Genomic DNA, 93,218 nt, shown 5'->3' with positions numbered 1-93,218 from the left:
GTCCTACAAAGACACAAGATCTTTCTGCTGCCAGATGACGGATCACATCACTCTGTACTTTGAACAAAGCATCATTGCTCAAGCAGTTGTTACATGGCATAGCTCCCTCACTGATAAAAGGGAAACGCATACCGAACAGTCCGCCAATAATACCCTGCGAGGCTTTTTCATCAGCCTTTTCAAAAAACTCCTTACACAATCCACTTTCCTCCGAAGCCAGATTAATCAGTTCCTTGTCGTAGAAGTTGATTCCCAAACGGGCTGCCAACTTCTCTCCTATTTCTTTTCCGCCGCTACCTAACTGACGGCCGATATTGATAACATAATTACCGCTCATAGTACATTTTGTTTTATGGTTCTGTAGCAAACATACGACTTTTTTCTAAAAATCACATCATCAAACGAAAGTTATATTTGAAAGTGACTATGAAATATCCTTTTATTTCCTGGTTACGGAACTCATAAAAACCATCAGAAGAAGTCGTACGGCCGAAACTTTTCCTCTTTCCGAGAATATCCGCCCAATAAGCAGACAGTTCCGCTTCTTTCTTTTTCAAGAACCGCCAGCTGGCACTTGCATTCCACAACATCTGGTCATCTTCGCCTTTACGGATATTCGTACCATTACGGAAAGAATAAGCCCCGTCAGTCCGTAATTGCAAGCCAAAAGGAAGATCAACGTACCCCTCAAGACGAAAACTATAATTACGCGTATAGGTATCGTTATCATTGATAGAATTAAGCGAATACTGATAATTCCAGGAAGTAGAGAAATCAATACCTCCCCAGGTGGGCTGATAAGATACATTCGCGTCACACCCCAATCCGGTATCACGTGTCGTACTTTTCTTCGGTTCGAGGCTCTTGTCTTCATTAATCATACTGACACGATTGCTATGATTACCGTTCATATCCAACCGCAAGGAAAAATGTCCCAGGCGCTTCCACCAGTTGGCACTTCCATATACATTCCAGTTTCCGCTAATATTAATAGGAGATGTCTCACGTCCGCCGGTTTTTGCATCATATAGCACTACCTGCGTCACACTGTTCTGTTCCATCTGCCCGCCGATATTCGCAGATATACCTTTTTTTGAATGTTGAAAGCTCACACGGACACTATGAGAAAACATCTGTTTCAAATCCGGATTTCCCCGGGTGATATACAACGGATTACTGTTATCCGTCAGCGGCATTAAATCTGATAAGGAGGGTTGCCGGGTTCTACCGCTATAATTGAAAGTGATCCGGGCCTCTTTCTTTTTCCAATTCACCCATATCATAGGCTGAAAGTCGATAGTATGCATGGTAGTGTCCGCATAGAGCTTTCCCATTTTCCGTTCAATGGCACGTTTTTGCGGAGTCATCCCTAATGAGGCATTAAACATCCAGGTATCATCAGAGTAATTAAGCCCCACATCCAGATTATGGCCATTCGTACGACTATGACTCCGATTACTCAAACTATCCACATACCCTGCTTCATAGTCGGGAGGTAGTTCACCAAAGACTTCCGACTTCGTCAGAGAAGATAATTCATACGTATCACGATTATCACGCTCATAGTTAGTATCCCAGTTATATGCTACCCGGAAATGCATCTTCTTACCAATAGGCTGGGCAAAGGTAATCCCGACTCTCCATGAATTATTTTTTTGAGGCGACTTCAAATACTGGTTACGAAAAAGCACCGAATCATTTCCCAATTTATCTTCAAGACGGAAATAAGTAGTTTTAGAAAGCGAAAAACTTTCATTATCTCCCCACGAATCCGAGTTCAGGATATTCAATGCCAGCGTTGTACCTTTTTCATTCAGACGTCTCATAATACTCATCATCCAGCTATAACGGTTCGACTGATTCTCCGAACGCGACCGGTTCTCACTACGATTCACTTTTATATCCCGGGGAATAGATTCAAAGTCATCAAACAAGCTCTCATGACTTATGCCGGGAGGAGCATCAAAAGATGCATTCTGGCTACTGTTTTCATTCCTATTAGGAGAGATTCCTAAATTACCGGTAAAATGTATACGTGTACGTTTATCTACTTCCCAGCTTCCCATGAAGTTAGAACTAATCGACCGCCCCTTAGAGTTACTTTCGTTAGTAGACGCAGAGTATTGATTACCTGCCGGCAAATACTGTTCCTGATAAATGGAAGAAAGATTTCCGTTCCGGTTCAAATTATAGTTCACACTTCCGGTCAGGGAGAATTTCTTACCGAATTTATGAGTCATATTCATTCCTACCGAATTGTTGATATTATCCTTGTACGTACTATTCTGGTATCTGTTGGTAGACTGTGCGATAAAAGAAAGATTATCTCCGTCTTTACTAAAATAATTCACTTGCCCCTCGAAATCCTTCTTCTGGTTATTCCCGTATCCTACCGTTGCATTTGTCAGCCAGGTTTTATTCAATTCATCCTTAGTCTGCAAGTCGAGTACATATTTCTTTTCTCCTGAACTAATTCCGGTGAACTCCTCTTCTTTCGATTTCTTATCATATACTTTCAACTTACTAATCAGGTCTGCCGGAAGATTTTCGAGTGCCGTCTTTTTATCTCCGGAGAAAAAAGCTTCGCCATTTACATTGATTTCACTGATGGGCTGTCCGTTGTATGTCAACGAATTATCTTTCTTATTATATACCAATCCGGGAACACGCTTCACTAAATCTTCCAGATAAGCTCCTTCACGAGTTTTAAAAGCGGCAGCGTTGATAACCGTAGTATCTCCCTCCATCACTACTTCCTGCAATTTTCCCGTTATCGTCACTTCACTAATCTGAATATCATCATCTTTCAATACCACTGTACCGATATTCACCGATACAGAGTCTTCCAGTGCCCGGTATACAGATTGCATTCCCATAAAAGAGACCTTCAACAGGTATTTCTTTTTCTTCTGCGGTTGATAATTAAGAATGAAACGCCCATTCTTATCACTTGTTATTCCCTTGATAAAGGCAGAATCGCTTTTCGCCAAAATAACAATGCTGGCAGATGGTAATACCCGCTTCTCATTACTGCCGGCTTCCACTGTCTGCACTCTTCCTCGCACAGTTCTCACTTGTTGAGCATACAGAGCAGTATGTCCCCAAAGTAGCAGCAAAAGCAATCCCACTAACTTACAAGCGTTCATATCTAATAGTAGTTAAGTCTGATATTTATGTTGATCTAATACAAATCGGGACAAAGTTAATAACTTTTACGTAAAACGGTTAATCCCAGAGTTATTTTTTATACCTTTGTCCATCCATTATTCAATCAGCAACTTAATGAAAAGGATTATACTAATCACAGGAGGACAACGATCCGGTAAAAGTTCGTTTGCGGAAAAAAGCGCATGAACTTACTACGTCACCGGTTTACTTGGCCACTGCCAAGATATGGGACGAAGAATTCAGAAAAAGGGTGGAACGCCATCAAAAGAACCGCGGTCCTGAATGGACAAATATAGAAGAAGAAAAAGAATTGAGCCGTCACAATGTAGCGGGCAGAGTCGTAGTGATAGATTGTGTAACTCTTTGGTGCACTAACTTCTTTATGGAGTTTGATTCTAACGTTGCCTCCTCATTGGAAGCCGTCAAAAAAGAATTCGACAAATTTACCCAGCAGGATGCCACTTTCATATTTGTAACTAATGAGATTGGCTGGGGGGGAGTTTCCGAGAACAAACTGCAACGTAAATTCACAGACTTGCAAGGTTGGACCAATCAATACATCACATCGCATGCCGACGATGTATATCTCATGGCAAGTGGTATTCCCGTAAAAATAAAATAAACATGAAAACGTTTCATATTCAAAAGCCGGATGAAGCTATTAAAGAAGCTCTGATCGACAAAATCAATAATCTGACCAAGCCTAAAGGATCGCTTGGAAGACTGGAAGAAATTGCTTTGCAAATCGGACTGATCCAACAATCCCTTTCTCCACGATTAACTCATCCTCAAAATATAATCTTTGCCGCAGATCATGGCATCGTAGAAGAAAAAGTCAGCCCATCTCCTAAAGAAGTAACCTGGCAACAAATCAGCAACTTTCTTCATGGGGGAGCAGGGATCAATTTCCTGTGCCGACAGCACGGTTTCACTCTTAAAATTGTAGACGCAGGAGTCGATTATGATTTACCTTATGAAAAAGGTATCATTAACATGAAAGTCGGAAGAGGAACACGCAATTTCCTTCATAAAGCAGCCATGACACCTGAAGAGATGGAACTTTGCCTGGAGCATGGTGCCCAATGTGTGGACACTTCTCACCAGGAAGGCTGCAATATCATTAGCTTCGGTGAAATGGGAATCGGAAATACTTCGTCCTCTTCTCTATGGATGACTTGCTTCACCGGAATCCCATTAGATCAATGTGTAGGTGCAGGAAGCGGACTCAATCACCAGGGAATAAACCACAAATACGAAGTTCTGAAAAGATCTCTCGAACAATATCCGGGAGAGCATTCCGCAGAAGAAATCCTCTGCCGTTTCGGAGGTTACGAAATGGTAATGGCCGTAGGAGCAATGCTCAAAGCTGCAGAACTGGGAATGGTTATTTTAATTGATGGATTTATAATGACCAATTGTATTCTTGCCGCTTCACGCCTTTATCCGGAAGTGATGAGCTACGCCATATTCGGTCATCAGGGAGACGAGAGCGGACATAAGCTATTATTGGATTATCTCGGAGCACGTCCCCTACTCAATCTCGGATTAAGACTTGGAGAAGGAAGCGGTTCCGTTTGTGCCTATCCCATTGTGGATTCCGCTGTGAAAATGCTGAATGAAATGGATTCATTTGCTCATGCTTCCATCACTAAATATTTCTAAAATGAACCAGATACTTGCCGCCCTCATATTCTTTACACGATTGCCTTTCTGGAAAATAAAAGAAGTTCCGCAGGAGTGTTTCAAACACGTTGTCAATTATTGGAGTTTCAGTGGCTGGCTGACCGGGGGAATGATGGCATTGATTTTCTGGGGAGCCAGTACTATTCTACCTCACGGAGTAGCCGTAATCCTGGCACTGACTTCACGTTTACTTATCACAGGAGCATTGCATGAGGATGGATTGGCCGATTTCTTCGATGGATTCGGAGGTGGAACGAACAGGGAAAGCACGTTACGCATCATGAAAGATTCCCATATCGGAAGCTATGGAGTTTTGGGATTAATCATCTATTATTTATTTGCTTACAATCTACTGGTCGCACTTCCCTTAGCAGTTACTCCTTTCTTATTACTAAGCGGAGATACCTGGAGTAAATTCATTTCTTCCAATATCATCAATTACCTGCCCTATGCACGTAAAGAAGAAGATAGCAAATCCGGAACAGTATATACAAGAATGAATTTTGGGGAGATCGTAATGTCTGCGATGGGTGGAATACTGCCTCTCCTATTACTTCCTCCAAGCTACTGGCCCGTATGTATATTTCCCATTCTGGTATTCTTCTTTATCTGCCGGATGATGAAACGACGTCTGAACGGATATACCGGAGATTGTTGCGGTGCATTATTTCTCCTAAGCGAAATGAGTTTCTGGCTGGGAGCAGTGATGTCTATCTATATAAAATAAGTAAACCTATGAATATTTATCTAATCAGACATACCTCTGTCGACGTTCCTAAAGGTCTTTGTTACGGTCAGTCAGACGTTCCTTTACGTCCTACATTTGAGGCAGAAGCAGCTGTAACCAAAGCTAAAATCGAATCCATTCACTTTGATATGGCTTACACCAGTCCTCTATCCAGATGCACCCGTCTGGCACAGTATTGCGGATTCGGAGATGCCATCCGTGACCCAAGAATACTGGAACTTAACTTCGGAGATTGGGAAATGCAGTATTTTCATAAAATCAAAGACCCGAATCTCCAATGCTGGTACGACGACTACTTGAATGTAAAAGCAACCAATGGAGAATCGTTTGCCGATCAATATAAACGGGTAGCCGCGTTTTTAGACGAAGTCAGACAAAAGGAGGGTGAAAATACAGTAGTATTCGCTCATGGCGGCGTATTGATTTGCGCACAGATTTATGCAAAGTTGATTCACCCGGAAGAAGCATTTCAGGCAGTACCTGCCTACGGAGGAGTTTTTCTATATCAAGAGTGCCCGTAAACAAACAGGTGTAGATATCTCTAATAAGTTTGCGATGTCTTTACCCTCACACCCTGTTTAATAATTACTTACTGGAGAATTTTCGGTTGACGGCAGTTCCACTTTATTTCATTACTTGGGACAAAGTGTTTCGCACCGAGAAACGAAATGTTTCAAGTAATGAAACGAAGTGTTTCACACCGAGAAACAAAATGTTTCGCTACTTGAAACTAAGTGTTTACCTATATGAACAAGCCATTATCTGCATAGATTCTGCAAATAACTACATACTTTCGATGGATTTACTATATCCTTATAAACTTCAGGTTTAACCTATCAACCAAATCAAGACGAGACAGGGTGAGAGTGCGAGGATAAAAAGCATCTCCAAATTTTTTCTGAATCTTTAAGGTGCAGAAATTCTCTGAAGTAATCAGCAGACCGATAAACTTAATCCATTCTGCCTGCCTAAGGGGAGGATACATAAATAGGAATGATTTCGGAGAAAATGCAATAAAAAAAGAAAGAATATCTCCAAAGATACTTATCTTTGCCCCGCAATGTCAATCTTCGGACACCGAAAATTATTTATTCATTTAAAAGATACACGAATAAAGATGAAATCTCCTATTTCAATCCTCACATGGCTATGTCTTCTTTTCCTGGCTAGTTGTATATCCAACAAGAAGACTTCTCTCGAGGCTTTCAAACAGGATGTCTATACACCTGAATATGCTACCGGATTCAAGATTCTGGGTGCGGACAATGCCGCCAGCACACTTATTCAGGTATCCAATCCATGGCAGGGAGCCAAGGACGTAAAAATGTCTTATTTCATTTCACGCAACGGTGAACAAGCACCTGCCGGATTCAACGGGCCTACCATCCCTGCCGGAGCGAAACGTATCGTATGTATGGCTTCTTCCTACATCGCCATGTTCGACGCTCTAGGTCAAGTGGACAAAATTGTCGGAGTATCGGGCATCGACTATGTATCCAATCCATATATTCTTGCACACAAAGATTCTATCAAGGACATGGGTCCCGAAATGAATTATGAATTATTATTGGGACTGAAACCGGATGTTGTCCTGTTATACGGTATCGGAGATGCGCAAACTGCCGTAACAGACAAACTGAAAGAACTGTATATACCTTATATGTATGTAGGAGAATATTTGGAGGAATCACCGCTTGGTAAAGCCGAATGGCTGGTAGCTCTTGCCGAATTAACAGACAGCAGGGAAAAAGGCATCGAAATATTCCGTGAAATCCCTAAACGTTATCAAGTTTTGAAAGCGCTCACCGAATCGGTAGAGCAACGTCCTACCGTTATGCTCAATACCCCGTGGAACGACAGTTGGGTGATGCCTTCCACACAAAGTTATATGGCACAATTGGTAACTGATGCAGGTGCGGATTACATCTACAAAGAAAACACTTCTAACAGTTCCACTCCCATCGGACTGGAAACAGCTTACAAACTGATACAAAAGGCCGACTACTGGATTAATGTAGGCATGGCTTCTACGTTGGATGAATTAAAGACGGTCAATCCTAAATTTGTAGACGCCAAAGCTGTACGCGAAAAAACTGTTTACAACAACAATTTACGAACAACACCGACAGGAGGTAATGACTACTGGGAATCTGCAGTGGTACGTCCCGACGTCGTATTGCGTGATCTGATTCATATCTTTCACCCCGAACTCGTATCCGATTCACTTTACTATTACAGACACCTGGAATGAAACAGCCTGATAAACGTACTCCCTTTTTATTCATTACACTGGGTATAGTTACCATACTGTTATTACTGATAGACATGGCAACGGGAGATACATATATTCCTATCACCAAGGTATGGGCTGTACTCACCGGAGGCGAATGTGACGAAATGACACGGAATATTCTCCTTTCTATCCGTTTCATACGGGTAGTGGTAGCGGCTTTGATAGGAATAGCACTCTCCGTTAGCGGTTTACAGATGCAAACAGTATTCCAGAATCCGTTGGCAGATCCTTACCTGCTGGGAGTAAGTTCCGGTGCAGGACTGGGCGTAGCTCTGTTCATACTAGGTGCTCCATTACTTGGATGGGCGGAGTTTCCAATTCTTCAGTCGCTGGGTATCGTAGGTTCGGGCTGGATAGGAACTGCCATAATCTTATTGGGAGTAGCCATTATCAGCCGGAAAGTAAAAAACATTCTCGGTGTATTGATTATGGGAGTTATGATAGGCTACGTAGCAGGTGCTATCATTCAGATACTCCAATACCTAAGTTCTGCCGAACAACTGAAAATGTTCACACTCTGGTCAATGGGATCTCTTAGCCACATCACAGTCACCCAACTGGGAATTATGATACCAATGTTATGTATCGGTTTACTAATTTCCGTAGCCTGTATCAAATCGCTGAACCTGTTACTGCTCGGTGAAAATTATGCACGAACGATGGGAATGAACATTAAACGTTCACGCATGTTCATCTTCGTTTCTACCGCACTGCTGACAGGAACGGTCACCGCTTTCTGTGGTCCGGTAGGATTTATCGGCCTGGCAGTACCGCATGTCACACGACTGCTATTCAACAATGCCGACCACCGGATACTGGTCCCCGGCACCATGCTGACAGGGCTTATCAGCATGCTTCTCTGCGACATCATCGCCAAGAAGTTCCTACTTCCGGTTAACTGCATCACCGCCTTACTAGGTGTTCCGGTTATTTTATGGGTAATTGCTAAAAACTTGCGTAGATTCAAATGATAGAACTTAAAGAACTGACATTAGGATATGGACAGCGCACGCTGTTGGAAACGGTAAATGCCCGAATCACAGGCGGACAACTCGTTGCCCTGTTAGGACGTAACGGAACGGGAAAGAGCACCCTGCTCCGTGCTATGATGGGGCTGGAAAAGCCTCAATCAGGAGAGATTACTCTGCAAGGAAAAAACATAGCATCATTGAAACCGGAAAAATTAGCCCGGAATATAAGCTTTGTCACCACCGATAAAGTACGTATCGCTAATCTCCGCTGTAAAGATGTAGTAGCCTTAGGGCGTGCTCCCTATACCAACTGGATCGGCCAACTGCAACCGGAAGACCAAAAGCGGGTGGATGACGCTATGCAGCTAGTCGGTATGTCCGGTTATGCAGAAAAGACAATGGATAAAATGTCCGATGGCGAATGTCAGCGAATCATGATTGCCCGTGCTCTTGCACAGGATACTCCCGTCATCCTGCTTGATGAACCGACCGCCTTCCTGGACTTACCTAACCGCTACGAGCTCTGTTTGCTTTTAAAGAAACTGGCACAGGAAGAAAAAAAATGTGTCTTATTCTCCACTCATGACCTCGACATCGCCTTATCGCTTTGCGACTCCATCATGCTCATAGATAATCCGCAGATGTACACGCTGCCTACTCCGGAAATGGTGGCCAGCGGACATATAGAAAGACTTTTCCGAAATGAATCCGTCACGTTTGATGTGCAGGAGATGAGAGTACGCATCAAATAAACAAACAGATATCCGACAAGAATCAGACTGTGTATAAAATAAATAGGTAGCATTCATTTGGGTTCTATATAAATTCGCTATCTTTGCCCCTGAATTGGTTTCAGATAGCCATATCAACTATCTGAATTAAAAGGGAATCGGGTGTAAATCCCGGACAGTCCCGCTGCTGTGAAACTCTATTCAACTTCTTGATATTTACTTTTACCACTGACCGGGTATAGATAGTCAAGGTCGGGAAGGAATCAGGAAGGGAGTCAGTCAGAAGACCTGCCATTCATACCTTTATAGCTGTTTTTACTCGTGGGATAGGAAAATGGCAAACTGTAAAAAATAATCGAGTAGTCATGACATCGGAAATGATTGAAGGAGGATAAATTCTCTCTAGCTAAAATATCAAAAGGACGGCATTAGACCGTCATGCTCAATGTGTGCGTATCCCCGCAGAAGTGATTTCTCCGGGGTTACTTTTAGCTAAACTAAATATCATCATATAATAATCACAATGGAAGTTCTAAGAAATTTATTTGAAGGTTACCCCAATCTTTGGGGCGGCGGAGTGGCACACTCCGTACTGATTCTGTCACTAACCATAGCGTTTGGAATCATCCTTGCAAAAATCAAAGTGCGGGGAGTATCTCTAGGAGTTACCTGGATACTCTTTGTCGGAATCGTATTCGGTCATTTCAACATGAATCTGGACGAACACCTGCTCCACTTTCTAAAAGAATTCGGATTGATTCTGTTTGTTTACTCAATTGGTTTGCAGGTAGGACCCGGCTTTTTTTCAGCATTCAAAAAGGGGGGCTTTACCCTGAATATGCTAGCTATGCTCGTAGTAGTATTAGGAGTAACCATTACTATTATCCTGCACTTCACCACCGGAACTCCGATTACCACAATGGTAGGTATTTTGTCCGGAGCCGTCACCAATACTCCGGGGCTGGGAGCCGCACAACAGGCCAACAGTGATTTGAATGGCATAGATGCTCCCGAAATTGCTTTAGGATATGCTGTCAGCTATCCGCTGGGTGTAGTAGGTATCATCCTTTCCCTGCTTGCTTTGAAATATCTCCTTCGCATCAATACTGCTCAAGAAGAAAAAGAAGCAGAAGTCGGTCTGGGACATCTCCAGGAACTTACCGTACGCCCTATCTCCATTGAAGTGAGAAACGAATCGGTAGATGGCATCAGGATTAAAGAACTCCGCCCGTTACTGAACCGTAAGTTTGTCATTTCCCGCATCAAACACCGCGAGGGTGGAGAAACCGAATTGGTCAATTCCGAAACAATTCTACATGTAGGGGATATCATATTAGTGATCTCTACCCCGATTGACGTGGAAGCAATTACTGTATTCTTCGGAAAGGAAATCAAAATGGAATGGGAACAACTGAACAAAGAGCTCATTTCACGCCGTATCCTGATTACTAAACCGGAATTGAACGGGAAAACGCTTTCACAACTCAAAATCAGAAATAACTTCGGAGCAAACATCACCCGCGTCAATCGTTCGGGAGTAGACTTGGTAGCCTCTCCACAATTACAGTTACAAATGGGAGACCGTGTCACCATTGTAGGTTCCGAACTGGCTGTTGCCCATGCAGAGAAAGTACTTGGCAACTCCATGAAACGCTTAAATCATCCGAACCTGATTCCTATCTTTATAGGTATCGCTTTAGGATGTATTCTGGGAAGTCTTCCTTTCGCATTTCCCGGAATTCCGCAACCTGTGAAACTAGGATTGGCAGGCGGTCCGCTCATCGTTTCTATCCTGATTAGCCGTTTCGGTCCGAAATACAAGCTGATTACTTATACCACCATGAGTGCCAACCTGATGCTTCGTGAAATCGGTATTTCCATCTTCCTCGCTTGCGTAGGTTTAGGAGCAGGCGAAGGCTTTGTAGACACAGTCATTCATGGCGGAGGATATATATGGGTAGGCTACGGAGTAATCATAACCATCCTGCCACTTCTGATTACGGGATTGATAGGACGGTATTATTGCAAGCTGAATTATTTCACGCTTATCGGAGTTCTGGCTGGTTCTACCACCAATCCGCCGGCATTGGCTTACTCCAATGACCTGACCTCCTGTGATGCGCCTGCCGTCGGCTACGCTACGGTGTATCCGCTCACCATGTTTCTGCGAGTATTGACGGCACAAATATTGATTCTGTCGTTGGGATAACATATTAATATATCCTTTTTCCATCCAATTGATTATTAACAAATGGGGAAAACAGAATCAGATGCCGGAATATTTGTTATTGGTCAGTGGGATATTTTTTTAGAATAAAACAAACTAATTAATAAAAACTTTCTAACTTTGTGCCATTAAGGTTTCCTTAAACAACTTTTGCGTTGTTAAGGAATGAAAAGGGAATGCCGTGTAAACCGGCAACAGAACCTGCTGCTGTAAATCTCCGCTCCTTGTAATCAGAGAGCAAAATTGCAACACGAAAGTCACTGGATAGTTTATCTGGGAAGGCGTTGCAAAATGGGATGAGTCAGAAGACCTGCCTTGATGCTCTGATTTACACCTGCGGGATTTCGGGTAGTAGTCAAATAGAAAATAAGCAATTATCTTTTATTTGGTATAATAGCTATATGTCCGTTTGTGTAGATTGAATTCAGATCTGAACAAACGGATTTTTTATACCTATAAAATAAAAGACATGCTTTCTATTCAAGTCCATTCATACAATAAGCATTGTATCCATTTACGGTGGATATTATGTTTGATTCTATCTCTATTTACCACAGTACCAGCCATTTCCCAGTCCAGGGTTCGGCATCAGACTTCTCTGTCTGATACACTTCTCAAACTCAAAGAAGTTACTATCTACAGCAACCGGATGCAAAAAAAGATGTCTCCTGTACAGATTCTGTCCGGCAAAGAACTTGAGAAGCTAAATGTTTACTCCGTCGCCGATGCTTTACGCTACTTTTCCGGAGTACAGATAAAAGATTACGGAGGTATTGGAGGACTAAAAACCGTCAATATACGAAGTATGGGCAGTCATCATGTCGGAGTATTCTACGATGGTATTGAATTAGGAAATGCGCAAAATGGAGTCGTCGATCTAGGCCGTTTTTCATTAGATAATATGGAAGTCATTTCACTATATAATGGTCAAAAAAGTGCCATCTTCCAACCTGCCAAAGATTATAGTTCCGCAAGTGCCATATATATGCAGACACGAAAACCCCTATTCAAAGGGGAAAAGAAAAACAACCTGAACATCGGGGTGAAAGGCGGTTCATTCTCTACCATCAATCCGTCACTACTTTGGGAACATCGTTTCAACGAACGAATAAGCAGTTCCATCAGTACGGAGTATATGTATACATCAGGACGATATAAATTCACATACGCCAAGAAAGATGGTTACGACACAACAGCTGTTCGTCAAAATGGAGACGTAAGAATGTTACGTTTGGAGAATGCATTCTTCGGAAAAATCCCCAAAGGAGAATGGAAAGCCAAAGCATACCTATACAATTCAGAACGAGGATACCCCGGAGCTGCGGTAAGAGAAGAGCCGGGTAAGTTTCGCCATCAGGACCGGCAGTGGGATACCAATCTGTTTGTGCAAGGCTCTTTTCAAAACTATTTTAAGCCTTGGTACAGTCTGCTAGCCAACGGAAAATATGCTTATGACTATCTCCACTATTTATCCGATCCCAGACTGGATGTCACCACCATGTACGTAGACAATTACTACCGACAGCAAGAAATCTATGCTTCGGCCGCCCATTTATTCACCATCTATCCCTGGTGGAGTATGTCATTATCCAACGATTTCCAATGGAATACATTACGGGCCGATCTCATAGATTTTGTCTATCCAACCCGTAATACAATCCTGACTTCTGCTGCCACGTCCTTTGACTTCAACCGCCTCATGTTGCAGGCGAGCCTGTTATATACTCATGTCGACGACAATACACGTACCAAAGGAGCCAATGCAGGCACCAAAAACAAATACACTCCGTCTGTCATAGCCACCTGGCAACCATTGACCAAGCTCCCTCTGAATGTACGAGCCTTTTATAAGAAAGTCTTTCGCATGCCAACTCTCAATGATTTGTATTATACTTTTATAGGCAATAAGGACTTAAAACCAGAATATACCACCCAATACGATGTGGGTATCACTTTCTCTCACACCTGGAATAACCATTGGCTGAAAAGCCTGGACTTACAAATAGATGGTTACTATAGTGAAGTAGATGATAAAATCATTGCCATGCCTACCTCCAACCAGTTCCGTTGGACTATGATTAATCTCGGACATGTGGAAATTCGGGGATTAGACGCAGCCATACGAGGAGAATGGGGCTTCGGAAAGGTGGAACTTAGCACTCTCTTCAATTACACCTATCAAAAGGCACAGGATTTTACCGATCCTACCAGTGAATGGTATGGAGGCCAGATTCCTTATATACCTTGGCATGGAGGTTCCATCATCCTCAATGGAAGTTACCAAACATGGTCCTGTAACTATAGTTTCATTTATACAGGTGAACGTTATGAAGCAGTCGCCAATATCCCGGAGAACTACGCACAGCCCTGGTATACCCACGATTTTTCCCTATCCAAAACTTTTCAATGGGGGAAAACGGGAATACGTGTAACGGCAGAAATTAATAATATCTTCAATCAGCAATATGAAGTAGTGCAATGCTATCCTATGCCCGGTACAAGTTTTAAAATCAAATTAAACGTCATGTTATGAGAATATCTGTTCTATCCATCATTATCTGTTTTGTTCTTCTATCGACTTCTTGTCGCGAAGATGAACGCATTATTCCGTCAACTCCCAACCAAGTTACTCCCGGAGTAAACGGTACCTCTGTCAAAGGTTTCTTTCTACTCAATGAAGGAAATATGGGAAGCAACAAGGCTACCCTTGATTACTTTGATTACGAAACCGGTATCTATCATAAGAATATCTATGCGGAACGGAACCCGGGAGTCGTACAAGAATTGGGGGATGTGGGAAATGATATCCAAATCTATGGAAATAAGTTATATGCCATCATCAACTGTTCTCATTTCGTAGAAGTGATGAATGTAGAAACAGCAAAACACATCACGCAAATTTCCATACCTAATTGCCGTTATATCGTCTTTAAAGATAAATATGCATACGTCAGTTCGTATGCAGGCCCTGTCAAAATAGATCCCAACGCCAGACTGGGGTATGTAGCACGTGTTGACACTACCACACTGACTGTCAAGGATACCTGTGTGGTCGGCTACCAGCCGGAAGAAATGGTGATTGTGGGCAACAAACTCTATGTAGCCAACTCCGGCGGGTATCGCGTACCTAATTATGACCGCACGGTATCCGTCATCGACTTGAACACATTCAAAGTTATCAAAACCATTGATGTGGGAATCAATTTGCATAGAATGGAATTAGACCAATACGGAAATATTTATGTCTCATCCCGGGGAGATTATTATGACACTTACTCCGAAACATTTGTAATAGATTCCAATACCGATAAAGTAGTCGATGAATTACCGCTTCTTCCCAATACAGAAATGGCTATTTGCAGAGATTCACTGTATGTATACAGTACAGAATGGAGTTATTACACCAACAGTTGGACAGTCTCTTACGCCATCTATAATACAAAAACAAAGAAAACTGATACCCGCAATTTTATTACAGATGGTACGGAAAAATCTATCAAGATACCTTATGGAATAGCAATCAATCCGGAAACAGGTGAATTCTTCGTCACCGATGCCAAAGACTATGTGACTCCCGGCACATTATACTGTTTCTCCCGGGATGGAAAAAAGAAATGGTCAGTCATCACGGGGGACATTCCGGCACATATTGCCTTTACAGATAAGAAACTAAAAGAGATTCAATAATTCACAATTCTATTAATAATTAAAAACAAAAGCAATGAAGAAAATTCTATTTTTACTGCTCACTGTCGTTACAGTATGCAGTTGCTACAATGACGATGATCTCTGGGATAAAGTCAATGATCTCGACGGACGAATAGAAACACTAGAAACAACAGTCAAGAAAATGAACTCTGAAATTACAACTTTACAGAGTTTGGTAGACGCATTAAATCAAGGGAAAGTAATCACCAACACGGAACAGACATCTGATGGCTACACATTAACCTTCAGTGATGGAAGCACCGTATCTATCAAAAATGGAAAGAATGGTACAGATGCTCCTGTGATTGGAGTGAAAGCTGACGAAGACGGAATATATTACTGGACCATTACTACCAACGGTACTACAGAATGGCTGCCGGATGCAACTAACAAGTTAAAAGTGACAGGTACAACTCCAGTTATGGGAGTTGATAGTGACGGATACTGGACCGTTGATACAGGCGAAGGAGCCAAACGTATTAACGGAACAGACGGAAAACCTGTGAAAGCGGAAGGACAAGACGGAGACTCTTTCTTCAAATCTGTTACAGTTAATGACAATCATGTACTAGTTACTCTTGCAGATGGAACGTCGTTCACATTGCCCAAAGGGGAAACATATACATTTGACATTGCCAATAGGGATTATACCTTGTTCTCGTCTAATGAAACAAGGACGTATCTTCTTACAACTGCCAATATAGACGACGCAACATTAATTGCTATTCCGCAAGGATGGACAGCGGTTCTTAATGATAAAGACTTAAGAATCACAGCTCCGGCAGTTTCAGGTGATGATGTCAAAGATGGTGAACTTAAAATACTTGTCACTCCGTCCAAAGCTTTCGGTAAAGTAATAAAAATGCAATTAAGAGCAGTGCGTGAAGCACACTTCTTGACATTCGAGGATGTTGATTATAAAGGTGATGCTAACATGGTAGGAGAAAGAAACTGGTCATCATTAATTGACAGCCAACAATATGGTGGCCCACTACTTTATCCTAAGAATAACCAACTCTATAACTGGAGTGATGCAAACAACACTTTTCTTGCTTCCGAACTTCCTAACGGATGGGGTGATTACCAATACTGGGGTGGCGGACACGCAATTTCCAATTATCTGGATATGGATCTTACTCATGGAGACTTCCAGCACCAACTAGCCGTTTATTATCAGGATGCAAAAACTGGTTTTGGAGGACATAATGGTTCCAAAAACTTCTGCGTACATTACGGCTATGCAGACAATTCCGGATATGCCAACGGTCCATTACCCTATATTTACTTTGGAGACGGAGTTGCTCGTGTAGTTGACCACATGTATGTGACTATGACGACCTACCTAGCCAACTGTGTGGCCAACGGTAACGGTTTGACCGCACCCGCAGGCAAAGATGATTGGGTGAAACTGGTTGCTATCGGTTATGATGAAGATGGAAAAGAAGTAGCTACACGTCCGGAATTTTATTTGGTTGGAGCCGAGGGTAATATACTTGAATGGACAAAATGGGATTTATCCGCATTAGGCAAAGTGGTCAAAATAGACTTTAATGTCACTGGAAGTAATGATAACGGATATGGTTTCAGCCAACCTGCCTATTTTGCTTATGATGATGTAGCAGTGAGATTCTAATGAAACATATTATACTTTTTTTATTTGTTCTGTTAGCATTAATATCATGCGTGAAAGAAGAGGAGGACTCTCCTCTTCTTTCCGCTCCTGTCATTACCTTGAAAGAAGAATCCTCCATCTATAAAACAAAAATTGGTCGGGAGATAACCATCGCTCCCATTTATGAAAATACCGATTCGGAAACGACCTTTAACTGGACAATAGATGGAAAGAGTATCTGTACCACTTCCACCCTGACATTTTCAGCCGATGAAGCAGGCAGGTATTTCATTCTGATTTCTGCCACCAATGCCGGAGGGACAACAGAAAAGGAGATACGTATCGATGTCTTTCAACTTGATGTACCTACTATCTCTATTGCGGATGCCGACAAAGGTTTCAAAGTGCTTCAAGGCTCTGAACTAACCATTACACCTATAGTAGATTCTTTTCTGGAAACCAGTTACTCCTGGCAAATAAACGGTGAAGATATTTCGAACGAATTAACCTGTACTCTCCCCACAATCGAGCTTGGCGAATATCAAGTTCGTTTTGCTACTCACAATGAAGATGGCGATGACGAAGTAACTTTCAAAGTAGAAGTTTGTTCACCGGATCAAGTAGATTTCAACTGGACATTCCTGCAAACGGAATATAACATGTCAGCCGGCAGAACTATCCGTATCAAACCGGTTGACGTGAATAATGCACTGGATGCAGTCTATACATGGACCGTGGACAATGAACAAGTGCAATCCGGAGAAAATGATACTTATCTGTTTACATCCGAGCAGCAGGGAGAACACACGGTAAAGGTCGAAATGAAGAACTCATATATACTCGCTACGCAAACATTAAAAGTCAATGTTTGCCCTCCCGCAGGAACATACCAGCGGAAGATTAGCGCCACAAGTTCTGCGTCAATGAACAAAGTATATGAATATTTACCGGCTCCCGGTCAATTCATCAATGAGAATCATAACACAATAACTATGGCAGAAGCCTGCACCTATGCAGAAGAACGAATCAATCAGACGGCTTATGTTTCCCTAGGCGGATTCGGTGGATACATCATCGTTGGATTCGATCATAGTATCGTGAATGATGGAGATTACAACATTGCTATTACAGGAAACGCTTTTGATGGTTCGTCAGAACCGGGAATTGTATGGGTAATGCAGGACGAAAATGGTGATGGGTTACCTAATGACACCTGGTATGAATTGCGCGGATCCGAATATGGGAAAGCCGAAACCTGGCAGGACTATGCCGTCACCTATCATAAACCAACTGGTATTCAGCTTCCCACCCCATGGACAGACAATCATGGTCAAAGTGGGTCTATTGATTATCTGGGTGCTTTTCACCGGCAAGATTATTATTATCCCGCCTGGGTAAAGGAAAAACAATATACTTTGCGAGGTACTCGCCTGAAAGAGCGTAATTACGATCAATCCGGTAATGGTACTTATTGGGTAAATGATAGTTATGAATGGGGATATGCTGATAATTTCAGCGCCATTGATCGTCTGACAGATGATGACAACTATAATGCCGGACCGTCTGACAATCATTTCAAGATATCCCATGCTGTAACTTTCGACGGTAAGGATGCAAACCTGAAGTACGTTGATTTTATCAAAGTACAAGTGGGTGTTAATAGTAAAAGCGGTTGGTTGGGTGAAATATCCACTGAAGTTTTTGGAATAAAGGATTTCAACATGCTCAAATAATTGATAGAATATACATAAGAGATTCTTTTCCCTATTAAATATAGAGATAAAAATTACCAAATGGTAATTTTTATCTCCTCCCATAACCCTACCTTTGTCGCCATTTTCAACGACAAAGGTAGAAAGTTATGAAAGATAGTATTGATTTCGGCAGTATGAACATCTCCACGTTGTTCCGTAAGTTACTAATTCCTACGGTACTTGGGATGGTATTCTCGGCTCTGTTCGTTATTACGGACGGGATATTTGTAGGAAAAGGAATTGGCAGTGACGCGCTGGCGGCAGTAAATATCACTGCACCGCTTTTTATGATCGCAGCGGGTATCGGACTGATGTTCGGAGTGGGAGCTTCGGTGGTGGCTTCCATTCATTTATCTCAGGGAAAACGCAAAGTAGCAAGTATTAATATCACTCAGGCAATTGCTTTTTCCGCATTGCTCATACTTATCCTGTCTGCTCTGTGCCTTTATTTTATAGAGCCATTAGCCAGATTATTAGGTAGTTCGGACCGATTGTTGCCGTTAGCTGTAGAATATATGGCATGGTACATTCCTTTTCTCGTATTCTACGAAGTCTTAAATATAGGTATGTTCTGCATCCGTCTGGACGGTTCACCCACCTATACCATGATGTGTAATGCGGTTGCAGCCATACTCAATATCATACTGGATTATATATTCATCTTCGAACTTGGTTGGGGAATAATGGGAGCAGCTTTTGCCACCAGTCTGGGAACTGTCGTGGGAGGGTTGATGACACTGATTTACTTACTCCGTTTCTCTCGTACCCTCCATCTATGCCGGATAAAGTTAAGTATCAAAAGTCTGTTACTGACTCTTCGCAACATCGGTTATATGATTAAACTGGGAAGTTCTGCTTTTATCAGTGAAGCCTCCATTGCCTGTATGATGTTTCTGGGGAACTACGTTTTCATCCGCCATCTCGGTGAAGACGGAGTGGCAGCATTCAGTATTGCCTGTTACTTCTTCCCTATCATCTTCATGGTCTATAATACCATTGCACAATCCGCACAGCCGATTATCAGCTATAACTTCGGAGCCGGACAACCCGAGCGTGTACGAAAGACACTGCATCTCGCCATTCGGACCGCTTTAATCTGCGGTATCAGCTTTTTCATTCTTACCGTACTATGCTGCCAAGACATCGTTTCGTTATTCATTGACCGCAGCTACGCTGCATTTGATATAGCAGTAAACGGGCTTCCTTATTTCGGAGTAGGATTCATTTTCTTTGCCGTCAACATGATTGGCATTGGTTATTATCAGAGTGTCGAAAGAGGTCAGCGAGCAACAATTATCACTCTTCTCCGGGGAGTCGTATTTATGTTGATGGGATTCTTTGCGCTCCCTCCGGTATTGGGTATACCGGGTATCTGGCTAGCCGTACCATTGGCAGAGTTATTAACCACTTTCTATATTTTCGGAATTTATTTGAAAGATCGTTTCATTGTCTGCCGACGATAAGTATCTTTGCAATATGAGAACATTCATTGAAAAACTTTGCGATAGATACAAGGTATCTGAAACCGATGTACAGTCTCTACTGAACTATATGGAAGAGGTACATTTCAAAAAAAGAGATTTAATAGTACGCGAAGGGACAAAGAACTGTAATCTTTATTTTATCAAGACAGGAATATGGCGAGCCTATTATCATAAAGACGGAGTGGATACTACCATCTGGTTTGCTTCAGACGGAGAAGCTGCTTTCTCCGTCTGGGGCTATGTAGATAATGCCTACTCATTAATAAATATTGAGGTCATGTGTGACAGTGTGGCCTATTGTATTTCCCGAACAGCTCTGAATCAGCTATTCGCCTCATCCATCGGACTCGCTAATTTGGGGCTCCGCCTCATGGATCATCAGTTTCTTCAACAGGAGAACTGGCTTATCAGCTCGGGAAGCCCACGGGCTAAAGAACGCTATCTCAACCTTATCAAAGAGACTCCGGAATTATTGCAATATGTACCTTTAAAACATATTGCGTCTTACTTGTGGATAACTCCGCAGTCGCTAAGTAGGATTCGGGCGAAGATAGCATCTTCTCCGCAATAATACTAGGCTTTCGCGGTCTTCACCCCAAAAGCACAATAAGTCAAATAACACACACAAGCTAAAGTGACAAAAACGCCTCCGATAACACCTACTGTTCCAATCGCAAACCCAATAACTGGAGTAACTACTCCGCCACCGGCAACAGCAGTAATCATCAACCCTGAAATTTGGTTTGCTTTTTCCGGTCTTGCCTGCAAAGCCATCGAATAAATGATAGAAAATACGGATGACGCAAAGAAACCGACAGCACCGATACAAATCAGATTTACCATATCGTTTTTCACAAAGGCCAGAATAAGCAAAGAGAAAATACAGGCAACAATATTCACACGGAAATATTTTATTTCAGCGATACGGGCCAACAAGAAAGCACCCAATAAAGCACCTACCGTACGACTTAAAAAATAAACTTGTGGAGCAAACTTCACTTGTTCTGTCGTCCAGTCAAAACGTTCTGCCATCAGCTTAGAACTGATAAAGTTGGTGGCAACATCTACCCCCACAATAAAGAAGATACCCAAAAACAACAACAGAATCGTTTTATCCTTCAATAAAGAAAAAGTATCACTGATAGAAAGTTGCTGGGTTGCAGCACTGGAATCTTCTCGCTTAACAGGGGTAGCCATCAACCAAACAGCGGATAATAATGTGATAAAACCTAATATCGGGAAGCAATAATACCATTTGTCGTCTCCAAAGTGAGCTACAGCCAACAATACAATCTCCGGTCCAACGAGAGAAGATACAGCTTTGATTACCTGCCCTGCCGTCAAGCTACTAGTCAATAAACGTTGGCTAGTTACCACATTACTTAACAACGGATTCAGTGAAACTTGCAGAATAGCGTTACCAATTCCCAAGAGAGCATAAGCTATCATACAAGTCGCGCTATTATAAACGATCAATGGTAATAACATACCCACTACCGTTATTCCCATACTAAGAAGAACTGTATTTTTACGTCCCCATTTGTTCATCTGATTTCCAATAGGAATACCTAAAAACAGGAACCAGATAAATACTAATGAAGGAACAAATCCCGTCATCACAGGAGACCAGTTGAAAGTACGTTGAACATAATCGGACGAAATGCCGACTATATCACAGAAGCCCATTACAAAGAACCCGAAGAGAACGGGAAGGGCGGCATAAATAGAGTTTTGTGTTTTCATGTTTAACTCACTATATTATAAAATGTAGAATCCCCGGTGCCATTGTCAAGCGACATCGGCACCGAGGTAAATAAGCTGTTTATTCAGAACAATGAGGCGGATTTTCCACTCCCCATTTTTCATTCGGTTGATTACCCATTGTGAGTTTCAATGTTCCACCTTTATAGAGTTCATCCCGGTACATCCAACATTGTTCCAGCGGTTTACCGTTCAACGTAGCAGATTGTACATAATAGGCATCCGGTGTATTACCAGTCGTTTCAATCACAAACGTTTTTCCCGTCGCATTCATCGGACTAAGTTTGATTTCAATCTTATCAAACAACGGACTGCCAATCTGGAAAGTCGGTCGTTCACAAGAACCGCCCTGTACATCGAACAATCCCATTGCCGCCATCACATACCAGGCTCCCAACTGTCCCTGATCTTCATCCTGACCGTAGCCATAACCATGCTCTCCGTTTGTTCCGTAAAACTCATCACAAATCAAGCGCGTCCATTTCTGTGTCAGGTAAGGTTTACCGGAGAAATTGAACAACCAAGGAATATGAAGACTTGGCTGATTACCATGATTGTAAGGACTCTCCACACCTGCAAAAGCATAAGTTATCTTACCGCCACCAAAAATAGATTTACGCGCTTCGGTAAATATAGAATCCAACCGATTATTAACCTCCTCTTTACCCACTTTTTCAATCAAACGATATGGATGTTGAGGAACAAAAAATGTATATTGTACAGCATTTCCTTCCTGAAATCCTCTCCATGACTCCAGCGGATTAAAGTTATCAATAAACTCACCGTTAGGAACTCTGGGACGAACCAGTTTCAATGAATCATCAAATAGTTTTTCCCATCCTCTTGATAATTCCATCAAACGGTTGTAATCATCCGTATGCCCCAATGCTTTTGCCCACTGCGCCACAGCATAAGCACTAAAGCAATATTCCAATGTATGAGAAACAGAAAAGGTAGAGCCATCCGGATGTGTGCCATAATGAACACTGTTCTCATAAGGTACATATCCTCTTTCTACAAACTGCTTCACATCCATCTTACCTGCCCCCTCAATGCGGCCTTCCCAGCCTAATTCATTCTTTAAAGCTGCCTGATAAGCCGTTTCAACATCAAAATCACGAATACCACTATTGTATGCACCTGCCAGGGTAATACTCACCATATTTGTCCCTACGCCCGAAACATATCTACTGGCAGCAATACCATCACCTAACCAGCCAGCATCTTTGTATACCAGCAACTGACTGTTAACTAATCCATTGTAGTATTCCGGATAAGCTAGTGCCCAAAGAGAAGTCAAGTTCCAGTAAGCCCCCCAAACTGCATCCGTATTATAATGATTATATATCGGCTTACCTTCTTTTCCCAAAGGTATCTGCCCTACTGTTCCATCATTTTTGGGATAAGCTCCATTAACATCGCTAGCAAGTCCTCTGCCCAACAAAGCGTGATACAATCCTGTATAAAATTTGATTTTGCTTTCATCCGTACCTCCTGAAACCAGAATACGTCCCAAGGATTCATTCCATTTATCCGTAGTTGACTGTAAAGCTTCATTAAAAATCAAGTCTTTCGCTTCCGTTTCCAGATTCAGTTTAGCATTTTCAATGGAAGTATATGACAAACCGATCTTTACATTTACTACATCATCTTTTTTCGTTTTATAATTCAGGCACATAATAGCTCCTGCACCTTTGATTTCATTTCCCGCTTTCAGAGTACTATCTTGATAAAAAACCTCTACCGATTCAGGAATACGATCTAGTTTTGCATAAAAATACATAGCTACTGATGAACCCGCTTGATATTTCTTCACATATTCCGGTTCCGTAATCACGTAACCTTCAATAGTATTTCCATCTATCTGTTTGATATATGCATCACGCACAGCTCCACTTTCTCCCTGACGATTTCCAATATTCAAAAGAATATGAGCAGCTTCCGTCTCCGGGAAAGTATATCGCTGGAATCCGACACGAGCAGTGGCAGTAAGTTCTGCCTTTACCTGGTAATCCTTTAATAATACAGAGTAATATCCCGGACGCGCCGTTTCATCTTTCTTATCAAAGCGGGAACGGAAACCTTTATCGGGGTCTTCCAGTTTTCCGGGATTTGTTTTTACTTCTCCCGTTACAGGCATCAGTGAAATTCCTCCTATCTGAAACTCATGTAAGCAAGGAAAGCCATCAATCGAAGTATGATTATCTTCATAACCAATAGCTTCCCATCCTTGATTATTACCGTAAGTTCCATTGGTAGAAGCTCCCAGTTTAGCCATTCCAAAAGGCTCCGCAGCCGGAGTATAGAAAAACCAACGACTATGTACAGTTCCAATATTAGGATTCACATACTCTACCAGATTGGGACGATCAGGTGTTTTGCACCCTACAACACCTGCCAGAATCAACAGGCTACCTATCCATTTTAATTTCATCATTTATTTATTTTTCTGTTTGTAACTTCTCCTTTAATCATCGCCACACGTGCATAATACTCCGGCACACACGAAGCATCCAATAACCATTTCGGCTTACGTTTTTCATCAGTCCGCCCTGTCCAGTCATGATACATCAGTCCCGCCTGGTCACGTGCATGTTCCCAAGCATAATCCAGTCCTTTTATCATCGTATCCACATACTTTGAATCCCCCGTAACATTGTACAGATCGTGATAACCTCTAAACAAAACCAGATTAAACCAAGGCAAATCTGCAATATAAGGAATACCGTCTTCCGTATACTTAAAAAACACTTTGTAGCTTCCTTCTGCCAAAAATTTAGCATTATCCAGATATGCCTGCTCACCCGTATAATTATATAAAGCTACAGCTGCTTGTAACAAAGTACCCGTATTATAAGTATACAAATCCGGGCATACTGCTGAAGTAGTTGTTAGCCATGAATTCCAAACGACTCCTCTTTCCGGATCTTTCAGATATTTATCAATCCAATGATAGAACTTCTTTCCCACCTCCAGATAATACTCATCTTTAGTTGCTTCATAAAGTTTTAAAGCCAACACCATCGCTTTTCCGTTAGAACAAGCAGGTTTCTGATCTTTCACTCCTTCCAGCCAGGAAACAGCTCCTTCAAAGTTCTCATCCCAGCCACTTAAAATAAAGGTCAATACCTGTTTCGCTTTCTCCAGATAATGAGGATTTTTAGTTACCAGATAAGAATCAATATAATCAATACCCACCAAACCATTGTCATCATAATAGCGGTCTACCTTTCCAAACTGAACAGGGTAAGCCTGATAACCAAAAGGAACACGCGTTGTATCATAGTAACGTTCCATCGCCATCACCATCGAATCGACATAAACCGTATATTTCTCCGGTTCGATGGCAGCCATCAACACTGCCGAAGAAAAGACACCACTCATAGGCCACAGATAAGAAACTTCCTGCGCTTGCCGGGTGGAATCATTAAAATAAGTCAGATCAGGACGATGACTGCTTGGGTAATATTCAGAGAAGAGGCCGTATTTGGGAACCCGGTAGAGTTCCCAAACACGCTGAAACATTTCTTCTGCCTTATCTTTATTCGGAGTCGTTTTTGATTCTCCGGCACAAGAAAGAAGCACGAATACCGTCGATACAAATAAAACTATATTTCTAATTTTACTATTCATATCCTATTCCTCTGTCACTGTTTCTCCTTTGTACAAAGCAATCATTCCCAAAGATTCGAGCGCAGCATCCTGCATCAACAACTGTTCAGCACGTTTTGGAGTTGCTCCTGTCCAGTCTTCATAGAACAGTCCGTTTGATAAACGGGCATTTTCGTATGCATAATCCAGAAAGTTGATGAATGTTTTGATATAATTGCCTGCATTTTTATAGTAAGGCTCAATATCAATAAATGCACGGATCAGTTTTGTTGTGAACCAAGGATCATGATCGGGATAAGCCAACGCCAACCCATTAAGCGGACGTACAAAATAATTATACGCACCTTCGGAAGAAGCAATGGCACTGTCCAGATAAGTCTGTTCACCCGTTATTTTGTATAAACGGACCCCGTTAGAAATCATCACACCTGTATTGTAAGTCCATTTTGTTTTATTAATGGATCCGTCTGCTTGTTTATCATTCCAGTAACATCCATCTTCCGGATCACGCAAGTTAGTCAACGTCCAAGCATATAAACGTTTTGCCAGAGCCAGAACATCCGCTTTTTCCTCTTGAGGACATACAGAATGATATTCAAGCAAGAATAGCGTTGCATATCCATTAGCACATGTCGGTTTATTCGAATCACCAACTCCCTGCTGTCCTTTCTGGTCCTCATTCCACCAAAGACCTCCTCCAAACGTATCATCTTCACCAGCTTGCAGGAACTCAACGATTCTTTTAGCTTTCGTCACATAATCTTGATTATTTAGCAAATTAAAGGCCTCTACCAGTTCAATCCCCACAATAGAATTATCATCATAAAAACGTGTTCCACTACCGGTAGTACCATTGGTTTGAGAGCCATAACCACCCACAGTTCCATTAGGAGTACGATAATAAACTTCAAACCGGTCTACCATATCCGCATAATTCACATCATAACCTAAAGCATGCAAAGCTGCTGCTCCGGAAACCAGTCCGTCATACGGCCACAAGAAAGAAGCGGAATTATCCCCATCTTTCTTAGGATAATTTTCATTATACAGTCCTTCTGTTGCCCCACTATTGATCCGGTAGCACTGATTAATCAAGTCAAACTGCTCTTTGGCACGTTTATGATAAACGACCTCCTCTCCGGGTTCTGACGGAGCAATCGGTGTAGGCGGGATATATTTCTCTACGTCATCTCCGGCACAGGAGAATAATAGTGCCGGAAGAATAGCTAAAATAGTCTTTATCTTTTTCATAACTTAGTTTTATTAATTAATCGGAGTCACATTAGTAAATGTATGTATCATCAATCCATCCGAATTCGTATCGATAGTGATAGTTGCATGCGTATAATCCAGACTACCTTTCATTTTCCAAAGATGATCCCACTGACTCCATTGGAATTCATACAAAGCATAGAAAGAAGCAGGTTCTCCACCTACCGGACGTTCGGCACTCACGCCATCACCTCTACCCCAACACATATCACCACCATTTACTTTTGCTAAAAAGTAGTAACGTTCTTCTATCCAACTTAACCAATCAGGAGCACCGGTTTCCGGTTTGGACGGATCAAGGAATCGGATATCACCCTCTCCCACAAATTTACCATCACCCGCATACTCTAATACAGCTATATCTCCAAATGTTGCTCCCCAAATACAACGAACAGAAGAACCGATTTTTTCCGTGGTCATTGCCATTGTATTAAAGTTCACTGTCAGACGGGTTACTTCTTCGGAAGCAGTTACAGCCGTTTCGCCCTCCCCTTCTCTTAACTTCGAGCTATCATCAATATAATAGCTGAATGTTTCACCTGTAGTAGCAGACTTAAATGATATATTTCCTGCTGATAACTTCGTATAAATCTGGAAAACGCCCTCTTCTACACAACGGAACGGAATTCCACCCTGTCCACTGTTCTCCGTAGCCGAACCATATAAATACAATTCAGCCGGAATATTATCAATTCCCTCTCCACGAGTTACTGTGATGGTAGCCACCTTGTCGGTTCTCTTCACCACTCCACCTTTCGAAGCGTTTACTGTCCATTTTATATCTCCGGTTTCCAAAGGATAAATGCCTGCATTTCTAGCAATCGTATTAATAGCCGCATGAGTGATTGACAAACTGGTTGCAGCTCCCAAATCGCTTTTCACCGTAGCCAGCGGCTTTGAAAAATCACCGTCTGCCTTATCAAACAGCACCTCGTACAATACAATTCCGCCATCTGCCGCACCACCTCCTGACCACGACAACACAACAGGCGTTGGAGATGACACATTCAACTGGATAGAAGCAGGGGAACTTAATTCCGTGGGGACTGCAAAATCCGTGTTCAATTCATAATCTTCCTGACATGATACCATTGCCAGAAGTGCTGAACATATCCATAATATCTTTTTCATAATTATTCCTTTTTGAGTCGTTTAACCAATTACCAATTCGGATTCTGCTCCAAATTACCATTCAAGTCACGTTCAGCCTGTGGTATAGGCCACAAATAATGTCTATTTGCATTAAAGGTTCTGTTTTCAACCCGAACGTATCCATCATCCGTACCTACCACATCATTTGTCTTTAGTCCGTGACACCATCCATTCAATACATTGTCCGCAATTCTCCAACGGATAATATCTTTATGACGATGTCCTTCCAATGCCAGTTCCGACCGACGTTCGTTCCGCACAATCTCAATCAGTTTATCTTTAGAAGCTCCTTCCGGGAATTCCAGTGCTGAAGCAAGTGTAAATCCTGCCCTATTACGAATGGGTTTAATAGTTGCATCCCAAGCCGTCTTATCCAGTTCCCCCAACTCTGCCAATGCCTCTGCATTCATCAGTAAAATATCCACGTAACGAATCAAAATCGGATTCAAGCCAGAATAAAGAGTAGCACGATACGTATTATCCCAATATTTCTTAATATAATAACCGGTAGCCGAACAGTCTGAACCTACCCCATAACCATCTTTGCCTTCACCTTTCTCACAGTTGATAACAACTTCTGTTCCGTCGGCCAACGTATATGAGTTTCCAGTGTACATCACCGTTGCCTTCAAACGTGGGTCACGATTAGCATACGGATGACTTTCATCAAACGATGTTCCTGTTTCCTTAATTGTTTTTCCATCCAGCATAATATAACTGTCTACCAACTCCTGCAAAGGAGAAAGCTGGGAATATCCACCCAAAGTGGGCGGCAGGAAAACATACATCATCTGATGTTCACGACTAGTCGGACGATACTGTGCATCCAAAATTACTTCAGAGTTGTATTCATTAGCGATCTCAAACAATCCTGCATAACTTCCAAAGAGTTTAAAGCCTCCCTCTGTCATAATGGTAGAAGTAATATTTTTCACTTGCGTCCAATTACCTTCAAACAAATAGATTTTAGCTTTAATCGCCATTGCCGCCCAACGGGTAATCCGACCTTTATTATCCGCATCATAAGAAGTCGGCAAATAGTTACCGTTAATCACTTCATCCAAATCAGCCAGTATATTTACTATTACAGTGGCTTTGGCTGTACGTGCAATAGACATACTTTCTTTGATAGAAAGCACTTTTGTAGTATAAGGTATATCGCCGAATTTCGTATACAACTCATAATAACTATAAGCACGAAGTACTTTTGCCTCACCAATATAACGTTTCTTCAATTCCGGGTCCAAATCAGGAACCCTGTCTATATTTTCCAGCAACTGGTTACACATACGAATACCCGTATAGCGCCCGTCCCAAACCTGTTTCACGTAAGAGTCGGCTGTAGAATATGAACCATTACCAATATTTTGTGTAAAATCATTAGGTTGCTTGGTATAAGCATTATCCGTCATTGCTTCACAATAAAGCTGTTCGTCCATATTTCCCAAATAGGTATAGCAAGTATTCAACGCCTTGACAGCTGCTTCAGGATCCTCTTCCCAATAAGTCAAGTCCGTTTCTCTGTCATACGGTGCCGTATCCAAGTCAACACAAGAGGCACCGCCCACTACCAAGACAGCAGATAAAATCAAATTCTTTATAGTTGTTTTCATCACGGTACAGTTTAAAATTTAACATTAAGTCCAAATGAATATACTCTTGCCACAGGATAAGAACGACCACTACCGTCTCCGGTATATTCCGGGTCCCATCCGCCTTTCATCTTCGTGAAAGTCAACGGATTCTGCACACTGGCAAAGATTCTTAAATTCTTGACATAGAGTTTTTTCATCCATTGTTGCGGGAAAGTATATCCGATCTGCGCATTTTTCAAACGCAAGTATTTAGCATCCTGGATCCAGAAATCTGATTTCGCTGCATTATTAGCAGATTCCGCACCCATTGTCAGACGAGGATAAGTAGCATCCGGATTATTCGGAGTCCAGCGATCTTGATGGAAATCCATTACAGGACCTTCATTGTTATTATGGAAAGCCTCTACAGATTCACCACGCATCCACTTGTTACGTTTTCCTACTCCTTGCCACATCATCGAGAAATCAAAACCTTTATATTCCAAACCATAGGTGAAGCCGAAAGTATATCTTGGGAAGTCATTACCAACAATAAAACGGTCATCGTCCGGTTTAATCACACCATCGCCGTTCTTATCCAAATAACGAATATCTCCCGGTTTCGGTGTAATACCTTCCAAGTGCGGTCCTTTCTGACATTCTTCCTCATTCTGGAAAAATCCATCCGAACGATATGCATAGTAAGAGTACAACGGATAACCTTCCTTGATAATTGTCTGTACATCCGAGCCACCGATAATTTCCGTACCGCGTGTATCTATTACTTCATTAAAGCTATCTGAAATATTTCCGGCGAAGTTATGCACTACCGGACCGGTCTTCAAACGATAACTTACTGATAATTCCCATCCTCTCGTCTCTACCTTACCAGCGTTCTGAATCGGGGCACCATTACCAAACAATCCGGGAACCGGTAAATTTACCAAAATATCTTTTGTACGATTATTGAAACAATCAAAAGTAATATTCAAATCATTATTCAACAATCCCAATTCGAAGCCGATATTAGCCATACGGGTAGTTTCCCATTTGAGATCAGGATTTGTAGAAGCAAATGTAGCCGTCTGCGCCAATTTATCTCCGAAGCTGATGCCGTTAGTCACAGACACCGTCTGCATGTATTGATAGGCACCAATGCGGTTATTACCAACCAATCCCCAGGAACCTCTGATTTTTAGAGAAGGAACATACGGTTTCAGTACAGACCAGAATTTTTCTTCCGAGATACGCCATCCTGCCGAGAAAGACGGGAAGACTCCCGAACGGTTTCCTTTCGCAAAATAAGAAGAATAGTCATTACGGATATTAAATTCCAGCAGATATTTCTCATCATAATTATAAGTGGCTCTTGCAAAACCGGAATAGATAGCCCAGTCACTTGCCGAACCACCATTGCTAACTTTATCCCCACTCAAATCACCTACAAAAATATCATATTTAGAATCCTCCGTCAAACGACTAGTAGAGAACTGCTTTTCAGAGAAACCCTCATAAGCATATCCTAATAATCCACCGATAGAGTGTTTCCCTATTTTCGTATTATAAGTCACCATAAGATTGGTAGTGATATTCTTAGAACGATAGAATTGCTCGGTCAACTTATTTTCACTATCTCCCGTACCTTCGAAGGCCTTCCGGTTCTCATGCAAATTATTATTCCAAACACGTCCACCGGCACTTCCGATCAGTTTCAGTCCTTTATATACTTCCCATTCGGCTTGTATGGTTCCCAATAATTCATCATTCACATTCTGGCGATAACCGCCTTCTTCCAAACGCTGCAAACCGTTTGAGTTACTTCCGGCAGGATAATTATAACTGCCATCCTCATTCTTGATCGGATAAATCGGTGGCATGCGGTTTGCCTGCTCGATAATCCATTCCGTCCAGTAAGCATGTTCTTTAATATCATTACGGGCAAATTGAGAAGTCAAATTCAATGTAAAGTTATTCGTCACCTTATGGCTTACATTCAGACGTGCATTGTAGCGTTTATAACCATAATCAGGTCCCTTGAACATACTGTTCTGATCCATATAACCCAAAGAAGCCATGTAAGACAACTGGTCGTTACCTCCTGTCATCGAAACATTGTGTGAACTTTGAGGAGAATTACGGTGATACAGTTCTTTCACCCAATTTACATTCGGACCGCCATTTCTAAATTGCGCAATCTGCTCGGGAGTGAATTTTGCAGCTCTTCCCGAATTGACAGCAGCTTCATTATACAGTTCAGCGTATACCCACGAGTCTGCTATCTTAGGCAATGAAGTAGGTTGCTGAACACCATACATAAAATCATAAGAGATTTCCACCTTACCGGCTTTTCCTTTCTTGGTAGTAACAAGTACCACACCATTGGAAGCACGTGAACCATAAATAGCAGTAGAAGAAGCATCTTTCAAAATAGAAATCTGCTCAATATCAGCCGGATTCAAATTGCCCAGCGATCCTTCAATTCCGTCAATAATCACCAACGGATCATTGTTGTTCATCGTATTCAATCCACGGATATTAATAGAAGGTACACTACCCGGAGTAGAACTTCCCTGCTGAATAACCAAACCGGGAGTCGTTCCCTGCATCGCTTCCAATACATTGGAAATCGGCTTTCCTTCCAATTCATCCGTAGAAACAGAAGACACAGCTCCTGTCAGGTTGACTTTCTTCTGCACGCCGTAGCCTACCACTACCACATCTTTCAAAGTAACCACATCCGACTTCAACACCACATTGATAAACTGGCGGCCGTTCACCGGAACTTCCTGTGTTTCATATCCAATTGAGGAAACTACCAATACCGCTTTTGAAGCAACATTCAGTGAAAAATTTCCATCCATATCCGTAGCCGTACCCGTAGATACACCTTTCACCAGCACGGTAGCCCCAATCACGGGTTCCCCGTCTGCCATTACCTTACCTTTCACTGCGATTGTATTAGATTGCGCATACAGTTTGGAACCAACAGCCACATTCATACAAACAATCAACATAACAGCCAATAATTGCCAACTCGAAAATGCCGTTCTGAAAAGCCGGCGGGCAAATTGCGCGTTCAATAGATTAGATTGTTTCATAACATTTTATATTTGAATTAATAGAAGAGTTATCATATATTATAAGATATTAAGTTGGGACAAAGCAAAGGAATAAGCCCCTAAAGCAACGGCTCTGCTTGCTCCTAATGTAGAAACAGCAATGCCTATTTTCTTGTGACAGGCATAATGCACCTCTCTCTCCGAAAATGGTATTTTCACCATCTTGTCTTTTTCCTCCAGAAATTTATCAAATGCCTCTTTTTCGGACAGATTGAACACCTCCATCTGCAAACAAGGGAAAGAAGCTCCTGCAAACGTGCCAATCTGCCGATTCATCTCATTCATAATTCCCGGAAGTATGTATTTAGCCGCTCCTGCCACTCCTCCGCCAATCACTACCAAGCCATCAACAATATTCAATGCACGGATGATAGCATCACCGGCCATCTCTCCCAGTTCGTTAAAACTCCGGACAGCAGCCTGCTGATCTCCCTCTGCAGTCCCTTCGGCAATATCATATATATCTTTGGGAGTTAAAGAAGAAGCATCCTTTCCGGTCAATTCCTGATATACTCGCCTGACAGCCCTGATACTGACACTTTCTTCCGCGATCATTTCGGGATATTTCTTATTCCGCATAATCCAGACGTCGCCGCCGCAACCGTTGTCTCCGGTCAGTAACCGGCTGTCAATCACCACTCCGGCACCAAACCCTGTACCCAGCGTAATTCCGAGCAGGTTCTTATATACCTTACTGCTGCCTGCTTCTTTCAGGCGTTTATTCACTTCGGGCAAAGTGCCTGCCAAAGCTTCGCCATAAGCAAACAAATTACCGTCATTATTAATAAAAACCGGAATACCAAACTGTTCCCTCAAATAAGGTCCAAGTGCCACTCCTCCCCTGAAGGCCGGGAAGTTAGGCAAGTCACCAATAATTCCATGCTCATAGTCAGCAGGCCCGGGGAAAGCAAAACTGATAGCTACCGGAAGTTTCGGCAATCGTTTCTCAACTTCCAGGAAACCTTCTACAAGAACAGACAAGCAACGCTCCAAGTCGTCGGACGCTGCCGGAAGGCAAATAGGTTCCACTATTTCGCGACAGCCTTGTATGGCTGAAAACACGAAATTAGTGCCTCCCGCATCGAGCGTCATTACGATTCGTTCATCATGTTCATACATAGTTCTCAAGATATTAGATGATTTATTTCATTATTAAAAGCGTACGTAAGCTTTGATCGTTACACATTCTTTTCCTGCAGATTTACCATACGGGGCAATGGTATATTCTTTCACCCTGGCAGGAATGATAAATGTTTCGGCATAATGCACCACGAAAGGTTCAAAAGCATGAGTAGGACTCTCAACTACGGCCTCTTCTCCCTCCAACAGATTCAGTACATTTACACTATCGTTTGTGTAATGCAACACCGGTGATGAGAAACGGTGGCGACGAGTTTCGATAAATTCGTTCGGATGCAGTCCGGTACGTTCTTCTACCCAACCTTCTCCGGAAGCGACTTCCGTAAACTGATTACGAAGGTGTTCATTTACATATTCTGTATCGCGATTCCAGTTGATTACGCATTTACCACGTTCCACATTGATCGGACGCGGTTTTCCATCCAGTCCCAAGCGTTGCCAGTCCCATAGTTTGAAAGTAAAGAGGTTCGGAGTCGAGCTGATTTCAAGCACCATACTGTTGGCACCGGAACAATGAACGGTTCCTCCCGGGATCAGAAAGTGGTCGTGTTTCTTCGTCGGAATCTTATTTACGTATTTTTCTGCGTCAAACACCAGTTCACCTTTTTGTGCTTTACGCAAATCGCCGATCATCGCTTCTTTGTCCACTCCTGTCTTCACTCCCAGATAAACGACGGCATCTTCTTCCGCGTCTACCATGTAGTAACTTTCATCCTGCGTGTAGTACATACCGAAGCTGTCACGGATAAATTGAGTAGTAGGATGCACCTGCAAACTCAAATTACCTCCGCCCATCGTATCCAAAAAGTCGAAACGAATAGGGAAGTCTTTTCCAAAGCGTGCCTCCACCGGTTCACCAAGCAACTCTTTACTTTTCAGTAAAACCAAATCAACCGAAGGCAGCTCAAAGCGTACTCCGTTCACTTCAAAATAAAGGCTGTTCTCTTCAGGTACACAGTCAAAGCACCAGCCGAAATTTTCACGTTCACGATCCAGGTCGCAAACCTCTTTCATCCATTGACCACCCCAGGGAGCCGGATCGAAGAAAGGAACTACCCGGAACGGTGTGTTCACCGTTGCCTCTACCCCTTTAAAGAAAGTATCCTTATCAATCATCTTCGGTGTCCCGGCCACATGGGTGTCAATCCAGAATTCTACCCTATCAAACAATCTTTCCTTATACCTATCACATACTCTCCAATCGTTGAAATACCCTCTCTTGTATTGCAAAGAAACAGCATCGTTCCGATTGTCTATACCTAAAGCTTTTACCTCATGCCGGCGGAAACGTTGTTGGATTTCCCAACGTGCCATATCCGCATAAACCACCATTGCGTCCTGTGGAGCAACAGCAGCAGCACCCGTACCTATGATTACAATGGTTTCTTTTGCTTCACTGATTTGCTTCCGTGCAGCAGCCACCTTATCCGCATCCAAATAATCTTCCAGCTTCAAATTGGTGACATAGCCGAATAATACATCTTCAGTCATGAAGCGTTCTGTCAACGCTTGAATTTCTTTTTCCGGTTTCATCAAATCACGTACATTCATCACTCTTCCGGAGAATTCTTTTGAAAAAGCATCCAGCACTTCTTCTTCATATACTCCTGTATATAAATCCACAGCCAGCACTTTTCTTGCATCCATTTTCTCTTTTAACATAGAAATGATAGAATCCCACCCCTGAACAAGCATCCCCGTCAGCTTCGTAGAAGGAAATTTATCATAATTAGCTTTTCTCATGTTTATAGCGTTTTTAAATTTTATATGTTCATACATACTTTCAATTGTGCAAATATATAGATTTTATTTTTATTCCAAACAAAACTTGGATTATTTTTTGATAAATCTTATATTTGCTGAAAATAAACCAATCAGGATAGATATGAAATTAGATCATAATAGTGATAAACCGCTTCATATTCAGGCAGAAGAGATACTAAGAAGACTCATAGAATCTGAAGAGTACAAAAACGGGAAGCTATTTCCCAACGAGGTAGAATTGTCTGAACAATTACATATTTCAAGGAACACATTGAGACAAGCTATCAACAAACTCGTGTTTGAGGGGCTTTTGGTGCGAAAGAAAGGTTACGGAACGAAGGTAGTAAAGAAAGGTATCGTAGGCGGAGTAAAGAACTGGCTTAGTTTCTCACAGGAGATGAAGATGTTAGGTATCGAGATTCGCAATTTCGAGCTGCATATCAGTTTAAAGCGTCCAACCGAAGAAATCGGCACATTCTTTGATTTAGGTTCCAATCCCGACACTCGCTGTGTAGTGATGGAGCGTGTCAGAGGAAAAAAAGAATATCCGTTTGTTTACTTCATCTCTTATTTCAACCCCAATATTCCACTAACCGGAGAGGAAGATTATACACGCCCATTATACGAAATGCTGGAAACCCAATATAATATAGTGGTAAAGACCAGCAAGGAGGAGATTTCAGCCAGACTTGCAGGGGAATTTATTGCAGAGAAACTGGAGATAAAATCCAATGACCCTATATTAATAAGGAGAAGATTTGTTTATGATGTGAACGGAGTACCTATTGAATACAACGTCGGATATTATCGGGCAGACAGCTTTACTTATACAATAGAGGCAGAGAGATAGACCGTATGTTCATACATATATAATATAAGGAGGCTATTTTAGAAGTTGAAATCTCTATCTTTCCTTTAAAATAACCTCTTTATATCATCTCTCTTTCCATAATCATGTCCTACCCGTCATTTATTATCGAACTACCATTAGAGCATCCGGCAAGAATCCGATCCAGACTTTCATCCACAACACCTATCATCTGAAGTTTGGATAATAAATGATAGTAGGAAGTTTTTCCTACTCCTTCTATTCTCAACAGACTTTTCCAACCTCTTCCCGATACTATATCCAACAAATCTTTCACCGTTCGAACATCTTGATTATACAAGATATTAGCCAACCGGGTATCAGCTACTTTACGAACAGGCAATTGAAGTATCCACTCCTCCTGCCCAACATTTATATTCTTATTATTGTCTACCAAGGATAAAAAACGAGCATCGATAGCACGCTTTCGATAAGTAGCCAATATATCTTTTTTCAGTTTCAACCCTTTAAGTATAGAGTTATACATTTGCAATGTCTTCCCATAGGTAATTCGATGCCGATCAGCCACTTTCGCTACTGATTCTCCTGTAGAAATTGAATAGAAGATATCGCGGGTAACAGGGTGAAGAATCAATGCTGACAGTTCACGAATGATTATTTCATATAGCGGTTTACAAGTCGTCTGTGTTCTCAATACATATAGTAGATCATCGTATTTGGAAATGATAAAGTCCCGTTCCAGTTTCTTTTCTTCTACGATTTTAGAAAGGTAACCTGCTTCTAAACCAAGTCTTTTGTGAGCTTCCAGATAAGCATCCAAACTCTCATCATCCAAAAACAACTGATCGTTGATTCGGGAACTCGTAATGTATCCAAGATTTGCCCAATTTCTAAGAATCGTCTCCTGGATGCCGTGTCTTTCAGACATCTGTTTTGTTGTGAGCCAATTTGACATAAAAAAACGGAACTAGATTAATAATATTAACTAGTCCCGTACCTTTTATTATAAAAGAGTACGGAGCTGTCACATCCCGCTAGTAGGAGGTAGTAACGGCTACCCAATGCATACGGGCAGACAGCCCGTACCCTATGAGAAGTCATAGAAGTACAGGCGTCTTCCCAGCATGCATTAAAAAATCCGTTACAATTTCCTACTAGCCGAGGAAACGCACAATCGCACACCACAAAGGCGTGCTACGTTCCAATGACAAAGGTACAAATACTTTTCGGAAAATAACAAGAGAGAGGCATAAATGTTTAGAATGATGATTGTATAATTAAAGCGTATGTATATAAATAGACAGGCTTCAATTAGTTATCTTATTCAAATAAGAAACCACTCTACAATTAAAGCACCTCTCTCTTACATAAACTACCTACTTTTGTAGCAAATAACAATTCGTTCCACCTAGGTAGAACTAAACAAATACCATGGTCGAACCAAACGATAACCAAGGTAGAACTAAAGAATAACCTTGGTAGAACGAATTAATAGTAGTAATTAATCCATTAATAATAGAATATGAGTGCTTTATATGACTTATTTGAAAATCCACCGTCACCTGACGGAGAGAAACAACCGCTACATGCCCGTATTGTCTCCAAAGGAACCGTAGATAAAGAAGAGTTTCTGGATCGTGTCCACAAATTCACCGGTATCAGCAGAAGTTTATTGGCAGGAGCCATGGAAGCCTTTGCCAATGAAGCACGGGATTTACTAGCCGACGGCTGGAATGTAGAAATGGGAAACTTCGGATTCTTCTCTACATCGTTGCAATGTCCGCCGGTTAAAGATAAAAAAGAAATTCGGGCAGCGTCTGTCCAAATGAAAAATATTAATTTCCGCGCAAGTCGTCCATTCAAGAAAGAAGTAGGCAACAAAATGAGGCTGCAACGAGGAGAATCTATCACACGCCCTAAGAAAAATAGTATCTCCCGTGAGACGTGTCGCGAGCGCCTCAACACATATTTGGAAAATCACCTATTCATCAGCCGGACAGATTATAGCCATCTGACAGGACGAAATAAAAAAGTAGCTATTGAAGAATTAAATTCCTTTATCACTGACGGAATAATACGGAAAGAAGGGGTTGGAAAGTTGACTGTATATATAAAGGTATAAACTCTTGGAACACAGAATTAAGAGCCACAACAAGATTATTGCTGTTGTAACTCAAGTATGATTTCATCAGTGATGTAGGCATCACTCAACGTTATAAGCGGATATTGTTTATTAAGAAGCAATGCATATACCTTACTATTATAGAACAAGTGCAATGCTTTTTCGGGAGAAATATTCAAACGCTCCGCTAATTGCATCACCACACGAGTGTATTTATTCCATACTAATACATCTATCATAAACGCAGTTTATTTTATTGTTACATATTCTTTGAAAGAGAGACACTCGTCAATGAGACGTTGATTGAGAATCCTTTACCAAAGTCGAGGTTTTCGCGTCCGACACCGACCAAAGGATACTCTACGGCCTGCGTACTACCATGATAGACCTTCATACAGATTCTCCTTTTTCTTTATAATGGGCTTCCCAGTTTTCAAGAGCTTCTACCAACGTATCGGCTATGTACTCACGACTCTGGGTGTGAAGCATGTCATATCCACTTATCAGGTATTGACGGATAAGATTCAGTTTTTCCAAACGGTTATAGAGAGTAGGAGCCGGAATACCCAACTTCTGGGCGGCACTCTCAATGGCAAAAATCACAAACTCCATGACTTTGCCATCAACAACGGGGGCTGATTGGCTTGAATGTAGCATACTATACCTCTATTATCTTAGTGTAATATGTACAAATATAGTGTTTATTCTTGCAACGTTCATCGTTTTTCGGCATATTTTTGATTATCAAGAACATTTGAGTATCGTGAAACTGATTGAAATATTCCCTATTTGGAAATGGCTATTAAAGCAGAATATATAAGGATCTATAAATCAGAATCATACAAACAAAATAAATAAAAGTGAATCAAAGTACGTACATCTAGGACCGTTAAAGCACCTCCCCGGAAAGTGCCCATAGTATCTTTGCATCGTGATCACAAAGAGAATTGATAAATAAAGTAACTAATTTAAAAAACAAAAAATTATGGCACTTAGATACGTCATTAAAAAAAGAACATTCGGCTTTGATAAAACTAAAGCTGAAAAGTATGTAGCACAAAATGTAATCACCAATACGGTGGATTTCAGAGATTTGTGCGAGGAAATCACCAAAGTAGGAATGGTCCCCAGTGGAGCGGTAAAATTTGTACTTGATGCTTTGATCGATACATTAAATCTCAACCTTAGAAAAGGCATCTCTGTTCAATTAGGAGATTTCGGATGCTTCCGTCCTGGTATGAATTGCGAAAGTCAGGATACTGAAAAAGAGGTAGATAGCGATACGATACGCAGAGTGAAAATCATTTTCACTCCGGGCTACAAATTCAAAGAGATGCTAAGTAAAGTCAGTGTTCAAAAAGCGGTGGCTTCCGATGATGGTTCCATCAGCCCGGAGCAACCGGATCCCAACCCGAATCCAAACCCGGATGACGGCAAAGGAGAAGCACCGGACCCGGCAGCATAAGACTAATCATCAGCCTTTAAAAGCAGGAAAACAGTACCCGCCTACGGGCGGATACTGTTTCCCAAAGTATTCCTGTAAAAGACTTGACAACGCCTTTTTTATTTTGTATCTTTACAACATCTTAAAACATTAAAATATCAACATGAAAGAATTGCCATCAGAAGAGGAAGAAATTCCGTTTCGCATTAAAACTTATAAGAAAAAGGAATTGGCTTGTATGTACAATCCGAACATTACACCCCGTTGCGCCATACGCATATTCACCAAATGGATTAAAATAAATAAAGAACTGCTCCGGTTATTGACTGCCACAGGTTATCATCCGCGTACACGAACGTTTACTCCCCGGCAGGTACAAATCATCACCAGTATTCTGGACATTCCATAAGGATGTCCAGAATACTGGTTTTATCATTGCAGTTGTCCTGCCGCTTTTAAATAAGCCACATAATTCACATACAATTGAAAATGAGCCTCCACTTTCGTCTGATAAGCCTGTTGCCAGAGCACTTGCGCTTCCAGATAATCCGAAAGAGTTTCCAGGCCCACTTCATATTGCTTACCACTGACTTTCATATTCTCCTCTGCCTGTTCCAGCGAACGTTCGGAAAGCTCCGTTTCCAACCGGGCCTCATCCAGATTATTGGCAGCTTGCATCAACTCCAGCAACATTTTTTCATTGACATTTTCCTGTTCAAGACGAGCTTGTTCCAACTTCACTTTGGCAGACTTTACTTTATTGGTACGTTCGCCAAAATGAAACAGAGGGACAGAGACATTCAGGAATACGGAAAAAGCACCCTTTTTCATCAAAGTTTCATCATTGACTTCCAATCCGTGAAGATAATCATAACTACCTCTGACGCCGATACGCGGTAACAGTTCACTACGATTCAGCTTTACCTCCTGCTCGGCAATGGCTATTTGTTTGTTCAAGATTCCATATTCGGGACGGGCAGTTATGTCAGAGACCTGCACTTTCCACTCCTGCTCCACTTCCGGAAAATCATCGGATATATCAATCTGTGCTGTCAAAGGGCGGCCGATGTAATGACAAAGATTCATACTTGCAAGACGGAGGGCGTTATCAGCCTTTCGCAAAGAAAGTTCACTCTCGTTGAGCTTCACTTGCACTTTCAGTACATCATTTTGCGGTTTCATGCCATGTCGATGAGCACTCTTTACATTTTTGGAAAGTTCCGTCAGTAAGGCGTGATATTTTTCCGCTACTTTTTTCATCTCCTTGGCTTTCACTAACTGCACGTATGCTTTATCTGTATTCAGAATAACTTCCGAAGTAGTTAAAGCTTCGTTCAAATGTGCCATTTCCTTTCCCAATAGTGACATTTTATAGGCGGCACGGATTTTTCCTCCCATATAAAGAGGCTGTTCCACCTGTACACCGCCCGAGTAAACAGTTCCGACCTTATAGTCCAGATTCAGTCCGGGAAAATAAGCGAAACCGCTCGATACCAGTTCTCCGGTAGCAGGATTGGGCAGGAAAACCGGAAGGTTTCCTCCCGGAACTCCGAGACTTCCATCCGCTGTGCTATAAATACCCGTTCCGTTGGCTGTAAAATTAGGGAAGAAATTGGCTTTATAACTAAGAGACATCAATCGGGCTGCTTCCGTCTGCTTATTAGCGGCAGCCATATCCTTATTATATTTCAGTGCCATTTCACGGCATTGCGCCAGACTTAGTTTTTCTTGCGCGGCAAGAGAAACCGACAGGCCGAACAATACACCCGCTACACTAATGGCTACAAGAATTTCTTTTTTCATTTGTCTGTCTTTTTTATATGAAAGAATAATGCATACAAAATCGGGATAAAAAGCAACGTTATCAACGTGCCGAACAGCAACCCACCCATGATAGAAGCCGCCAACGAACCAAACATGGCATCCGGCAACAATGGAATCATTCCCAAAATCGTAGTCAGCGAAGCCATCATCACGGGACGGAGACGACTTTGCGAACTGTCTATCAATGCCGTCACAGGTTCTACTCCCTGATTAATTTGCAAAGTGATCTCATCCATCAAGACAATACCGTTCTTAATAATCATACCGATCAACCCCAATGTACCGACGATAGCCACAAAGTTGAATGTCTTCCCGGTAAGCAGCATTACGGCAACCACACCTACAAATACCAACGGAATAGTACAGAAGATGATAATCGGTTTCCGGTAATCTTTGAACAGCATAATCAGAATAGAAATCATCAGAATGATAGCAAACGGAAAGTTCTTGAACAGATATTGCATAGACTTTGTACTGGCGTTCCTCTCACCTTGCCATTGAAGCCGATATCCGTCAGGCAGCGGAATCTGTTCAATCTGCGTGGCAATGGATTGCCGCGCCTTCTCCGTTTCTACCCCCGGAACAGGGGAACATTGCACCCGTTGGCTACGCTGCCCGTTATAACGGGGAACCACCGGATCTTCCCACTTCACATCGATCCGCTTACTAATTTGTTTCAACGGAGTTGTTCCCATCAACGTTTCCACCAGTTCTTCTTTCGATAGTGTTCCTGTCTTCAGCTTCATCATCATTTCCTGTGTCAGCAAACCGTTCAGAGAAGGAAGAGACGAGAATATCTGCGTATTGTCCAGGTTTTCAATCGGATTTCCGTGTTCGTCCAGGCAACGCAAGTAGATATTATCTTTGTGAATACCTTCGTAGAAAGACCCGATAGGGATGCCGCTGGTAGCGGTCAGTAGAGATAGGCTTACATCATTACGGCTCAATCCGATAGCACGTGCCGCAGGCTGGTCATATTCAATAGTCAGTACCGGAATTTGCGGTTCCCAGTCTGTGGTAATCAGGTAAACATCCGGGCAATTCTCCATAATCTTGCGGGCACTGTCTGCCAACTGATGCAAAACAGCAGGATCAGGACCGGTAAATTGCGCTTCAATAGGATATTTTTTGAACATCAGATTGTAGCGGTTCATCTTTACGTAAGCATCCGGATAATGTTGTGAAAGATATTGTTGAATTTCCGCCATGTTATCCACCAAATCGTCCGGAGAGGTGAAGTCGATAATCAGTTCACCGTAAGATAAGGAAGGATTGGCTACGTTACGCACCAAGTTATAACGAGCAGGTGTACCACCGATAGAAGTAGTGACGTGTGTAACTTCCGGACGCTTTTTCAGGTAAACTTCGATTTCTTCCAAGTCACGTGCTACACGAGTGGAGTTAGTCCCTTCCGGCAATTTATATTCCATGTAAAGCTGATCGTAGACCATATCCGGGAAAAAGCCCTGCTTCATAAACCGATAACTGAAAGCCGAAAGCAATACCAAAGCAATCATTGTAAACACAAAACTCCAACGATGTGCCAGACTGAATTTCAATAATGAACGGAGCACAGCATAAATCTTTCCTTCATACACACGTTTTCCGGCAGCAGTAGTTGCCGCAGAGATTTCCGGATGCAAAATCCGGTCAGCCATCAACGGGACGTGCACCAAAGCCAGCACCCAACTAAGCAATAAGGAAACAGCGAGTACGATAAACAAATCGCGCGTATAAACGCCTGCCGTATCAGGAGACATAAAGATAGGAAGAAAAGCGATGATGGCAATCAGAGTAGCTCCCAGCAAAGGCATCGCTGTCTGCCGTCCGATGGCAGTCATTGCCTCCATCCGACTCTTTCCGGCTTTCAAATCTACCAAAATACCGTCGATGATAACAATCGCATTATCCACCAGCATCCCCATCGCAAGCACGAACGAAGCCAATGAAACACGCTGCATCGTACCGTTCATAAAATAAAGGAACAGAAAGGAACCGAATACCGTCACTACCAAACTGATACCGATAATCACCCCGCTCTTAAATCCCATAGCAATCATCAGAATAACAACTACGATAATCACAGATTCTATCAGATTAAGAATGAACGTCCCCAACGAACTGCCTACACGTTCCGGCTGATAGAAAACTTTATGGCACTCTACCCCCGCTGGAAGGCGTTCGACTTTCAGTTGCTCCAATTTCTTTTCCACTTGATGCCCCACTTTGATAATGTCGGCATCCGAAGAAGCGGCCACCATTATTCCTATCGCACGCTGACGGTCATAAAACAATTCGTTGCGGGTAGGATCTTCATAATCTTTCTCAATACGGGCTATATCACTCAACCGCAACTGATCGGCATCATGTCCCTGAATCAGCATACGACCGATATCCTCCACCGTCTTAAACTTGTCACTGACTGTCACCCGGATACGATTATCGCCATTATCATAGTAACCAGTATAAGTCGTTTGGTTCTGTCCGTTCAATGTGGCTAGCACTTCGGCGGGTTTCACACCCAAGTTAGCCATCCGGTCTTGCAAAAGAGAGATATTAATACATTCGGGACGTTTACCGTATAAGTCGACGCGTTCCACCCCATCCAGTTCGCTGACTTCACGTTTCACCAGTTCTGAATAATCAGACAGTTCCCTATCGGAAAGTCCGTCACCCGTCAAAGCGAAAAACATTCCGTAAACATTTCCAAAATCATCTTTTACAATAGAAGGACTGGCACCTTCGGGAAGTTCTGCCTGTGCGTTCGCCACTTTACGACGCAACAGATCCCAGCATTGTTCTACGTCCGTCTCTTTGACAGTCGTTTTCAGTTCTACCTGAATCAGGGAGAGATCGTTGTAGGAATAACTTTCCACATTATCTATATTCCCCATGGAGCGAATATTCTTCTCCAGTACATCCGTCACCTCTAATTCTACCTGATGCGCAGACGCACCGGGATAGGTGGTGACTACCATGGCAAGCTTTACCGTTATTTCTGGGTCTTCCAGTTTACTCATTTCATAACTGGAATAAGCTCCTCCTACAATCAGTACGGCAATCAGGAAGTAGATTAACTTCTTGTTCTCAAATGCCCATTTACTAATATCAATCATAGCAGTCCTCCCACATTGGTTTCAGCAGCCGGAAGAAGCGGTTCCACCTGTTCTCCCTCTTTTACATGATGCACCCCCGAAGCGACAACCAAGTCACCGGGATTCACTTCTCCTGAAGTAATCAGACATCTGCCGTCACTAAGCAGACGGGTGACGGTCACATCACAACGGCGAATAGCGTGACTGGAAGCATCATAAAGAAAGATACTCGTACGCCCGTTCTCACGAAGAATCGCTCCACCGGGAACCGACAGGTTACGCACATCTCCTTCACTACATTCGATAGTTACCATTGTATTCATGCCGGGCGATGGAACTACCTGTTTATCTTCTTTTTTCAGTTGAAGCCGCATGGTGTACAACTGATTGGCATTTGCCTTAGGGGTGACACTAATCAGTTCCAAAGCATATCTTTGATGAGGATAAATATCGAATGTACAATAGTAGCGGGTAAACTGCTGTCGACGAATATATTCCACTGCCGGAAGATTAATCTCCACCTCCGGGCTTCCCTCACTGATGATGGAAACGACGGGCATACCGGCAGCTACCGTCTCATGGGAATCAAAAAGACGTTTCTGCACATATCCGCTAAAAGGAGCATACAAACGGGTGTATGCCAACTGGTCTTTAGCATGGTTATATTTGGCGGTAATCTGTCTCAATCCGTACACGGCCTTATCGTTAGCATCCGGTGTTGTCACATTTTCCTTATAAAGTGCCATCACCCGTTCCGCCTCCGCTTTCACACTTTGATATTCTGCTTCTGTCGCATCCAGCTGAATCTGATAGTCTGTCGGATCTAATTCTGCCAGTAATTGCCCTTTACGCACATAGGCACCGTCATTTACATGCATATACTGAATAGTACCACTCACCCGGAAAGACAGACTTATGTCCTGTGCCGCTTTCACCCGTCCCGGAAACTGCAAAGCTATTTGTCTGTCGGCAGAAAGTACGGTATCAATCTTCACTGCCGGCTTACTGTCTGTGTTTTGTACACGTTGCCCACACGAAGTCAACAGAACTGCTAAAAATCCTGTTAATAAGAAGTCTAATCGTCTCATATTTTCACTTATTAGTTAGTTGCCACAAAAGTATCCCAAGCAAACATGAGGAGAAAGGTTGATTTAGACGAAACATTGTTCTATTTGTACGTTACCTAAGATAAAAAGCCGAAATAGTTTGCTATTTGTATTTATTTGTTTATTACTTTGTAAAGAAATTCATTTCAACGAAAAGGAATATGGAACCACTGATGCCATTCAAGTATGTTATAATATCTCCGGAAGATACTTCCATGAAAGAAGGATGCATTATTTCCGAATTCAACCAATGCGGACTTTTCCTCTGCCAGAAAGGACAGGCGGAAATCCTGTTGGGAGGTAGACCATATCAGATTAACAAAAGGAATCTTTTCATATATACAGCAGCCAACCTTCTACAGATACGCCAAAGAAGCGCAGACTTGGAAGGAATCATGATAGAGGTCGACCTGGATTATGTCATACCAATAGTAAACAAAGTAGCTAACTCGGAAAATTTGCTTTATTTGCGGGAAAATCCCTGCCTGTCGCTCTCTGAAGAGCAATATACATTTGTAGAGAACTTGCTCAAATCTGTAGAAAAACGAATTAACAGGGAGAATATCTGTAACAGTTCCCGTCAGAAACAACATTTAATTTCTGAATTAATCAAATCCTGGGGACAGGTGATATGCTATGAGTTATTAAACATTTATTTCAGTAACGAACCCCAAACACCACTGCCACAGGATAAAAAGGATAAGATCTTCCAAAATTTCATGATTACCCTTTATCGATATTATCGTCAGGAACGTGATGTTACTTTTTATGCAGACAAGCAATGCTTGTCCGCCCGATATTTTTCTTCTGTCATCAAGGAGAAATCAGGGAGCAGTGCTTTGCAGTGGATTATACAGAATGTCATTACAGAAGCTAAATATCTGCTCGATAATACCGATTTAAGTATTAAGGAAATAGCAACCAAACTCAACTTCCCCACACAATCATTCTTCGGGAAATATTTCAAGCAGTATGTCGGTATATCTCCTAAAGAATATCGGAACAAACTTATCAAACAGTAACTTTCTTAAACTGCCGGAACTGCCACCACAACATTCCTCCGGATATAAGACTAGCCGCCAAATCTGCCACAGGCATACTGGCCCAAACGCCCATTTGTCCATAATAGTGAGGTAGAATCAATAAACAGGGAACGAGAAATAACATCTGCCGCGTCAGCGACAAGAAAATGGCTTTACTTGCCATTCCAATACTCTGGAAGAAGTTGGAAGCTACCATCTGAAACCCAACAATCGGGTAGAAAAATACCACAATACGAAAACCTTTAGAAGCAATGCTGATTAACTCTTCGTCCGAAGTAAAGATGGAAGATACGATTTCCGGAATAAACATACCGATCAGAAAACCAATCGTTGTCACTACAGTTGCACAACAAATGGTTACTTTCAGTACTTCCGTCACACGAGGATAGAGCTTCGCACCAAAATTATATCCCGCAATGGGCTGCATCCCTTGGTTTAGTCCCAATACAATCATAATAAAGACAAAAACAATACGATTAACAATACCGAATGCACCGATCGCCAAATCACCTCCATGCTCTTTTAATCCCTGATTAATCAGAATCACAATAAAGCAAGACGCCATATTCATCAAGAAGGGAGACATACCAATAGCCAATGAATCCAGCACGATTTTCCGTTTCAAACGGAAAATACCCTTTTTCAACCGTATCAGTTCATCTTTGCGACAGAACAAATGAAGCTGCCAGACCAATGCGATCAACTGTGCACAAACCGTAGCCGTAGCCGCCCCACGGATTCCCCAGTCGAATACAAAAATAAACAATGGAGCAAGCAATACATTGATTATCACTGTCGTTATTGTTGCCATCATCGCTTTCTGCGGATGGCCCGAAGCACGGAGCACTGCATTCAAACCCAGATATAAATGGGTAACCACATTTCCGAGCAAGATAACCTGCATAAATTCACGGGCATATTTCACCGTTTCATCGCTTCCCCCGAAAAAGTAAAGTATCGGATCGAGAAAAGGAAGAACGATTACCGTAAAAGAGATACCTATAATAAGGTTTAATACAAACACATTTCCCAAAACCCGCTGTGCGGTATCATAATCTTTCTGTCCCAGCTTCACCGAAATCAATGTAGCCGCACCGACACCGACCAACGAGCCGAAAGCCGCGGCAAGATTCATTAGCGGGAAAGTTAATGCCAACCCGGAAATAGCCATCGCACCTACCCCGTGACCGATAAAAATACTATCTACCATATTGTAAAGAGAAGACGCCGTCATGGCGATAATTGCCGGAATGGCATACTGCATTAAAAGCTTCCCAATCTTTTCCGTACCCAACGCAGTGGGTGTCTTTTGTCCTGTCATACCTATTAGTTTGAGGCGGCAAAGATACAAAAAAGAGGTGGATTACAGGATATATGAGAAAAGTTTCGTATTTTTGCCTCCAAAATTGAGTTAATACGTAACGAAATGAATATATTAGAACTAAGTGAACAGGAAATCATTCGACGCAACAGCCTGAATGAGCTTCGTGCGATGGGTATTGATCCATACCCTGCAGCAGAGTATGTAACCAATGCTTTCTCTACAGATATTAAAGCTGAATTTAAAGATGACGAGGAGCCACGCCAAGTTTCCGTAGCCGGCCGTATCATGAGCCGCCGCGTGATGGGTAAAGCATCTTTCGTTGAATTGCAAGACTCTAAAGGTCGCATCCAGGTGTACATCACCCGCGATGATATCTGCCCGGGAGAAGATAAGGAACTGTACAACTCTGTTTTCAAACGCCTGCTCGACTTAGGTGACTTTATCGGTATCGAAGGTTTCGTGTTCCGTACACAAATGGGTGAAATCAGTATCCATGCTAAGAAACTGACTGTACTTGCAAAGTCTATCAAACCGTTGCCTATCGTTAAATACAAAGACGGGGTAGCTTACGATTCTTTTGAAGATCCCGAACTCCGTTATCGCCAACGCTATGTAGACCTGGTAGTGAACGACGGTATCAAAGAAACATTCCTGAAACGTGCCACTGTTGTGAAAACATTGCGCAATGCTTTGGACGAAGCCGGTTACACGGAAGTGGAAACTCCCATCCTGCAATCTATTGCCGGTGGAGCAAGCGCACGACCGTTCATCACTCACCATAACTCACTGGACATGGATCTTTACCTGCGTATCGCAACAGAACTTTATCTGAAGCGACTGATCGTAGGTGGTTTTGAAGGTGTATATGAAATAGGTAAGAACTTCCGTAACGAGGGTATGGACAAAACCCATAACCCGGAGTTCACTTGTATGGAACTCTACGTACAATATAAGGATTACAACTGGATGATGAATTTCACCGAAAAGTTGTTGGAACGTATTTGTATCGCAGTAAACGGTAGCACAGAAACAGTGGTTGACGGAAAAACCATCAACTTCAAAGCTCCTTACCGCCGTCTGCCTATCCTGGACGCTATCAAAGAAAAGACAGGATATGACCTGAACGGCAAGAGCGAAGAGGAAATCCGCCAAGTCTGCAAAGAACTGAAGATGGAAGAAATCGACGAGACGATGGGTAAAGGCAAGCTGATTGATGAAATCTTCGGAGAATTCTGCGAAGGTACATATATCCAGCCGACTTTCATCACCGATTATCCGGTTGAAATGTCTCCGCTGACCAAGATGCACCGCTCTAAACCGGGACTGACCGAACGTTTCGAACTGATGGTGAACGGTAAAGAGCTGGCTAATGCCTACTCGGAATTGAACGACCCACTGGATCAGGAAGAACGTTTCAAAGAGCAGATGCGTTTGGCCGACAAGGGAGACGACGAAGCGATGATTATCGATCAGGACTTCCTGCGCGCTTTACAATACGGTATGCCTCCTACATCGGGTATCGGTATCGGTATCGACCGTCTGGTGATGTTAATGACCGGACAGACTACCATTCAGGAAGTATTGTTCTTCCCGCAAATGCGCCCGGAAAAAGTAGTGAAAAAAGACGCTGCTGCCAAATACATGGAATTGGGAATTGCAGAAGACTGGGTTCCGGTGATTCAAAAAGCCGGTTACAACACAGTTGCCGACATGAAAGATGTCAATCCGCAGAAGCTGCACCAGGACATCTGCGGCATTAACAAGAAATATAAATTAGAACTGACCAATCCGTCGGTAAACGACGTAACTGAGTGGATACAGAAAATTTAATAAGTTCTTCATCCAAATCCATACAAATGAAATTACCCGGCAAGATAGCGATAATGGGCGGAGGAAGTTGGGCTACAGCCATCGCAAAGATGTGTCTGGCCCAAGAGGACTCTATCAATTGGTACATGCGGCGAGACGACCGCATTGCCGATTTTAAACGATTAGGGCACAATCCGGCTTATCTGACAGGAGTGAAATTTGATACGAGACGCATCACTTTCAGTTCCAACATCAACGATGTTGTGAAAGAATCGGATACACTGATCTTCGTCACTCCCTCTCCTTATCTGAAGGCGCATCTGAAAAAGTTGAAAACCAAGATAAAAGATAAGTTTATCATCACCGCTATCAAAGGAATCGTACCCGATGACAACGTTATTGTATCGGAATACTTCACAAAAGAATATGGTGTGCCACCAGAAAACATAGCAGTCCTTGCAGGTCCCTGCCACGCAGAAGAAGTGGCTTTGGAACGCCTCTCCTACCTGACTATCGCCTGCCCTGATAAAGACAAGGCACGTATCTTCGCACGCCGTCTGGGAAGCAGCTTCATCAAAACATCTGTCAGTGATGACGTGGCGGGTATCGAATACAGTTCGGTACTCAAAAACGTGTATGCCATTGCTGCCGGTATCTGTAGCGGACTGAAATATGGCGATAACTTCCAGGCTGTATTGATCTCTAACGCCATTCAGGAGATGAATCGTTTCCTGAACACGGTGCATCCGTTGAACAGAAACGTAGATGAATCTGTTTATCTGGGGGATTTATTGGTGACCGGCTACTCCAACTTTAGTCGTAACCGGACTTTCGGAACGATGATAGGTAAAGGGTATTCCGTGAAAAGTGCGCAAATTGAAATGGAAATGATTGCAGAGGGTTACTATGGTACGAAATGTATCAAAGAAATCAATAAGCATCATCATGTCAATATGCCGATACTGGACGCTGTGTACAACATCCTGTACGAACGTATCTCACCAATGATCGAGATTAAATTGCTGACTGACTCTTTTAGATAATCTTTAAACAAGAACGATATGATTAGTTTAAACATTGAAAAGACATTTGGATTTATCTCCAAAGAAAAGGTTTTTGCTTACGAAGCTGAAGTAAAAGCCGCACAGGAAATGCTTGAAAAAGGTACAGGCAAAGGTAATGACTTTCTAGGATGGTTGCATTTGCCTTCTTCTATCACTAAAGAACACTTGGCCGACCTGAACGCTACAGCAAAAGTGTTAAGAGATAACTGTGAAGTAGTAATTGTTGCCGGTATCGGTGGCAGCTATCTGGGTGCCCGTGCCGTAATCGAAGCTTTGTCTAACAGCTTCACTTGGTTGCAGGAAAAGAAAACGGCTCCTGTCATGATCTATGCAGGACACAATATCAGCGAAGATTATCTGTACGAACTGACTGAATATCTGAAAGATAAGAAATTCGGTGTCATCAATATTTCTAAATCAGGAACTACTACCGAAACTGCTCTTGCTTTCCGTTTGCTGAAAAAGCAATGTGAAGATCAGCGCGGTAAAGAAACTGCAAAGAAAGTAATCGTTGCTGTGACGGACGCTAAAAAAGGTGCTGCCCGTGTTACAGCTGACAAAGAAGGATATAAAACATTTATCATCCCTGACAACGTAGGCGGACGTTTCTCTGTACTGACTCCGGTTGGTTTGCTGCCTATCGCAGTAGCCGGATTTGATATCGACAAACTGGTTGCCGGTGCTGCCGATATGGAAAAAGTATGCGGATCGGACGTTGCATTTGCTGAAAACCCGGCTGCTATTTATGCTGCTACCCGCAATGAGTTGTACAGAAATGGCAAGAAGATCGAAATCCTCGTTAACTTCTGCCCGAAACTGCACTATGTAAGCGAATGGTGGAAACAGCTTTACGGAGAATCGGAAGGAAAAGACAATAAGGGTATCTTCCCTGCATCGGTAGATTTCTCTACAGACCTTCATTCTATGGGTCAATGGATTCAGGAAGGCGAACGTTCTATCTTCGAAACTGTGATTTCAGTAGAGAAAGTTAACCACAAACTGGAAGTTCCTTCTGACGAAGCAAATCTGGACGGCTTGAACTTCTTAGCCGGCAAGCGTGTGGACGAAGTGAACAAGATGGCCGAACTGGGAACGCAGCTGGCTCACGTAGACGGTGGCGTACCTAATATGCGCATCGTACTTCCGGAATTGAGCGAATACAACATTGGTGGTCTGCTCTATTTCTTCGAAAAGGCTTGTGGTATCAGCGGTTATTTGCTGGGCGTGAACCCATTCAACCAACCGGGTGTGGAAGCATACAAAAAGAATATGTTTGCCTTGCTGGACAAACCGGGTTATGAAGAGGAATCCAAAGCAATCCGTGCAAAACTATAAATCAAGAACGTTTTATAAACGGTAAACTATAAACAATGAACGGTGAACAACTATGCTATATACATGGATTTGTTCACCGTTCATTATTATATTCAATTGATTGCAGTTTCCGATTGTACCGCTTATTACCCGTTGTACCGTTTACTGCTCACCACTTCTACTTCTCATCTTCCACTTTCGTCTTCAAACCGATTTCTTCCTGTGCTCCTTCACATTCGGCTTTGGAAGAAAGATAGAACTCTAATTTCACATCACCGTTCTTATCTACCTGTTTAATGGTCGCAATCACCATAATTTTGGCTTTTGACACCCCATCCTTAAAACGAAGCTGTCCTTTTTCCACATCTGTCAGATTTCCCTCTGTAGATACTTCTGTTTTCTCATAAAAGAGTTTAGTATCCACTTCATCGTCATTCTGAAGTTTAAAGGTTTTCAGCTCTGCTCCATTTCCATCCAAAAGCAGAAACGCTTTCACTTCGTCTCCCACCTTCAAGGCCGGCAGTTCATCCCTCTGATTCGCATAGTCTTTTTCATCGGAACTGGTATTTTCACCGTCCGATTCGATCTTCGCATAAAGCTTTTCTATCTTGATAACAGGACTTTCCCCACTATCAGAGCAGGCGCCTAAAAACAATGGTAGCAACAATAATACTCTCTTTTTCATGCTATCGTCGAGTTTATAACGTTACAAAAATACACATATTCTTCTAAACAGCAAATAATTATGTAGTTAATCGCTTGGGAGCATCATTTGCAACTATCTTCCCTTTCTAACTTATCTCTCATTTTTTATCGTTATCTTTGCCTCGTATACAGTTGTAGATGAAGCGAATCAAACTTAAAAAACAAATAGAATGGCAGGAAATTTATTAAAGAAGTCCAGTGGACTCATGCTACTATGTAGCGTATCATTGCTAATGATAGTCATGACCGGCTGTCAGGAAGCCAAACTCAAAACTGTAATCGGGATAGCCAACAAACAGTGTCCGCTGGACATGGGAGAAGTCGGCAATATTACCAGTATCATCTACGACGGGGATAACGTAGTGTACACTCTCAACATGAACGAGGAAATTACCAATATTAAGATTTTGAAAGATAATCCGGAAAGCATGAAATCATCTATCAAAATGATGTTTCAGAATCCGGCTGCTGATGTAAAGGAAATGCTGAAGTTGATGGCTAAGTGTAATTCCGGATTACACATGATATTTGTAGGGAATAAGTCGGGCGAACAAGCGGTTTGCGAACTTACTGCCGAAGAATTGAAAGAGGTTATCAATACAAATGCCGACCCGGCACAAAGCGGACAGACAAAGCTTGAAGCGCAACTGAAAATGGCGAATCTGCAATTTCCAATGCAGGCCAGTGAAGAAGTCGTTGTCGAAAAAATCGAAATCATAGGTGAATCGGTTGTTTATATATGCAGTGTGGACGAAGAGTTGTGTCCTATCAGCCAGATTGAAGAAAACGCAGCTGAAGTGAAAGAGGGTATTGTGTCAACGCTGGCAAGTCAGACCGATCCTGCCACCCAGATATTCATAAAAACCTGCGTGGAGAACAATAAAAATATTACCTACAGATATATCGGCAAGGATTCCGGGAAACAATACGATGTAGTTATTCCCGTGTCTGATCTGAAGAAAATGCTCATAAAAAATAAAATATCATCTTAAAAAGATTCCGCAACGTACAAAGTATGAAAAAGAAACTGAAAGCCGTCCTGTTTGACATGGACGGCGTACTCTTTGACTCTATGCCTTATCATTCGGAAGCCTGGCATAAAGTAATGAAATCTCATGGGCTCACTCTTAGTCGCGAAGAAGCATATATGCATGAAGGACGGACAGGAGCCTCTACAATCAATATTGTTTTTCAACGTGAATTGGGTAGAGAAGCCACACAGGAGGAGATAGAAAGTATCTATCAGGAGAAAAGTGTTTTGTTCAATTCATATCCCGAAGCAAAGCCTATGCCCGGTGCATGGGAGTTACTGCAAAAAGTGAAGAAGGACGGGCTGATTCCGATGGTGGTCACCGGCTCCGGTCAGTTATCTCTGCTCGAACGGCTGGAACACAACTATCCGGGAATGTTTCACAAAGAACTGATGGTTACAGCGTTCGATGTGAAATATGGCAAACCCAATCCCGAGCCATATTTGATGGCTTTGAAAAAAGGAGGGATCAAAGCGGATGAAGCGGTTGTAGTAGAAAACGCTCCGTTAGGAGTGGAAGCCGGACACAACGCGGGTATTTTCACCATAGCAGTCAATACGGGTCCTTTGAACGGGCAAGTGTTGCTGGATGCCGGGGCTGATTTATTATTTCCATCCATGCAGGCACTTAATGACACCTGGGACATGATGACTGAAAATGACATCTAAAAGCTGAAAAGAAAATTTATTCTTCAAAACAGAAGAAAAATATTGAAAAGCAGGAATATAAATAGTATTTTTACGGGAGTTTAATTCGCTTAGATTCTATCTAAGCCAACGCAGATTCTACTATGCAAAAGTTATTATCTTTACCACCCAATTTGATCCATTGCTTCCACGAACTGGAAGAAGTTAACCATACCGATTGGTTTTGTACATCAGACCCCATAGGGAGCAAACTAGGCTCCGGCGGCGGAACCACATGGTTATTGCAAGCTTGCCATCAGGCATTCGCTCCACAAGAGTCTTTCAGCAACTGGATAGGACATGAAAAAAGAATATTGCTCCATGCAGGCGGACAAAGCCGTCGGCTACCCAGTTACGGCCCTTCCGGCAAAATATTAACTCCTATCCCGATCTTCAGTTGGGAAAGAGGACAAAAGCTGGGACAGAATCTGTTATCATTGCAGCTCCCGCTCTATGAAAGGATTATGAATCAGGCTCCGGCCGGTCTGAATACGCTGATTGCTAGCGGAGACGTATATATCCGTTCGGAAAAACCGCTTCAGGATATTCCGAACGCAGATGTAGTATGCTACGGGCTGTGGGTGAATCCTTCATTGGCAACTCATCATGGCGTGTTTGTTTCCGACCGGAAAAAACCGGAGGTGCTCGATTTCATGTTGCAGAAACCTTCTTTGGAAGAGTTGGAAGGATTGTCGAAAACTCATCTTTTCCTGATGGATATCGGCATCTGGATTTTGAGTGACCGCGCCATAGAAGTATTGATGAAACGGTCATTGAAAGAAGGTACGAAGGATATTACTTATTATGACTTATACTCGGACTATGGTTTGGCTTTGGGAGAGCATCCTAAAACGAAAGATGAAGAAATCAATCAGTTATCCGTAGCTATATTGCCGTTGCCGGGTGGAGAATTCTACCATTACGGCACAAGTCACGAACTGATTTCTTCTACTTTAGCCATACAGGACAAGGTACGGGACCAAAGAAGAATCATGCACCGGAAAGTAAAGCCAAATCCGGCTATCTTTATACAGAATTCCATCACACAAGTTTCTCTTTCTGCCGACAACGCCAATTTATGGATTGAGAATAGCCAGGTGGGAAAAGAATGGAAATTAGGTTCCCGCCAGATTATTACAGGAGTTCCTGAAAACCAGTGGAGCATAAATTTGCCGGATGGGGTTTGCATCGACATTATTCCTATCGGTGAGAATGAGTTTGTTGCGCGTCCGTATGGATTGGATGATGTATTCAAAGGAGCGTTGGACAAAATAACGACTACTTACCTTAATGTTCCTTTTACCCGTTGGATGGAAGATAGAGGAATTACCTGGGAGGATATAAAAGGGCGTACAGATGATTTACAATCGGCATCCATCTTCCCCAAAGTGGCTTCTGTTGAAGATTTAGGCATATTAGTACGCTGGATGACCTCGGAGCCACAACTGGAAGAAGGGAAAAAACTTTGGTTGAAAGCAGAAAAAGTTTCTGCAGACGAAATATCCGCAAGCGCCAACCTCAAGCGTCTTTACGAACAGCGCAATGCTTTCCGCAAGGAGAACTGGAAAGGATTGGCGGCCAATTATGAGAAGAGCGTATTCTATCAACTCGATTTGCTGGATGCCGCAAATGAATTTGTACGTTTCAATCTGGACATGCCTGACGTCTTGAAAGAAGATGCTGCCCCCATGTTACGGATACACAACCGGATGCTTCGTGCACGTATCATGAAACTACGTGAAGACAAGGATTGTGCCAAAGAGGAACAGGCAGCCTTTCAACTGCTTCGCGACGGTTTATTGGGGGTAATGAGCGAACGAAAGAGCCATCCCATACTCAACGTTTATTCCGATCAAATCGTATGGGGACGCAGTCCTGTGCGTATCGATGTGGCCGGAGGATGGACGGACACACCTCCCTACTCTCTTTATTCAGGGGGAAGTGTTGTAAATCTTGCTATCGAACTAAACGGTCAACCACCGCTACAAGTATATGTGAAACCATGCAAGGAATATCACATCACTCTTCGCTCTATCGACATGGGTGCAATGGAAGTGATAAGGAATTACGAGGAACTGCAAGATTATAAAAAGGTAGGTTCTCCATTCTCTATTCCGAAAGCCGCCCTTACATTGGCGGGCTTTGCACCGGCATTCTCTACGGAATCTTATCCTTCTTTAGCTAAACAGCTGGAAGATTTCGGTTCAGGAATCGAAATTACTCTGCTAGCTGCTATTCCTGCGGGCTCTGGCTTGGGAACCAGTTCCATACTGGCATCTACCGTGCTCGGAGCAATCAATGATTTCTGCGGATTGGCTTGGGATAAAAATGATATATGTAGTTACACATTAGTATTAGAACAGCTCCTGACCACTGGAGGAGGTTGGCAAGATCAATATGGCGGTGTCTTTTCCGGTATTAAGTTGCTTCAATCCGAAACTGGTTTCGAACAGAATCCATTAGTACGCTGGTTACCCGATCAGCTCTTTGTTCATCCTGATTACCGCGACTGTCATCTGTTATATTATACGGGAATTACTCGTACTGCTAAAAGTATTTTGGCAGAGATCGTCAGTTCCATGTTCCTCAATTCCGGTCCGCATCTAAGCTTGCTGGCCGAAATGAAAGCTCATGCAATGGATATGAGTGAAGCCATTTTACGAAGTAATTTCGAAAGTTTCGGTCGTTTGGTCGGCAAAACCTGGATACAGAACCAGGCATTAGACTGCGGAACCAATCCACCGGCAGTAGCAGCCATTATCGAAAAAATCAAGGATTACACCCTGGGATACAAACTCCCCGGTGCAGGTGGCGGAGGCTATTTATATATGGTAGCCAAAGACCCGCAAGCAGCCGGACAAATCCGACGGATACTGACGGAACAAGCCCCCAATCCTCGTGCTCGTTTTGTAGAAATGACTCTTTCTGATAAGGGACTTCAGGTTTCAAGAAGCTAAAGAGAAAGCGTTACCATAAGGCCGGTCAATCATCCGGAATCATAAAAAACAAGCTTGGACAGATTCAAACGAAATGTCCAAGCTTTAATTTTTCAATGCCATAATGATCTGTTTTACATGTTAAGACTTGAAATAACTGTAAAGTAAATCATAATAATGATAAAAGCAATAGCTCCGATAATCAGCGCAACACTACCCCATTTCTTTTTTCTAGCTTCTTCCATTCTTATTTATATTTATTGGGATTAATATAATTTATCGTCAAATGTCTACATCTGGAAAGCTATGAACACTACTACAGAATATCATTCCTTACTTTTTCATATCTACAAAGTTAGCATTTCTCACGAGAATCCTTTTATTTAAATCAACTTTTTCATTCTATTTAGGCTAAATTATGCAACTACATATAATAATAACTAACTAGGTTTGAGAAAATGCAGAGCAAAATACATGACTAACTATCCAAGGATCATGAATCTAAATATCAAGAATATGAAACACATTTATTTTATCCATTACCGCTTTTATATCACACAAAAACTGTACATTTGCACTATAAATAATATACTAGACTAAAAAAGGATCAAAAACAAATAAAATATAAAGATGAAATTACTTAAACTATTATTCTTATCCGCCATCTTGCTATCCGCATGCAACAATGACTCGACAGACACTCCGGAAACAGGAGAGCCCAAACAGATTATCGTAGAAATGGCCTCCAATGATTTTACAGATGTCTCCGGCACATATACTCTTGAGAACAATAAAGAATACTGTACTCGGGAAGACGGAAAATATAAGATATTATTGGTCAAGAGCACATATATAAATAAGGAGGGAAAGGAAAAGGATATTCTTACCTATGGCATTCTGGATGTAGCAAATAAAAAATACATCTGCTATACAGCCAACATAGATGTAGCCCAAAGACTTGAAAGAGACTGGGAATTTTATAATCAAATAACTAATCCGGATTTTCCAGATGACCCAAATAGACGATTAGTTTGTAATTCTTATACAAAGAAAGACTAATAATAGAACCTCTTACGAGATAAAAGAAGGATTTCACTTTGATAGTCAACATATAACATTGGTTTCTTGGGAACAACAATAGACCAACAAAAATCAATTACATGGGCTAAATCCTGCATTTAGTTTTAGTTATCCAAGGTATAAGAAAACAGAAATCACTTGATAATCAGTTGATTATTGAGGGATTTTTTTTGTGACCCCGGTGCGATTCAAACGCACGACCTTCAGAACCGGAATCTAGTCTATAAGTTCCTGTAAATCATGTAGCTGCTAGTCCTATAATAATCTCTTTTGGGGTTGGTCAACCAACTATTAACCAACAATGGTAGCATTACTATTATGCTAGTAACATGCTACCAATAGCACTTAGATGTGCTAAGTTACTTGCTTCTGTTTCATAACTTAATTAGTTTAAAGTGTCATTCAATAGATGTCCATTTGGTATAAGTAGGCATGAGTGTAAATACCCTATCAGAGCTTTAATAAGGTCAGGGTTGCAAGTATTCAAAGTAACTTACTTGAAATACTTCATTTGCCTTTTTCTTCTTACATATGAGAACTGGCTATGATTGTTAGTATCACCATGATGATAATTAGCAAGACTGCACCTGCTATCATCAGGATACCAGACCATTTGTTAGGCTTTGGATTTGGCATAATAGTGCTGGTTAAAAATTAGTGTCAACTATCTTGAAAATAATAATCCACTTAGTTACTTTAACATTTAAGAGCCACCTCCACATGTAATAACAATAACAGGAAGGACAAAGCAAAAGAATGCAGCTATTATTAGTGTAATCAACATATTTCTTCGATATCTCTTTTCAAATTTCTCTTCTGCTTCTTGATAATCATCAGTTTCTCCCCATGCAAACATTAGACGAGTGAATAATGACTCTTGGGGTGTCCACCTAGCAATTGCATCAAACTCATCAGGATGAGCTTTATAGTATGATATACAAGCCTTATACATGTACTTTTTCCATTCTAGGTTTTTACCTGTTGCAAAGTAAGTGTCAGCACTTACTCTTTTTCCATTTACATAGTAAAATGTTTTCATATAATGTATTCTTGATGTTAATATAGGATGTTCATTGTGTTGTAACTCTTAACTTATTAAAGTTTAGAATCCATTTATTTTCCAGTAGAAAGTCAGTACCAAGTAGTCCTTGTACCTGTATTCCGCTTTCATTTTCAATGCTTTTAAAGGCATCAAGTAGAGGTTTAACACAGAACTTGGGCTTATATATCTGACCTTCAAAGTTAAAAGGCAGAGCAACTATGTCTACCTTGTGCTTAGTTCCTTCAATTCCACTGATACAATAGTCACCAACTGGCTCTACTATATCTTTGAAATATTCTACTACAGAACTGTCTATCAGACTACAGGTGCTTCCAGTATCCAAGATGAAGCAAAGTTTTTTGTTATTTACTTCAACAGGTATTATAGGTAGACCTATTTGGGTTAATCCATAAGATAAAGAGTGTAGAAACATGTTCATTAGTAGTATGCTATAATTTCCTTGTTATCATCCATATGCACTCTGTTAGCAACTGCCTTTCTTTCCAATCTTCTTTTTTGTCTTGTACTCTTTCCATTGCTCCTCCAAATAGGTTTGGAATTCAGGGTCACTACTACTTATGATATTCATAGGATTATAGCTATCATTCATATACTCTTTGTATTTACAGTACTTCTTAAAATATTCATGTTCAAACTTTTCTCTTTCTTTAGCCTCTGCATACTTCTCGTCAGACCTACTGTTCCACCAGATATAAATTACCCAGAATAATATGAAACATATTATAAACCCAAGAAAACTATCATTAGAACTGTGTTCCTCATAGAAATCATTGCTTAGTCTACCTCTGTAATCTAGTAATAGAAAGCATACTACATTGTACATCATGTCTATTTGCATTAGTTTGTTGTATATTGTTATTTTCCCATGATAGATTGCATTATACTCATAACCAGTGCACTGATTATTAATGTAATCCATAATTCAGCACTGCACCAGATACTTTTCCTTTTCAAGTTGAGCTTCTTCTTGACCTCAAGGGGAAGTTTCTCTATTTCAGTCTCATTTAGCTTTTCCAGCACTTCATCAGCTACAGCCTTTAGTATCTGTTCTGTCATTCCATTGAGCTGTTCAATGGTTAATGTTTGTAGTTCTTCTTTGTTCATATTACTTGAGTTTAAGTGAGTTAATGATATCATTTATAGTTGTCATCTGGTTGCTATGTTTAGCTGCATCTGTTGTTGCAGTAATGATAAAGGTTGTGTTATCCTTCTTCTTTACTATGTATTGTATACCATGCAACTTGTACCCTTGAATGTTAAAGGTGTAGTCTATCACACTTCCTTGACAGTTGTTTATGTAGATGTCATCATTCTGTTCTAGTAGGTGATAACTGTCCATTATTTGCTTATTTTGGGCTATTGTGTTCTGGGCTAAATAAGAAGTAGGTTCACTCCATTTCTTTTTGGAAACAATGATGTTAATATTAGGTCTAAAGTCATGGTCATTCTTCAATTTCTCCATAATCTGAACAGAGACAGTTGTATTACCAGTTACTTGGTTGTCATCCTGAACTATCTGCCATGTGGTAGGGTACTTTATAGAGAAGTACTCATTAGAGTATTGCTTGTTTAGAGAAGGATCAGTTGTAGCTTTAATACTCTGATTGTTGGTATCACTGTTGCTTGAAATCATATAATGTATTCCATCTGTGCCTAACTTTCTCAACATGATATCATAGTCATGAAAGTTGTACTCCTTAGTACTGGATATGTCCCCAATGACAGTAAGAGGATTGCAGGACATTAGCCAAGCATCCATTGACTTCAATGTTTCACTAGTCTTATCATGTAATATGATATTGGAAGACTGAATTTTGATATATCCTTTTAATACATATACTTCCATCATCATGTTAGTAGCTTCTGCCCTGTACAACTTCATTCCAGACTTCAAAGTCTTGATATATGAGTAATAACTCCTATCAGCAAATTCACTCCATTTGGTATTTAAACTATGCTGAATAACTCCCTTCTTGAAACCTTTGGCTTCTGCTTTTCGGACAAAATATTCTTGGACTAATGAGTCGACAGCTTCTGCTGTTGTCTCTGTTGGATTTTGATTTTTCTTGGTTGTGCCTTCTAGCTTTGATAGATAGCCTACTATGCACAATGTAACTATAGTTCCACTAAGGACTGTGATAAATACCCCCAAATTTTCTTTCTTCATATATATTCCTTTTGTAGCCATACTACAAAAAGAAGATGTGAGCCTAACCTTGATTGCTTATCAGAAGGTATCGCCAAACACCTATAACCATGCAAACAAGGAAAGCCCACACCTATATAGGTATGAGCATTCACTAACCTGCTTTTGATGGTTATATCTGATTGAAATTGGCGATTTCTCTGATAACATCAAGCAAGAAGCAAACACTTCTTTTCTAATATGTCTTGTTAAACTTCTATTTCATTAGTTGTCATTTAATTAATACTGCTGCAAAGATAGAACTTTCCAGTAATAAACCATCATTTGAGAGCTACTTTTAATAGGTTTAAAGCCATATCAGTACCATAGGTGTAGGCTTATATCCTTATTGCACAAAGGTAGGCTTAATTATTCACTTTCTATATGTTCAATTGATAAATAGAGCACCAGTAACTATCAATATGAACCACTGTAATATCATATCTAATGCTGTCATATATACACTAGTTAAAGCCCCAATCCATGAAGAACTAGGGCTATCAACAACAATAAAAACACATAGTAAGAGGTATATAACCTCTTAATCCTTAAGTATCATACTGGTGAGGATAAACCCCACTAGAATCAAGATTATCTCACACATAATTCAATCAATATTTAATTTAGTCTAACTTACTAACTATTGCTATAATTCATGTTTACATACTTCACCGAACCTCAAGTGGTTAAGTAATTATAGCAGTACATCTCTTTACCCTGTAATCAAATACCCTCAACCTGTATTAGAAGAGGCAGTCAACCTCTATTAAACTATCCCCTGATTTGCCATTCTGCATCACTTACTTTGTATATATAATATGTAAGAAAGTGAGACAGGAGAAATTTCCCATCATAATGGTATAATAACAGCAGAGGGGGATGGATTTATATAGAAGGTAGGATATTGTAGACCTTAGAAGGTTAAATGTTTATAGCTTTCCTTCATCATTATAGGAATAGTACTCCTTCTCTGGACTTAGGATTATATGGTCTGCTACATGAATTTCCATGAGTTCAGCCCCCTTCCTTACTTTTTCAGTCAAAGCATCATCCAGAGTACTGGGTTTCATGCTTCCAGAAGGGTGATTATGTGCCAATATTACCTGTGTTGCATTAGCCAGCAATGCAGCTTGTAATATCAGCCTTACATCTACATAAGTTGCGGAGATTCCACCTTCTGAAATAGGTACTATACCCAGTACCTTGTTAGACTGATTAAGTAGTACTACTTTAAAGCTTTCCTTGTATTCTATTGTGTCATCAGGGAAGTACTTTGTCAATAGTTCATAGGCATCCTGTGAGCTATTTATCTTGTATCTGGTTGATGATTTGACATTACTTTTATAGCTCAATTGAACCTCTGCTACATTCATTATACTGTTCATGAGATGCACTAATTAATGAACCAACTATATTCACTTTCACCATATAAAGCCTTATTAAGTCCTTCTGCCAATTGGGTGGCATTAAGTGACCTGTCCAAGAAGTTATCAATGTAGCTACTCTTATTAGCTCCAGTTAGCAAGTTGTACACATTCCACATGCTGATTTCCCTGCTGTCCAGAAGGGTGCTAAAGTTATCATCATTGTAATATGCTTTGGCAACTAATCCTATCTGGGTATCAGTCATTAACATCTGTGGTAACTTCTTCTTCTGGTTTACTGGTAAGAACTGATATAATCTGCACCTGCCTAAGAACTGGGCAAATTGGGACTCTCTCATATAAGTATCCTTATAAGCTGACATGTAATACAAGTGCTTGGCTATATTGTACTCTTGGAACAGCCTCATCACTGCATTGAATAGTTCAGTTGTACTCATGACCTTTAATTCTGACCTGTAACCATCTGTTGAGACACACATGTTACAACATACAAGATTTTTAAAGCCAATGAACACCTTGAACTTCTCTGCACCTTTCTTGCTGTACAGATTCATGTGATTATAAGCTCTTACGCCACCTATGGTTAAATTCAGTCTGTTACCTGCAATATCCTCATATATGGTAGGTATCTCAAAACAGAACATCATTCTCTCAAAGTAAATGGTTTTATCAGACTCCAACAGTTGATTCACAGGTTTATGAATAGCTTCCGGTATTCTGCCTTTGATAACATGGCTTACCCTGATGGCAGGTTCTTCTATTCTCTCATTGGAGAACACCTTATTAGCTGCTTCCCATACAGTTTCAATGAAGCTAGAGTGTGATATAGTAACCTCATTATCTTTAGAGAACACTGGTGTAATACATTCCTCCTTGAGGTACTGCATGGTTACTTCCTTTGTATTAGCCTCAATAAAAGGTAACTTATTGCCTTCTCTGGTGCTTATTGGTTCAACTCCCACAGGATTTGTTGATGCAATACCTGTGTTGATGACTTCTATTGTCTCAACTGTTTGAATATAAGGGTTATCTGCCTTATTTCTATTAGGGTATATCAGATTAGCTCTGACTGGCTGCAACTGCATTGTTTCCATATCTAATGTAATTAGGGGTATAGTTAATAGTTGGTTGATTCTTTTGTACCTGAAGTGCTGCTTTCTTCTGCATGAAGTCTGATGTTAACTGCTGATACCATTCAGGATATTGATGGTAAATAGCAGTCAGTTCTTCAATGGTCTTACTGCTGTTAATCTTACTCCTTATCATCTCCAAATTGACACCATCATTACACCAATCTAATATGATCTGTCCTGTAGCAGGTGTAATGGTAAAGTCTGGCTTACCTATGAACAGGTTTGTCCTGTCTTTAGATGCAATAGTCTGGTGCTTCATGTTGATGTCAAAGACTATGGTAAACTCATAATCTATACCATCTCTCATGACTGCTTTAAGTCCTACTTTCTCTGGTATCATCTTGCCATTCTTCTCACTTAAAACATAGTCCTGTTTGCACCTCATAGTGCATATTATATGACTTCCAGACTGCAATACTTTCTGCATAAAAGCATTGATTCTGGGTGTCACCTTCTGCCAATTAGTGAAGCTGTTACCTTGTAATCCTGCATGGTACTCAAGCAAGGTATCCCAACACTGTGAGATGCTGTCAATGATGATAACTTCCATGCCTGCACCTTCACATATTTCAATAGCTTGTATATAAGTTTCAGATGTAAAGTTATCACTTAGACTTAATACATTATAAGCACCTAAGTGAGCATAAAGGTCTGCACTTCCATGTTCACTGTCAATGATGGCTATCTTAGTCCAGTCATTGCATAAACCATAAGCTAAAAGTAATGCTGAATAGGTCTTACCTGAACCTGCACAGCCTTGTAGAGCAAGCTTAATCTTAGCCTGCTTCTTGGATGAAACTCTTAAGTTCAACATATCTGAATAGGGTTAATTGTTATACACAGTCTATAAAGAAAAAAGGAAGCAAGTCCTAATAAACTTGCCTCCTTGAGGTCAACATTGACACCCATCATAGAGTTGCCAATGTCATAGCTCCACCTTCACCTCTCTGATGCAGCATATAAAACATGTCACCTGTATCAGGTGAACATACTTGAGAGATAACAGGATTGGTAACCTCTCCATTGATGAACTTGTCACTAACTGCACCAGTTTCACAGCCATAGACAAAGAAGCACTTACCTGTATGAGGATTTTGCTTGATTTCAATCTTGCTTACTCCCTTTTGAGCCTTGAACTCATTCACTGTCACTGTCTCTAAGAACTTTAACTTTTCCATAATTGTATTTTTATTATTGTTGCAGAGGGGGATATCCCACTCTTAAGGTAAGGGGAGGGAGACTTTGTGACTTAGAGTGCACTTGTAGGTATCAAGTTTACAGAAATTGAAAATAAAAATTAAAAATATCAGGGAGACAGTATATCAGATGACAGTAGGGAGTGCTATATATTAGTTATGTACAGATATAGAAAGCCCCTGTCTTCTGGTGTGAAAACAGGGGGTATTGGGGTATGTATCATTCATTCATCATTTATAGTATCAAGGTAATGCTTGATTTCATCATCATCTGGTACATCTGATATAACTTTGTCTATCCAAGTATTGTAACCCAAGTGAGAGTACAGAAGGACTTTAGCTTCCATGTGTTCAGTCCATACTAGTTTCATTGGAACATCATAGGAAGACCAGATTACTTTCTTCTCAATCAATAAGTCTCTATACTTTTTATATGTGTTCTTTGCCATATCCAAGTGACTATAAATGAGTTTATCTGATAGGTCTATCCTGAACTCATTGTTAACACAAAGGCAGTATAACCCTATCATAACTCCTTTTTCTTCAGGAGTTAAAGAACTGTCACTGAATAACTCTGCCCATATAATCCTGAAATTCTTAGTAGGATTGGGTAGATAATAAATATTCCTTCTAATCTCTCTTTGCTGCTGTATAGTCTCTACTCTATATCCTTTATCTTCTAGCTCCTTTAGTTTGGGGATAAAGGAATCCTTGATATAATCTGTGTTTACTCCTGTAAGCTCTGACAACTGGCTGAAAGTAGTATCTGTTGTCATGTAGTTACTTCCTCTTTGGTAGTGGGCATTGATATACAGACCTGCTAACAGGTAGAGCTGCTTTGGATTGAAGTACCTGCAAGCTTCAATGGGGATGATAGTGTATGGTTTTGCTGTTGTCATTAATTCTTGTTTTAGAGGGGTCAAAATCCACTCCATACTAATTACCTACAGTAATAAAGGACTAAAGGTAATTAGTATAGGGTGATATTTGACCCTAAGGTTGGTTCTGTTGATAGTTAATGTCATATTAGAGGTGAATCACTCTATAACTACCTGATTATCAGGTGTAAATATAGCAAATAATATCAGTAACACCAACATCCTTATCATTTATTTGGTCGTTTATTAACTTTCTATAACATAAATAGCTTTAACAAATTATTCTCCTTGGTAGCTATCCTGCCAGTATGTTCTTTAAAACCTCTTGGATTCTCTTCTCTGATGGTGTATTTATTCCTAGATGTTCTATCAGTAGCATACATACTTTTCAATAAGACTACATACTTTCTTGGTTTCAGTACCTTATGTAGATGATACTGAACTATAGGAGCTAATATCTCTTGTATCTCACTTGCTGAATAGCTCTTATTTAAGGTGAGACTTCTTCTTATAGCAACTTTGAAAGGATGCTCTTCATCTAGTGCCCAGTACATGACTGTATTATTGAGGTTCTTGAAGACTACACTGTTACTTGTCCTACTTTCCCATAGTTGATGTAGCAGACTATCAAGGTCAACATACCTATATAGCTTGATGAATCTCTCTAAGAATATCTTAGTTTTACTTCTGCAATGTCTAGTATATGAGTACAAGGTATTATCATTCAACTGTCCTGTGGTTGATAATGTTTTGATGTATTTTATGGCATCTTGGATATTGCTGTCTGTTAGTTTGTTCTGTGCATCCTTATTAGCCTTTTCTATGTTACTTTGCTCTGGGGATACAGCATAGTTCAGGGATTTGTAGCTAATGATTTTAACCTGTTTACTTAGTACTTCTTTCAGTGTTTCAGGAATGAAGTATGAGGCATATAACTCGGTTCTTTCAATGATGTAGTCTATGTTGAGGTAGGCAGGTACATCCTTTCCATATACATCCTTTCTAGTCAAGTTAATTAACTCATTTCCCGCAATTCTTTCTTGTGCTTTCTCTCTTATGGCTTCTTTGACCATTGCAAACAGATCAGTTAGGGTATGGTCACCTTGCATGATATTATCTGCTGATTCTATTACTTTGAGCACCTTCTTAGCTTTATTTAAGAGGGTGACTGTATAGCTATCCATACTTTCCATTACTGATACATATCCTAAGGTATTATATATGATAGTTTCACTAAGTATCCCATTGACCTTTCTGCATCTACCATGTATTTGTGTCATCCTATCTAAGGTTAACATTGAGTGGCTTCTTCTTACATCTGATACAGTGATTAGATGGTAACTATCCTCTATATCTATACCAGTGAAGTAGCAACAGGTGGCAAAGTTAATCCTAGCAGGTAAGGTATCATTGTCTCCTAATTTGGGTGCAAAGTATTCTCCTGCTTCCTTTATGGATGCCTCACTACATAGGATAGCACATTCCTTTCTGGTTTCTTCATCTAGTGATGCTATAATATTCCTTATCTGGAGTATGGAGTTATAGGCAATGAATATCTTCTCTGTAGGATGAGAGATAATCTTTTCTATGACAGCCTGTGTGATATTGTCTGTATGTAGTAAGTCTATATTTCTATGGGTATTGTATTGCCATGTTATAGGAAATCTACATTCAGTCTTTAAGTGTGGATTGCTGAACTCCTTCATAGTAGCTGTTACCATACATCTGTTCTTTGATGGGAACATAAGGTAGTAGTCAATCACATTCTCCAATTGAGGTCTAAAGTTGTTGTCAGTCTGGAGAACATCAACCTCATCAATCATAAGGAAGTAGTCCTTGTAGTTTTTTCCTATGATACCTAATAGTCTACCTAGACTGTCTGCAACTACTAGAAGTTTCTTGTATCCATCTTTAGCCAAGTATTCCTCAATCTGCTGATTAGTGACCTTTTCACCTTTAATCTCACTACCTACATATAATGTATTAGGATGCTTTGAGTGTTTGCCATAAGCCAGAGCCTTAGTAGGAAAGACTATGATTGAGTTTCTCTTTGAGTTTATCTCAAGTGTAGTAGCTCCAATACCTGGTATCTTCTTGTCTACAATACCATGAGGCATCTTATCTATGAAGTCAGCCAGATTCCAGAAGGAGTCACTGACTTCTTCTCTTATTACTTCTGGTGCTCTGCCAAATAGTAGGTTATCCAAACTAGTTATTACTGTGTCTTGAGGTATGGTTTTAGTTTCTCCTACTTTCCCAGAGGATAATATCTCAATGTACTCTAAAGGTGCATCATGTAAGTCACCATAGGTATTAGGTACTACTTCTGCTTGTTCTTTTGCCAGTTCATCTTCTTTGCTCATATCTCACTTAGTTTGTAGTTAGTATATAGATTGTAAGTGAACAAATATACTAAAGAGCCTCCATAATTCAATCAATTACAGAGGTTCTTTTGTGTTAAACTTATTTCACTTTTGGACAAGACTACTCATTATGGTTGCTAAATACATACTCAACCACCTTCTTGTTAGCTTCATTCTCTATCTTGAAGTCCCTTTCAATGTATATGTCAGTAACTCTCATAGCCTCATCAATATGATTCAATGCAGCATGAACAGTGTACTTATCAATGCCTACCTTGTTAACAGCTAATGTAGCCCATGAGTGCCTTGCAGCATAGTACTCCAAATCATCAATTTTTAGTATCTTGCCAATCTGCTTTAGCCCAAGATTGATGGCTCTGTTGAAGTTCTTGAAAGTAGAATAGAGGTGATAGAAGCAGAACACCTTCTTCTGGGTGTAATCTTCATATTTCTTCATTAAAGGTAACAGGATAGGAAGAACATCTACTTTCATCTTAGCCTTGTCAAGTCTCCTGTCTGTAGTCTTAGTCCTGTAATAAGTAATTGAACCACCTTCCATTTCAGTACAGTTGTACAAGTCAGCAGAGTTCATCCCTATTAGGCAGAAGGAGAGAATGAAACAATCCTTGGCTAAGTTAAAAGGGCACAACCTTTCCCTGCCATTGGTATTGATGATATAAGGCAGTTCCCATATCTTCTTGATTAACTCTACTGATAATGCTCTCTTCCTAGTTGCTTCTTGCTTTGGTATCTCCAAATTCTCAAAAGGTGAATTTGGTATTCTAATGACATTCCTGTCATAGTCATTATACTTCTTCTTGGCTTCATTGAATAGATGCCTGATACTCCCCATGTATAAAGATACCATTCTATTGGAAGGTATTCTCTTGCCTTTCCTCTGGAGTTCTGCCACCTGTTTAGCCCTTTTCTTGTGAAGGTATTCCATGAACTCCATCATTAACAACTTGGTAACTTGGTTGGTATTCAGTTTATCCTTTCCTAAGAAGGCAATGAAGGTATTAAGGGTAGTTTGATAATTCCTCTTACCTTTGACCTCTGTAGTTGTTAACCAGTCTTTGCAGAACTGGATAAAGTCAATAGGAGTATTCTTTTCCTTCTCTTTCTGGATATAATCAAGTACATCACTTAAGGTTAAATTGGAAGCCTCTAATGGAAGCCCCATGCATAACTCTTCATAGTATCTGACCAATTTGTCAGCTTCCTTGATGTACTTTGGATTCTTTAACTTGAAGTCCTTAGTCAGGTCTTCTGTTCTTACAAAGATATGAGTAGCCAACCTCTTAACCTCTCTGTTATAGGTTACTCTAATCTTCACATTGAAAGTTCCACCAACTTTCATTTCATTCTTTCTGATTTCCGCCTTGAATGTCAACATGTTAGGTATCATATTTTCCACCAACAATTAACCAACAGCTATCAACTACAAGAGGTAAATATGCCATTTTAAACCCAGTTCTACAAGGTATAACAAAGAAGAAATCCCTCAATAATCAGCTGATTATCAAGGGATTTTTCTGTGACCCCGGTGCGATTCAAACGCACGACCTTCAGAACCGGAATCTGACGCTCTATTCACTAAGCTACGGGGCCATTCTTTCTAAATGCGAGGACAAAAGTATAAAAAATCTTCTCATCTTCCTAATGATTCTCCTTTTTTTATAGTTCTTAAGGTACTTCCCTATATTAGAAGACTGTTATTTTGAAATGCTTTAGAGCATTTACTTTATCAAATTGACAATCTTTTAGAGAATATCCATTACATATATCAATTTTATTCCTATCTTTGCCGACAATTAACATTTAACAAACCTATGAGTTACTTGATAAAACCTAAGAACTATAAGCCGCTACTCGACCTCAAACAGACCGAGCTGGGAATCAAGCAAATAAAAGAGTTCTTCCAATTAAACTTGTCATCCGAACTACGCCTTAGACGTGTGACTGCCCCTCTTTTCGTATTGAAAGGAATGGGTATCAATGATGATTTGAATGGAATAGAACGACCTGTTTCTTTCCCAATCAAAGATCTGGGCGATGCGCAAGCCGAAGTGGTTCATTCATTGGCTAAATGGAAAAGGTTGACCTTAGCTGACTATCACATCGAACCGGGATATGGTATTTATACGGATATGAATGCTATTCGGTCAGACGAAGAACTGGGCAACCTGCATTCTCTCTACGTAGACCAGTGGGACTGGGAACGTGTCATCACCAATGAAGACCGGACTGTGAACTTCCTAAAGGAAATCGTCAACCGTATTTATGCGGCTATGATCCGTACAGAATATATGGTATATGAAATGTATCCGCAAATCAAACCTTGCCTGCCACAAAAGCTACATTTCATTCATTCAGAGGAATTGCGCCAGCTTTATCCAAACCTGGAACCTAAATGTCGCGAACATGCCATCTGTCAGAAATATGGAGCTGTGTTTATCATAGGAATAGGCTGTCAACTTGGTGATGGCAAGAAGCACGACGGACGCGCACCGGACTATGACGACTACACTACCAAAGGACTGAACGACCTGCCAGGACTAAACGGTGACCTCCTATTGTGGGACAATGTACTGCAACGCTCCATCGAATTATCATCGATGGGAATCCGTGTAGACAAAGAAGCCTTGCAACGTCAGTTAAAAGAAGAAAAAGAAGAAAAAAGACTGGAACTTTATTTCCACAAGCGATTGATGAATGACACCCTTCCCCTGTCTATCGGAGGAGGTATCGGACAATCCCGCTTGTGTATGTTCTACCTTCGCAAAGCTCACATCGGAGAAATACAAGCCAGCATCTGGCCCGAAGATATGCGCAAGGAATGTGAAGAACTTGAAATACACCTTATATAACAGACTATGAATGTACAAATTGAAGAAAGCTGGAAAGCACATTTAGAACCCGAATTCGAAAAAGACTACTTTCGCACACTGACCGATTTCGTCAAAAGCGAATATAGCCAGTATCAGATCTTCCCTCCGGGAAAACTGATCTTCAATGCTTTCAACCTTTGTCCTTTCGACAAAGTGAAAGTTGTAATTATAGGACAAGATCCTTACCATGGACCGGGACAAGCGCATGGTCTCTGTTTCTCTGTAAACGACGGAGTGCCTTTTCCCCCTTCATTAGTGAATATATTCAAAGAAATCAAAGCCGACATCGGCACAGATGCCCCTGCTACGGGAAATCTGACTCGCTGGGCAGAACAGGGAGTATTGTTGCTCAATGCTACGCTGACCGTACGTGCTCACCAAGCTGGTTCACATCAGAACCGTGGCTGGGAAACATTTACTGATGCTGCAATCCGTGCCCTGGCAGAAGAAAAAGAAAACCTGATATTTATCCTGTGGGGATCATACGCTCAAAAGAAAGGAGCGTTTATCGACCGCAACAAACACCTGGTACTCACTTCCGCCCATCCCTCTCCTCTTTCTGCTTACAACGGCTTCTTCGGAAACAAACATTTCAGCCGTACAAACGATTATCTAAAAGCACATGGAGAAACAGAAATCGCATGGTAGATAGATAACAGTGAAAGAAAAACAATGAGCGGTGAACAACTAATGCAATATAAATGCATATCTTGTTCACCGCTCATTGTTTTTCTTTTATGCTCTATCGCTTACTCTTTACGTTATCGCTAAACATTCATTATCGTTTCCCCTTTAATACCACTGAATGTTACTTTGCGTCTGACTTCTCTGCTCATACTTCAAGTCTTGCAGAATACTTGCATTCGCACGGATTGTAACATTGTAATACTTCCAACGTCCGAAAGGAGAAAGACTGGCGGACAAGTTGAAACAGTGCAAGTCACGGGATATTGTACAAGAAGTCTGGGTAATCTCTTTTGCTTGAAAATCATAACCCGAGTTGAATGAGAGCGACCAGTTATTAGAAATCTTTATATTTCCGTTTGCATTGATATTATGCGTATAAGTATAAGGATATCGCATGGAATAACGGTTGATAGGCTTCGTTCTATCTTCACGGATATTAAACGAATAGCTAAGACTCAATGACCAAGGCATCTTAAATACCTGATAACCATCCGGGTCAGCCTGTGCTTTCTCTACTTTCTTAGGCGTAGTACCGTCTCCTTCCGTTCCATCGGACTCCTCATCGTCGCTATCCTCCGACTTATTCTTATCTTTCCCTTTTTCATCCTCCTCTTTCGGACCGAACCATTTCTTCCATGTGTCATTATTAAAGGTATAGTTGAAAGAAGAACCATATCCCTGGAAACGTCCAAAACGACCATACGACCATTCTGTACGGTTACTAGTTACTACATTACCACTTTTATCGAATGTATAAGCATACGTAGCGAACGATGCGTTCATGTTGAACGTATAATTCTTAGCCAGTTTCAAACGTAGGTTCATGCTTAAATCACTCCAAGGCCTCTCTTTAGCAGCCATATTATAAGACATACTTGCTCCCAATTCATCAATCAGACTAACCTTTTTAAGCGTATCTTTCTTTGCATCGTAATATTTCATCTCTAAGTTATTAGAAATAGAGAAGCTGACCGTTCCCGATCCTTCCCGCGAAGGTACGCCATAAGGTTGACCGGTGAAAGGAGAATAATATTGCGTATTGCCATTATAATCGGTATATTCTTCCCAATACTTGCTGAATCCCGGAGCACCGCTAAGACTTACCTGCGGTGTGAATACGTGACGAATCTGTATCTCTTTCTTTTTAGCAAAAAGAGGTTTGTACATACCATACAATTTCGTACTCAAGCTCAAACTTGCCGAATAATTGGATACCCGGTAAAAACCGTTTAACGTATCACCCGGCAATGCCTCCAACTTATGATCGACCTCATTATATTGCTGATTGATCTTACGAGTATACCAACGTTCCGTATAATTGACCGAAGGAGAAACCTGCAAATATTTGAATAACGTAAAAGTAGCACTGATGGGAATGTTATGATTCATCGCATTTTCCCATTCGCTTAGTCCGGCTTTAAACAGACGGTCGTCTTTTGTACGGATACTGTTTGTCAAACGTCCCGTATAGCTAATGGAAATCTTTTCGTACCAGCGTTCAGCTCCCGCCGCCTTCTTACGTTTGAACGGGAACAGACGGCTTAATGTGATATTCAAGTCAGGCAAAGTGACCGCAATAGAAGAGTCACGCATCGTCTGTGCGATATTGGTGGTTCCGGATAAAGTCAGACCGATATCAGGGAAACTACGAGAATAACTGATACTTGATGTTTTGGTATTTTGAGTCAACAACTGCGAATTATAAAGGTTGTTGATATTGGAACGTTCATAACTACTGGTTGAGAAGTTTACACTAGCGGAGAATGTACTGTTCGGACTGGCTTTAGCATCCTGGCGATGGTTCCATACTACCTTAAAGTCCTTAGCAACTGTATAGTCCGGCATACCTTTATCTCCCGTTTTGGTAACCTGATAGTCCGCTTGCAGCGTACCGGAATATTTATAGCGTTTATTATAGTTTGTCAATCCGGATAATCTCCATGACCCTTTCGTGAAGATATCACCCGTCATCTTCAAGTCCATAATATCACTGATGGCAAAGTAATATCCTCCTTCTGCCAGACCGAAACCACGACTGGAGTCATCCATATAAGTCGGCATAATGAAACCGGAAGAATAACTGCTGGAGAACGGGAAGAAAAAGAACGGTACGGCCAACGGCAAAGGCACATCTTCCACAACCAGATAGGCAGGTCCTGTCACCACATTCTTTTTAGGACGCACTTTAGCTCTCGTCAGCTGCATATAGAAGTGAGGATGGTCATGATGATCGCAGGTTGTATAACGCCCATGCTCCATGAAAATTTCATCATTAGCTCCTTTCTTCGCCTTGCTTCCAGTCACATATCCTTCTCCCTGCTGGGTGACGATATCGGTAATTCCCGCTTTTTTGGTTTTGAAATTATATCGGATGGTTTCCGTATCATAAGAGGTATCTCCTTCTTTAAATACCGGTTTACCTTTTTCCACTCCGGTAGTATCCTTGATACCGTAAGCATGCACAGTACTACTATCCAGATTCATCGAAATAACTTCCGCAGCGAGTTCGATGTTCTGATAATTAACTTTTCCGCTACCATAAAGTGTAGCAGCTCCTCCCAAAGTAAAGACAGTGGAGTCGTTGGATTCATAAACAACCGGTGCATCGAGTGGTTGTTTCTTCTTTACCGGTGCGATGGAATCAATGCGTACCGTTACCGTATCTGCTTTCAACGAATCATTTCCCTGAAGGGAATCCGTTTGTGCGGTATTGGAGGCAATCATTCCTCTTCTTCGACGCTGAGACGTAGCCTCATCGGGAAGCATCAGTAAGACAATCAGCAGTATGAATGATATAAGTATTTTTGCTTTCAATGGCGCCATTAACTAATAGTTTAGCTTGAAGTGGCAAAAGTACACAATCTTCACCAAATATGAGTTAGAATCTTCGTTATTTAATTATTTTTTAGTGCTATAAAAAGAGAGAACACCATCTATCAAAGCGGCTTAGGCCTTCTTCACCATATTTTGCAATACTTTGCCGCGCTTTTTCCACAGTTTTCTCTTCATCCAGATGGGTTTTAGAAAAGAATTTATCCGCAAAGCAAATCAATTGCTCTTCCAGGGTAATGGGCAGCATCTCACGATGAGGAACGGGGAGCTGCTGGGCAATGATATCTTCCAACGAGAGTCCGGCTCCCGTATGGCGTTCGCACACCAATGCGTGTTGGGGGAAACCTTCCGCCCGCAAGATTTCAGCTCCCAAATATCCGTGGGCGATATAAGGATGAGTGCCAAAGCACTGAATGGTGGGAGCATCGGTCTGAAAAATACCAATATCATGCAACAGAGCAGCTTCTTTCACAAAACTCCGGTTTAAACGCAATTCGGGATGAGCATCCAGCATTTTCATTGCTTTTCCGGACACCGCCAGACTATGAATTACTAAAATTTGTCTCTGCTGCGTATTTTCCGGATAATATTTATCAATGATTTCGTATGGATTCATGTGCTTTATTTTTTGCTCTCTTGATGAGAAATTAATATTTTTGTGCAATATTACAAAAAAAATTACCGATATGCAAACTCGAGCTTCCTTCATTCTTATATTTCTGTTCATTATGTTGTCACCAATGCGTGTAAGCAGTCAAATTGTCACGGGAGCAGAACAAATGGATCAATATATGCCGTTGCTGAAAGGAAAACGCATCGGAATGGTAGTCAACCACACTTCTGTCGTGGGAGCAAAGCGGGTTCATCTTCTCGATACCTTATTAAGGAGAGACGTCCGGGTAGTCAAAGCATTTGCCCCCGAACATGGTTTCCGCGGTAACGCGGATGCAGGTGAAACGGTGAAAGACGGAAAAGATTCCCGCACCGGTATTCCTATCGTATCGCTTTATGGTGATAACAAAAAGCCGTCTGCCACCCAACTAAAAGATGTTGACGTGATCTTATTCGACATTCAGGATGTAGGGGCACGCTTTTATACCTATATAAGCACGATGTATTATGTGATGGATGCTTGTGCAGAGAACAAGAAAGAAATGATTGTACTGGATCGCCCCAATCCGTGCGACTATGTGGATGGTCCGATACTCAAACCTGCTTACCGGAGCTTTGTCGGCATGCTTCCCATTCCTGTACTTCACGGATGTACTATCGGTGAACTGGCACAGATGATAAACGGGGAAGGATGGATTGCCAACAAGAAAAATCCTTGTTCATTAAAGGTAATTCCAATGACCGGGTGGAAACATGGAGAGCCTTATTCACTCCCCATCAAACCGTCGCCCAACCTCCCGAACGATCAGTCTATCCGATTGTATGCTTCACTCTGTCCTTTTGAAGCTACCCGCGTCAGCGTGGGACGGGGAACAACTTTTCCTTTCCAAGTATTAGGCGCACCTAATAAGAAATACGGAAGTTTCACTTTTACTCCCCGCTCCTTACCCGGTTTTGACAAAAACCCGATGCACAAAGGTATCACCTGCTATGGGGAAGACCTCCGGAATGTAACCGATGTGAACGGATTTACACTCCGCTACTTCTTGAACTTTTATCGCTTATCCGGTGAAAGCGCAGCCTTCTTCTCCCGTGCCCGATGGTTTGATTTGCTGATGGGAACTGACAGCGTACGCAAGGCTATCCTCAAAGGAGAATCGGAAGAGGCTATCCGGAATAGTTGGCAAAAGGAGTTACAGGATTACAAAGAGATTAGAAAAAAACATCTTCTCTATGAGTAAAAAACTAGTATCATACTCTCATTCATTTTTATAAACCACTTATAATTAAAAGAATAAGTATGATAGATACCCATATTTCATGAAGAAAGTATGATAGATACAAAATTTCAGAAACATCTATCATTCTTATTCATCAGATAATAACTATATTAGCAAAAAGAATGAGAGTTATGATAGTTATTTTCTACTCTAAGAACAATCAGTTAATAACACAATAATGAAAGATAAAACACAAAAAAGTTTCAGGGGAATAGTCCGGATATTACTTCTTGTTTTCTGTTATACCTTTGGTAGTCATGCTTTTGCATTGGCTTTAGAGCACGAACAAACAGTAGATATTTATAAAGTAACAGATGTCCCCAATCCGCGTAATGAAAGCTCTTCCAATTGGGTCAGCAATCCGAATCAGATATTGGATGAAAGTTATGTGTGGGGAATAAATAATATGTTGTCACAGTTAGAAGATTCATTGAGTATTGAAGTGACAGTTGTTGCACTCCCTTCTATCGGTGAAGATATTCCGGCAGAGTTTGCCCACAAGCTTTTTGAACACTGGGGCATCGGAAAGAAAGCGGACGACAACGGATTACTGATTCTTTTAGTACTCGATCAACGTAAAGTCACTTTCGCAACCGGATACGGTTTGGAAGGAGTACTTCCCGACGCTTTATGCTTTCGCATTCAACAGAATGAAATGGTTCCGTGGTTTAGAAAAAACGACTTTGACAGAGGAATAACAGAGGGAGTCCGGGCTGTAACATTGGTGCTTTATGGAAGCGACTATGAGCCCGTTTCTCAAGGCACTTCTGATAATTACTGGAAAAGTGCCAGCAATACGTTGTGGAATTTTCTGGCAAATCAGCCGCCTATGCTTTGGGTATTCTTGATACTGGTAAATGTTATCACTTACCTCATGAAGGTAAATAAAGCTCGCCCCAAAGACAGTTCAGCATTAGCAGCAATCAAAGTCCTGACACTTTACAACCCACTTGGATGTCTTGTATTGTTTTTTCTAGTCTGGCCTGCACTTATTGCGGCATCCTTATGGTACAAGTTCTACCAAAAACAACGTGTTATTTTGCAGAGTAAAACCTGCGATTCTTGCAAAGCTGTGGCTTTACAACTTTTACCCAATGAGCTTGCAACCCCTTTATTATCTGCTTCCGAACAAATGGAACACAAACTAGGTTCTGCTATCCACCGTATTTATCAATGTACTTCCTGCGGCTGGCTTTTACGGTATAAATCTATCACCATAAGCGAATATAGGATGTGTAATCAATGCCATACCATTGCTTCCAAGCGTATCAGCCCGTGGAAAACAATTAAAGAGCCCACATATTCCGATGCCGGATTGGAGGTTGCCGACTATCTTTGCCTGATGTGCGGAGATAAAAAGCAGACAACACAGAAGATCCCCCGCAAGACACCCCCCAATAGTGACAGTTCTAGTAATAGTCACAGTAGTAGTGGCAGAAGCAGTAGTAGAAGTAGTAGCGGCAGTTTTGGTGGTGGACATAGCGGTGGCGGTGGAGCGTCAAGTAGTTTTTAAGATCAACTATCCATCCGAAGAAGTCGACTAACCAAATAAAGGACATGAAAACACATCTCACCTGAATATTTTCATAGAAAGATGGTTGTCCACTCCCTTATTCTAACTATTTTTGCATAGATAACCGAACATAAAAAAGTGAAATGAATATAGAAGAATTTAGAGAATATTGTCTGTCTTTTAAAGGAGTTCACGAGAAGATGCCTTTTCCCAATGTACCCGACCAATATAGCCGTGACGTTCTATGCTTTTATGTTGCGGACAAATGGTTTTGTTTCGTTAACATTGAGATTTTCGATTTTTGTTGCATCAAATGTAACCCTGACGAATCTGGAGAACTGCAAACTGAATATGCCGGTATAAAACCAGGCTGGCACATGAATAAGAAATATTGGATCAGCGTTTATTTCAATCAAGACGTATCTGATGATAAGATCAAAGAACTCGTAAGCAAATCCTATGATATTGTAGTCAAAAGTCTGACAAAGAAAGAACGGGTTTCTGTTTGAGATTGCAAAAAGTCTTCCAGTGCTTTCAGGTCTTTTATTTCAAATATTCTTTCCATCGTTTTCATTTTCAGCTCCGATGTCTTGTGTTGGGGAATGTTTTACATTTTTCACAGCGTGCACTATTCAATTGCGCTCCCAGACAAGTTTTTTTTGCCGTGTATAGGTAGGACACCCACCACAAAACACGCCACATGCCGGGACACGACCATTATAAATTTTCATCATACAAGGCTTTTGGCCATCCAATAGTTAGTAAGAGACAGCTGATTAGCCCTGCGTTTTTGCTCTACTTCTACTATATACCCTCGCTTTTCAAAAAATGGACGGGCTGTTATACTCACTTCAGAGGTAATCCGCGTAATCCCGGCTGCGACGGCATAACGTTCTATCTCATTCAACAATAGTGTAGCAACACCTTTGCCCTGAAAATCCTTATGAATAAACATTGAATGCAAATAGCCCTGAGGTGTAATGGATGAAAAACCGACGATTTCAGATTGCCGATTAACAGCAACAATAAAATAGTGAGTTTTTATCATACCCTCTATTTTAGAAGGATCATCTCCGCACGATGCCCAATCTTCAACCTCGGCCTGTGAATAGTCACGCCTGTTTATCACTAACACTGTGTTTCGATATAGAGACTGAATTTCCTCTATATCCGTATTTAAAGCTATCCTTATAGTAATCATATAATCCCTAATTATTCACAATTTTATCTCTTTCTCTTTTTCCACAACTGCCACGAATTGATTATATTCTGCCACAACACATACGAACCGGGAGCCACAGAAGACAATGGATTCAAATAGGTATGCGCCATCCAAATAGCCAGAATTGTATTCTTTTGTCCAAGTGCTTGCCCACCACTGATACGGTCATTATAAATCGAGCCGATTGTCTTCCCCAAAAAGAACTGCAAACAACAGGCAATCAGTGCTCCGACAGCAATCATGATTTCCGTAAAACCATCCGCCGGGTCATTGAGCAAAGAATACAATGTTTGCGCAGTTACGATAGCTAAAGATACAGCCCACAAATAAAAAGCAAGTTCATGATAACCCAATAACTTCTGATGTACTTTCGGCAAACACTTGCTCAACAACCAGGCAACCAAAAAAGGACAAATTAACAACGGAAATACCTTACCCAAAATAACAAGAAACGCCTCCCAAAAAGTGACATCAGGATGGACCTCCACCAAAGGAAAAAGAATGGGCACAGCAATAGCCGCTCCAATATTTGCTATCAATGTATAAGTAGTCAGACTGGCCGCACTCCCTCCCAACTTGGAAGTAATCACCGCAGCAGCCGTAGCCGTTGGACAAATAATGCAAACCATCACTCCTTCTGCTACAATTTTATCAAAGCGATAAAGCAACAGATAAGCAGCCAACGCTCCACCAATCTGAATCAATAACAACCACAAATGGAGAGGTTTTGGCTTCAAATCACGAGGAGATACCTTACAGAAGGTCAATAGCAACATCGTAAAAATAAGATAAGGAGTCAGGAAAGAAAGGCTGATAAACAGCGGATAACCTATAGCACCTACCAGCATAGCAATAGGTAACGTCCAATTCTTCAAAAACTTAAGCATCGTCGTACATTTTAACTTCGAAGCACAAAGTAACGGAGATTTCAGGAAAAAAGCTATCATTAAACCGAAAAAAACACAAAACTTAATGGCAAATAATGAGTTTTCTACAAATTTCTACTACATTTGCACCGTATTATAGATATGAAACTGAATAGACCGTACATATTATACATATTCATTTGCCTCTGGCTGCTTTTTCTACCCTCATGTACTAACCACTTATGGGGGAAGGATTTTGTAGTAGTTATCGACGCAGGACATGGCGGACATGATCCGGGCGCCATCGGCAAAATCTCGAAAGAGAAAAATATCAATCTGAACGTTGCCCTGAAAGTGGGAAATCTGATTAAAAGGAATTGCGACGACGTCAAAGTGATTTACACTCGTAGCAAAGATGTATTCATCCCTTTGGACCGACGCGCAGAAATTGCCAACAACGCGAAGGCTGACCTCTTTATTTCCATTCACACCAATGCATTGGCTAACAACCGTACCGCAAAAGGTGCTTCAACCTGGACACTGGGTTTAGCCAAATCAGACGCTAATCTGGAAGTTGCCAAGCGAGAGAACTCCGTAATCCTCTACGAAAGTGACTACAAAACAAGATATGCCGGTTTCAACCCGAACTCTGCCGAGTCATATATTATATTTGAATTCATGCAAGATAAATACATGGAGCAGAGTGTACACCTAGCTTCACTGATGCAGAAACAATTTCGCCAAACTTGTAGAAGGGCAGACCGTGGAGTGCATCAAGCCGGATTCCTTGTCTTAAAAGCGAGTGCCATGCCGAGCATTCTGATAGAACTAGGATTTATCTCTACGCCCGAAGAGGAGCGCTATCTGAATTCCGAAGAAGGGGCCGGCACCATGGCAAAAGGCATCTACCGTGCTTTCTTAAATTATAAGAGAGAACATGAACTGCGCCTAACGGGAGTCAGCAAAACGATCGTCCCAACCGAACAGGAAGAAGACAATACCCCGGCAACTGCCCAAAAGGATACCGAAAGCGTGAACACAGCTCCCCAACAGGAAAAGCTATTGGCCGAAGCAAAAACAAAACCTGCCGCAACAGCAAAAACAGCACCGAAACGCCCAATTGTAGTAGAGAGTGCAACCAATGACAGTGAAATTACGTTTAAGATACAGATACTTACTTCTTCCAAACCTCTCGCCAAAAACGACAAACGGCTGAAAGGACTGAAAGAGGTAGATTATTATAAGGAAGGGGGAATATACAAATATACGTATGGAGCCTCCGCCGATTATAATAAGGTGTTGCGTACGAAGCGCACCATTACGGCACAATTCAAAGACGCCTTTATCATCGCTTTCCGGAACGGCGAGAAAATGAACGTCAATGAAGCGATTGCCGAATTCAAGAAAAGAAGAAATAAATAAAAAGATAAAATGAAGTACATTACAAAAGAAGTCAGAATAGGTATTGCAGGTATCGTTGCACTATGTGTGCTTATATACGGAATTAACTGGCTGAAAGGTATACACATGTTTCAACCTTCCAGCTATTTCTATGCCAAATTTGAAAACGTAAACGGACTCACCAAATCAAGCCCGGTATTTGCCGACGGTGTTCGTGTAGGTATCGTACGTGACATCTATTATGATTATGCCAAACCCGGAAATGTAATTGTCGAAGTGGAACTGGACACGGAACTGCGGATTCCCAAAGGAAGTAGTGCCGAGCTTGTATCCGAACTTATGGGAGGCGTACGCATGAATATTCTTCTGGCAAACAACCCGCGCGAAAAATATGCCGTAGGAGATACGATCCCCGGCACACTGAACAACGGAATGATGGAAAGCGCGGCGAAACTGATCCCAAAGGTAGAAGAAATGCTTCCGAAACTGGATTCTATCCTCATCTCTCTGAACAATATATTAGGAGACAAGAGCATCCCTGCCACCCTGCACTCGATAGAGAAGACAACCGCCAACCTGGCAGTAGTCAGTTCGCAGGTAAAAGGGCTGATGAGTAATGATATTCCTCAACTCACCAGCAAGCTGAACACCATCGGAGACAACTTTGTTGTCATCAGCGGAAATTTGAAAGAAGTAGACTATGCAGCCACTTTCAAAAAAATAGACGAAACGCTGGCTAACGTAAAAATACTTACAGAAAAATTAAACAGCAAAGATAACACTATCGGACTGCTCTTCAACGACCCGACTTTATACAATAATCTAAATGCAACAACTGAAAATGCAGCCAGCTTATTAGAAGACCTGAAAGAGCATCCGAAACGGTACGTTCACTTCTCATTATTCGGCAAGAAAGACAAGTAGCAAATTATCGTTATATAGATTTTATCTAAATAACGAAGGGCTTTCAAAAGAAAGTAGATTGCTCTTCAAATGTCTATCTACAAACCGAAATAATATTCCCGTACAAACGTACAAAAGTGAGAAAAAAGGCTAAAATTATATATATAAGACATTAACATACAGATACTTATAAAACTGCAAGAGAGGGTAAACAGAGTGTGTCCGACAACAAACGCATAAGTCATTGAAAGTAAACACATTATTGTTAGCATGAAAAAAACAAGAAAAAATAGATTTGTTTTTTCCGAATAAGATTCCCAATTTTGCAAACGTAGAAGTTTTGCTTAATTAATAAATGTATTAAAAGTTACTATGATTGAATCAAATCATGTCGTACTTTGGAACCGCTGTCTCGACGTTATTAAAGACAATGTTCCCGAGACGACATATAATACTTGGTTTGCCCCTATTGTTCCGTTGAAATATGAGGACAAAACGTTGATCTTACAGATCCCGAGCCAGTTTTTCTATGAAATACTGGAAGAGAGATTCGTAGATCTTATACGTAAGACATTATATAAGGTCATTGGCGAAGGAACCAAGTTGATGTACAATGTCATGGTGGACAAGACTTCGATTCCTAATCAAACCGTGAATCTCGAAGCAAGCAATCGTTCTACGGCTGTTACTCCCAAAAGCATAATCGGAGGAAACAAAGCTCCCAGCTTCCTACAGGCCCCTGCCGTTCAGGATTTGGATCCGCATTTGAATCCTAATTATAATTTTGAGAACTTCATTGAAGGATACAGCAATAAACTTTCAAGAAGTGTGGCGGAAGCCGTAGCGCAAAAACCGGGAGGGACTGCTTTCAACCCGTTATTCCTTTATGGAGCATCCGGAGTAGGAAAGACGCACCTGGCAAACGCAATAGGCACGAAAATCAAAGAGATTTATCCAGAGAAAAGAGTATTGTACGTTTCGGCACATTTGTTCCAGGTACAATATACGGATTCTGTACGCAATAACACGACCAACGACTTTATTAACTTTTACCAGACGATCGATGTATTAATCATTGATGATATTCAGGAGTTTGCCGGAGTCACCAAGACTCAAAACAACTTCTTCCATATCTTCAATCATTTACACCAGAACGGCAAACAGCTTATATTAACTTCAGACCGTGCTCCTGTATTGTTGCAAGGTATTGAAGAACGCCTCCTGACCCGTTTCAAATGGGGTATGGTAGCCGAGCTTGAAAAGCCGACGGTAGAACTTCGCAAAAACATTCTACGCAACAAGATCCACCGCGACGGATTACAATTCCCGCCGGAAGTGATCGATTATATTGCCGAAAATGTGAATGAAAGTGTACGCGATCTGGAAGGTATCGTCATTGCTATCATGGCTCGTTCCACTATTTTCAACAAAGAAATAGATTTGGATTTGGCACAACACATTGTACATGGCGTGGTTCATAACGAAACAAAAGCGGTTACCATCGATGATATCCTCAAAGTGGTATGCAAACATTTTGATCTGGAACCGTCTGCCATACATACAAAATCCAGAAAAAGGGAAGTCGTTCAAGCACGACAGATTGCCATGTATCTAGCTAAAAACCACACAGACTTTTCAACTTCTAAGATAGGTAAGTTTATCGGTAACAAAGACCATGCAACGGTACTTCACGCCTGCAAAACCGTAAAAGGACAATTGGAGGTGGACAAAAGCTTTAGTGCAGAAGTACAGGAAATAGAATCGTTACTGAAAAAGAGAAACTGAAATCAAGTATTAAGTATAAAGTATTAAGTATTACCCTGGTGCGAAACCGTATAATAAAGCCTGTCCGCATGGATAATACTTTATACTTAATACTTGAAAAATACTTAATACTTATTTCAAGAATCCTTGCTGGCGAAGTACTTTCAATAGATTTTCGGACATAAATTCGTTATCTTTCTTTGTGTAACGCACGTCCGTAAAGACTTGAGCCAATGTTTCTTTTTTATTTTCTTCGATAAACTGCTTGTTTTCCGGCAATGATTCTTTGTAGGCATAGAGTTTATCTATTTCTTCCGGTGTATAGTCGTGATATTTTTCATCGTGCACGGCAGCTTCCAAAGGCAAACGATCTACTTGTGCGGGAATACCATCCGGATAGCCTACCGTTATTGTGGTGAGAGGGAATACCAGTTCGGGGAGTTGGAGGGTATCAATAATCATTTGAGGATTATAAGTGGTAGTTCCCAAATAACAAATGCCGAGTCCTGCTTCTTCCGCCAGCGTACAAAAAGTCTGCGCAACAAGCAAAGTATCCATAGACGCATTCATAAAAGACATTAAATTATCGTAGCCCGGCACTGCTTTCCGCTGTTCACACCATTTGCTGAAACGACGGAAATCAGCACAAAAAGTCAGTACGACCGGAGCATTTTTTACCATCGGCTGATTGAAATGAGCAGGCGAAAGTTTCTCCTTCATTTCCGCATCGCGAGTCACAATCACACTATAAAGTTGCATCCCACCCATCGTAGAAGCACGGAAAGAGGTTTCAAGCAAATCATTTAACAAACTCGGATTTATATCTTTAGGCAGATATTTCCGGATAGTTCTTCTGTTTTTTACGGTTTCAAACATATCTTTTTTTTGCAAAGATATAAAAAGAAAAAAATATTCCACCACACTAGCAGAATAGAATAGTTTTCTTTTTGGAGAACTTTAACCTTTGAACAAATTTCAATTTTATCTGTTTATCAAATACTTAGCATAAACAAATGGAAAACTTGCAACCTGTTAATAAATTAATTCATTTTTATTTTGATAGATGAAAAAACATTCTTAGCTTTGCGCCTACATTTGTTAACGATAAGTAAACTTCTACATATTACTTATTAAAAACGAGATTTAACACAAATTGAATCGTGGAAAAACAGATTTATTCTTACGACGAAGCCTATGAAGAATCTTTACGATATTTTCAAGGCGACGAGCTTGCTGCAAGGGTTTGGGTAAACAAATACGCAGTAAAGGATTCTTTCGGTAATATCTATGAAAAATCCCCGGAAGACATGCATTGGAGAATTGCAAATGAAGTGGCACGCGTAGAATCGAAGTATCCGAATGCGTTGACAGCAAAAGAACTGTATGATTTACTGGATCACTTCAAGTACATCGTCCCCCAAGGTAGCCCGATGACAGGAATCGGTAACGACTACCAGGTTGCTTCACTATCCAACTGCTTCGTTATCGGAGTGGACGGTGCAGCCGACTCTTATGGCGCTATCATCAAAATCGACGAAGAACAGGTACAACTAATGAAAAGACGCGGTGGTGTAGGTCATGACTTATCACACATCCGTCCGAAAGGTTCTCCCGTTAAAAACTCGGCGTTGACTTCTACCGGTCTTGTTCCGTTCATGGAACGATATTCGAATTCCACTCGTGAAGTAGCTCAAGACGGACGTCGCGGTGCATTGATGTTGAGCGTGTCTATCAAGCATCCGGATTCGGAAGCATTCATTGATGCCAAGATGACCGAAGGTAAAGTGACCGGAGCAAACGTTTCTGTCAAGTTGGACGACGCTTTCATGCAGGCTGCCGTAGACGAAAAGCCGTATGTACAGCAATATCCTATCGACTCTGCCCAACCTACATTCACCAAGGAAATCGACGCTTCTACCTTGTGGAAGAAAATCGTTCACAATGCATGGAAATCGGCAGAACCGGGCGTTTTGTTCTGGGATACGATTATCCGTGAATCTGTGCCTGATTGTTATGCAGACCTGGGTTACAGAACGGTATCTACCAACCCATGCGGAGAAATCCCTCTATGTCCTTACGATTCTTGCCGCTTACTGGCTATCAATCTATATTCTTATGTGGTAAATCCGTTCAAACCGGATGCTTATTTTGATTTCGACCTGTTCCAAAAACACGTGGCTCTCGCTCAACGGATCATGGACGATATTATCGATCTCGAACTAGAGAAGATCGAACGTATCATGACCAAGATTGACGAAGATCCGGAAAACGAAGAAGTAAAACATGCGGAACGTGCACTTTGGGAGAAAATCTACAAGAAGAGCGGACAAGGTCGTCGTACCGGCGTAGGTATCACTGCAGAAGGTGATATGCTTGCTGCATTAGGATTGCGTTACGGAACGGAAGAAGCAACGGAATTCTCTGAAAAAGTACACAAGACAGTAGCTCTCGGTGCCTATCGTTCTTCAGTGGAAATGGCCAAAGAACGCGGTACCTTCGAAATATACAATAGCGAACGTGAACAGAACAATCCGTTCATCCAACGCCTGGCAGCAGCTGATCCGAAACTATATGAGGACATGAAGAAATATGGTCGCCGTAACATTGCCTGCCTGACGATTGCTCCAACCGGAACGACCAGTTTGATGACGCAGACCACTTCGGGTATCGAGCCTGTATTCCTGCCTGTTTACAAACGTAGAAGAAAGGTGAACCCGAACGATACGAATGTGCATGTAGACTTTGTAGACGAAACAGGGGACGCATTCGAAGAATACATCGTATTCCATCATAAATTTGTTACCTGGATGGAAGCTAACGGATACGATCCGGCCAGACGTTACACCCAGGAAGAGATTGACGAACTGGTTGCCAAATCTCCTTATTACAAAGCGACTTCTAACGATGTCGACTGGTTGATGAAGGTGAAGATGCAGGGAAGAATCCAGAAATGGGTAGACCACTCTATCAGCGTAACCATCAATCTGCCGAACGATGTGGACGAGGATTTAGTAAACCGCCTGTATGTAGAGGCATGGAAATCCGGCTGTAAAGGTTGTACCGTATATCGTGACGGTTCACGCTCCGGAGTGCTGATCTCTACGAAATCGGATAAAGACAAGAAAGAAGGACTTCCTCCTTGCAAACCGCCTACGGTTGTAGAGGTACGTCCGAGAATATTGGAAGCAGACGTTGTCCGTTTCCAGAACAACAAGGAAAAATGGGTAGCTTTTGTCGGATTATTGGACGGACACCCCTATGAAATATTCACTGGTTTGCAAGATGACGACGAAGGTATCTTGCTGCCTAAGAGCGTAACTTGCGGACGTATCATCAAAAATGTGGATGAAGACGGTACCAAACGTTACGACTTCCAATTCGAGAACAAACGCGGATATAAGACGACCATTGAAGGATTGTCGGAGAAGTTCAACAAGGAATACTGGAACTATGCAAAATTGATTTCCGGCGTGCTTCGCTACCGGATGCCGATTGAACAGGTCATCAAACTGGTTGGCTCTCTGCAATTGAACAGTGAAAGTATCAACACTTGGAAAAACGGTGTAGAACGTGCATTGAAGAAGTATATTCAGGATGGAACGGAAGCCAAAGGTAAGAAGTGCCCGAACTGTGGCAACGAGACATTGGTTTATCAGGAAGGCTGTCTGATTTGTACTACTTGCGGCGCTTCCAGATGTGGATAATAGTCCTACGTATGTTAATTAATATATAAACAAAAGATTAAAAGGAGTCCGGTGCGGCTCCTTTTATTTTTTATTCAAAAAAATGTCTTATACTTGCAGTGTCTTACATATACAATCAAAATCTAATATATATGATTCTATCATTTAATATTGAATACCGCACCAATTGGGGAGAAGAAGTAAGGATTTCCGGCTTATTTCCGGAATCAATTCCTTTACACACCACCGATGGTATCTATTGGACGGCAGAACTTGAGCTTGAAGTCCCTCAAGAAGGGATGACTATCAATTATAGCTATCAGATAGAGCAAAACGGAATAGTTATCCGCAAGGAATGGGACAGTTTTTCGAGATCTATTTTCTTATCAGGAAGCTCCAGGAAGATATACAGAATCAATGATTGCTGGAAAAATATCCCGGAACAACTGTATCTTTATAGTTCTGCTTTTACAGAAGCCTTACTGGCACATCCTGAAAAAGAGAATATCCCGCAAAGATATAAGAAGGGACTGGTTATCAAGGCCTACGCCCCATGTATCAACAAAGATTATTGCCTGGCAATTTGTGGCAACCAGAAATCATTAGGTCACTGGGACCCGGAGAAAGCGGTATTGATGAGTGACACCAATTTCCCGGAATGGCAGATAGAATTGGACGCCAGCAAACTAAAATATCCGCTGGAATATAAATTCATCCTCTACAACAAACAGGAAAAGAAAGCAGACTGCTGGGAGAAAAACCCTAACCGCTATCTGGCAGACCCGGAACTGAAAACCAACGAAACGCTCGTGATTTCCGACCGATATGTTTATTTCGACATCCCCGCATGGAAAGGGGCAGGAATCGCTATACCCGTATTTTCTTTAAAATCAGAGAAAAGTTTCGGAGTAGGTGATTTCGGCGACTTGAAACGTATGGTCGACTGGGCAGTAAATACTCGTCAGAAAGTTATTCAGATTTTACCGGTCAACGACACCACCATGACTCATGCATGGACGGACTCTTATCCTTATAACAGCATTTCTATTTATGCTTTCCATCCGATGTATGCGGATATCAGGCAAATGGGAACTCTGAAAGATAAAGAAGCGGCATCGAAATTCAGCAAGAAACAAAAGGAACTGAACAGCCTCCCTGCTATTGACTACGAAGCGGTCAACCAAACTAAATGGGAATTTTTCAACTTACTGTTTCGCCAGGAAGGAGAAAAGGTATTGGCTTCCAAAGATTTCAAAGATTTCTTTGAAACGAACAAGGAATGGCTGCAACCTTATGCAGTCTTTAGTTATCTGCGCGATGCCTACAAAACGCCCAATTTCCGCAAATGGCCGCGACACTCTGTTTACCAAGCGGAAGATATAGAAAAAATGTGCCAACCGGGAACAGCAGATTATCCTCACATCTCGTTGTATTATTATATCCAGTATCATTTGCATCTGCAATTGTTGTCTGCAACCGAATATGCCCGCCAACACGGTGTCGTATTAAAGGGGGATATTCCGATTGGTATCAGCCGCAACAGCGTGGAAGCCTGGACAGAACCTCATTACTTCAATCTCAACGGACAAGCGGGTGCTCCGCCCGATGATTTCTCGATCAACGGGCAAAACTGGGGATTCCCCACATACAACTGGGATGTCATGGAAAAAGACGGATACCGCTGGTGGATGAAGCGTTTTCAGAAAATGGCGGAATACTTCGATGCTTACCGGATCGATCATATCCTCGGTTTTTTCCGTATTTGGGAAATACCAATGCACGCTGTACATGGATTGTTAGGCCAGTTTGATCCTTCTTTGCCGATGAGCCGAGAAGAAATCGAAAGTTATGGTCTAACGTTCCGCGATGAATATCTGCTACCATTCATCCATGAATCTTTCCTCGGACAGTTGTTCGGACCGCATACCCATTTAGTCAAACAGGACTTTCTTCAATTGATTGATGACTCCGGACTTTATCGGATGAAACCGGGATTCGAAACACAACGGGAGGTAGAACAATTCTTTGCTGGTAGAAATGATGAAGATAGTATCTGGATTCGGGAAGGGCTTTATTCATTAATCAGTAACGTCTTATTTGTTGCGGATAAGAAAGAGGAAGGTAAATACCACCCGCGTATCGGTGTGCAACGAGATTTCGTATTCCGGTCGCTGAACGAAGAAGAGAAAAATGCGTTTAACAGACTATACGACCAGTATTATTATCATCGGCACAACGAGTTCTGGTATCAACAGGCTATGAAGAAGTTACCTCAACTGACACAATCAACCCGCATGTTGGTTTGTGGAGAAGATTTGGGGATGATTCCTGCTTGTGTGTCGTCGGTGATGAATGAGCTCCGGATTCTTAGTCTGGAAATTCAGCGAATGCCTAAGAATCCGATGCATGAATTCGGGCATTTAAATGAGTATCCGTACCGGTCTGTCTGCACAATCTCCACTCACGATATGTCTACGTTGCGTGGCTGGTGGGAAGAAGATTATCAACAGACCCAACGTTACTATAATGCAACGTTAGGACATTATGGAGTTGCACCGACAACTGCCACCCCGGAGTTGTGCGAGGAAATCGTACGCAACCATCTCAACAGTAATTCCATTCTCTGTATCTTGTCTTTCCAGGATTGGTTATCAATAGACGGGAAATGGAGAAATCCGAATGTGGCGGAAGAGCGAATTAATGTTCCATCCAATCCACGAAACTACTGGAGATACCGGATGCATCTCACTCTGGAACAGTTGATGAAAGCAAAAACACTCAATGATAAGATTAGCGAATTGATTAAATACACAGGAAGAGATCCGAATAAATAGAATAAAAGGTACAAGTAACTTTCAAAAAGGATATTTTCCGGACACTACCGACGCGGATAACACTAGATTAAGAACGCTAAAAATCTATGTGATCCGCGTCATTCGTTTTTCAAGGATATATTGATAACAGAGGTAAAATAAGGAGTTTCAAAACATAGTCAACCGTTTTTTTCGCAATAATATCATTACTATATATCATACTTTTTCGCTTTTCGCATCATTCGTTTATTTTTTCAATGTTCCTCTTTTTATTCCGATTTATAAAGTATCTTTGCGCCGAAAAAGAGAAATTAAAAGAGATAATGGAAGGCAACCAGAGCAGACGTATTGATTTTGTGGACTTAACCAAAGGAGTCTGCATTATCCTTGTGGTAATGGCACACGTTGGAGGGGCCTTCGAACAACTGGATACGAATTCGATGTTATCCTGTTTCCGCATGCCGCTTTACTTCTTTATCTCGGGAGTGTTTTTCAAATCATACGAAGGCCTGTTCGGATTCATCCTGCGAAAAATAAACAAATTGATTATTCCTTTTCTTTTCTTCTATCTAAGTGCATTTCTAATGAAATACATTGTTTGGAAGATTGCTCCGAGGGTATTTCAACTGCCTGTGTCGTGGAATGAACTCTTAGTTGTATTTCATGGACACGACCTTATCAAGTTCAATCCACCGATCTGGTTTCTACTCGCATTATTCAATTGCAACATCCTGTTTTATCTAATTCACTTTCTGCGCGAAAAGCATCTGCCTGTCATGTTCGCTGTGACAATCCTGATTGGTTGCGCAGGATTTTATCTCGGAAAATTACAGATAGAGTTACCCCTGTATATAGATGTTTCCATGACTGCCCTCCCCTTCTATGTGGCCGGTTTCTGGATCCGACGGTATAATTTCTTTCTATATCCCAGCCATCGTTTCGACAAACTGATACCGGTTTTTGTTGTATTGGCACTGGTGGTAATGTACTTTACCGCTACTACATTGGGGATGCGTACCAACAATTATACGGGAAATATTTTTCAAGTATATATCGCTGCGTTTGCAGGAATATTTATGATTATGTTACTTTGCAAAAAAGTGAAGAAGATAAAGGTTGTTTCTTACTTAGGACGATATTCAATCATCACCTTGAGTATTCATGGACCGATACTTCATTTTTTAGGTCCATTAGTCAGCCGTTATATTCACAATAGTTGGGCACAAGCAAGCGCACTTCTGCTTATAACATTAAGCATCTGCCTTCTGCTCACACCCGTCTTTCTTAAAGTGATTCCACAAATGGTTGCACAGAAAGACCTGTTAAAAGTCAAACAAGATCACACTAAAAAGACAGTATATGA

Annotated in this window: 72 protein-coding genes, 1 tRNA gene, 2 pseudogenes and 2 riboswitches; of the genes and pseudogenes, 37 read left to right on the top strand and 38 right to left on the bottom strand. The window is 41.4% G+C overall.

Annotation, left to right across the window (positions count from 1 at the left end):
• On the bottom strand, positions 1 to 337 hold a 337-nt coding region (locus AB5217_RS17740; protein ID WP_368117375.1), incomplete at its 3' end, for a cytidylate kinase-like family protein.
• A gap of 52 nt (positions 338 to 389) precedes the next feature.
• Positions 390 to 3,146 (bottom strand): outer membrane beta-barrel protein, encoded by a 2,757-nt coding sequence (locus AB5217_RS17735; RefSeq protein ID WP_042994431.1) that lies wholly within the window; start codon positions 3,144 to 3,146, stop codon positions 390 to 392.
• Positions 3,147 to 3,282: 136 nt separating this feature from the next.
• Here AB5217_RS17735 and cobU point away from each other — a divergent pair.
• The 14 genes and pseudogenes from cobU to AB5217_RS17665 all read left to right on the top strand — a co-directional run bounded on the left by cobU (position 3,283) and on the right by AB5217_RS17665 (position 20,950).
• A pseudogene (cobU, locus tag AB5217_RS17730) lies at positions 3,283 to 3,790 on the top strand (bifunctional adenosylcobinamide kinase/adenosylcobinamide-phosphate guanylyltransferase).
• A gap of 2 nt (positions 3,791 to 3,792) precedes the next feature.
• On the top strand, positions 3,793 to 4,830 hold the full coding sequence (gene cobT / locus AB5217_RS17725) for a nicotinate-nucleotide--dimethylbenzimidazole phosphoribosyltransferase (RefSeq protein ID WP_032843995.1): 1,038 nt from the start codon (positions 3,793 to 3,795) through the stop codon (positions 4,828 to 4,830).
• 1 nt (position 4,831) lies between these two features.
• The gene (locus tag AB5217_RS17720) at positions 4,832 to 5,578 is read left to right on the top strand and encodes an adenosylcobinamide-GDP ribazoletransferase (protein WP_032843997.1); all 747 of its coding nucleotides are present in this window, start codon (positions 4,832 to 4,834) and stop codon (positions 5,576 to 5,578) included.
• Between the two features lie 8 nt (positions 5,579 to 5,586).
• Positions 5,587 to 6,120 carry an alpha-ribazole phosphatase gene (cobC, locus tag AB5217_RS17715; protein ID WP_004299418.1) on the top strand — a complete coding sequence of 178 codons (534 nt, stop codon included), beginning with the start codon at positions 5,587 to 5,589 and terminating at the stop codon, positions 6,118 to 6,120.
• A 596-nt stretch (positions 6,121 to 6,716) separates the two neighbouring features.
• Positions 6,717 to 7,850, top strand: coding sequence for an ABC transporter substrate-binding protein (locus AB5217_RS17710; RefSeq protein WP_004326171.1), 1,134 nt, complete (start codon positions 6,717 to 6,719; stop codon positions 7,848 to 7,850).
• Positions 7,847 to 8,863: a FecCD family ABC transporter permease gene (locus AB5217_RS17705; RefSeq protein ID WP_004299413.1), complete on the top strand. Its 1,017-nt coding sequence runs from the start codon at positions 7,847 to 7,849 to the stop codon at positions 8,861 to 8,863. Before AB5217_RS17710 ends, AB5217_RS17705 begins: the two co-directional genes overlap by 4 nt.
• Positions 8,860 to 9,615, top strand: a complete 756-nt coding sequence (locus AB5217_RS17700; protein ID WP_004299412.1) for an ABC transporter ATP-binding protein — start codon at positions 8,860 to 8,862, stop codon at positions 9,613 to 9,615. The genes AB5217_RS17705 and AB5217_RS17700 overlap by 4 nt, the downstream gene beginning before the upstream one ends.
• A 78-nt stretch (positions 9,616 to 9,693) precedes the next feature.
• Positions 9,694 to 9,905: riboswitch (cobalamin riboswitch) on the top strand.
• 212 nt (positions 9,906 to 10,117) lie between these two features.
• On the top strand, positions 10,118 to 11,803 hold the full coding sequence (locus AB5217_RS17695; protein WP_004299411.1) for a putative transporter: 1,686 nt from the start codon (positions 10,118 to 10,120) through the stop codon (positions 11,801 to 11,803).
• A 132-nt stretch (positions 11,804 to 11,935) separates the two neighbouring features.
• Positions 11,936 to 12,154, top strand: a riboswitch (cobalamin riboswitch).
• A gap of 136 nt (positions 12,155 to 12,290) precedes the next feature.
• The gene (locus tag AB5217_RS17690) at positions 12,291 to 14,354 is read left to right on the top strand and encodes a TonB-dependent receptor (protein ID WP_004326172.1); all 2,064 of its coding nucleotides are present in this window, start codon (positions 12,291 to 12,293) and stop codon (positions 14,352 to 14,354) included.
• Positions 14,351 to 15,508, top strand: coding sequence for a DUF5074 domain-containing protein (locus tag AB5217_RS17685; RefSeq protein ID WP_004299408.1), 1,158 nt, complete (start codon positions 14,351 to 14,353; stop codon positions 15,506 to 15,508). The genes AB5217_RS17690 and AB5217_RS17685 overlap by 4 nt, the downstream gene beginning before the upstream one ends.
• A 34-nt stretch (positions 15,509 to 15,542) precedes the next feature.
• Complete coding sequence (locus AB5217_RS17680) at positions 15,543 to 17,162, top strand: PL29 family lyase N-terminal domain-containing protein (protein ID WP_004299407.1); 1,620 nt, start codon at positions 15,543 to 15,545, stop codon at positions 17,160 to 17,162.
• Positions 17,162 to 18,874 carry a PKD-like domain-containing protein gene (locus AB5217_RS17675; RefSeq protein ID WP_004299406.1) on the top strand — a complete coding sequence of 571 codons (1,713 nt, stop codon included), beginning with the start codon at positions 17,162 to 17,164 and terminating at the stop codon, positions 18,872 to 18,874. Before AB5217_RS17680 ends, AB5217_RS17675 begins: the two co-directional genes overlap by 1 nt.
• Positions 18,875 to 19,002: 128 nt before the next feature.
• Complete coding sequence (locus AB5217_RS17670) at positions 19,003 to 20,358, top strand: MATE family efflux transporter (protein ID WP_368112605.1); 1,356 nt, start codon at positions 19,003 to 19,005, stop codon at positions 20,356 to 20,358.
• Between the two features lie 13 nt (positions 20,359 to 20,371).
• Entirely contained in the window at positions 20,372 to 20,950 is a 579-nt protein-coding gene (locus tag AB5217_RS17665) for a Crp/Fnr family transcriptional regulator (protein WP_004299404.1), read from the top strand.
• 2 nt (positions 20,951 to 20,952) lie between these two features.
• Here AB5217_RS17665 and AB5217_RS17660 read toward each other — a convergent pair whose 3' ends face one another.
• The 9 genes from AB5217_RS17660 to AB5217_RS17620 all read right to left on the bottom strand — a co-directional run bounded on the left by AB5217_RS17660 (position 20,953) and on the right by AB5217_RS17620 (position 35,752).
• On the bottom strand, positions 20,953 to 22,122 hold the full coding sequence (locus AB5217_RS17660) for an MFS transporter (RefSeq protein ID WP_004299403.1): 1,170 nt from the start codon (positions 22,120 to 22,122) through the stop codon (positions 20,953 to 20,955).
• A 79-nt stretch (positions 22,123 to 22,201) separates the two neighbouring features.
• The gene (locus AB5217_RS17655) at positions 22,202 to 24,577 is read right to left on the bottom strand and encodes a GH92 family glycosyl hydrolase (protein WP_004299402.1); all 2,376 of its coding nucleotides are present in this window, start codon (positions 24,575 to 24,577) and stop codon (positions 22,202 to 22,204) included.
• Positions 24,574 to 25,773, bottom strand: a complete 1,200-nt coding sequence (locus tag AB5217_RS17650) for a glycoside hydrolase family 76 protein (RefSeq protein ID WP_032843998.1) — start codon at positions 25,771 to 25,773, stop codon at positions 24,574 to 24,576. Before AB5217_RS17650 ends, AB5217_RS17655 begins: the two co-directional genes overlap by 4 nt.
• Positions 25,774 to 25,776: 3 nt before the next feature.
• Positions 25,777 to 27,003 carry a glycoside hydrolase family 76 protein gene (locus AB5217_RS17645; protein WP_008650202.1) on the bottom strand — a complete coding sequence of 409 codons (1,227 nt, stop codon included), beginning with the start codon at positions 27,001 to 27,003 and terminating at the stop codon, positions 25,777 to 25,779.
• Positions 27,004 to 27,015: 12 nt separating this feature from the next.
• A complete protein-coding gene (locus tag AB5217_RS17640) occupies positions 27,016 to 28,155 on the bottom strand; it encodes a SusE domain-containing protein (protein ID WP_004326175.1) in 1,140 nt (379 codons plus the stop codon).
• 29 nt (positions 28,156 to 28,184) lie between these two features.
• On the bottom strand, positions 28,185 to 29,789 hold the full coding sequence (locus AB5217_RS17635; protein ID WP_368112607.1) for a RagB/SusD family nutrient uptake outer membrane protein: 1,605 nt from the start codon (positions 29,787 to 29,789) through the stop codon (positions 28,185 to 28,187).
• Positions 29,790 to 29,800: 11 nt separating this feature from the next.
• Entirely contained in the window at positions 29,801 to 32,848 is a 3,048-nt protein-coding gene (locus tag AB5217_RS17630) for a SusC/RagA family TonB-linked outer membrane protein (protein ID WP_032844001.1), read from the bottom strand.
• Positions 32,849 to 32,887: 39 nt separating this feature from the next.
• Positions 32,888 to 33,988, bottom strand: coding sequence for an ROK family protein (locus AB5217_RS17625; protein ID WP_004326178.1), 1,101 nt, complete (start codon positions 33,986 to 33,988; stop codon positions 32,888 to 32,890).
• Between the two features lie 33 nt (positions 33,989 to 34,021).
• A complete protein-coding gene (locus AB5217_RS17620; protein ID WP_138293984.1) occupies positions 34,022 to 35,752 on the bottom strand; it encodes a class I mannose-6-phosphate isomerase in 1,731 nt (576 codons plus the stop codon).
• A 142-nt stretch (positions 35,753 to 35,894) separates the two neighbouring features.
• Here AB5217_RS17620 and AB5217_RS17615 point away from each other — a divergent pair, with 142 nt between their 5' ends.
• Positions 35,895 to 36,623 (top strand): GntR family transcriptional regulator, encoded by a 729-nt coding sequence (locus tag AB5217_RS17615; RefSeq protein WP_004321898.1) that lies wholly within the window; start codon positions 35,895 to 35,897, stop codon positions 36,621 to 36,623.
• 109 nt (positions 36,624 to 36,732) lie between these two features.
• Here the strand turns inward: AB5217_RS17615 and AB5217_RS17610 are convergent, their stop codons facing one another.
• Entirely contained in the window at positions 36,733 to 37,530 is a 798-nt protein-coding gene (locus tag AB5217_RS17610) for a hypothetical protein (RefSeq protein WP_138293985.1), read from the bottom strand.
• Between the two features lie 594 nt (positions 37,531 to 38,124).
• On the opposite strand from AB5217_RS17610, the gene AB5217_RS17605 reads away from it, so the two are divergent.
• Positions 38,125 to 38,724 carry a DsbA family protein gene (locus tag AB5217_RS17605; RefSeq protein ID WP_138293986.1) on the top strand — a complete coding sequence of 200 codons (600 nt, stop codon included), beginning with the start codon at positions 38,125 to 38,127 and terminating at the stop codon, positions 38,722 to 38,724.
• A gap of 35 nt (positions 38,725 to 38,759) precedes the next feature.
• Here AB5217_RS17605 and AB5217_RS17600 read toward each other — a convergent pair whose 3' ends face one another.
• Genes AB5217_RS17600 through AB5217_RS17590 form a run of 3 tightly spaced genes read right to left on the bottom strand, consistent with a single transcriptional unit; the run spans position 38,760 to position 39,381 of the window.
• Positions 38,760 to 38,963, bottom strand: coding sequence for a DUF3791 domain-containing protein (locus AB5217_RS17600; RefSeq protein WP_004299389.1), 204 nt, complete (start codon positions 38,961 to 38,963; stop codon positions 38,760 to 38,762).
• A gap of 20 nt (positions 38,964 to 38,983) precedes the next feature.
• Positions 38,984 to 39,118, bottom strand: coding sequence for a DUF3990 domain-containing protein (locus tag AB5217_RS17595; RefSeq protein WP_004299388.1), 135 nt, complete (start codon positions 39,116 to 39,118; stop codon positions 38,984 to 38,986).
• Positions 39,115 to 39,381: a DUF3791 domain-containing protein gene (locus AB5217_RS17590; RefSeq protein WP_004299387.1), complete on the bottom strand. Its 267-nt coding sequence runs from the start codon at positions 39,379 to 39,381 to the stop codon at positions 39,115 to 39,117. The genes AB5217_RS17595 and AB5217_RS17590 overlap by 4 nt, the downstream gene beginning before the upstream one ends.
• A gap of 328 nt (positions 39,382 to 39,709) precedes the next feature.
• On the opposite strand from AB5217_RS17590, the gene AB5217_RS17585 reads away from it, so the two are divergent.
• Together AB5217_RS17585 and AB5217_RS17580 are read left to right on the top strand one after the other, a co-directional pair.
• Positions 39,710 to 40,189, top strand: coding sequence for an HU family DNA-binding protein (locus AB5217_RS17585; protein WP_004313515.1), 480 nt, complete (start codon positions 39,710 to 39,712; stop codon positions 40,187 to 40,189).
• Positions 40,190 to 40,331: 142 nt separating this feature from the next.
• Positions 40,332 to 40,577, top strand: a complete 246-nt coding sequence (locus AB5217_RS17580) for a DUF4248 domain-containing protein (protein ID WP_004299385.1) — start codon at positions 40,332 to 40,334, stop codon at positions 40,575 to 40,577.
• Between the two features lie 23 nt (positions 40,578 to 40,600).
• Here AB5217_RS17580 and AB5217_RS17575 read toward each other — a convergent pair whose 3' ends face one another.
• From AB5217_RS17575 to AB5217_RS17565, 3 genes are read right to left on the bottom strand one after another with little or no spacing between them, the layout of a single operon-like run.
• Positions 40,601 to 41,971, bottom strand: a complete 1,371-nt coding sequence (locus AB5217_RS17575) for a TolC family protein (RefSeq protein WP_138293987.1) — start codon at positions 41,969 to 41,971, stop codon at positions 40,601 to 40,603.
• Complete coding sequence (locus tag AB5217_RS17570) at positions 41,968 to 45,108, bottom strand: efflux RND transporter permease subunit (RefSeq protein WP_138293988.1); 3,141 nt, start codon at positions 45,106 to 45,108, stop codon at positions 41,968 to 41,970. The genes AB5217_RS17575 and AB5217_RS17570 overlap by 4 nt, the downstream gene beginning before the upstream one ends.
• Entirely contained in the window at positions 45,105 to 46,175 is a 1,071-nt protein-coding gene (locus AB5217_RS17565) for an efflux RND transporter periplasmic adaptor subunit (RefSeq protein ID WP_138293989.1), read from the bottom strand. The genes AB5217_RS17570 and AB5217_RS17565 overlap by 4 nt, the downstream gene beginning before the upstream one ends.
• Before the next feature lie 179 nt (positions 46,176 to 46,354).
• On the opposite strand from AB5217_RS17565, the gene AB5217_RS17560 reads away from it, so the two are divergent.
• A complete protein-coding gene (locus tag AB5217_RS17560; protein WP_004312365.1) occupies positions 46,355 to 47,215 on the top strand; it encodes an AraC family transcriptional regulator in 861 nt (286 codons plus the stop codon).
• On the opposite strand, the gene AB5217_RS17555 is transcribed toward AB5217_RS17560, so the two are convergent.
• Positions 47,205 to 48,557: an MATE family efflux transporter gene (locus AB5217_RS17555; RefSeq protein ID WP_008776263.1), complete on the bottom strand. Its 1,353-nt coding sequence runs from the start codon at positions 48,555 to 48,557 to the stop codon at positions 47,205 to 47,207. The genes AB5217_RS17560 and AB5217_RS17555 overlap by 11 nt on opposite strands.
• Positions 48,558 to 48,662: 105 nt before the next feature.
• On the opposite strand from AB5217_RS17555, the gene lysS reads away from it, so the two are divergent.
• The 3 genes from lysS to AB5217_RS17540 are packed head-to-tail and all read left to right on the top strand — an operon-like array spanning position 48,663 to position 52,768.
• The gene (lysS, locus tag AB5217_RS17550) at positions 48,663 to 50,390 is read left to right on the top strand and encodes a lysine--tRNA ligase (protein ID WP_004306657.1); all 1,728 of its coding nucleotides are present in this window, start codon (positions 48,663 to 48,665) and stop codon (positions 50,388 to 50,390) included.
• Between the two features lie 26 nt (positions 50,391 to 50,416).
• Positions 50,417 to 51,412 carry an NAD(P)H-dependent glycerol-3-phosphate dehydrogenase gene (locus tag AB5217_RS17545; protein WP_004299378.1) on the top strand — a complete coding sequence of 332 codons (996 nt, stop codon included), beginning with the start codon at positions 50,417 to 50,419 and terminating at the stop codon, positions 51,410 to 51,412.
• 18 nt (positions 51,413 to 51,430) lie between these two features.
• Positions 51,431 to 52,768, top strand: a complete 1,338-nt coding sequence (locus AB5217_RS17540) for a glucose-6-phosphate isomerase (RefSeq protein WP_004299377.1) — start codon at positions 51,431 to 51,433, stop codon at positions 52,766 to 52,768.
• 157 nt (positions 52,769 to 52,925) lie between these two features.
• Here AB5217_RS17540 and AB5217_RS17535 read toward each other — a convergent pair whose 3' ends face one another.
• Positions 52,926 to 53,432 carry a DUF5035 domain-containing protein gene (locus tag AB5217_RS17535; RefSeq protein WP_004326192.1) on the bottom strand — a complete coding sequence of 169 codons (507 nt, stop codon included), beginning with the start codon at positions 53,430 to 53,432 and terminating at the stop codon, positions 52,926 to 52,928.
• A 190-nt stretch (positions 53,433 to 53,622) separates the two neighbouring features.
• Here AB5217_RS17535 and AB5217_RS17530 point away from each other — a divergent pair, with 190 nt between their 5' ends.
• The 4 genes and pseudogenes from AB5217_RS17530 (at position 53,623) to AB5217_RS17515 (ending at position 59,164) form a co-directional block, all read left to right on the top strand.
• Positions 53,623 to 54,444 (top strand): hypothetical protein, encoded by an 822-nt coding sequence (locus AB5217_RS17530; protein ID WP_004306654.1) that lies wholly within the window; start codon positions 53,623 to 53,625, stop codon positions 54,442 to 54,444.
• Between the two features lie 23 nt (positions 54,445 to 54,467).
• The gene (locus AB5217_RS17525; protein WP_115484947.1) at positions 54,468 to 55,151 is read left to right on the top strand and encodes an HAD family hydrolase; all 684 of its coding nucleotides are present in this window, start codon (positions 54,468 to 54,470) and stop codon (positions 55,149 to 55,151) included.
• A gap of 119 nt (positions 55,152 to 55,270) precedes the next feature.
• A pseudogene (locus AB5217_RS17520) lies at positions 55,271 to 58,126 on the top strand (bifunctional fucokinase/fucose-1-phosphate guanylyltransferase); the annotation flags it as partial.
• Positions 58,127 to 58,735: 609 nt separating this feature from the next.
• Positions 58,736 to 59,164 carry a hypothetical protein gene (locus AB5217_RS17515; protein ID WP_004326194.1) on the top strand — a complete coding sequence of 143 codons (429 nt, stop codon included), beginning with the start codon at positions 58,736 to 58,738 and terminating at the stop codon, positions 59,162 to 59,164.
• Between the two features lie 724 nt (positions 59,165 to 59,888).
• Here the strand turns inward: AB5217_RS17515 and AB5217_RS17510 are convergent.
• From AB5217_RS17510 to AB5217_RS17450, 13 genes are all read right to left on the bottom strand, one after another.
• Positions 59,889 to 60,224, bottom strand: a complete 336-nt coding sequence (locus tag AB5217_RS17510) for a hypothetical protein (RefSeq protein ID WP_117611209.1) — start codon at positions 60,222 to 60,224, stop codon at positions 59,889 to 59,891.
• A gap of 31 nt (positions 60,225 to 60,255) precedes the next feature.
• The gene (locus AB5217_RS17505; RefSeq protein ID WP_234122710.1) at positions 60,256 to 60,666 is read right to left on the bottom strand and encodes an aspartyl protease family protein; all 411 of its coding nucleotides are present in this window, start codon (positions 60,664 to 60,666) and stop codon (positions 60,256 to 60,258) included.
• A gap of 45 nt (positions 60,667 to 60,711) precedes the next feature.
• On the bottom strand, positions 60,712 to 60,837 hold the full coding sequence (locus tag AB5217_RS17500) for a hypothetical protein (RefSeq protein ID WP_262899403.1): 126 nt from the start codon (positions 60,835 to 60,837) through the stop codon (positions 60,712 to 60,714).
• 266 nt (positions 60,838 to 61,103) lie between these two features.
• Entirely contained in the window at positions 61,104 to 61,352 is a 249-nt protein-coding gene (locus tag AB5217_RS17495) for a hypothetical protein (protein WP_211480841.1), read from the bottom strand.
• A gap of 1 nt (position 61,353) precedes the next feature.
• Positions 61,354 to 62,415 (bottom strand): DcrB-related protein, encoded by a 1,062-nt coding sequence (locus AB5217_RS17490; protein WP_211480840.1) that lies wholly within the window; start codon positions 62,413 to 62,415, stop codon positions 61,354 to 61,356.
• Positions 62,416 to 63,362: 947 nt separating this feature from the next.
• The gene (locus AB5217_RS17485; RefSeq protein ID WP_211480839.1) at positions 63,363 to 63,818 is read right to left on the bottom strand and encodes a JAB domain-containing protein; all 456 of its coding nucleotides are present in this window, start codon (positions 63,816 to 63,818) and stop codon (positions 63,363 to 63,365) included.
• Between the two features lie 8 nt (positions 63,819 to 63,826).
• Positions 63,827 to 64,912 carry a DUF3871 family protein gene (locus AB5217_RS17480; RefSeq protein ID WP_211480838.1) on the bottom strand — a complete coding sequence of 362 codons (1,086 nt, stop codon included), beginning with the start codon at positions 64,910 to 64,912 and terminating at the stop codon, positions 63,827 to 63,829.
• Positions 64,878 to 65,765: an AAA family ATPase gene (locus AB5217_RS17475; protein WP_211480837.1), complete on the bottom strand. Its 888-nt coding sequence runs from the start codon at positions 65,763 to 65,765 to the stop codon at positions 64,878 to 64,880. The genes AB5217_RS17480 and AB5217_RS17475 overlap by 35 nt, the downstream gene beginning before the upstream one ends.
• A gap of 94 nt (positions 65,766 to 65,859) precedes the next feature.
• Positions 65,860 to 66,129: a hypothetical protein gene (locus tag AB5217_RS17470; protein ID WP_044655826.1), complete on the bottom strand. Its 270-nt coding sequence runs from the start codon at positions 66,127 to 66,129 to the stop codon at positions 65,860 to 65,862.
• A gap of 242 nt (positions 66,130 to 66,371) precedes the next feature.
• The gene (locus AB5217_RS17465; protein ID WP_195647566.1) at positions 66,372 to 67,046 is read right to left on the bottom strand and encodes a hypothetical protein; all 675 of its coding nucleotides are present in this window, start codon (positions 67,044 to 67,046) and stop codon (positions 66,372 to 66,374) included.
• A gap of 233 nt (positions 67,047 to 67,279) precedes the next feature.
• Positions 67,280 to 69,388, bottom strand: coding sequence for a DEAD/DEAH box helicase (locus AB5217_RS17460; protein WP_368112617.1), 2,109 nt, complete (start codon positions 69,386 to 69,388; stop codon positions 67,280 to 67,282).
• Positions 69,389 to 69,509: 121 nt separating this feature from the next.
• The gene (locus AB5217_RS17455) at positions 69,510 to 70,784 is read right to left on the bottom strand and encodes a phage integrase SAM-like domain-containing protein (RefSeq protein ID WP_117611202.1); all 1,275 of its coding nucleotides are present in this window, start codon (positions 70,782 to 70,784) and stop codon (positions 69,510 to 69,512) included.
• Between the two features lie 142 nt (positions 70,785 to 70,926).
• A tRNA-Arg gene (locus AB5217_RS17450) sits at positions 70,927 to 70,999 on the bottom strand.
• Positions 71,000 to 71,220: 221 nt separating this feature from the next.
• On the opposite strand from AB5217_RS17450, the gene asnA reads away from it, so the two are divergent.
• Both asnA and ung read left to right on the top strand, forming a co-directional pair.
• Entirely contained in the window at positions 71,221 to 72,258 is a 1,038-nt protein-coding gene (asnA, locus tag AB5217_RS17445; protein WP_004306648.1) for an aspartate--ammonia ligase, read from the top strand.
• Positions 72,259 to 72,264: 6 nt separating this feature from the next.
• Positions 72,265 to 72,927, top strand: a complete 663-nt coding sequence (ung, locus tag AB5217_RS17440; protein ID WP_195647556.1) for a uracil-DNA glycosylase — start codon at positions 72,265 to 72,267, stop codon at positions 72,925 to 72,927.
• A 144-nt stretch (positions 72,928 to 73,071) separates the two neighbouring features.
• On the opposite strand, the gene AB5217_RS17435 is transcribed toward ung, so the two are convergent.
• The gene (locus AB5217_RS17435) at positions 73,072 to 75,789 is read right to left on the bottom strand and encodes a putative LPS assembly protein LptD (RefSeq protein WP_195647558.1); all 2,718 of its coding nucleotides are present in this window, start codon (positions 75,787 to 75,789) and stop codon (positions 73,072 to 73,074) included.
• 88 nt (positions 75,790 to 75,877) lie between these two features.
• On the bottom strand, positions 75,878 to 76,414 hold the full coding sequence (locus AB5217_RS17430) for an HDIG domain-containing metalloprotein (protein WP_004312347.1): 537 nt from the start codon (positions 76,412 to 76,414) through the stop codon (positions 75,878 to 75,880).
• Positions 76,415 to 76,484: 70 nt separating this feature from the next.
• Here AB5217_RS17430 and AB5217_RS17425 point away from each other — a divergent pair, with 70 nt between their 5' ends.
• The 3 genes from AB5217_RS17425 (at position 76,485) to AB5217_RS17415 (ending at position 79,712) form a co-directional block, all read left to right on the top strand.
• Positions 76,485 to 77,651, top strand: coding sequence for an exo-beta-N-acetylmuramidase NamZ domain-containing protein (locus AB5217_RS17425; RefSeq protein ID WP_149964312.1), 1,167 nt, complete (start codon positions 76,485 to 76,487; stop codon positions 77,649 to 77,651).
• Between the two features lie 217 nt (positions 77,652 to 77,868).
• The gene (locus tag AB5217_RS17420) at positions 77,869 to 79,203 is read left to right on the top strand and encodes a TPM domain-containing protein (RefSeq protein ID WP_032844006.1); all 1,335 of its coding nucleotides are present in this window, start codon (positions 77,869 to 77,871) and stop codon (positions 79,201 to 79,203) included.
• Between the two features lie 143 nt (positions 79,204 to 79,346).
• Positions 79,347 to 79,712: an MmcQ/YjbR family DNA-binding protein gene (locus AB5217_RS17415; RefSeq protein ID WP_008650146.1), complete on the top strand. Its 366-nt coding sequence runs from the start codon at positions 79,347 to 79,349 to the stop codon at positions 79,710 to 79,712.
• A 221-nt stretch (positions 79,713 to 79,933) separates the two neighbouring features.
• Here AB5217_RS17415 and AB5217_RS17410 read toward each other — a convergent pair whose 3' ends face one another.
• Together AB5217_RS17410 and AB5217_RS17405 are read right to left on the bottom strand one after the other, a co-directional pair.
• Positions 79,934 to 80,404, bottom strand: a complete 471-nt coding sequence (locus AB5217_RS17410; RefSeq protein WP_004312343.1) for a GNAT family N-acetyltransferase — start codon at positions 80,402 to 80,404, stop codon at positions 79,934 to 79,936.
• A 23-nt stretch (positions 80,405 to 80,427) separates the two neighbouring features.
• Positions 80,428 to 81,372: a bile acid:sodium symporter family protein gene (locus tag AB5217_RS17405; protein ID WP_032844007.1), complete on the bottom strand. Its 945-nt coding sequence runs from the start codon at positions 81,370 to 81,372 to the stop codon at positions 80,428 to 80,430.
• An 81-nt stretch (positions 81,373 to 81,453) separates the two neighbouring features.
• Here AB5217_RS17405 and AB5217_RS17400 point away from each other — a divergent pair, with 81 nt between their 5' ends.
• The 3 genes from AB5217_RS17400 (at position 81,454) to dnaA (ending at position 85,380) form a co-directional block, all read left to right on the top strand.
• On the top strand, positions 81,454 to 82,713 hold the full coding sequence (locus tag AB5217_RS17400) for an N-acetylmuramoyl-L-alanine amidase (RefSeq protein ID WP_042994454.1): 1,260 nt from the start codon (positions 81,454 to 81,456) through the stop codon (positions 82,711 to 82,713).
• Positions 82,714 to 82,722: 9 nt separating this feature from the next.
• Positions 82,723 to 83,616 carry an MlaD family protein gene (locus tag AB5217_RS17395; RefSeq protein ID WP_004299349.1) on the top strand — a complete coding sequence of 298 codons (894 nt, stop codon included), beginning with the start codon at positions 82,723 to 82,725 and terminating at the stop codon, positions 83,614 to 83,616.
• 351 nt (positions 83,617 to 83,967) lie between these two features.
• On the top strand, positions 83,968 to 85,380 hold the full coding sequence (gene dnaA, locus AB5217_RS17390; RefSeq protein WP_004299347.1) for a chromosomal replication initiator protein DnaA: 1,413 nt from the start codon (positions 83,968 to 83,970) through the stop codon (positions 85,378 to 85,380).
• Positions 85,381 to 85,491: 111 nt separating this feature from the next.
• Here the strand turns inward: dnaA and AB5217_RS17385 are convergent, their stop codons facing one another.
• Positions 85,492 to 86,235, bottom strand: coding sequence for an NADPH-dependent oxidoreductase (locus tag AB5217_RS17385; protein ID WP_008024992.1), 744 nt, complete (start codon positions 86,233 to 86,235; stop codon positions 85,492 to 85,494).
• A 284-nt stretch (positions 86,236 to 86,519) separates the two neighbouring features.
• Here AB5217_RS17385 and AB5217_RS17380 point away from each other — a divergent pair, with 284 nt between their 5' ends.
• The 3 genes from AB5217_RS17380 to AB5217_RS17370 form a co-directional block, all read left to right on the top strand.
• Complete coding sequence (locus AB5217_RS17380) at positions 86,520 to 89,063, top strand: adenosylcobalamin-dependent ribonucleoside-diphosphate reductase (RefSeq protein ID WP_032844009.1); 2,544 nt, start codon at positions 86,520 to 86,522, stop codon at positions 89,061 to 89,063.
• A gap of 131 nt (positions 89,064 to 89,194) precedes the next feature.
• Complete coding sequence (locus AB5217_RS17375) at positions 89,195 to 91,876, top strand: 4-alpha-glucanotransferase (protein WP_032844011.1); 2,682 nt, start codon at positions 89,195 to 89,197, stop codon at positions 91,874 to 91,876.
• Positions 91,877 to 92,178: 302 nt separating this feature from the next.
• A partial coding sequence (locus AB5217_RS17370; protein ID WP_368117374.1) for an acyltransferase family protein occupies positions 92,179 to 93,218 on the top strand: 1,040 nt, incomplete at its 3' end.

Source organism: Bacteroides sp. MSSM.1001136sp1_RTP21357st2_D2_RTP21359_211015 (assembly GCF_040913205.1).
Classification (GTDB): domain Bacteria; phylum Bacteroidota; class Bacteroidia; order Bacteroidales; family Bacteroidaceae; genus Bacteroides; species Bacteroides ovatus.
Note: the sequence above shows the minus strand (reverse complement) of the source record. Positions and strands in the feature narration are given on the sequence as shown.

What these genes read in the sequence shown, in the direction of transcription:
- AB5217_RS17735 (WP_042994431.1), bottom strand. Translation starts at nt 3,146, where the DNA reads ATGAACGCTTGTAAGTTAGTGGGATTGCTTTTGCTGCTACTTTGGGGA.
- cobT (WP_032843995.1), top strand. Translation starts at nt 3,793, where the DNA reads ATGAAAACGTTTCATATTCAAAAGCCGGATGAAGCTATTAAAGAAGCT.
- AB5217_RS17720 (WP_032843997.1), top strand. Translation starts at nt 4,832, where the DNA reads ATGAACCAGATACTTGCCGCCCTCATATTCTTTACACGATTGCCTTTC.
- cobC (WP_004299418.1), top strand. Translation starts at nt 5,587, where the DNA reads ATGAATATTTATCTAATCAGACATACCTCTGTCGACGTTCCTAAAGGT.
- AB5217_RS17710 (WP_004326171.1), top strand. Translation starts at nt 6,717, where the DNA reads ATGAAATCTCCTATTTCAATCCTCACATGGCTATGTCTTCTTTTCCTG.
- AB5217_RS17705 (WP_004299413.1), top strand. Translation starts at nt 7,847, where the DNA reads ATGAAACAGCCTGATAAACGTACTCCCTTTTTATTCATTACACTGGGT.
- AB5217_RS17700 (WP_004299412.1), top strand. Translation starts at nt 8,860, where the DNA reads ATGATAGAACTTAAAGAACTGACATTAGGATATGGACAGCGCACGCTG.
- AB5217_RS17695 (WP_004299411.1), top strand. Translation starts at nt 10,118, where the DNA reads ATGGAAGTTCTAAGAAATTTATTTGAAGGTTACCCCAATCTTTGGGGC.
- AB5217_RS17690 (WP_004326172.1), top strand. Translation starts at nt 12,291, where the DNA reads ATGCTTTCTATTCAAGTCCATTCATACAATAAGCATTGTATCCATTTA.
- AB5217_RS17685 (WP_004299408.1), top strand. Translation starts at nt 14,351, where the DNA reads ATGAGAATATCTGTTCTATCCATCATTATCTGTTTTGTTCTTCTATCG.
- AB5217_RS17680 (WP_004299407.1), top strand. Translation starts at nt 15,543, where the DNA reads ATGAAGAAAATTCTATTTTTACTGCTCACTGTCGTTACAGTATGCAGT.
- AB5217_RS17675 (WP_004299406.1), top strand. Translation starts at nt 17,162, where the DNA reads ATGAAACATATTATACTTTTTTTATTTGTTCTGTTAGCATTAATATCA.
- AB5217_RS17670 (WP_368112605.1), top strand. Translation starts at nt 19,003, where the DNA reads ATGAAAGATAGTATTGATTTCGGCAGTATGAACATCTCCACGTTGTTC.
- AB5217_RS17665 (WP_004299404.1), top strand. Translation starts at nt 20,372, where the DNA reads ATGAGAACATTCATTGAAAAACTTTGCGATAGATACAAGGTATCTGAA.
- AB5217_RS17660 (WP_004299403.1), bottom strand. Translation starts at nt 22,122, where the DNA reads ATGAAAACACAAAACTCTATTTATGCCGCCCTTCCCGTTCTCTTCGGG.
- AB5217_RS17655 (WP_004299402.1), bottom strand. Translation starts at nt 24,577, where the DNA reads ATGATGAAATTAAAATGGATAGGTAGCCTGTTGATTCTGGCAGGTGTT.
- AB5217_RS17650 (WP_032843998.1), bottom strand. Translation starts at nt 25,773, where the DNA reads ATGAATAGTAAAATTAGAAATATAGTTTTATTTGTATCGACGGTATTC.
- AB5217_RS17645 (WP_008650202.1), bottom strand. Translation starts at nt 27,003, where the DNA reads ATGAAAAAGATAAAGACTATTTTAGCTATTCTTCCGGCACTATTATTC.
- AB5217_RS17640 (WP_004326175.1), bottom strand. Translation starts at nt 28,155, where the DNA reads ATGAAAAAGATATTATGGATATGTTCAGCACTTCTGGCAATGGTATCA.
- AB5217_RS17635 (WP_368112607.1), bottom strand. Translation starts at nt 29,789, where the DNA reads ATGAAAACAACTATAAAGAATTTGATTTTATCTGCTGTCTTGGTAGTG.
- AB5217_RS17630 (WP_032844001.1), bottom strand. Translation starts at nt 32,848, where the DNA reads ATGAAACAATCTAATCTATTGAACGCGCAATTTGCCCGCCGGCTTTTC.
- AB5217_RS17625 (WP_004326178.1), bottom strand. Translation starts at nt 33,988, where the DNA reads ATGTATGAACATGATGAACGAATCGTAATGACGCTCGATGCGGGAGGC.
- AB5217_RS17620 (WP_138293984.1), bottom strand. Translation starts at nt 35,752, where the DNA reads ATGAGAAAAGCTAATTATGATAAATTTCCTTCTACGAAGCTGACGGGG.
- AB5217_RS17615 (WP_004321898.1), top strand. Translation starts at nt 35,895, where the DNA reads ATGAAATTAGATCATAATAGTGATAAACCGCTTCATATTCAGGCAGAA.
- AB5217_RS17610 (WP_138293985.1), bottom strand. Translation starts at nt 37,530, where the DNA reads ATGTCTGAAAGACACGGCATCCAGGAGACGATTCTTAGAAATTGGGCA.
- AB5217_RS17605 (WP_138293986.1), top strand. Translation starts at nt 38,125, where the DNA reads ATGAGTGCTTTATATGACTTATTTGAAAATCCACCGTCACCTGACGGA.
- AB5217_RS17600 (WP_004299389.1), bottom strand. Translation starts at nt 38,963, where the DNA reads ATGATAGATGTATTAGTATGGAATAAATACACTCGTGTGGTGATGCAA.
- AB5217_RS17595 (WP_004299388.1), bottom strand. Translation starts at nt 39,118, where the DNA reads ATGAAGGTCTATCATGGTAGTACGCAGGCCGTAGAGTATCCTTTGGTC.
- AB5217_RS17590 (WP_004299387.1), bottom strand. Translation starts at nt 39,381, where the DNA reads ATGCTACATTCAAGCCAATCAGCCCCCGTTGTTGATGGCAAAGTCATG.
- AB5217_RS17585 (WP_004313515.1), top strand. Translation starts at nt 39,710, where the DNA reads ATGGCACTTAGATACGTCATTAAAAAAAGAACATTCGGCTTTGATAAA.
- AB5217_RS17580 (WP_004299385.1), top strand. Translation starts at nt 40,332, where the DNA reads ATGAAAGAATTGCCATCAGAAGAGGAAGAAATTCCGTTTCGCATTAAA.
- AB5217_RS17575 (WP_138293987.1), bottom strand. Translation starts at nt 41,971, where the DNA reads ATGAAAAAAGAAATTCTTGTAGCCATTAGTGTAGCGGGTGTATTGTTC.
- AB5217_RS17570 (WP_138293988.1), bottom strand. Translation starts at nt 45,108, where the DNA reads ATGATTGATATTAGTAAATGGGCATTTGAGAACAAGAAGTTAATCTAC.
- AB5217_RS17565 (WP_138293989.1), bottom strand. Translation starts at nt 46,175, where the DNA reads ATGAGACGATTAGACTTCTTATTAACAGGATTTTTAGCAGTTCTGTTG.
- AB5217_RS17560 (WP_004312365.1), top strand. Translation starts at nt 46,355, where the DNA reads ATGGAACCACTGATGCCATTCAAGTATGTTATAATATCTCCGGAAGAT.
- AB5217_RS17555 (WP_008776263.1), bottom strand. Translation starts at nt 48,557, where the DNA reads ATGACAGGACAAAAGACACCCACTGCGTTGGGTACGGAAAAGATTGGG.
- lysS (WP_004306657.1), top strand. Translation starts at nt 48,663, where the DNA reads ATGAATATATTAGAACTAAGTGAACAGGAAATCATTCGACGCAACAGC.
- AB5217_RS17545 (WP_004299378.1), top strand. Translation starts at nt 50,417, where the DNA reads ATGAAATTACCCGGCAAGATAGCGATAATGGGCGGAGGAAGTTGGGCT.
- AB5217_RS17540 (WP_004299377.1), top strand. Translation starts at nt 51,431, where the DNA reads ATGATTAGTTTAAACATTGAAAAGACATTTGGATTTATCTCCAAAGAA.
- AB5217_RS17535 (WP_004326192.1), bottom strand. Translation starts at nt 53,432, where the DNA reads ATGAAAAAGAGAGTATTATTGTTGCTACCATTGTTTTTAGGCGCCTGC.
- AB5217_RS17530 (WP_004306654.1), top strand. Translation starts at nt 53,623, where the DNA reads ATGGCAGGAAATTTATTAAAGAAGTCCAGTGGACTCATGCTACTATGT.
- AB5217_RS17525 (WP_115484947.1), top strand. Translation starts at nt 54,468, where the DNA reads ATGAAAAAGAAACTGAAAGCCGTCCTGTTTGACATGGACGGCGTACTC.
- AB5217_RS17515 (WP_004326194.1), top strand. Translation starts at nt 58,736, where the DNA reads ATGAAATTACTTAAACTATTATTCTTATCCGCCATCTTGCTATCCGCA.
- AB5217_RS17510 (WP_117611209.1), bottom strand. Translation starts at nt 60,224, where the DNA reads ATGAAAACATTTTACTATGTAAATGGAAAAAGAGTAAGTGCTGACACT.
- AB5217_RS17505 (WP_234122710.1), bottom strand. Translation starts at nt 60,666, where the DNA reads ATGAACATGTTTCTACACTCTTTATCTTATGGATTAACCCAAATAGGT.
- AB5217_RS17500 (WP_262899403.1), bottom strand. Translation starts at nt 60,837, where the DNA reads ATGAATGATAGCTATAATCCTATGAATATCATAAGTAGTAGTGACCCT.
- AB5217_RS17495 (WP_211480841.1), bottom strand. Translation starts at nt 61,352, where the DNA reads ATGAACAAAGAAGAACTACAAACATTAACCATTGAACAGCTCAATGGA.
- AB5217_RS17490 (WP_211480840.1), bottom strand. Translation starts at nt 62,415, where the DNA reads ATGAAGAAAGAAAATTTGGGGGTATTTATCACAGTCCTTAGTGGAACT.
- AB5217_RS17485 (WP_211480839.1), bottom strand. Translation starts at nt 63,818, where the DNA reads ATGAACAGTATAATGAATGTAGCAGAGGTTCAATTGAGCTATAAAAGT.
- AB5217_RS17480 (WP_211480838.1), bottom strand. Translation starts at nt 64,912, where the DNA reads ATGGAAACAATGCAGTTGCAGCCAGTCAGAGCTAATCTGATATACCCT.
- AB5217_RS17475 (WP_211480837.1), bottom strand. Translation starts at nt 65,765, where the DNA reads ATGTTGAACTTAAGAGTTTCATCCAAGAAGCAGGCTAAGATTAAGCTT.
- AB5217_RS17470 (WP_044655826.1), bottom strand. Translation starts at nt 66,129, where the DNA reads ATGGAAAAGTTAAAGTTCTTAGAGACAGTGACAGTGAATGAGTTCAAG.
- AB5217_RS17465 (WP_195647566.1), bottom strand. Translation starts at nt 67,046, where the DNA reads ATGACAACAGCAAAACCATACACTATCATCCCCATTGAAGCTTGCAGG.
- AB5217_RS17460 (WP_368112617.1), bottom strand. Translation starts at nt 69,388, where the DNA reads ATGAGCAAAGAAGATGAACTGGCAAAAGAACAAGCAGAAGTAGTACCT.
- AB5217_RS17455 (WP_117611202.1), bottom strand. Translation starts at nt 70,784, where the DNA reads ATGTTGACATTCAAGGCGGAAATCAGAAAGAATGAAATGAAAGTTGGT.
- asnA (WP_004306648.1), top strand. Translation starts at nt 71,221, where the DNA reads ATGAGTTACTTGATAAAACCTAAGAACTATAAGCCGCTACTCGACCTC.
- ung (WP_195647556.1), top strand. Translation starts at nt 72,265, where the DNA reads ATGAATGTACAAATTGAAGAAAGCTGGAAAGCACATTTAGAACCCGAA.
- AB5217_RS17435 (WP_195647558.1), bottom strand. Translation starts at nt 75,789, where the DNA reads ATGGCGCCATTGAAAGCAAAAATACTTATATCATTCATACTGCTGATT.
- AB5217_RS17430 (WP_004312347.1), bottom strand. Translation starts at nt 76,414, where the DNA reads ATGAATCCATACGAAATCATTGATAAATATTATCCGGAAAATACGCAG.
- AB5217_RS17425 (WP_149964312.1), top strand. Translation starts at nt 76,485, where the DNA reads ATGCAAACTCGAGCTTCCTTCATTCTTATATTTCTGTTCATTATGTTG.
- AB5217_RS17420 (WP_032844006.1), top strand. Translation starts at nt 77,869, where the DNA reads ATGAAAGATAAAACACAAAAAAGTTTCAGGGGAATAGTCCGGATATTA.
- AB5217_RS17415 (WP_008650146.1), top strand. Translation starts at nt 79,347, where the DNA reads ATGAATATAGAAGAATTTAGAGAATATTGTCTGTCTTTTAAAGGAGTT.
- AB5217_RS17410 (WP_004312343.1), bottom strand. Translation starts at nt 80,404, where the DNA reads ATGATTACTATAAGGATAGCTTTAAATACGGATATAGAGGAAATTCAG.
- AB5217_RS17405 (WP_032844007.1), bottom strand. Translation starts at nt 81,372, where the DNA reads ATGATAGCTTTTTTCCTGAAATCTCCGTTACTTTGTGCTTCGAAGTTA.
- AB5217_RS17400 (WP_042994454.1), top strand. Translation starts at nt 81,454, where the DNA reads ATGAAACTGAATAGACCGTACATATTATACATATTCATTTGCCTCTGG.
- AB5217_RS17395 (WP_004299349.1), top strand. Translation starts at nt 82,723, where the DNA reads ATGAAGTACATTACAAAAGAAGTCAGAATAGGTATTGCAGGTATCGTT.
- dnaA (WP_004299347.1), top strand. Translation starts at nt 83,968, where the DNA reads ATGATTGAATCAAATCATGTCGTACTTTGGAACCGCTGTCTCGACGTT.
- AB5217_RS17385 (WP_008024992.1), bottom strand. Translation starts at nt 86,235, where the DNA reads ATGTTTGAAACCGTAAAAAACAGAAGAACTATCCGGAAATATCTGCCT.
- AB5217_RS17375 (WP_032844011.1), top strand. Translation starts at nt 89,195, where the DNA reads ATGATTCTATCATTTAATATTGAATACCGCACCAATTGGGGAGAAGAA.